A 112,509-nucleotide genomic window follows, 5' to 3' on the forward strand; every position below is an offset into this window, starting at 1 on the left:
CGAATCGAATCATGGCTGGCTCCGTTGAACTGGCATGGTGGCTGCCTGGCTTCGGTGGCCGCGGTCCGCGGCCACCGAAGCGGCATCCTGCTTGTTGGTGCTGCCTGCCGGCTGTCTAGCTGGCCGGCGCGTAGTTGTAGATCGACGGGACTGCCTGCTGGATCTGGGGCGTGACCGTGATTTTGTCGTTGTGGTAGTACATCTGGTTGACGCGGAACATCGGCGCAAACCATGCCTGCTCCACGACGTACCGGTTCACGTCCTGGGCCAGCTTGCCCGCATCCTTGCCGCCCCGTTCGACGGCGTCGATCCTGGCCTGCAGTTCAGGACTGGTGTTCATGAACGGGTTGTACAGCGCCTTGGTGGAAACGATCTGGTTGATGGCAACCCACGGTTCCCCCTGGAACAGCGAGAAGTACATGGTGGTGAACTTTTGGGCTGCGACGTCCGACGTAAAGGTATTCGTGATGGCAGAGCCCACGTTCAGGGTGATGCCCACATCAGCCAGCTGCTGCTTGACCACGGCGATCTGGGTTTCCCACCCCGGAACGGACGGCAGCTCAAGGACAACATCGTTTTCATGGCCGGCTTCCTTCAGCAGGGCCTTGGCCTTCGCGGGGTCGTACGGGTACTTGTTTTCGAGTTCTTCAACCCAGGCACCGCTTTCCTTGCCGAAGGGCTGGGACGTGGGCGTGCCCTGTCCCAGCAGCACCTGGTCCAGGATCGTCTTCCTGTCGAACGCGTAGTTGATGGCCTGCCGGACGCGAACGTCCTTCAGTGCGGGGTTCGCAGTGCCGTCACGGTCCAGGAGCAGCAGCCCCTGCCAGTCCACCTGGTTGGAGGCGAGCTTCATTTTGGCGCCTTCAGCCTGTTTGCCGGTCTTGGGGTCAAGCAGTGTGGCGTCAACCTGGCCGGAAACCAGGGCGTTGGTCCGGGCGGTCAGATCCGTCAGCGTCTTGAAGGTGACCTTCCCAAACTTCTGAAGATCCTTGTTCCAGTAGTCCGGCCGGGCGGTGAACACCGACTGCGAGTCCTTGACCGTTGCGGCCTTGTCCATGACGTAGGGGCCGCTGCCCACGGGCTCGGTCTTGATGGCCTCCGTGCCCAGCGCCTTTGGGCTGCCCATGAGGCCTGCTGCCTGGCTGAGGTAGAACTCCAGCGAGGGATCGGGGGTGGCCAGGTTGAGTTCGATGGTGTCTGCGTCCACCACCGCCACCTCGGAGACGGCGGTGAGCTGGGCCATCTGCGGGCCGTTTGCCTTCTTGAAATGGTCCAGGTTGGCTTTGGCAGCTTCGGCGTCGAACGTGGCGCCGTCGCTGAAGGTCACGTCGGTGCGGAGGTCAAGGGTGAGCTTGGTGTTGTCCTCGTTGTACTTCCAGTCGGTGGCCAGCATGGGGCTGAGCGTGCCGTCCGGTTCGCGGAGGAGCAGGGAGTCGTAGGCGGCCTGGTACGGCTGCAGGATATGGCCCACGTGGGCCTGGGCCGGATCCCAGGAGCGTATCTCCTGGACCGTGCCCAGGGTGAGGGCAGTTGTCTTGGGGCCGCTGGGGTTGTTGCCCTGTGCTCCGCCGCCGCAAGCCGAGAGCGCAAGGGCTGCGCTGGTGATGATGGCGGCTGCTGCCGCGCGGGGACCTAACTTCATTGTTGGCTCCTGGATCTGTGGAACATGGGGGTGACGAACCCTGTGGCGTGCACCACACGGGTCTGTGGGAATCACAGTACGCACTGTTGCCATTCTTGGCAACCGGTTGTCAGAAAATGGCAGCTACATGACGTCGGCAGGGCCGTCCGGGTAGCTTTGCCGGTACAACTCCTTGACGATCCGCAGTGATTTCTCCGCCTCGGCGGGGTCTATCCAAAAAGGATCGGGATCGTTGAGCCGGGCATAGAAGTCGGTGATCAGCAGTTCGTGCGAGGCACCCCAGTAGTCCCGCCCGCCGGATGCGGCGGCCCGCTCAGGGACCGTCTCCACGCTCCCGTCCGCATGGGTGACGGTAAGGTCGCCGCGGAGGCTGAGGGTGGCCTTCTCTGCCACGATCTCCAGGGTGACCGGCGCATTGGCTGCGTTGGCGAGCGTGGCATAGAAGGCGCTGCGCGCGCCGCCTTCGTGCTCTGCCACAAACTCCGCGGTGTCCTCGACGTCGATCGTGCCGCCAAGGAACCGCGTGGCAGCATTGCCGCTCAGGGACACCACGTCCCCCACCAGCCACTGCAGCAGGTCGACAGTATGGATTGCCTGGTTCATCATGAGGCCGCCACCGCCGCCCTCCCAGGTACCCCGCCACGGGCGGCTGCGGTAGTAGTCCGCGTTGCGGTGCCACATGACCGTTGCCGAGGCGCCCAGCACGGCGCCCAGTTCCCCCGAGGACAGGAGGGCGTGCATGGCCTGCGCGGTGGAGTTATAGCGGTTCTGGAAACAGACACCTATTTTCGCGGTGCTGTTCCGTGCCGCCCGGACCAGCCGACGGCCTTCTGCAAGCGTGTGCGCCAGGGGCTTTTCGACAATGGCGCTGACTCCGCGTTCCAGGCAGTCCGCTGCCACGGACGCATGCCTGTTGTGAGGCGTGGTGACGTGGACAACGTCCGGACCCACCGCAGCCAGGAGGCTGAGGTGGTCCGGATAACCCGGCACGCCGTAGGCCTGCACGGCTGCCGCAAGCCGGCCGGGATCCGTATCGCAGACGCCCACCAGCCGGACGCCGTCGAGCTTTGCCAATGCCTCGAAATGCACGGCGGAAACGTACCCGCAGCCGATGACAGCGGCCCGGATGCTCATCTCAGCTCAACCCCGTGCTGTGCGGCCAGTCCGGCGAAAGCCCGGGCCGCGGCACCAAATGCCACGGGGCCGGAGAAGCCGCCCAGTTCATGGGCGCTGGCGAGATGGGGCTCCAGTGAAGCAAAGCCGGTGAAGCCATCTGCCGCGAGGGCACGGATGGTGTCATCGAGTTCGCCGTCCCCCTCGCCCGCGGGCACCACTTCGCCAGTGCCCGCAACGGCGTCCTTCACCTGCAGGTACTCAAGGTAGGGGCGCAGCATGGCATACCCCTCCGTGTAGGGCTTGACCCCAACCTGCACGAAGTTCGCGTTGTCCCAGGCAACGCGCAGCGCCGGCGAGTCGACGGTCTCCATGATGTCCAGCACCCGCTGCGGCGTATCGCCATAGATGTCCTTCTCGTTTTCGTGCAGCAGGACGACGCCGGATTCCTCCGCGAGGGCCGCGAGCGCCGTCATGCGGGCCATCACGGCGTCACGGATGTCTTCAGGACGCTGGCCCCCGTCCCGGTAGAAGGAGAAAATCCGGATGTACCTGGAGTCCAGCACCCTGGCGACCGAAATGACCTGCCGCAGCCGGTCCAGTTCGTGGTCAACGGGAAGGGCCGCATCCACCTTGCCGATGGGGCTGGCGATCGCTGAAACCTTGAGGCCCTTGCCATCCAGGATGCCCTTGAGCGTTGCCGCCTGTTCGGCAGAGAATTCGGAAACGTTGGTTCCCCAGGCGCTGCGGACCTCGATATGGCTGGCCCCGAGGGCGAGCAGGACCGACGCCTGGATGGCCGGATCCGGATCCACTTCGTCGCCGAATCCTGAGAGCGGCCACACGGCTGTTGGTTGTTGTGTCATCGGAGTCTCCTTGTTGCACCTCCAGCAGGGCGGGAGTCCGGGCCTGGCGGGGTGACTCAGTTCACGGGCAGTCCGGTCATCGTATGCTTCTTGCCGCGCAATTGACAACCGGTTGCCATAAAATGCAACCTGTGGCATCCTTGGAGCTGTACCGCTGTGTCAGGAGTCACAGGGACCTTCTGTCACTACGCTTAAAGAGGAGCGCCATGGCGATGCCAGCTGCCGGGACAGACCGCCCAGCCACCATCCACGACATCGCCGTGAAGTGCGGAGTGGCGGCGTCCACTGTGTCGCGGGCCCTCTCCACCCCGGACCGGGTCAGCGTCCGCACCCGCGAGCGCATCCAGGCGGCCGCCGCAGCCTTGAACTACATGCCCAATGCCCAGGCCAAGGCCCTGAGCTCGGGACGCACGGGAGCGGTGGGCGTACTCGTTCCGGACATCACCAATCCCTTCTACTTCGACCTGATCCGGGGAACCCAGCTGCAGCTCAAGGCCGCAGGCTACACACAGCTCCTGGTGGACACTGAGGAATCGGACGAGGTGGAGGCCAGCACCCTGGAGCAGCTCCGCAAGACCGCCGACGGAGTCATCGTGGCGGCGTCCAGGCTCAGCGACGAAGCCCTGCTGGCGGCTGCCGCCCGGGCGCCGCTGGTCACAATCAACCGTGACGTTGCCGGCGTCCCGGCCGTCATCATCGACACCCCCTCCGCCACCAGCCAGGCCCTTGACCACCTGGTGTCCCTGGGCCATGCCAGGATTGCCTACGTCGCCGGGCCCCTGACCTCCCAGTCGAGTGAGCGCCGCTGGGCCGCACTCTCCGAGGCAGCGCAGGACCGGGGTGTTGAAGTACGCAGCCTCGGCCCGTTCGCCCCCAAGACGCAGTCCGGTGCGGCCGCCGCGGACGCCGCCGTCCACAGCGGAGTGACAGCCTGCATCGCCTTCAACGACCTCATTGCGATCGGCATGCTGCAGCGGCTGCGCGAACGCGGCATCCGGGTGCCCGAGGACATGAGCATCGTTGGTTGCGACGACATCTTTGGGGCGGATTTCTGCAATCCCCCGTTGACCACCATGGCGTCACCCATCGAACAGGTCGGCCGCTCCGCCGTCTCCATGCTGCTGGCGCAGCTCAGGCCGCCGGCAGGCGGTGGCCTCCGCAACAGGTACGTCATGCCTACCTACCTGACAGTCCGAGGATCCACGGCCGCGGTGCGCGGCCCTTGAGTTGGACGGCGGGCTGAAAAAGCCGCGCAATTTTTGGGTGAGCTCACATATTTCTGCCATTTCCTGCTGGATACCATGAGTGGACCGGACAGAGCCGTCCGGTGGGATCGATGCAGAAGGACACTCATGGCTGCGGTGACGGTGGACGATATCCTCTCGGATCTCCCCCTGGGGTTCGCCAGCCTGGTCCTGCGGCCGGCGTCGGCCAGCCCGGCGATCGAACGGTTCCTGATCGTGGACGCCGACGATGAAGCGCCCGACGCCGCAGCCGCCTTCGTCCTGCTGATCGGGGTCCGCGGCCGGTCAGCCCTGCCGGCGCTGCGCCGGCTCCTGAAGAAGGACCCTCCGCCCGTAGTGGCCGTGAAGGGAAACCGCGATGAACTGACCGAGGCCGAGGAACTCCTGCGCGATGCCGGCACAGGCCTGCTGCTGGTGGATCCCGGCGCGGACTGGGACCGGCTGCTGTCCATCGCCAAGGACAGGATCCAGCCGCCGAGCTATCAAAGTGAAGTGCTCACGCTGCTGGAGGAGGACCTTTTCGCCATCGCCCAAACCACGGCACGCCTCACGTCCAGCCATGTGGTCATCGAGGACGCGGCCAACAAGGTGCTGGCGTACTCCACCGTCTCCAACGACATCGACGAACTCCGCAAGGCATCCATCCTGGCGCGCCGCGGACCCCGCAAATACGAGCTGCTGCTCAAGGACCTGGGCGCCTACCGCGAGCTGCACGGAACCCGGCTACCTGTCCGGGTCCCGGCCCGGCCGCAGGACGGGCTGCGCGAACGCGTGGCCATCACGCTTTTCGCCGGCGACCGCATCATGGGCTACATCTGGCTCCAGGAGACCGGGGCCGGCTTCGGGCCCGACGTCGACCATGTGCTGAAGGGTTCCGCTGCGCGGACCTCCGCCGAACTGATCCGGTACCGCAACCAGCAGTCGGTGCACATGCGGGAAGACCGCGTGGCACGGATCCTGTCCGGCCCGGCGGAAGCCGCAGCCAGCGCCCACAGTGAAAAGCTCCCGGCGGAGCGCCCGGCTGCCCTGATCCTGATTGGCATGTCTGAGGCCGAAGCGCAGGCCGACGATGCCGCACTCAAGCACGGCGAACTCGCCAACCTGGCGTCCATCCACGCCGCTGCCTACAAGGCGTCCGCCGTCGTGGGCCAGTTCAAGGGGGACACCGCCGTCGTCATTCCAGGCCTGCAGTCTGCCGCGGCCGAACCCGGGCTGCGGAGCCTCGCGGAGTCCATCATCAAGGACGCACGGAAGCACCTGGGCATCAGCCCCTTTGCCGCCGTGGGCCCGGTGGTTCCGGACCTGCTGTCCATCCACTCGGTGACCCGCATGACCGAGGCCCTCCTGGACTGCGTGGGCCGGTCCGTAGATACGTCCGTAGGCACAGTGGACGATTTCGAAGGCGAGATCCTGTTCCGGGAGGCAGTCCGGAACTTCTCCACCTCCACGTTCCGCCACCGCAGCCTTTCACGGCTGCTGCGGGAGGACGGCGAACTGGCCGAAACCCTGCGGGCGTACTTTGACGCCGCGCTTGACGTCGCCGCCTGCGCGCGCCGGATGCAGCTGCACAAGAACACCGTTTACTACCGGATCAGCAAGGCGTCGCGGGTCACCGGCCTGGACTTCAGCAAACCCCGCGACGCGCTGGTGGCCCTCCTCCACGTCCAGGAATTGGCCGGGACCCCTTCCAACGAAACCTCAGGCAGGAAATGACAACAACACTCCAGGCACCGCCTCTGGGACCGCTCCTCGACGACATCGTCCTGCGCCACCGGCCGGAACGGGAATCAGGCAGCATCCCGGGAAACATTCCCCTCCTGGCAGCCGTCCCTTTTAACAGATTCGGCATCGCCGTCGCCACCACGTCCGGAGAAGTGTTCAGCGCCGGCGATGCAGCCGTGCCGTTCTCCATCCAAAGCATCTCCAAGGTGTTCACCCTGGCCATGGCGCTTCGCGGAGACAGCACAGGATCGCTGTGGTCCCGCGTCCTGCGGGAACCCTCCGGCACACCCTTCAACTCCCTGGTCCAGCTCGAGGTGGAGCACGGCATCCCCCGGAACCCGTTCATCAACGCCGGCGCCCTGGTGGTCACGGACCACCTGATGGACAAGGCGCCCGACGCCGCCGCCAGGCTCCTGCAGTTCCTCACCGCGCAGGCATCCAGCAGCGGGCCCGCTATCGATGAGGCAGCGGCAGCCGGCGAACTGGCCAACAGCAGTCGGAACCTGGCGCTGGCCCACTTCCTGAAAAACTTCGGCAACCTGCACCACTCGGCCGAAGCGGTGGTGGAGAACTACGTCCGGCAGTGTTCCATCATGATGACCTGCGCAGACCTGGCCAAAGCCGGGCTGTTCCTGGCCCGGGCCGGGCAGGGAACGCTGGGTACCGTGCTGTCCCCCAGCGATGCAAAACGCGTCGGTTCCATCATGCTGACGTGCGGCATGTACGACGCCGCAGGCGAGTTCGCCTACCGTGTAGGCCTTCCGGGAAAGAGCGGGGTGGGCGGGGGAATCCTGGTCATCGTTCCGGGCGAGTGCGCCATCTGCGTCTGGAGTCCGCGGCTGGACGCCAAAGGCAACTCGCTGGCCGGTACTGCCGCCCTCGCCGACCTTTCCGACCGCACCGGCTGGTCCGTTTTCTGACCCGCGCGCGCCGCAACGCCCACTTCTTTCCCTCCCAGCAGGATCTTCTCCGTATCGAAAGGATCACCCATGCCCATCAACCCCAAAGACGAGGTTGTACAGGACCACAAGGTCGCACCTGACCACGTGATCGACGGTGGTCATGCCCACGCTTCTGAGTCGGCGTTGCATGCCGAGGACCAGGGCTACCACAAGAATTTGAAGCCCCGGCAGATCCAGATGATCGCGATCGGCGGCGCGATCGGTACCGGCCTGTTCCTCGGCGCCGGCGGCCGGCTCAACGCCGCAGGCCCGTCCCTGGTCATCGCCTACGCCGTGTGCGGGTTCTTCGCGTTCCTCATCCTCCGCGCCCTGGGCGAACTGGTCCTCCACCGGCCCTCCTCAGGCTCGTTCGTCTCCTACGCCCGCGAATTCTTCGGCGAAAAAGCCGCGTTCGTCTCCGGCTGGTTCTACTGGATCAACTGGGCCACCACCACCATCGTGGACATCACCGCCGCCGCCCTCTACATGAACTTCTTCGGCAACTACATCCCCTGGATGGCAGCCGTCCCCCAATGGGCCTGGGCCCTGACCGCCCTCATCGTGGTCCTCGCCCTGAACCTCGTCTCGGTCAAGGTCTTCGGCGAAATGGAATTCTGGTTCGCCCTGATCAAAGTCGCCGCCCTGGTCATCTTCCTCATCGTCGGCACCTACTTCGTCATCTTCGGCACCCCCGTCGACGGCCAACAAGTCGGCCTCAGCCTCCTGACGGACAACGGCGGAATCTTCCCCAACGGCCTGCTCCCCATGATCATCCTCATGCAGGGCGTCCTCTTCGCCTACGCCTCCATCGAACTCGTCGGCACCGCCGCCGGCGAAACCGAAAACCCCGAAAAAATCATGCCCAAAGCCATCAACTCCGTCGTGTTCCGCATCGCCGTGTTCTACGTCGGCTCCGTCATCCTCCTGGCCCTGCTGCTGCCCTACACCTCCTACGAAAAAGGCGTCAGCCCCTTCGTGACCTTCTTCGGCTCCATCGGCATCCAGGGCGTGGACGTCATCATGAACCTCGTCGTCCTCACCGCCGCCCTCTCCTCCCTCAACGCCGGGCTCTACTCCACCGGCCGGATCCTGCGCTCCATGTCCGTCAACGGCTCCGCCCCCCGCTTCGCCTCCCGCATGAACAAAGCCGGCGTCCCCTACGGCGGGATCGCCATCACCGCCGGCGTCTCCCTCCTCGGCGTCCCCCTGAACTACCTCGTCCCCGCCCAAGCCTTCGAAATCGTCCTCAACGTCGCCTCCGTCGGCATCATCATGACCTGGGCCACCATCGTCCTCTGCCAGATCCAGCTCCACCGCTGGGCAGACAAAGGCTGGCTGGAACGCCCCTCCTTCCGCATGATCGGCGCCCCCTACACCGGATACCTCTCCCTCCTCTTCCTCGCCGGCGTCCTCACCATGGTCTTCATCGAATCCCCCCTCACCATGCTCGTCACCGCCATCGCCTCCATACTGATGGTGCTCGGCTGGTACGCCTGCCGCGACCGCATCCGCGACATCGCCCAAACCCGCGAAGGCCACACCGGACTCTCCCCCGTCATCGCCAACCCACCAGCAACCACCTTCAGATAAAGACCACTTTCGCCAAACCCGTCCGAACCGCCAAAGAAAGCCCATGACAACGGAAACCGAAGCAACCCCTGCCGCATCCCCTACCCAGCCTGCCGCCGTCGTACCCCCTGCTGACGCCAGCCCGCAGCCGGGCCGGCCGCCCGCACCCCAGGCCACCCCGCCGGCGCTGAAATCAGCCGGGCACGTTATCGTCGATTCGTTGGTGGCGCACGGGGTGGACCGCACCTACGTGGTGCCGGGTGAAAGTTTCCTGGACGTGCTGGACGGCCTGCACAGTTCCAGCATCGAAACCATCGTCTGCCGACACGAGGGCGGCGCCGCCTACATGGCCGAGGCGGACGGAAAAATGAACCAGCGCCCGGGCATCGCCATGGTGACCCGGGGGCCCGGCGCGGCAAACGCGCATGTGGGGCTGCATACCGCCTGGCAGGACTCCACCCCCATGCTGCTGTTCGTGGGCCTGATCCCGTTCGCGCACCGGGACCGGGAGGCATTCCAGGAGTTCGACATCAAGGCCTGGTTCGATACCGGCGCAAAACGCGTTATGGTCCTGGACCACGCGGAGCGGGCGTCGGAGATCGTGGCCGAGGCAATGTTTGCCGCGATGAGCGGACGGCCCGGTCCGGTGGTGGTGGGCCTGCCCGAGGACATCATCCGGCAGCAGATTGACCCGGCGCTGCACCCTGCCATCCCGGTAGCGGCCGGCGGCATGAGCCGCACCGACGCCGCAGCCCTGGAAGCCGCCCTTGCGGCATCCAGCAAGCCGCTCTTCGTCACCGGCGGCAACGACTGGACGCAGGAGGCGGCAGACCAGCTCACCGGCTGGCTGGAACGGCACCACATCCCGGCCGCGGCTGAGTGGCGGACCCAGGGCACCGTGTCCTTCGATTCGCCCTCCTACGTTGGCCCCATCGGCTACGGCCGTCCCCGCCCCACCTACGACCTGCTGGAGGAAACCGACCTCCTGGTGTTTGTGGGAACCGTCCCCGGGGACGTCATCACGGACGGATTCGTCTGCCGGCAGGACTGGACCAAGGAGAACTTCCTGGTGACCATCGACCCCTCCCTCCGCGGCCGGTCCGGGCCGGTGTCCCGGCAGATCCTGGCCAAGCCGGAAGCCTTCGTCCGCGACCTCGCCGGCATCAGCCTGCCGGCCAAGGAGGAGTGGAAGGCCTGGACCGCGAGGATGCGGACCGAGCAGCAACGGTTCGCCGCCCTGCCCCCGGCCTCCCCCGCGCCGGGCCGGGCGCGGATGGACACCCTGCTGGCGAACCTGGTGCCCCGGCTTCCGGAGGATGCGATGGTGACCTTCGGCGCGGGCGAGCACACCAACTGGGCCCACCGCTATTTCCCCACCCGCCGCTACGCCTCCATGATCAGCGCCCGCAACGGCTCCATGGGCTACTCGGTCCCCTCGGCCATCGCGGCATCGCTGGCCGAGCCCGGCCGCCGCGTGGTGACCATCGCCGGAGACGGCGAGTTCCTCATGAACGGGCAGGAGCTGGCCACCGCCGCCCAGTACGGGGCCACGCCGCTGGTGGTGGTGATGGACAACCAGGAATACGGAACCATCCGCACCCACCAGGAACGGCACTACCCGGAACGGGTCTCCGGGACCCAGCTGAAGAACCCCGATTTCGGCCTGATGGCCAGGGCCTTCGGCGGGTTCGGCATCACCGTCACCGAGGACAGGGACGTTCCCGCCGCGCTGGACGCCGCCCTTGCCGCCATTGACCGGGACGGCGTCTTCGCGCTGGTCCACCTCGTGGTGGAACAGCGCGTCAAGGCTTACTGAGCCTGCCGCCCAAGGGGAGCGGACGACGGCGGGAGGTTCCGCCGTCGCCCGCTCCTTCTGTTGGATGCGTGGCCAGGAACGCGCGGCCGGGCAGGCGGCTTGGGCACCAGTTTGGCCAATATTGTTGAACAATCTTTGATTCTCGTGCATCCTAAAGAGACCACTTCAACGAGACGAGAATCACTATGGCCTCCATTGACCTCAACAGCGACGTCGGCGAATCCTTCGGTAACTGGACCATGGGCGACGACGCCGCCATCTTCCGCTCCGTCTCCAGCGCGAACATCGCATGCGGCTTCCATGCCGGCGACCCCTCCACGATTGCCCGGACCTGCCGCGACGCCGTCGCCGCCGGCATCAGCATCGGCGCCCACGTGGGATACCGCGACCTCGCGGGCTTCGGCCGCCGCTTCCTGGACTGCTCCCCCACGGAACTCGCTGATGACGTGCTCTACCAGCTGGGCGCCCTGGAAGGCATTGCCCGCGCAGCCGGCGGCCGGATCGGCTACGTAAAACCGCACGGGGCGCTGTACAACACCATCGTGACCCACCAGGTGCAGGCGCAGGCGGTGGTGGATGCGGTCAAGGCCTTCGGCGGGGACCTGCCGATGCTGCTGCTGCCGGGTTCGGTGGCGCTGGCCGCCGCCGAAGCAGCCGGCCTGCGCGGAGTAGCCGAGGCCTTTGCGGACCGCGCCTACAACCCGGACGGAACCCTGGTGTCCCGCCGCGAACCCGGCGCCGTCCTCCATGACGAGGATGCTGTTGCCGCCAATATGGTGCGGCTGGCCACCGAGGGCACCATCGTTGCCAGGGACGGGTCCACCATCAAAACCTCCGCCGAAAGCATCTGCCTGCACGGCGACACCGCCGGCGCCGTGTCCATGGCGGCCGCGGTCCGCCACGAACTCGAGGCCGCCGGCGTGGACATCAGGAGCTTCGTGTGAGTTCCCCGGAGATACGCTGGGCCGGGCCCCGGGCCCTGCTCCTGGAGCTGGACTCCCTTGACGCAGTGCTGTCCCTGCACTCCCGCCTCAGGGACAACCCGGCCGCGGGACAGGTCGATGTGCTCGCAGCCGCCCGGACCGTTCTGGTTGTCTTCGACTCCCGCGCCAGCGCCCGCGCTGCCCGCGGACCCCTCGCACGGCTCGGCAGCATGCCGGCAGGCGCCGCTGCCGTCCAGGACAAGCCGGTGCACATTGAGGTGGTGTACGACGGCGAAGACCTTGCGGAGGTGGGCGAACTCACCGGCATGGGGCCCGAGGGAGTCGTCGCCGCCCACACCGGCCAGCTGTGGACCGCAGCCTTCGGCGGGTTCGCGCCCGGATTCGCCTACCTCGTGGGGGAAACGGACGCCCTGAACGTTCCCCGGCGCGGCACCCCGCGGACCGCCGTACCCGCCGGATCGGTGGCCCTGGCCGGCAACTTCTCGGCCGTGTATCCGCGGCGGTCACCGGGCGGCTGGCAGCTCATCGGGCATACCGCCACGCGCATGTGGGACCTCCAGCGCGAGCAGCCCGCCCTGGTCCGCCCCGGCACCACCGTCCAGTACGTCGCGGTGCGCGAGCTCATTAAGCTCAGCCGGACGGAGACGGACCAGGCTGACGGGACCCAGGCTGACGCTGCGGATACTGAGACACCTGCCGCCGGCCCCGCCCTGGAGGTCCTTTCGCCCGGGCCGCAGGCACTCATCCAGGACCTCGGACGGCCGGGCCTGGGCGACTTGGGAGTCTCCCCGGCCGGCGCTGCAGATACTGCGAGCGCCCGCCAGGCGAACCGGCTGGTGGGAAACCTGCCCACCGATGCCGTCATCGAAAACGTCATGGGCGGCCTTTCCGTGCAGGCTCGGGGCGAGCTGACGGTTGCGCTCAGCGGGGCGGGCACGGCGGCGGACATCCGGAACGAGGGCGGCAGCAGCAGGCCAGCGCCGATGTACTCCCCCTTCTCCCTGCACGACGGCGAGAGCCTCCACCTCGGCGTCCCGGAGGCCGGCCTGCGCACCTACCTCGCCGTCCGCGGCGGGATCGATGTTCCTCCCGTGCTGGGGAGCCGCTCGACGGACCTGATGTCGGGCATCGGCCCGGCCCCGCTGGCCGCCGGAACAGTGCTGCCCATCGGCGCCGTGGACAGCGCCCGGGCAGTGGGCCACGCCGAACCGCCTGCCCTGCCGGAAGACCTCTCACCAGGCGCCGGCGGCAAGCCCGTGGTGCTGCGCATCACCAGCGGCCCCCGCCACGACTGGTTCACGCCCCGCTCCCTTGAGGCCCTGACCGGGCAGGCGTGGACCGTGACCGCCGAATCGAACCGCATCGGCGTCCGGCTCGGCACCGGGCCGTCCACGCCCGGAGCCGACGCCGGCACCGCGCTGGAGCGGGCGCGCGAGGGGGAACTCCCCAGCGAAGGCGTGGTGGCCGGCTCGCTGCAGGTCCCGCCGTCGGGCCTTCCCGTCCTGTTCCTGGCCGACCATCCCGTCACCGGAGGCTATCCCGTGATCGGCGCCGTTATTCCCGAAGACCTACCTGCCGCAGCGCAGCTTCCTCCGGGCGCCACTGTGCGTTTCGTGGAGGTTGACCCCGAAACACTGCAGCCCCCGGCCCCTCTTCCGAGCACGCGAAAGAAGCAATGATGAAAAAAGTCCTGATCGCCAACCGCGGTGAAATTGCCGTCCGGATTGCCCGCGCCTGCACCGACGCCGGCCTGGTATCCGTGGCCGTGTACTCGGATCCCGATGCGGACGCGCTGCACGTGCGCCTCGGCGACGAGGCCTACGCGCTGGGCGGCTCAGCCAGCTCCGAAACCTACCTGGACATCCCCAAGCTCCTGGCCGTTGCTGCCCGGTCCGGCGCCGACGCCGTCCACCCCGGGTACGGCTTCCTTTCCGAGAACGCCGACTTTGCGCAGGCAGTGCTCGACGCCGGACTCACGTGGGTGGGCCCCTCGCCTGACGCGATCCGCAGCCTGGGCAACAAGGTCACCGCCCGCGAAATTGCCGTCCGTGCGGGTGCGCCCCTGGTCCCCGGTTCCGACGGACCGGTAGCTGACGCCGACGCGGTCCGCGCCTTTGCCGCGGAATTCGGGGTCCCCGTGGCCATCAAGGCGGCTTTCGGCGGCGGCGGCCGTGGCCTCAAGATCGCGCACCGGATGGAAGACATCGACGACGCCTTCGACTCCGCGGTCCGTGAGGCAACCGTGGCGTTCGGCCGCGGCGAATGCTTCGTGGAGCGCTTCCTGGACCGGCCGCGGCACGTGGAGGCCCAGGTCCTGGCCGACACCCACGGGAACGTGGTGGTGGTGGGCACGCGGGACTGTTCCCTGCAGCGCCGCAACCAGAAGCTGGTGGAAGAGGCACCGGCTCCGTTCCTGACCGCGGAACAGCGCACCCGGATCCATGAGTCCGCGCGTGCCATCTGCCGGGAGGCCGGCTACACCGGCGCTGGCACGGTGGAATACCTGGTGGCCCCCGACGGCGTGATTTCGTTCCTGGAAGTGAACACCCGCCTGCAGGTGGAGCACCCCGTCACCGAGGTAACGTCCGGGCTGGACCTGGTGCGGGAGCAGTTCCGGATCGCGGACGGGCTTCCCGTGTCCGTCACCGAGGACCCGGCACCCACCGGCCATGCGTTCGAGTTCCGGCTCAATGCCGAGGACGCCGGCCGGGGCTTCCTGCCGGCCCCCGGACCGGTGGATGTGTTCGAGGCGCCCACGGGGGCCGGAATCCGCGTTGATTCCGGCGTCCGGTCCGGCTCCGTCATACCTGCCGAATACGACTCCCTCATGGCCAAGCTGATTGTCCATGGCGAGGACCGCCAGCAAGCCCTGCGCCGCGCCCGTGCCGCCCTGGACGAGCTGCGGATCGAGGGCGTCCCCACCGTCCTTCCGTTCCACCGCGCCGTGGTGCGGGATCCCGACTTCACCGCACCGGACCGGCTGGGCGTGTTCACCACCTGGATTGAAACGGAGTTCGCCGGCCGCCTGGCCGCCTCCCTGCAGACCGGCGCCCAGGGTCCCCTGGCCCGGCGCGAAACCCTGACTGTCGAAATCGACGGAAAGGCTGTCCAGCTCGGTCTGCCCGCCAAGGTCTTCCACGCCCTGCTCCATGGCGGAGGGGCCGCCGTCGAATCTTCCACGGGCACGGACAGCGCCGACGCTGACGGCGAGGTCACCGCCCCCATGGGCGGGAACCTGGTCAAGTGGGTGGCCGGTGACGGGGCCGGAGTCGGCGCCGGCGAGCCCGTTGCCGTCCTGGAGGCCATGAAGATGGAAACCGTGGTGGTGGCCTCCGCCGCCGGAACCTTCCGGCGCGGCGGGCAGGAACCGGGCGCCGCCGTGGCCCGCGGCGAGGTGCTGGGTACTGTCAGCTAGCATCGTTAGTCGAACGGGAATGGGGGAAACCAATGAACACTCCGGCAGACGGTACAGCGGAACACGCACACACCACGGCCTGGATCGCGTCGGTGCTGCGCACCCGCATTGCCGCGGGTGAACTCACGCCGGGGTCCAAGCTGTCCGAGGAGCCGCTGTGCGCAGCACTGGGCGTTTCACGCAACACCCTGCGCCAGGCGTTCACCACGCTCGTCAGCGAATCCATTGTGACGCGCATACCAAACCGCGGCGTCTTTGTGGCGTCACCGGGCGTGGAGGAAGTGCGCGAAATCTACCGCGTGCGGCGGATGATCGAGCCTGCCGCCGTCCTGTGGGGCGAGCTGACGCCCCAGGTGCTGGAGGGACTGGAAACCATTGTGCAGCGGGCGCAGCAGGCCCGGGACAGCGGGTCTGTGCCCGACATGGCCGATGCCAACCAGGCACTGCACGGGGCCGTGGTTGCCCTGACCGGCAGCGCGTCGCTGCAAGAGCTCATGGACCGGGTGCTGGCCGAAATGCGGCTGGTGTTCCACTCCATGGCTTCGGCACCGGACTTCCACAGCCACTACGTGGACCGCAACGTGGCACTGGTGAAGCACCTGCGCGCGGGTGAGCGCCAGGAGGCTGCAGAGGGGCTGCGCGCCTACCTGGACGAGGCCGAGGCGGAGCTGCTGGTACACCTGGGCACGGAGCAGGACCGCCGTTCGGACATGCGGCAGCGCGCCGGATAGGCACGCAGCCGAAACACACAAGTGTGGGGCAGGAGATTCCTCCTGCCCCACATTTTGTTCTTCTAGGTGTCCGTCCCGCCTGCGGCACCAGTTTGTTATGAGCGGCGCCTACGGCACCTTGTTATCAGCGGCGCCTACGGCACCAGTTGTTGTGAGCGGCGCCTACGGCACCAGGTAGTCGCTGTCCCGTGCGTCCGTGATCAGCATATGGCCGGGCGCATGGCCGATGGCCAGAGGGGGCCGCGACTGCATCACGGCCGCCTGCGGCGTCACTCCGCAGGCCCAGAACACCGGGATGTGGCCGGCCGGAATCTCCACGGCGTCGCCGAAATCGGGCCGGCCCAGATCGGCAATGCCCAGTTCCCCCGGGTTGCCCACGTGGACCGGGGCGCCGTGCACGGCCGGGTACCGCGACGTGATGCGGACCGCGTCCGCAACCTGCGAGGCCGGTACCGGGCGCATGGAAACCACCATCGGACCGGACATCGACCCCGCCGGGTCACAGGCCCGGTTGGTCCGGTACATGGGCACGTTCACGCCCTGGTCGATATGCGCGATCCGGACGCCCCCGTCCTGCAGGGCTGCCTCGAAGGTGAAGGAGCAGCCGATCAGGAACGTCACAAGGTCGTCCTGCCAGTAGCCGGTGATGTCCGTGGGTTCATCCACTTTTTCACCGTTCTTGTAGACGGTGTACTTGGGGACGTCCGTGCGGATGTCCCCGCAGGCCAGTAGCGGCCCGGTGGTGTGGCCCGGTTCGAGGATGCCCAGGATGGGGCACGGCTTGGGGTTGCGCTGGGCGAACAGCATCAGGTCGAAGGCGTGCTCCCGCGGAATCGACAGGACGTTGGCCTGCGCGTAGCCCCGGGACCAGCCCGAGGTAGGCTCCACGAGTCCGGCGCGGAAGGCGGCGCGGGCTTCTGCGGGGAGGATGGACGCGCGGCTGGTCATGACCACAGCTTCGCCAGGCCCAGCACGGAGTTCCAGCCAAGGAACAGCGTGAGCAGCCAGGTGAGAACACCGACAATCAGAAGCCATTTGGGGTACGCGTAGCCGTGCATAAGGTCGCGGCGCCGCCAGGCAACCCAGAGGAGGATCCCGAAGCCGACGGGGAGGATCAGCCCGTTAAAGGCACCGGCGAAGATCAGCAGCTGCTGCGGAGCCTGGCCAAGGAACAGGTAGGCCGTGGCGCAGCCCGCGATGAAAACGACAGTGATGAGGTTGCGCTTACGCTCGGGCGTCCGGGACGAGGTGATGAAGGAAACGGAGGTGAAGGCGGCACCGATGACCGACGTGACCGCGGCGGCCCAGAGCACGATGCCGAACATGCGGGTGCCGATCTCGCCTGCAGCTGCACCGAAGGCTTCCGCAGCCATGTTGTTGCTGCTGAGCACCGTACCGCCGGCCACCACCCCGAGGATGGCCAGGAACAACAGAACGCGCATGATGCCCGTGACGATAATGCCCAGAACCGAGCTGCGGGTGATCTCCTTGACATGCTCAATGCCCGTGGCCCCGGAATCCAGCATCCGGTGCGCGCCGGCGTAGGTGATATAGCCGCCCACGGTTCCACCAACCAGCGTGGTGATGATCAGGAAGTCCACCGTCTCCGGCAGGAAGGTGTTCTTAAGGGCCTCGCCAACGGGCGGGGCGGCAACGATGGCCACGTAGATCATCAGCAGGATCATCACGGCGCCCAGGAGCACCACGATCCGGTCCAGCGCCATCCCTGCCTTCTTGCTCAGGAAGATCAGGATGGCGACGAGCGCGGAAACGGCGCCGCCGATCTTGGGATCAACGCCGAGCATGGCATTGGCTCCGAGTCCGGTTCCGGCAATGTTGCCGATGTTGAAGACGACGCCGCCAAGGAATACCAGGCCGGCCAGGAACCACCCGACGCCGGGAATCACCTTGTTGCCGAGCTCCTGCGCGCGCAGCCCCGAAACGCCGATGACGCGCCAGACGTTCATCTGGACTGCGATGTCGATGAGGATCGATGCCAGGATGGCGAAGGCGAAGGCCGCGCCGATCTGGGCGGTGAAGACCGTGGTCTGGGTGATGAAGCCGGGCCCGATGGCACTGGTGGCCATCAGGAACATGGCTCCCAGGAGGGCCGTGCGCCGAGCCGAGGAGCTCAGGTTCAGTTTTGTGCTGGTTTCTGCCATGGGTCCGTCCAATATTAAGGGTGACTGGAGTCACAGTGGTCGTCCCGACTGACATTACAGGTTGTTGAACAATCGGCGCAAGGTATTGTTCAACAACTTTTTCCCGGCCGTCGGTCTTCCTTAGTGAACGAAAGAAGGCCGGGGCCCCTCGGATCCCAGCCTGGCGGTCGCCGGCCGTTCGCCGGTGGGCTGGACAGCTACAGCCGGTCGGTCCGTTCCTCGCCGCCCCTGTGGCCCGGGCCGCGGAGATTCTCCTGCACCTTGCCGAACAGGTCCTTGATGGTGGACTCGGCGTTGGAGATGACATCCACCAGCAGGTATACCGGGTGGCTGACCGGGAGATCGTATTCATCCTTGAGGTGGGTGCCACCCGAGACGCCGGCAAGGGACAGGTACACCATGGCCTCCGTGCGGGCTATTCCAGCGATCTTCCCGAACACCACGGTGAACTCGTTCGGCTGGAAGCTGACCGTGTGGCCAACATGCCCGCGGTCCAGTTCGCCGGCGGGAACGGCCTTCTCTGACTGGCTTCCGGTGTAGTCCATGAACTTCTCCTCAAGATCGCCTGGCAGTTACGCTCGCAGTCTACGCGGGCCCGAAGTGGCGGTACATAGCTTGGCGGGCGGGCCTGCGGGCGTGCCTGGAACTGCCCGCCCGGAGCGCGCACCAGCCCCTCCCGCCGGTAGAATCTGAACGGCCATCATTTAAAACGGCGCCGCCGTCCGCGGCCCGTTCCGTCATGGGAGGGGGACCATCCGTGCTGGCGCATCGTCCCCGGACGCCCTTCCACCTCCTCCGGGCCACCGCCGTGGCCACCGTCATCCTGGCGCTTGCGGCCGGAGCGCACCTCGCTGCCGGCGGGGAGCTCCCCGCGCCCGCCGTCATGCTGGCCGTGCTGTCCCTGACCGCGCTCGGCAGCACCACCGCAACACGCCTGCGCCTGGGATTCCCTGCCCTGACAGCGCTCCTGGGCGGCGGGCAACTGGCGCTCCATGAGGTCTTCACGGCTTTCAGTTCCTCCGGCGCTGCCGTGGGCTCCGGCACCGTCACACCCCACGGAAGCCACTTCGCCGGAGCCGGCCTCCTCGCCCCGGCGGCGGACCATCTCACGGGAGCCGCGGCAACAGCCGGTCCCCTGATGCTCGGCGCGCACGTCCTGGCGACGCTGGGGTCCGCGCTGCTGCTCGCCAAAGGCGAGGCTGCACTGTGGGCGCTGGCCGCCTGGCTTCGGCCGCTTGCTGCGCTCCCCCAGCCGGTGGCGTGCGACGACGGTACCGCGCCTTTAGCTGCTTTTCCTCCTGCCGCCGCCCCGTTGCGTCCCTGGCGCAATCTCCGGCAGGACAGCCGGCGCGGCCCGCCTTCCGCCGTCGTGCTTTCCTCCTAACCCGCTCCGCGTCCTGCGGCGCCGGGCCCACAAATCTCTTAGCACCCCGGTTCCGGGCGTGCGCCGGAAAGGCAACCCATGCACACCTCCATCCTTCGACGTTCCCTGACAGCGGCAGCAGCAACCGGAGGCGCCGCGGCGCTCCTGCTGGCAGCCGCGGGCGGTGCGGCCGCCCACGTCGGCGTCACGCCGGACAAGACCTCGGCCAACTCCTATGCCCTGCTCACGTTCGCGGTCCCCCACGGCTGCGACGAATCCGGCACCACCAGGGTGGCCATCACGCTGCCTGCGGAGCTGAACGACGCCCAGCCCACGGTCAACCCGAACTGGACCGTGGAGAAGGTGACCGAGCAGCTCCCTGAACCCAAGAAGCTCGCAGACGGCACCTCCATCACCAAGCGGACCAGCCAGATCGTCTACACCGCCAAGGCGCCCCTGGAACACCAGCTCCGGGACACCCTGGTCCTCTCGGCGAAACTTCCTGATGCAGCCGGGACAACGCTGTACTTCCCCACGCTGCAGACCTGCGAAACAGGCCAGACTGACTGGTCCGAAATTCCGGCGGACGGCCAGGACCCCCATTCCCTGAAGGCACCTGCACCGTCGGTAACCGTGACGGAAGCCGCAAGCACTGACGGCCACGGGGCTGCCCCGGCCGCGTCCCACTCCACCGAACACGCCTCGGCGGTCAGCGGCAGCGGGGCAGATGACGGCGGGGCAGGAGCGCGCAGCTGGGCAGGCCTGGCAGCGGGCATCGGCGGGCTGGTACTGGGCGGTACCGCGCTGGTCCGCGGCACGGCACGGCGCAGCCCGGCGGAACCCGCAGCGAAGTAGCGCCGCACCAACACAAAGCCGCACCAAGGGCGGCCCCAGCCGGCAGTGCCACGGCTTTTGATGCCCGGATCATCACGATCCGGGCATCAAAATGCCGGGGCGGCCCGTTGCGGCGTTGACGCGGGCACCTGCTGCGGCGAAGGTGGTGCCATGAGGTCTCAGCGAATTTTCCAGGGGTTGGTCATGTCCACGGCGGCCGCGGCGGCGGCACTGATGCTCAGTGCCTGCGGGCCGGCGCAGCCGCAGTCGCAGCCGACTGCAGCAAGCACCGGCACAGGCACCGGCTCGGCCAGCAGCCCAGCCAGCCCCGAAGCGTCGTCCGCGGCGCCCACGGCGTCTGCGCCGCCGTCGTCCACCGGCACGTCCCCGTCCTCCGCGGCTCCCGCCACGGGCGACCCCGCACTTTGCAAGGCGGCAGGGCTCTCGGCGGCCACCGACGCGTCAGGAGGCGGGGCGGCCGGCAGCGTATACATGAAGCTCAACCTCACCAACACCGGCTCCGATCCGTGCGTCCTCCGCGGCTATCCCGGGGTGTCCCTGACCGCTGATGCTGCCGGTGCTCCCATCGGCGCGCCGGCGGTCCGCGACGAATCCACCGCGGCGGTGGACGTCCTCCTGGCCCCCGGACAAACCGGCTCGGCTGCACTGCGCTACACCCAGGCCGGCAACTACTCCGACTGCGGCATGGTGGATGCGGCCGGCTACCGGATCTACCCGCCCGAAGACACGGAATCCCTGTTCCTGCCCCAGCCCACCAGGGCCTGCAGCAACGGTGCGATCACGCTGCTGGCGATCAGCCCGTTCCAGCCGGCCTGATTTCCTCCGCGGCGGGATTCCACAAAGAAACTGCAGGCGGTCCGGCAAGATGCCGGGCCGCCTGCAGTTTCTTTTTTTGGACTTGTACTGGCCCGTTCGGGGCGTGGTTACCTGGTGGCCGTGGTGGTCCGGCCAGCGCGGGCAGTGCCGCGGGACAGGGCAACACCCAGCCCGACCATGGCGACACCAAGGACGAAGTGCAGCCAGTCATCCGCCGTGTTCACCGGCACGAAGTTTGCGGCGGTGTCCTTGCCGATCAGGAGGCCATAGATCCACAGGACCAGATAGACGGCGCCGCCTCCAATGAGGTAGTTCCGGGACTGGGCGGCGCTGCGCGCCATGGCGATGCCGGCCACGCCAAACAGCAGGTGGACGATGTTGTGCAGGATGGATACCTGGAAGATACCCAGCAGCAGCGCCTCGGACTCATGCCCGGCGAAGCCAAGGGTCTCGTAGTTGGTGGTGACGCCGGGGATGAAGCCCAGGACGCCCACAAGGAGGAAGACAGCTCCCACTGCAAGGGCTGCTTTTTGGATGGTGGTCCGGCCCACTGCGCGGCCGTCGGAACTCATGCTTGTCATGACTTCTCCTGCTGTTTGTCGTTATGTTCACTTCGTGGCTGCCGGGCTGCCACCTGACCATAGACTTAAACCCCGACATCGTAAGTATACTTAGCAAATACGCCATTTATGGGTGGGGTTCATAACGGACCCATCACAAACCGGTCCGTCAGGGCCTGGATAAAAAGGCAGGCTGAGCAGGCATGACGTCGATTTGGCTGGACCGCAGCGAACCGTTCACCTCTGATCCGTTCGAGCCGGGAGGCACCTACGACACCGTGGTGGCCGGCGCGGGGCTCACCGGTCTGGTCACCGCACTGCTGCTGGCACGCTCCGGGCAGAACGTGCTTGTCCTCGAAGCCAGGTACCCCGGCGCCGTGACCACCGGAAACACCACCGCCAAGGTGACCCTGCTGCAAGGGACGTTCCTGGCACAGCTCGCCCGCCAGTATTCCGAGAAGCAGGTGCAGGCGTACGTGGATGCCAACCGCGAGGGCCAGGCCTGGCTCCTGCGGTACCTCGACGAACATGGCGTGCCGTACCAGCGCAGGGACGCCTACACCTACGCAGCCTCCGCGCAGGGGACGGAAAAGCTCCGCGAAGAGGTCAGCGCCGGCACCACCGCCGGGCTGGACCTGGAATACGTGCGCGACGCCGGCCTGCCGTTTCCCGTCCACGGCGCCGTCCGTCTGGCGGACCAGGCGCAGATCCACCCGGTGAAGGTGCTGGAGACGCTGGTGTCCGACATCCGGGGCCGGGGAGGATCGGTGGTGGGCGGCGTGCGGCTGCAGGACGTCACCGGCAGCGGACCCGCCACGGTGCACACCGACCACGGCACCGTCACCGCCAACGAGGTGGTGCTCGCCACCGGCATTCCCGTGCTGGACCGCGGGCTGTACTTCGCCAAACTGAAGCCCAGCCGATCCTACGCGGCAGCCCTGCAGCTGCAGGAGGACCAGGCTCCGCCTCCGGGCATGTACCTCTCCGTGGAGCAGCCCACCCATTCACTGAGGGACTACGACGCGGACGGCCGCCGCCTGCTCCTGGTGGGCGGGCACGGACACCACGTGGGCCGGGCCAGGTCCGAGAAACACCATCTTGGCAGCCTCCTTGACTGGGCCGGCCAGCACTACCCCGGCGCCGTTGCCACCCACACATGGTCCGCGCAGGACTACATGCCCACCAACCTCATGCCCTTCTTTGGCAGGTTCCCGCGCGGCAAAGGCCACATCCACTTTGGCGCCGGCTACAGCAAGTGGGGCATGACCAACGCGGTGGCGGCCGCCGTCGGCATCTCCGCCGACATCCTGGGCGGGAACGTGCCCTGGGCGGACACCATCCACCGCAGGGTCACCTCGCCCTCGGGAGCCCTCTCCGCCGTCGCCCTCAACGCCGGTGTGGCAGGCAAGCTTGCCTCCGGCTGGGGGCAATTGGCCGCGGAGGGCCTGCGGAAGGACAAGAAGGCGCCGGCCCCCGCGCCTGTGGTTCCGGCCGAAGGCGAGGGCAAGGTGTACAGCCAAGGACCCAAACCGGTGGCCGTCTCCACCGTGGACGGCACCACCTGCAGGCTGTCCGCCGTCTGCACGCACCTGGGCGGAATCCTGCACTGGAATGACAGCGAGCTGACGTGGGACTGCCCGCTGCACGGCTCCCGGTTCAGCAGCGACGGGAAACTCCTGGAGGGGCCGGCCACCAAGGACCTCCCGGCCGCGGGCAAGGCGTGAGCCCGGGCAGGCGGCAGGCATCAGTGTCGGTGCCTTGGGGCATGATGGAGGCATGATCGAGGAAGAGGTCCCCACCAGCGGAAAGGGCACCGGCGCCAGCACCATGGCCCAGTTCAGCAGGCCCACGCGCGACTGGTTCCTCGGTGCCTTCTCAGAGCCGACGCCCGCGCAGGAGGGCGCCTGGCGTGCCATATCCTCGGGTTCGCACGCCCTGGTAGTGGCCCCAACCGGGTCCGGAAAAACCCTCGCCGCCTTCCTCTGGGCGCTGGACCGGCTGCTGGCCTCCGCCGCGGAAGCACCGGAGGCCACAGACGCTGCCGGCGCGGCCACCTCGAAGGGCAAGCGTTCCCGCGCGCCGAAGCGCAAAACGCGGGTCCTCTACATCTCACCCCTGAAGGCCCTGGGTGTGGACGTGGAACGGAACCTCCGCTCACCGCTGATCGGCATCACCCAGACCGCCAAGCGTCTTGGGCTGCCGGCCCCGCTGACCACCGTGGGCGTGCGCTCCGGCGACACCACCACTGCTGACCGCCGTGCCCTGCTGAGCAACCCGCCGGACATCCTCATCACCACCCCGGAATCCCTGTTCCTGATGCTCACGTCCAAGGCGCGGGAAACGCTGACCGAAGTGGACACCATCATCATCGATGAGGTCCACGCCGTGGCCGGGACCAAACGCGGCGCCCATCTGGCCGTCTCCCTCGAGCGGCTGGATGCGCTGCTGCCCAAAGCGGCCCAGCGCATCGGACTGTCCGCAACCGTGGAACCCAAGGAGCTCGTGGCGCAGTTCCTCGCGGGCACAGCGCCGGTGGAGATTGTTGCCCCTCCTGCCAAGAAGAACTGGGACCTCACCGTCTCCGTCCCGGTGGAGGACATGTCCGACCTCCAGGGCGCGGCGGGGGCTTTCGACTCCGGCCCCGCCTCCGGGCTCCAGCCGCAGGCATCGATCTGGCCGCACGTGGAAGAGAAAATCGTGGACCTGGTGCTGGCCAACCAGTCCACCATCGTGTTCGCCAACTCCCGCCGCCTCTCGGAGCGTCTCACGGCCAGGCTCAACGAGATTTACGCGGAGCGGCAGCTGGTGGCGGCCGGCGGCGGCTGGGATGACCCGGCCCAGCAGGCAGCGGCGCCCGGCGTTCCCGCCTCCACCGCCACGCCGGCGCACATGATGGCGCAGGCCGGAAGCTCTGCGGGGGCAGATCCGGTGCTGGCCCGCGCGCACCACGGTTCCGTTTCGAAGGACCAGCGGGCACTCATCGAGGACGACCTGAAATCAGGCCGGCTGCGGTGCGTGGTGGCAACGTCCTCCCTGGAGCTCGGCATCGACATGGGCGCCGTGGACCTGGTAGTGCAGGTGGAATCGCCGCCGTCCGTGGCCAGCGGCCTGCAGCGGGTGGGCCGGGCAGGGCACCAGGTGGGTGAAGTCTCGCAGGGCGTCCTCTTCCCGAAGCACCGGGCGGACCTCGTGCACACCGCCATCACGGTGGAGCGGATGCTCGGCGGGAAGATCGAGCGCCTCAGCATCCCCGCCAACCCGCTGGATATCCTGGCCCAGCAGACCGTTGCCGCCACCGCGTTGGGCAGCATCGACGTCGAGGAATGGTTTGCCACCGTGCGGCGCTCGGCGCCCTTCGCGTCACTCCCCCGCTCAGCGTTCGAAGCCACCCTGGACCTGCTGGCCGGACGCTACCCGTCCGACGAATTCGCCGAACTCCGCCCACGGATCATCTGGGACCGCAACGCGGGCACCATCGAGGGCCGGCCGGGCGCGCAGCGCCTGGCGGTAACCTCCGGCGGGACCATTCCCGACCGCGGGCTTTTCGGTGTGTACCTCATCGGCACGGAGGTTGAAGGATCGGCCTCCCCCTCCACGGACGGCAAACCGGCGCCCGCTCCCAAGGGTGGCCGGCGGGTAGGCGAGCTGGATGAGGAAATGGTGTACGAGTCCCGGGTGGGGGACGTCTTTGCGCTCGGTGCCACCAGCTGGAAGATCGAGGACATCACGCATGACCGCGTGCTGGTCTCGCCCGCCTTCGGCCAGCCGGGCAAACTGCCTTTCTGGAAGGGCGATTCGCTGGGCCGGCCCGTGGACCTGGGCCGTGCCCTGGGTGCGTTCGTCCGCGAACTCTCGGCGTCCGACGCCGGCCCTGCCACCGAGCGGTGCAAAGCCAGCGGCCTGGACGAGTTCGCCGCGAACAACCTGATCCAGTACCTCACCGAGCAGAAGCTGGCCACCGACGTCGTTCCCAGTGACACCACGCTGGTGGTGGAGCGGTTCCACGATGAACTGGGCGACTGGCGAGTCATCCTGCACAGCCCGTTCGGCATGCCGGTGCATGCTCCCTGGGCCCTGGCCGTCGGGCAGCGCCTCCACCAGAGATACGGCCTGGACGGCTCGGCGATGGCTGCCGACGACGGGATTGTGCTCCGCGTGCCCATGATGGAGGACGAACCGCCGGGGGCGGAGCTGTTCCTCTTCGATCCCGAGGAGCTGGAGCAGATCGTCACTGCCGAGGTGGGCGGCAGTGCGCTCTTCGCATCGAGGTTCCGGGAGTGTTCCGCGCGGGCACTGCTGCTGCCCCGGCAGACGCCGGGCAAGCGGCAGCCGCTGTGGCAGCAGCGGCAGCGGTCCGCCCAGCTTCTCGACGTCGCCCGGAAATACCCAACCTTTCCCATCGTGCTGGAAACCGTCCGCGAATGCCTGCAGGACGTCTACGATCTCCCGGCGTTGAAGGACATCGCGGCGTCCGTTGAGCGGCGCGAACTGAGGATCGTCCAGACCACCACGTCCCAGCCGTCCCCGTTCGCCAAGTCCCTCCTGTTCGGGTACGTGGCGCAGTTCCTGTACGAGGGCGACTCTCCTCTCGCGGAGCGCCGTGCCGCCGCGCTTGCCCTTGATTCCACGCTCCTGAACGAGCTGCTGGGGCGCGTTGAGCTGCGCGAACTGCTGGATGCCAAGGTCATTGGAGCCACCGAGCGCGAGCTCCAGCGGCTGGCGCCGGACAGACGGGTGCGGGGCATGGAAGGAGTGGCGGACCTGCTGCGGCTGCTTGGCCCCCTGGCGCCCGAGGAGGTGGCCGCGCGCCTGGAACCGGCCGCACTCGATCAGCCCGCCGGCATCACCGCCGTTGGCGCTGAGGACTCCGTTGGCTCAGAGGACACCGGTCACGTTGAAACCCCGGTGGACGCCGGGCACGCCCAGCCGGCGGAGGCCACCACCCACCTCGTGGCCCTGCAGCGCGCCAACCGTGCCATCAAGGTGAACATCGGCGGCGTGGAACGCTTTGCGGCTGTGGAGGATGCCGCGCGGCTGCGGGACGCCATAGGCGTTCCGCTGCCCATGGGGGTCCCGCTCGCGTTTATCGAACCCGTAGCGGATCCCCTCAGCGACCTTGTTTCGCGGTATGCGCGCACGCACGGACCCTTCACCGCGGCCGAGGCAGCAGCACGGCTTGGCCTGGGCGTGGCAGTGGTCAGCACTGCCCTGAAACGCCTGGCAGCAGACGGTCGCGTGGTGGAGGGCGAGTTCCGGCCGCATGCAGGGCCAGCGGAAACCGCCCCAAACCCTGGTGGCGCAGCCGGAGAAGGCACCGAACCGGAGGAAAGCCAGCCTGCAAGTGGACCACCCGCGCCCAACCTTTCCCCGCACACGGTGGTCAGCGAATGGTGCGACGCCGAGGTCCTGCGCAAGCTCCGCCGTCGTTCGCTGGCAGCCCTCCGCGCGGAAGTGGAACCGGTGGACGCTGCCGCCTACGGGCGCTTCCTGCCCGCCTGGCAGCATGTCAGGACACCCGGCGGGGGGCGCGGCCAGCCGTCGCTGCGGGGGCTGGACGGCATCATCACCGCCGTCGACCAGCTTTCCGGGGTGCCCATTCCGGCCTCGGCCTGGGAACCGCTGGTCCTTGCCGGCAGGGTCTCCAACTACCAGCCCGCCATGCTGGATGAACTGATGGCCGCCGGGGAAGTCCTGTGGTCAGGCGCCGGAGCCCTGCCGGGAAACGACGGCTGGATCAGCCTCCACCTTGCCGACTCCGCCGAACTGACGCTGAACCCTGCCATCGAATACGAACCCGGTGATGCGCAGCAGCGCCTCCTCGAGCACCTTCGCAACAACGGCGGCGGCTACTTCTTCCGGCAACTGACGGACGTCGCCGGCGGCATGGATGCCGTCCTCAGCGACCAGGAGGTGGTGACGGCACTCTGGGACCTCGCATGGGCGGGCCGGATCACCGGGGATACTTTCGCCCCCGTCCGCGCGCTGATCGCCGGTGGCCACACCGCGCACCGGCAGGTGGCCCGCGCACCCCGCGCCAGGGCACCCCGGCTCAGCAGGCTGGGCCGTTCCCACGGGAGCGGGCTCATGGGATCTCCGGGCCTGGCGGGCGGCAGGTACGGTGCGTCGGCCGGAGGTGCGTCAACTCCCCCGATGGCCGCCGGCCGCTGGTCTGCCCTGCCGCAGCCGGAACTGGACGCCACCATCCACGCCCGGGCCACGGCTGAACTCCTGCTGGACCGCTACGGCGTGGTCACCAGGGGGTCCGTGATGGCGGAACAGATCCTGGGCGGCTTCGGCCTCATGTACAAGGTCCTCGCGAGGCTGGAGGAAGCCGGACGCTGCCGGCGGGGCTACTTCATTGAGCATTTGGGGGCGGCCCAGTTCGCCGTTCCGGCCACTGTTGACCGGCTGCGTTCCTACTCGGAGGACACCCAGCTCGCCAGGCCCGAACCGGTCGCCCTGGCGCTGGCGGCGACGGACCCTGCCAACCCGTACGGAGCGGCCCTCCCCTGGCCGGCACTCCAGGACGACGCCGGCACTGGGCACCGTCCCGGGCGGAAGGCAGGTGCCCTGGTGGTGCTGGTGGACGGGGCGTTGGTCCTTTATGTGGAACGGGGCGGCAAGACCCTTCTGGCTTTCAGCGGCGACGAAGCCGTCCTCTCGGCCGCCGGCGCGGCGCTGGTGGGCGTGGTGACCCGGGGAGCCGTGGACAAACTGATCATGGAGAAGGTGAACGGGCACGGCATCCTGGATACCCCTGTCGCTGCCGCGCTGAGCTCGGCCGGCGCCTACTCCACCCCGAAAGGACTGAGGATCCGTGCCTGAGGGCGATTCCGTCTGGCGGGCAGCCAACCAGCTGCACCAGGCCCTGGCAGGACAAAAACTCCTTGCCTCCGATTTCCGCGTGCCCCGCTTTGCAACCCTCAACCTCGCCGGCTGGACCGTGGCTGAGGTGGTGCCCCGCGGCAAGCACCTGCTGATGCGCGTGGTGGGGCCGGACGACAAAAAACTCACCATCCATTCGCACCTGAAAATGGAGGGAACCTGGCAGGTGTACCCGCCCGGCGGAAGGTGGCGGAAACCCGGCTACACCGCCCGGTGCGTGCTGCGCACCGCAGCAGCGGATGCCGTCGGATTTTCCTTAGGGGTTGTTGAGGTCGTTGCCACCGCCAGCGAGGACTCCATCGTGGGTTTCCTGGGTCCGGACCTGCTGGGGCCGGACTGGGACCTGGACGAGGCGGAGCGGCGCGTCCGTTCCGCTCCGGACGTCCCTATCGGCGTGGCGCTGCTGGACCAGCGCAACCTGGCCGGGATCGGCAACATCTACCGCTGCGAAACATGCTTCCTGTCCGGCGTGCACCCCGCCTCCCCGGTCTCGGCGGTCCAGGATGTGCGGACCATGATGACGGACGCCAAGCAGCTCCTGGAGGTCAACCTGGGCCCGGGCCGCCGCGTCACCATCCTCAACGCCCGCGGCATGCCGGTCGGCCGGATGGCGGGGCGGCCCGGCTACTGGGTCTACCGCCGGGAACACCAGCCCTGTCTGAAGTGCGGGACCCCCATCCGGCGCGGCGTGCTGGGCAAACTGAACGGCGACGAGGAACGGGACATCTACTTCTGTCCCCAGTGCCAGCCGCTGCCGGCCCAGGGTTAGGCCACCGTTTGATGCCTCAGCTGTTGCTGGCCAGGGACGCCGGAGCAGGAGTTCCAGGGTTGCGGCCTCCCGGTGAAGCGATGTCTGTGCGGCGTGGCGCCGGCACCATGAACAGCGGGAGCAGCAGCTGGACCAGGGGTCCGATGGCCAGGGCGTAGACAACAGTGCCCACGCCCACCGAGCCGCCCAGGAACCACCCGACAGCCAGGACCACAACCTCGATCAGCGTGCGGGACCACCTGACGGACCAGCCGGTGCGCCTGGCCAGGCCCGTCATCAGACCGTCGCGGGCGCCGGGACCAAACCGGGCACCGATGTAACAGGCTGAAGCGATGCCGTTCAGCAGCACCGCGCCGCCGAGCATGCAGATCTGCCCGCCCAGATGGGTCACGGCCGGAATCAAGGCGAGGCCAATGTCCGCGAACACGCCAACCAGGATGGCGTTGCACAATGTTCCGAAACCGGGCCACTGGCGCAGCGGAATCCACAGCAGAAGCACCAGGAAACTCACGATAATGACCACCACGCCGATACTGAGCCCTGTCCTGCCGGCCACGCCCTGGTGGAAGACGTCCCAAGGGTCCAGGCCCAGTCCTGCGCGGATGAACATGGCCAGCGAGACGCCGTACATGGCAAGGCCGGTAAAGAGCTGGAGGAGTCTGCGGGTTAACATAAAGACGACTCTGGCAGAAAACTGGCCTTGAATTACATAGCCAGTTTGAGATACTGGCCTGATGTCATCCCTCACCGCCTCCGGCCTCTCCCGCCTTCTGGGCGAGTGGAACGCCGGCGCAACGCCCGGCTACCGCGAGCTGGCCGACGTCGTACGCCTGCTGGTGCTCGACGGCCGGGTGGCCCTGGACACTGCGCTGCCCAGCGAGCGCGCCCTGTCCGAAGCCCTGGGCGTCAGCCGGACCATGGTGACTGCCGCCTATGGGCTGCTCCGCGAGCAGGGCTTCCTGACCGGCGGCCAGGGCAGCAGGAGCCGGACGCGGATCCCGCGCCTCACCCCGGCAGGCACCACGCTCTTCACGGGACCGGCGCGGAACGATCCGGCACTGACCGCCCCCGGGCTCGCCGCTCCGGAAGGACTGATCGACCTCGCGTACGCCTCGCTTCCTGCCAGCGGCGAGGTGGTGCACCGTGCGTTCGCCGCCGCCCTCTCCGAGCTGCCTGCCCTGCTCCCCGGCTTCGGCTACGACGCCTTGGGCCTGCTCCCACTCCGCGAGGCAGTGGCGGCGCGGTACACGGCAGCCGGGGCGCCCACTACCGCCAGCCAGATCATGGTGACATCGGGGGCGCAGCACGCCCTGAACATCATCCTCCGCGCCCTGGCCGGCAGGCAGGACCGCATTCTGGTGGAACACCCCAGCTACCCCAACGCCCTCGACGCCATCAGGGCTGCCGGCTGCAGGCCGGTCCCGGTGGCATTCTCCGCCGGTCCCGGGACAGGCACCCGCGGTGCCGGTGCGGACGGCGCCCGTGCCGAGGCTGCACAGGCGTGGGACATGGCCACGCTGCAGGCCGTCTTGCAACAGCAGCGGCCTCGGCTGGCCTACGTGGTGCCCGACTTCCACAATCCGACAGGCCAGCTGATGCCCGACCTCCAGCGCCGCCACCTGGTCCGGGCAGCTGCTGCCGCCGGAACGGTCCTGGTGGTGGACGAGACGCTGCGCGAGCTTAACCTCGACGGCGTTGTGACCGCACCGGTCGCGGCGTTCAGTCCGGCAGTGGTGACCATCGGCTCGCTCAGCAAGTCCCATTGGGGCGGGCTGCGCACCGGCTGGATCAGGGCCTCGGAGGACCTGGTCCAACGGTTTGCCGCGGCCCGGACCTCACTTGATCTCGGCGGCCCCCTCATGGAACAGCTGGCCGCAGCGCACCTGGTCCGGGCCCTTGACGAGCCGCTGCCGGCACGGATTGCCGCCCTCCAGGACAGCCGCGCCGCCCTCCTGGAGCTCCTTGCCGGACACCTGCCGGAGTGGGAGACGGCCTACCCCTCCGGCGGACTGTCCGCATGGTGCCGGCTGCCCGCTCCCATCAGCACTGCCCTGACCGTCATCGCCCCCGACTTCGGGATCCGGCTGGCGGCCGGCCCGCGCTTCGGGATAGGCGGCGCCTTCGAGCGCTACCTCCGGGTGCCCTTTACCCTGCCGCCGGACAAGCTTGAAGCCGCGGTCCTGGCCCTGCGTTCAGCGCAGGACCGGCTCGAGGCCGCCCCGCAGCTCCGCCGGACCCTGAAAAGCGCCCCTGCCGTGGCCATTGCGTGACCGGCGGGAACCCATGCCCCCGGTCACCGTGCCCCGGACTCCTACGCGTAGGCCTTTTCCAGGAAGCCGCCCCAGGCCTTGGCCGTGGCATCCGGGTCCCCGGTGCCGCTGAAATCGTGCACGGTCATCCCCACCGGAGCGCCCCAGGCGTTGCGGCCAAAGAAGCGATACATGGCGTCGGATGTGCGCAGGCCCAGGAAGTGCTCGTTGGAGAAGTCCACTTCCCCCGAAAGCCGGCCCACGCCGTCGAGCTCTAAATCCACCCGGGAACCCTGCCCGGCGGAGTCCACGCCCAGCGCCCTGCGGAGCCGCGCAAAGCCATCCGGAGCCTGGGACGCTGCCGGCGCCTGGATGTCCGTGAACACCACGGGCTGCCCGTCGAAGTACTTCAGGTACTGGCCCAGGGTGTGGAGGTAGAACTCGGTGTGGCGGCTGGCGCCGTCGTACTGCTCGTCCCAGTTGTCCGCGAAGATGCCGCTGTGGACATAGTGCAAGCGGGCGCGGCCGCCGTCGAGCGGTTCCAGCACATGCTCGAGCTGGTTGAACCAGCCGTCTGGGCCCTCTATACGGGAGACCAGGTGGGTGGGATATTCCTGGACGGTCTTGACGTCCGGCCACCCGTCCGTGGGGAACATCCACGCGGGCGTTCCGGTGGTCACAGCCTCCCAAACCCGCTCCGGCGTGCCCGGAAGTTCGGTGTCGTAGACGATTTCGAAGTTGCGGTTGTCAGTCGTTGTCCTGCTCCTTGCCTGAAGGGGTGTCTATAGGGTCTTTCGCCGACTTGGGAGCGGGGTGCAGCGCCACCACCAGCCGGTGCCGGCGCCCGCGGGGGGCGTCGCCGTCGTGGTATTTGTCCACCAGCCGGGTGACCGCCACGCCGAGCTCTTCGGCGAATGCTGCGCGGTCGGCCGCGGTCCGGAACGTGACTTCACCGTCCACAGCGAACGTGGCCAGTTTCTGGCGGGCAGCGGCCGCACCGGCGATCAGCTTTCCCATCTCCTGGACCATGCGGCCCGCAAGCGCCAGCAGCCAGAATGCCGAAAAATGGCTGGAAAACCGGCCCGGGTCCGGGGACACCGAGGCCAGTGCCTGGGGTGAGATCAGGTAGGACGACGCGGTGGCCTGGAGGATGCGTTCGGTCATGTTGCCCTTGCGCCGCTCCTCCACCAGCTCCACCAGGCCGTGCTTTTCCAGGGCCTTGAGGTGGTAGTTGACCTTCTGCCGCGGCAGGCCCACCCGCACCGCGAGCTGGGTTGCCGAGGCCGGCTGCACCAGTTCGCGAAGGATCCGGGTACGGATCGGATCCAGCGACGCCTCGGCCGCGGCGGGATCCTCGATGACGGCTATCTCCAACATGCTTCAAGTATCGCTACCGACAATTTTTATTGTCAAGAACTTTTTTGTGGTCGGTGCCGGGTACGCCGGAACGGTGCACGTTCGCCGGAAGCTTCCGGCGACCCCGCATGGTTCCGGCGAATTCGGCGACCGGGGGCAGCCGCAAGGGGCGGCAGCACCCGCCGGTAGAATGGTCCGGTGATGCAATCCCCCCTTCCCGTGCGCGACGGCGTCAACGCCACCCGGCTGCGCCTCCCCGGAGAGGGCCCCTGGGACACGGCCATGGACTACATGATGCACCGCTGGGGACACATCGACCCCCAGGGCATCGAGGACAGGTTCGACGCCGGCGAGATCGTTGGCGAGGGCGGGGTGCCACTGGACCGCGCCACTCCCCTGCAGGACCACACGTTCATCTGGTACTACCGCAGCCTCCCGCCCGAGACGCGGATTCCGGTGGAGATCTCCATCCTCCACCAGGACGAGCACCTGCTGGTGGTGGACAAGCCGCACTTCCTGCCCACCACCCCCGGCGGCACCTACATCCAGGAGTCGGCGCTGGTCCGGCTGCGCAACCAGCTGGAGCTGCCGGACCTGATCCCCATGCACCGGCTGGACCGCATGACGGCCGGGGTCCTGCTGTTCTCCACCAATCCCCGGACCCGCGGCAGGTACCAGGTCCTCTTCGAGAAGCGGCAGGTCCAGAAGGACTACGAGTGCGTGTCCGCCGCCGACCCCGCGGAGGGCTATCCCGCCGTCGACTTCCCGGTGGTGGTCCGCAACCGGATGACCAAGTCGCGCAGCTACCTGCTTGCCGAAGTCATCGACGGCGAACCGAACGCGGAAACGCGGATCGAGCGGCTGGAAACGTTCGACGGCGGCGCTGCGCCAGGTGCGGACGGCACCTCTGCCGCGGCACCGGACAGTCCCCGGCGGCTGGCCCGGTACCGGCTCGAGCCGCATACCGGAAAGACGCACCAGCTGCGGGTGCACATGGCGTCGCTGGGGCTGGGCATCGTCAACGACGCCTTCTACCCGGACCTGCTGGACAAGGCTCCGGACGACTACACCCGGCCCCTCCAGCTCCTGGCCCGCGGCATCCGGTTCGTGGATCCCATGAGCGGCAAACCCGTGGAGTACCGCAGCGGGCTGGACCTCAGCGAGGCACGCCCGGGCCAGGCCTGATCCGCCGTCGCCCTCGGGATGGCCGGTGCGGACAGGACTATCCTGGGGGGTACCTGGGGCAAGGCAAGGAACCATCATGGACGCGTTGGCCTGGATCCCGGCCGACCGCATCGCCGCCAGGGCCGCCTACGCCGCCGCGGGCCTTGGCGGAGTGGGGGTAGCCACCCTCGACGCCATGTATGCAGTGGAAGTACCCCGCAACGGGCCCTACGTCTTCGGCACCATCAATGACGCAACAGGTGCCCTGTTCAACCTGGCGGCCATCCCCGTGATCCTGCAGGTGCACCGGGGGCTACCCGCGGACGCGGGCCTCGGAGGCCAGCAAATGGGCGGAGCAGCTTCCCCGCTGGGTCCGCTACGGCATCGGCGGAGCAGGAGTCGCGGCCGGAGCAGCCGCCTGGGTCGCCTGGCCCTACTGGTACTTCCGGGCGGGGCAGCACCTCAGCCGATCACCGAACTCGGAACCGTAAGGGCAGGGCCGGCCGGCCGAATCTGCGGTACGTTGTGGCCATGGACTTCGGCAACGCTGAGAGCTGGGGGTCGGCGATCTATTTCTGGATCATCCCCGTGGTCCTCGGCGACGCCATTTTTCCACTGATCCCCTCCGAGATGGTGGTGATCACCGGCGGCGCCCTGTCCGCGGACGGCCGGACCAACGTGTTTTTGGTGGGGTTCCTCTCCGCCCTGGCGTCCTGGGTCGGCGACATGGTGGTTTTCCAGCTCTTCCGGCGCCGGTTGAGCCACGTGCTGGACCGCTGGGCGTGGGGCCGCCGGATTCACCGCGGGATCCATGACGCCATCGCCCGGGCCGGCCGCTCCTCCACGTACGGAACCATCATCGGCGCCAGGTTCATCCCGGGCGGCCGCCTTGCCACCTCTGCCGCGGCAGGCATCGCCAATGTCGCCGTCCGGGGCTTCAGCCTGTGCGCAGGGATAGGGGCGGTGCTCTGGGCCTGCTGGCTGGTGGGCCTTGGCTACTTCACCGGCTCGGCCACAGGGCTTCCGTTCTGGGCCAGCTCCCTCATCGGCGTGGTGCTCGGCCTGGTGGTGGGGGCCGCCGTCGGCGTTATTGCCACGCGCCGGCGCGGAAATCCGTCCCCCGTGGAGGAACCCGGCCCACTGGCTCCCGAAGCCTGAAGCGCCGAATTACACCGGCCGCTAAACCGGCGTCCAGCGTCCGCGGCTGCGGCGCAGCACCGTCAGGGATCCGGTCAGGGCCACGCGTTCGACGGCGTCACGCATCATGGCTGCCGAATCCCGCGCCTGCCGGTTCTCGCCGCTGTATTCTGTGGCGTCAACGAGGAAGCGCAGGTTCAGCTGCGGCACTCCCCCGGCAAGCTGCAGCTGGTGCGCCTCCACATGGTGCCGGGTCCCCAGGGCTTCCACCGCGGTGTCCATGACGGCCTCGGGCGGGTTGCCCGGCCGCAGCCCGGTGATTTTCAGTCGGGTCTGGAAGGAAGGCATGCCCTCCAGCCTATCCCGGCCGCTTCCCTGTCCCCCAAGCCCCTTCAACGCTCTCTCACTTTCTGCAGGGAAACCGCCAACGCTCTCTCACCGGTGATAGAGCGTTGGGGAAAAACCGGCATTAGGTGAGAGAGCGTCGGGGCTAGCCGGTGTTGCGGAGGCCTGCCGCCACACCGTTGACGGTGATGAGCATGGCGCGCTGCAGCCGTTCGTCGATCTCCGCGCCGGTGATGCCGTCTGCTTTTTCAGCGGCTTCGGCAGCTTCAGCCCGGACACGGCGCAGCAGCTCCACCTGGAGGTAGCTGATGGGATCCAGGTACTGGTCCCGTATTTCCAACGAGCGCTTCAGCGTGGGCTGGGCGTCCAGGAGCAGGTTCTCACCCGTGAGGTTCTGCACCTCGGCCACGGTGAGCTCGTATTCCTCGCGGATGGCCCGGAAGATGTGGTGGAGCTCTTCGGGGACCAGGGTGGAGACGTAGTAGCCGGCGATGTCCAGGTCAGTCTTGGCCAGGGTCATTTCCACGTTGGAGAGCACCGACCGGAAGAAGTTCCAGTTCTCCCACATCTCCACCAGCTGCGCGGTGTTGCCTGCCTCGCGGGCGGCCTTGAGGCCGGAGCCAACGCCGAACCAGCCGGGCACGATCTGGCGTGACTGCGTCCAGCCGAACACCCACGGGATGGCGCGCAGCCCGCCGAGTCCCGCGCCGGAGTCCGGGCGCTTGGACGGGCGGGAGCCGATGTTCAGGGAGCCCAGCTGCTCCACCGGAGTGGAGGCCATGAAGTAGGCGGGCAGGTCCGGATGGTCGATCAGCTTGCGGTACCGGTCGAAAGCGGCGTCGGAGATGGTCTCCATGACGTGCCCGTACCGTTCCCGCTGGTCCGCCGAGGTGCGCGGATCGCGGTGCAGGGCCGAGCCCTGCAGCACGGCGGCGAGCGACAGTTCCAGGTTTTCGCGGGCGAGTTCAGGCAGCGAGTACTTGTCCGAGATGACCTCGCCCTGCTCGGTGAACTTGATTTCGCCTTCCAGGACGCCGTTGGGCTGGGCCAGGATGGCGTCGTAGGTGGGTCCGCCGCCGCGGCCCACGGAACCGCCGCGGCCGTGGAACAGGCGCACGCGCACGCCGTGCTTGGCGGCGATGTCGCGCAGCTTGCGCTGGGTCTTGTGGATCTCCCACTGGCTGGTCATCACGCCGGATTCCTTGTTGGAGTCCGAGTAGCCCAGCATGACCTCCTGCACGTCGCCGCGGAGGCGCACGAGTTCCCGGTAGGACGGATCGGACAGCAGCTGGTCCACGATTTCGGCCGAGGCCCGCAGCTCCTCCACGGTCTCCAGCAGCGGCGCGAAGCCGATCTTGGCGTAGGGCTTCTCCCCGAAAAGGTTCACCAGGCCGGCCTCACGGGCCAGGACGGCGGCGGCAAGCACGTCGTCGGCGCCGCGGGTCATGGAGATGATGTAGGTCTCGATGACGTCAGGGCCGTAGGCGCGCAGCGCGCGCCGGATCTCACGGAAGACGTCGTACGTGCCGTCGGCGGCGCCGTCGAGCTTGATGGGGTGTCCGGACAGCGGCCGGCGGGAGGCGAGCTCGGAGCCGAGCACCTCGAGCCGCTGCCCGCGGCTGAGTTCCGCGTACCGCACGCCCGGCCCGCCCAGCCGGTCCATCAGCTGGCCGACGGCGTCATGGTGGTGGTCCGCGTGTTCGCGGATGTCCAGGGTGGCCAGGTGGAGTCCAAAGGAGGCAATGGCGCGGCGGACCCGGGCGAGCGCGCCGTCCGCAGCCAGCGACGCCGAGTGGTTCCGGAGCGAGAGTTCCACGAGTTCAAGGTCCGCTAGGAGTTCGCCGGTTCCGCTGTAGTCGCGGCCGTGCTCGTGGTTGGAGTTTGCGGCCACCCGCTTGCCCGTGTTGATCAGCTTGGCTTTGACGCAGGTGAGCTTCAGCCGGTAGGGCTCCTGGGCATTGAGCTCCAGGACGCGCTTGTCCAGGCCGGGCAGTTTCTTCAGGTCCGCCTCGATGGAGTCCAGCAGCTCCTGGTCCGCGCCGGCGAGCGCGGTGGAATTGGACAGGATGGAGATCAGTTCATCGATCATGCCGATGCTGATCCGGACCGCATGCTGGTTCTGGATCTGCAGGATCTCCCGGGTGACTGCCGCGGTGACGTTGGGGTTGCCGTCGCGGTCGCCGCCGATCCAGGAGCCGAAGCGGATGGGCGCTTCCTGCGAGGCAAGGGTCACGCCGTGCTCGCCGAGCAGTTCCGAGAGTTCGGTGAGCATCTCCGGCATGGCATCCGTCAGGATGCTGCTGAGGTAATAGATGGCGTTGCGGGCCTCGTCCACCGGCGTGGGCCGGACCTGGCGGAGTTCGTCGGTCTGCCACATCTGGTCGATGATCTCGGCCAGCTGCCGGTCCTGGCGGCGCCGGGCGGTGGTGCCCTCGGCGCTGGGCTGGGCCAGGACGTCGGAGAGCTTGCGAATCTTGTCCAGCACCGAACGGCGCGAGGCTTCGGTGGGGTGCGCGGTGAAAATGGGGCGGACGTCCAGCCCGTTGACCACTTCCTGCAGCACACCGGAGCCCGCCTGCTCTGCGATGTCCGCTACGGTCTTGGCCAGCCAGCCGTCTTTTTCAGCGCGGGTCCGCAGGCCGCGCACCCGGTGGACCTGTTCCGCCGCGTTGGCGAGGTGGAAGTAGAAAGCGAAGGCACGGACCAGGTCGGTGGCCTGCTCGATGGGCAGTGAGCCCAGGAGTTCGCGGACTTGGGCGACGACGTCGTGTGCGCTCCACGGGCCGGTGGCATCGGCGCCGCCCCGGGCGGCTTCCTTGGACTCCTTGGTGAGGAGGCGGACCTGCTCCACCAGGTCAAGGAGTTCGGGACCGTGCTGGCGGACGAGCGATTCACCCAGCAGGGTGGACACGCGGCGGACGTCTGCCCTCAGTTCGGAGGCAAGATCGGTTTCGGGATTCGTTGCAGTGTGAGCCATGGAAACTATCTTTCGAGGGTTCGGACTTGGCTCGTACACTGCGCTGGATACTGTGAGCCACGTAACTAGCTAAAGATGCTACCCGCAGTGCGGCGCCGTGGGTGAATCCGTCTCAGATAATGTCGCGCACGGGGTAACCTACATGGCGTTTGACGTGGTCCAGCTCTTTCCGGAGTTGTTCAACTTCAGCCCGGTACGCGGTCAATTCCGCGGTGCGGCGCCGGGCAGCCCTGGCATCGGCCGCCAGGGCCACCAGTGCCAGCGGCACGGAAAGCGCCAGGGCCCAGCCCGCGGCAGCAAAGAACTCCAATGCCACCGGCAGGGCGGAGCGGAAGTCCACGAACTCGTTGACGCCGTCGGCCACGCCGCCCAGCATCCCTTCCAGCGGTTCCAGGAACTGCCCCACCATGGGTGCATCGGAAAGCGGGGGCGGGCTCAGCCGGGACTGCCGGTCACCGCCCCAGCGGCCGTCCCCCAGGTGGTTCAGGACGTAGATCCCGGCGCCCGCGCTGGCGGCCATGAACACCAGTACTGCGGCCAAACCTGCAAGGTGGGGCCGCCGCGGGCGCCACAGGAGGACCGCCAGGCCGGCTGCGGCGGCGGCGATCCAGGTCAGGGCCCTCAGCCACTCGGTGCTTACTCCAGCAAGTATGTCCACGGCACCTATTCAACCGCGCGGACCACCTTGATGTTGAAATTGGGTGTGCCCAGGGCGGAGTAGAGGCGCAGCCAGAGCGGCAGCAGCATCTCGGCGCCGCGGGCCGTGGTGATGTCGCCCAGGTCGATCACATCGCGGTGGCCCAGCTCCTCCAGCAAACCCTTGACCACCGCCTTTGCGTCCGCATCATCCCCTGACAGGAAGACGGAATGGTCCCCGTCCGCAAGCCGGCGCGGGTCCACCATCAGTCCGGCGTTCATCGTGTTGAGGGTCTTCACAACCCGCGCGCCGGGGAAGGCCCGCTGGATCCGCTCGGCGAGGCTGTCCGTGTTCACCGGGTTCAGCACCGGCGGCATGCCCTGGGAGAAATCCAGGGGGTTGGAAACGTCCATCAGCACTTTGCCGGCGAGCCGTGCTGCCCCGGCCGACCCCAGCGCCTCCAGCGCTCCCGCGCCGTTCGTGGCATTAACCACCAGCTCAGCGGCCTCGGCAGCCTCCGCGAACGTCGTCAGCGGGATGTGACGGTTCGCGGCATGCCATTCGCTGAACGCAGGCGCACCCATCCTGTCCGGCCCGGTCCTGGCGGACGTGGCGCCTGGATCCCGGGTTCCGATGTCCGCGTCATGCCCCAGCGCGCTGAACGCACCCGCGAGGGTCCGTCCCACCATTCCTGTGCCAAGCACCGCAATCTTCATGGCCTCCCCCTCTGGAAAGCAGACAGCTTGAAAGTGGTGTGAAAAGCAGGTGCGGGGCCGTGAAGCAACCGGTCCTGCTGGTTCCGAGGGTACTCCCCGGCCCGGACACGGCAAGCGCCGGAATGAACAACGGCGCGGAGCGGTTGTAGCCGGGGCAAACCGAAACGCTTGAAAGGAACCATGGGCACCTTCCCGGCCGCCAAGGTGGAACGCTGGCAGCGCTTCCGCGACAACCGCAACAAGGCCCTCGCCGCCCGCCACGGCTGGCTCACCCTCACCTCGTTCCAGTGGTTGGAGGACTCTCCTGCCGCCGTCGAACTGGCACCCGGCCTCTGGTCAACGGATGGTACGACGGCGTCACTCACCGCGGCGCCCGCGGATGGGCTGTCCCTGGTTGAGTCAGGGGACGCTGTGGCCGGGACCATCACGGCGGCCCTTGCCGATGAGGAGTCCCTGATGTGGGTGCAGTTCGGCGGCCCCGGCGGGGACCAGGTGGTGGTGGAACTGGCCAGGCGGGCCGGGCGCTACGCCATCCGGACCCGGGACGCGGGCTCGCCGGTTCTCACGGAATTCACCGGCGTCCCCACCTACGGATACAAACCGGAGTGGGAGGTGGCGGGCCGATTCGAGCCGTACCCCGAGCCCGTGGATGTTCCCATCGCCACTGCCAACCCCCTGGTGGACGGCGTCCACCGGACCGTGGGTGAGGTGGTGTTCCGTGTTCCCGGCAGCGGGCACGAGTTCCGGCTGCAGGCGGAAGAGGAAAAGCTCGGGGCGCTGACCGTCACGTTCCATGACGAAACCAACGGGGAATCCACGGATGACTGGCGGAAGCTCGCCGTGCCCCGCCCTCGGCCGGACCATTCCGTGGTCCTGGACTTCAACCGCGCCATCAACTATCCCAGCGCGTTCACCCCCTACGGCACGTGCCCCATGCCCGTGAAGAACAACTCGCTGGACGTGCGCGTGGAGGCGGGCGAGAAGCTGCCCGCCTCCGATTGAGCTGATTGGCTGGGTCAGGTGATGGCTGACATTCCGGTAACAGCGCGGCCCGCGATCAAGGTGTTGATCTCGAATGACCCTTCGTACGTGTAGATGGCTTCGGCGTCGGAGAAGATCTTCGCCATCCGGTAGTCGGTGACAATGCCGTTGCCACCCAGGATGGACCGGCCCAGGGCCACCGTCTCCCGCATCCGTGCGCTCACGTACGACTTCGCGAGTGCCACCTGCGGCATGTCCGCGGCGCCTGCGTCCTGCAGCCGGGCAAGCCCGGCCATCATCCCCATACCGGCCACGGCGTTGCCCAGCATGGTCACCAGCTGCTGCTGGATGAGCTGGAACTGGGCCAGCGGCCGGCCGAACTGATGCCGCTCCACGGCGTACTGCCGGGCGACGTCAAAGGCGGCAAGCTGCTGGCCCACGGCCTGCCACGCCACCATGATTCGTGAACCCCGCAGCAGCTCCCTGGTGTCGGCGAAACTGCTGATATTCGCGAACCGGTTTGCCTCGGGCACGTGGACATCCGCCAGGACAATGTCCGCATTCTGCACCGTCCGCAGTGCGATCTTGTTGTCGATCCGGGTCCGGCTGACGCCCGGCAGGGTGGCGTCCACGATAAAACCGCGCACGGACCCGTCAGCCTCGTCGCGGGCCCACACCAGCATGTAGTCGCAGAACGTCCCGTTGCCGATCCAGCGCTTTGCCCCGTTCAGCACCCAGGCGTCGCCGCCGTCGTCCGGCTCTCCGGTGGCCGACGAGATCCGCCGCGCCCGCGTCTCCATCCCGCCGGCAACGTCCGAACCGTGGTTCGGTTCGGTGAGGGCAAAGGCACCGGTGATGCGCAGGCTGGAGGCGTCGGCCAGCAGCCGCCGCTTCTGGTCCTCACTGCCGAAGTCGTGGAGCGACTGGACGAACAGGTCGTGGTGGACCATAAAAAACGTGGCGATCGACGTATCCACGCGCGTCATCTCGGCGATGACCAGGCCGGCGAACAGATGGCTGTAGCCGCGCTCAGCGGGAGTGCTCAGTTCCAGGGCAGCCAGTTTGGGCAGGATGTGCGCCGGGAACTCGGCCTTGTTCCACCAGTCCCCCGCATAGGGGGCGATCTCCGCCGCGAGGAACTCCCGAAGCTCGGCAAGTTTGTCCCGTTCCGTCCGGTCCAGCAGGGATTCAAAATCAAAGAAGTCCGCTGAGGGCAGGTCCGGCATGCTGTCCCGCGGTGTTTCGGTCCCCGCCCTGTCAGCCCCCATCATTTCGGTCCCATCCGGATGGCCCCGTCAAGGCGGATGGTCTCTCCGTTCAGCATGGCGTTCTCCACGATGTGCGCCACGAGGGCCGCGTACTCGCCGGGTTTGCCGCGCCGGGAGGGATGCGGCACCTGCGCTCCCAGGGAATCCTGGGCTTCCTGCGGCAGCCCGGCCATCATGGGCGTCTCAAAGATGCCGGGCGCGATGGTGACCACGCGCACCAGCGAGCGCGCCAGCTCCCGGGCAATCGGCAGGGTCATGGCTGCCACGGCGCCCTTGGACGCCGCGTAGGCGGGCTGGCCGATCTGCCCCTCAAAGGCGGCAACGGAGGCGGTGTTGACAATCACGCCGCGCTCCGGGCCGCCCAGTTCCGTAACGGCCGGCTGCGTGGCCACCATCGCCGCCGCTGCCAGCCGCAGGACGTTGAAGGTGCCCACCAGGTTCACCTGGATGACGCGGTTGAACGCCTCGAGCGGAAGCACACCATCCCTGCCCAGGACCTTCCCGGGGGTGGCGATCCCGGCGCAGTTCACCACAATGCGCAGCGGCCCCAGGCTGGCGGCGGTGTCGACGGCGGCCTGCACCTGGGCTTCGTTCGTCACGTCTGCGGGGGAAAAGACGGCGGTCCGCCCTTGAGTCCGGGACGCATTGAGCTCTTCTGCCAGGGCGGCGCCGCCGGAGGACGGGAGGTCGACCAGCACCACGGAAGCGCCGTCGCGGAACAGCCGCCGGGCAGTAGCCGCCCCCAAGCCGGAGGCTCCCCCGGTCACCAGTGCAATAGCGCCTTTGACGTCCATACATCCTCCTTGATGCGGGCCCGCAGCGGCTGGCGGCCGCCCGGTGTTAGTTAGTGAATGTTAACTGAAATACCGGTAACCCGCACCAGCGGCCGGCCGGTACCGGCCGGGGAACGCGCGTTAGGGTGGAAAGCATGACCCGCCTGGACCCCGCCCCCGCCCGCCAGGACCCGTTCCGCTGGGACGCTAGAGCCAACCGGGCTGCACAGTCCGTAACCGCGCTCTTCGGGCGGAGGCTGTTCTTCCTGCCGGGCACCCACCTGGGGGCCGTGAAATGGCCTTCCCCCGCATGGCACAAGGACCCCAAGGGAACGGTGGCAGGCCCCTGGCATTACTGGTGGCAGGCACATTATGTTGACTGCCTGGTTGATGCGGGACGGCGGGAACTGGCCAACGGCGCCACGCCGGCCGCCAGGTTCAACGGCCCCGGACACCCCAGTGCCGGTCGCCTGGCTTCCCGGCTGGTTACGGGAATCCGCCTGCGCAACGCCTTCACCTTCGTCAACAGCTATTACGACGACATGGCCTGGCTGGCGCTCGCCACCCACCGGCTCGACACCCTCGCCGGGGAGGCGCGCAGGCGCGGCCGCCGGCGCAACGCCCGCGTCCGCAGGTCCCTTACCCTCCAGTTCGAGGCCGCCTGCACAGGTGACCTGAACGGCGGCGCCTTCTGGAGCAAGAAACGGGATTTCAAGAACACCCCGGCCTCGGCGCCCATAGCGCTCCACTTCGCCCGGACCGGCCACCCGCAGAAAGCCCGGGCGCTGCTGGACTGGCTGGACGCCACCCTTTTCGACCCGGACCAGGGCCTGTACTTGGACGGCGCACGACTTGGCCCGGCCGGGGAAGTGCTGGTGGAACGCACGGTCTACACCTACAACCAGGGCCCCGTGCTGGGCGCCCTCCTGGAAATGGGCGGGGAGGCAGACCTTGCCCGGGCAGCAATGGTGGTGGACGCGGTGGACCGGCTGCTTACAGTCCCATCCCCCACCGGACAGCCACAGGCTCCTTCACCGGCGCATACGGCCGGCGGCGCGCCATCCACCGGTGCCGTGGCCAGCAGCCCCATGACCAGCAGCGGGGGCCGGGTGCTGCGCTGCGAGGGATCGGGCGACGGCGGCCTGTTCACCGGCATCCTGTGCCGCTACCTCGCCCTCGCCGCTGCCGACGGCCGGCTTCCCGCGCAGACCCGCACCACCGCCGCCCGGCTGGTGGCAGAAACGGCTGGGGCCTTCTGGTCCGGAAGGCGCACCGTGCAGGCAGGTGAGGCTGCGGACACGGGCCACGGCGCCATCGTTTTCTCCCAGCACGCCGCGCAACCGGCGGGCGAAACGTACCCGCCGGGGGCCGTCGTCGAACTTTCCACCCAGCTGCAGGCGTGGATGGTCCTGGAGGCCGCGGCAACCCTGCCCGGCAGCGCCGGCGACGCCGGTAATTAGGACACGCAATAGTTCTGTAATTGTTGTGACCCTCGTCACTTAAAGCGCTTTCTGGTTTGTTGCTTAGGTTTGCCTACCCTACAGTTCCAAGCGTGGGCATCCTTCCCCGACGCCCAACAGGACCCCGTCCGCCCGACGTTTCCCCAGAAAGCAGTCCCCCCATGAAGATCCGCAACAGCGCCCTGGCAGGCCTCGCACTCGCCGCCACCGCAGCACTTGGACTGACCGCCTGCGGCGGCAGCACCACCCCCGCAGCCACTGGCTCGTCCGACGCCTCCGCTGGTGCGGGCAACGGCGAAATCACCGTGTACAACGCACAGCACGAGAGCCTGACCAAGGAATGGATCGATGGCTTCACCGCCGAGACCGGCATCAAGGTGACCATGCGCCAGGGCTCGGACACCGAGCTCTCCAACCAGATCATCCAGGAAGGCGCAGCATCCCCGGCTGACGTGTTCCTGACGGAGAACTCCCCGGCCATGACCCAGGTGGAGAACGCCGACCTGTTTGCGGACGTGGACGAAGCCACCATCGCGCAGGTGCCTGAGGAGTTCCGCCCGTCCACCGGCAAGTGGACCGGCATCGCTGCCCGCTCCACCGTCCTGGTCTATGACAAGAACAAGCTGACCGAAGACCAGCTGCCCACGTCCATGCTGGACCTGGCCAACCCGGAGTGGAAGGGCAAGTGGGCCGCTTCCCCGTCCGGCGCCGACTTCCAGGCCATCGTCTCGGCACTCCTGGAGCTCAAGGGCGAGGCCGCCACGGAGGAATGGCTCAAGGGCATGAAGGAAAACTTCACGGCTTACAAGGGCAACAGCACAGCCATGAAGGCCGTCAACGCCGGCGAAGTTGATGCCGCGCTGATCTACCACTACTACTACTACGGCGATCAGGCCAAGACCGGCGAGAACTCCAACAACGTCACCCCGTACTACTTCAAGAACCAGGATCCGGGCGCGTTCGTGTCCGTATCCGGCGGCGGTGTGCTGAAGACCTCCAAGAACCAGGAAGCTGCCCAGGAGTTCCTGAAGTACGTCACCGGCAAAAAGGGCCAGGAAATCCTGAAGGACGGCACCTCCTTCGAGTACGCCATCGCCTCCGACGTTCCCGCGAACGAGAAGCTCGTTCCCATCGCAGAGCTGCAGGCTCCCACCGTGGATCCTGCCAAGCTGAACTCGGAGAAGGTCACCGAACTGATGACCTCGGCAGGACTCCTCTGATTTCGTGACTCCTGATCTATCGGCTCCCCCACGGGGGAGCACGACGACGGCGGGCCGGGGCAACAGCCCCCGCCCGCCTTTCGGCGTTTCTGCGGTGTCCGCCCTGGCGGTGCTGATTGCCCTGTTTTCGGTCGTCCCGCTGGGCTACGTGGTCTACATGACCGTGGCAACGGGCTGGGACACCGCCGTCGAACTCATCTTCCGGCCGCGCGTGGCCGAACTGCTGCTGAACACCGTCCTGCTGATGGTCTTCACCGTCCCGCTGTGCCTGGTCCTGGGGGTCGCAGGCGCCTGGCTCGTGGAACGCACAACGCTGCGGGGCGCGCGGGCGTGGGCCGTGCTGCTGGCTGCGCCGCTGGCCATCCCGGCGTTCGTCAACAGTTACGCCTGGGTTTCCGCCATTCCTTCCCTGGGCGGCCTGGGCTCCGGCGTCCTGATTGCGACCCTGTCCTACTTCCCGCTGGTCTACATTCCCGCCGCCGCCGCCCTCAGCCGGCTGGACCCGGCCATTGAGCAGTCCGCGGCCGCGCTGGGCCTCGGAGCCTGGCGCACCTTCTTCCGGGTGGTCCTCCCCCAGCTCCGCATAGCCATGACCGGCGGCGCGCTCCTGGTTGCCCTGCACCTGCTGGCCGAGTACGGGGCATTCGCCATGATCCGCTTCGATACGTTCACCACGGCGATCATGGTCCAGTACCAGTCGACCTTCAACGGGGCGGCAGGGAACATGCTGGCCAGCGTGCTGGTGTTTTTCTGCCTCCTCCTGCTGCTGGCCGAGGTCCGGAGCCGAGGTACTGCACGGTATGCACGCATCGGCCCCGGAGCGCAGGCCAAGGCGCTGCGCCTGCCGCTGCACGTGTACCAGCTTCCGGCCCAGGCGTTCCTGCTGGCGCTCACGGCACTGGCTTTCGGCCTGCCCCTGTTCTTTGTGCTCCGCTGGGTGGCTTCCGGCGGAACGGCAGCCTGGGCCGCGGACGAGTTCCTTCCAGCGCTGCTCACAACGCTCGGCTACGGCCTGGCGGGCGCCCTTGCCACCACCGTGGTGGCGTTCCCCATGGCCTATCTTGCTGTCCGCCATCCCGGCTGGTTCAGCAAGTCGCTGGAGCTCTCCAACTACATCACCAGCTCACTGCCCGGAATCGTGGTGGGCCTGGCTTTCGTCACGGTGAGCATCCGGGTGGTCCCCGGGATCTACCAGACCGCAGGGGTGCTGGTGGCGGCGTACGTGCTGCTGTTCCTGCCCCGCGCCCTGGTCAACCTCCGGGCCGGCCTGGCACAGGCGCCCAAGGAACTGGACGAGGCGGCGCAGGCACTTGGCAAGCCGCCGCTGGTGTCCTTCATCAGGGTCACCCTGCGGCTTACGGCGCCGGCGGCCGCAGGCGGTGCGGCGCTGGTGTTCCTGGCCATCGCCAATGAACTCACCGCCACCCTGCTGCTGTCCCCCAACGGAACGCGCACTCTGGCCACCGAATTCTGGAGCAAGAGCAGCGAAATCGACTACGCCGGTGCCGCCCCGTATGCGCTGCTGATGATCCTGCTCTCCGCGCCTATGACGTACCTCCTCTTCCAGCAGTCCAAGAAAGTAGCCGGACAGTGACAGAACAAGCCCCTTCCAGGTTGCCGGAGCCGCGGGTGGCACCGTCCGTGGCACCCACCACGAACAGCCACCTGGAGATCACCGACGTCACCAAGAACTTCGGCAACCAGGCCGTCCTGAAGGGCGTCAACCTTTCCGTGGCCAGAGGCGGAACCACAGCCATTGTGGGACCCTCCGGATCGGGCAAGACCACCCTGCTGCGGCTGATTGCCGGGTTTGAGCACCCGGACACGGGCAGCATCGCGCTGAACGGCGCCAAGGTGGCGGGCGACAGCGTGTGGGTGCCGGCCCACAAACGGCACATTGGGTACGTGGCGCAGGACGGCGCCCTGTTCCCTCACCTGAGCGTGGGGAAGAACATCGCGTTCGGGCTGGACCAGGACCGCCTGCCGGGCGGCCGGCGGGCAGTGGCCGAACGGATCAGTGAGTTGCTGGAGATGGTGTCCCTTGACCCGGCCATGGCCAAGCGCCGCCCGCACCAGCTGTCCGGCGGCCAGCAGCAGCGGGTTGCCCTGGCGCGGGCCCTGGCGCGCGAGCCGGAACTGATGCTCCTGGATGAGCCTTTCTCAGCACTCGATGCCGGACTCAGGGTGGCCACCCGCCGTGCCGTAGCCAAGGTCCTGAACGAGGCGGGGGTCACCACAATCCTGGTCACCCACGACCAGGCCGAGGCATTGTCCTTCGCGGACCAGGTGGCCGTGATGCGCGGCGGCAAGCTCGCCCAGATCGGGAACCCGTTCGTGGTGTACACCCGCCCCGCAGACCGTGCCACGGCGGAGTTCCTCGGAGACGCCGTCATCCTCGATGCCTGGCTTGAGGGCTCGCTGGCCACCTGTTCCCTGGGTGCCATCCCCGTCCGCAGGCCGCCGGCGCAGGGCCGCGTGCAGCTGATGCTGAGGCCGGAGCAGATCCGGATCGCCGAGGACGCAGCCATCCGCGGGGTGGTGGTGGACACGGACTACTTTGGTCCGGAAACCACTGTCCGGCTGAAGCTCTCGGTCCCGCCGCAGCTGGCCTCCAGTCCGGACCACCGCTACCCCGGCGGCGGCGAGATCATCACCATCCGGCACTGGAACGCGTCCATCGCCCGCCCGGGCATGGAGCTGTGCCTGCGTGTGGTGGGTGAAGGCGTGGCATTCCCGCTCGATTCCTGAACAGGCTCGATCCCTGAACACGCTCAAATCCTGAACAGCGGGCCTGCGCACAGGCGCAGGCCCACGTTCGCCACGGGACGGCCGGCTCAGCGGATGGCGGCAAGCGGCGTGACGGCGCCGCCCCTGATGCCCACGGCACCACCCGAAGCCGCAAGCCGGACGTCCCTGGCCCCCGCCGGCGGGAAAACCAGCGACGTCAGCGTCTCGCGGCCGCCATCCACGAACACTTCCACGGAGGACCGGTCAATGTAGACGGTCAGCTGAACCGTGTCCGCGTCGGTGTTGGCACTGGCCGAGCTCACCGTCCGGTAGCCCTCCGCCGGGCCGCCGGCAGCCTGCGCCACCGAATCCCCGTCCCGGACCACAAAGGCCTGCCCTGTTCCAAAGTCGTAGCCCACCGTGGCGTAGGCCTTGCCGCCGCTTTGCAGGAGGACGCGCGCTTCACCACTGCCGGATGCAGGCTTTTCCAGTTCCAGGTCCACCTTGAACGCACCGCTGTCGGGAGCCGGCAACGGCTCCCCCGTGCCTTCCTGGACAGTGGCGGCGGGGATCCGTTCCGGGCTTCCCTCCAAGGACTCCAGCGCCGGGGTGGGCGCCGAGGCCAAAACCGGACGCCCGCCGTCGGACACCAGCCGGATGTCACGCACCACGGAGGCCGCCCCGAACCACTCCCCGGTGGGCAATTCCCGGGCGTACGCCCAGTTGTTCATCCAGCCGATGGCGTGCCGCGAAGCCTTCCGCTGGCCGTCCGTCAGGCGCGGATCATCCCAGGTGACGGCGGCGTAGAAGTCCGTCCCGCCGTCGAGCCACTGGTGGTCTCCGTCCGGCGTGAAGCCCTTTCCGTCAAAGCTGCCGGTCCAGTACGCCAGCCCGGTAGTGCGGCCCTCGTCCGCGCCATTGGCACTGGCGGCCAGCACCCACGTCCGTTTGGACGGATCGCCGTCGACGTCGAGCTGGAAGAAGTCCGGGCACTCAAGGATGCCAAGTCCGTCGCGCTCAAAAGCCGAAACATAGGTCCAGGCTTTGAGGTCCGGGGACGTGTAGAAGCCGATTTTGTGGCCTTCGGCCAGCAGCATCAGCCACTGGTTGCTGGCGTCATCACGGACAATGCGGGGATCCCGCCAGTGTTCTTCGCCCGGGTTGTCCATCACCGGATTATCCGCATAGTTCCGGAAGCTGTAGCCGTTGTCCGTGGAGTAGAACAGCGACTGCCGCTGGACGCCTTCATGCTGCTGGGTGAGGACCGCGATCACGGCTCCCTTGCCGAATCCTGCGGTGCCCTCCGTATCCACCACTGCTGTGCCGGTCTCGATATCGCCGAGCCCGTTGCGGAACTTCTCAATAGCCACGCCCTCGTTTTTCCAGTTGACCAGGTCGGTGCTGGTGGCGTGGAACCACTCGGTGCCGTTGCCCTCCGGGTAATCAGCGTTGTACAGGTAGTAATAGTGCCACTGGCCGTCCAGGAAGAAAGGCTTCTGGGGATCGTTCATCCAGCGCTGGTCCGGGGTGAGGTGGTAGGCGGGGCGGTACTCCCCCGCGGGCGGCTCGAAGCGGGCCGCAGCCGGCTCGGGCCACGTCCGGTCCACGCCGAGGTCAGCCAGCAGGGCATCGCGTGCCTCGGCGCTGATGCAGTCAGGAAGGCGCGCCGCAGCAGCATCCTCAACCATGTCCGGGGCCGCGCTGCTTCGCAGGAAAACCTTGCCGTCCACGCGCGTTCCGGCCAGCCAGCCCGCACCGCATTCAATGCTCCGCACATCCTCCGCACCCTCAGCGTCGAGTGCACGCCCACGGTCCACAAGCGTGGAGTCGCCGCCCTCCAGCCACAGCGTCGCGTAGCTGCCCGTGGCATCCCTGGCCGTTGCCTGCGCCGACGCAACACCGTCCAAAACACGGCCGGCAACGGCGGCCGGCCCCGTCCGGACGTTTCCGGCAAGCACCAGGGAAACCACCAGGACCAGGGCAGCGGCCACGGCGGCAACCACCCAGATCAGGGGCCGGCGTTTAAGGGCAGGGAGTACAGGTCCGAGGATTTTTCGGGGCATGGTCTTCGATCCGTCGCTGAACGCACAAGTGCCGCTCCCCAGCAGGGGAACGGCACTTGTGCAAGTGAACCGTCAATTTTACAGGCATGTCCGGCAGGAACCCAACCCGGCACGGATTCCCGGATCCATTGCCCGCGCGGTCAGTTCACGCCGCCGGGCCGCTTCTTCTGCGGGTACAGCGATTCTCCGCGCGCCAGCATCTCCACGAATTCGGCGATCCTCTTCTCGCGGGTGGCAGGCCGGACAGCGGAGTTGACCCGGTAAATCATTGCAAACCGGTTTGTCCCCGTGAGGACATCGAACATCGCCTGGGCGGCGGGAACCGCGGCGATGGCCGCCGCCAGGTCAGCTGGAACTTCAGCCACCGCCTGGCCGCCGTACGCATTGTCCCAGCGGCCGTCGGCCTTCGCCGCGTTCACAGCTGCCCAGCCGGCATCGGTCATCCGGCCTGCCGCGTCCAGCCGGGCCACATGGCCGACGTTCCTGGCAGACCACGGGCTCCGGGACCGGCGCGGTGTCATCCGCTGGAGCGACGTCTGCTCATCACGGCGGCGCGCCTGGCCATCGATCCAGCCAAAGCACAGGGCCTCATCCAGCGCCGCTGCGTAATCCAGTTCCGTGACGTTTCCGCCCTTCTTGTGCAGGACCAGCCACACCCCGGGGCTGGTCCTGTGGTTTGCCTCCAGCCAGCTGCGCCACGCCGCCGCGTCCGGCAGCAGCAGCTCCTCAAGTTCAATGGCCATGCCCCTATTCTGCCCCCGCATCACGGCACCACGGCAGCCCCTCTCCACAGGCGCCGGTGCCGTGGCATCATGGGCCTAGAGGTCCCTGGATACCGAGGAAAAGGAAACCAAGATGCTCCGTGTGCGCCCCCTTCACTTCACGTCCAGGCTGGATTCCTGGGGCAGGCTCCTCACCGCCCTGGGCATGGTCCGGACCGAGAACGACGCCGGCTGGCAGGTTTTCGACGCCGGGCTGGGACGCCTGGCCCTCCACGCCGTCCCCGAGGGGGCCGCGGAAGACGGCAGCACCGCGCTGGCAGTGGAGGTGGGAGACCTCGCAGAGTTCGCCCGGCGCACCAACCTGGCTGCTGCGGAAGACGGGACCTCACCCGCAGAGCTGGTCGCCGCGGACCATGGCGACGCCTGCCGGATCACGGCTCCCGACGGTTTCAGCTTCCTTGCGGACGAAGCCGCCCACGGCGCCCAGTGCGCCGACGCCGATCCTGCCCTGGCCGTCGTCGGGGTCTGGTTCACGGAGGACCCCGCGTCTGCCTCCCGCACCCTGCAGCAGGTAGGCGCGCGGCCGCGCCCGGTTCCGGACCAGGACGACACCGCCGACTTCACCGCCAAGAACGGCGGAGTCCTGATGGTCCGTCCGGCCTCGGGAGCACCGCGTTCCGGCTTGGGTTTTGAGTACGACGGCGGGCTGGAGCCTTTGCGGGAACGCCTCGCCTCGGCGGACATCCAGGCCAGCATCACGGAGGAAGCCTTCGGGCGCACCCTCCACGTTGCCAACCCCGATGCCGGGACCGGGGCAGCTGGGCACGTGCCGGCGACGCTCTGGATCTCCCAGCGTCACGCGTGACAGGACCTCCACGGGAAGGCCGGATGAACCGACGCATTCCGCCGGCAGCTGAGTTCCACCCGTCACGCGGCGTCCCATGGGGTAGAACTTAACCATGAACGTGCGCACCCCTGACCCGAATCCCGGCTGGCTCTCCGAAGAAGACCTCTTTGAGGCACGCGGGCGGCTGCCCATGGTCTATGTGGAGGCTGTGCCGGTCAGGTTGGACCCGCTGGGCTTCGTCAATGAGGTGGGAACCCTGCTCCAGGCCGACGAGGACGGGACCATGGTCCGGTCCCTGGTCTCGGGCCGCGTCATCTACCGCGAGACCATCCGCGCTGCCCTGCTGCGGCATATGGAAAAGGACCTGGGACCCCTGGCGTTCCCTCAGCTCCCCATCAGCCCGGTGCCCTTCACCGTGGCGGAATACTTTCCCGCACCGTCCCAGACCGGTTTCACGGACGAGCGGCAACACGCCGTGGCCCTGGCCTACGTCATCCCGGTCACGGGCGAATGCGAGCCCCGCCAGGACGCCCTGGAACTGACCTGGATGACCCCCGAGGAAGTCCTCAGCCCCGGCGTCCAGATGGAGTTCGTGGGCGGCCGCGGCAGCCTCATCCGCCAGGCGCTGGCCTTTGCCGGCGTTGGCTTCTGACACTCACGCCGGAACCTGGGGGTCCCCGATTTTAGGTGCCCGCCTTTGTAGACTGTAGGGCGGACCGCAAGAGAACTTAAGGACTCCCATGACCGAAACACCAGCCGCCAGGCACCATCTTGAACAGCAGGCTGGATCTCTGACCACCGGCACCCACATCGTCCTGCCCGACGGCGGGCGCACGGCGGAAGTCCGCCAGGTCGAGCTGGAGCGGGACGACTTCGGAGCCCCCGCACTGGTGCTCGCCAGCCTTACCGGCGGCGGAACCCTGCGCATCGCGGTGGGCACCACCGTGACGGTGGTGGACGGAAACCCTGACGCCGTCACCCAGCTTCCGCGGGCAGCCCGCCCTGCGCAGGACTCAGGGCAGAAGGCAGGGCAAGACGCAGTGCAGGAGCAGCCCAGGCAGCTCCGCGAAGAGGCGGCGCCCGCGGCGGCGGCTCCCGCCGTCGTCGTGCCTCCCCTTCCTCCGGTCCCGCCGGCCCTCAGCGGACCCAGCGAAGAGGACCTGGCCCTGATTCCAGCGCCGCAGGGTACCCCGGAGTCCGTTGTGGAAGCTGCCGCGGAGGCCCATCCCGACGCGATGGGCGTCCTGTTGCTGTCCGACCGGCTGGCCAAGGGCGTCAACTTCAAGTCCGGCAGCTGCCTGAAGGACCTGAGCGACCTCGCCCATGAGCTGTTCATCACCCTCAAGGACGCCGATGGCTCACTGGCGGTGGCCGACCTCCTCAACGTCCTTCCCTTCGACGGGAATCCCGGCCGGTGGTCATCCGTGGAAGCATCCCTGGCGCTCTCCAGTTACATCTGCCGCCAGAACGGCCAGTCGGAACGGGCCGAGGTGTACGAGAAGCTGATCCGGACCCCGGAAAACCAGGAGACGGACCCGTTCAAGGCCAGGATGGCCGCCAAGGTACGGCAGCGCTCGCTCAATGAGCCCAACCTGTACGACAAGGAAATTTTCCGCTCCATCGACAACTCGAACCATGACGCCGAACGCGAATGGCGGCTGCTGCGGCTCGAGTCCCTGCTGTTCCTGCGGGCCCACGGCGGCTCCGAAACCATCGGGATGGTCGAGCTGGAGCGGCGCATCAGCAATGAGCTTGAGGCCGTCCGCGCCTGACGTCGGACCCCTCCCGCCGGTACGGTGCCTGGTTGGGTAATTTGCCCCTACCCGGCGCCGTGCCGGAGTTGTACATTCGGGGCTATGACGAACAATCTCAGCGTAGTGATCAACGCCGACGCGCCGCAGGTCTGGACCATGCTGCGTGAACCGTCCAAAGTAGCCCAGTGGCATGGCTGGCAGGCAGAGGACCTGGACTCCGAGATCAAGGAGATCTACTTCTCCGGCGATGTTGAGGAGTCACCGGACCACACAAGCCTGACCGTCCATGGCGGGGACGTCTTCGAGCTGAAACCCGTGCCCAACGGAACGCAGGTCAGCGTGACGCGCGGCGCGCTGGACCACGACTCCGAATGGGCTGCCTGGGACGAGGACATCACCCAGGGCTGGCTCACGTTCCTGCAGCAGCTCCGCTTCGCCCTGGAACGCCATCCGCACGGCAAACGCCACACCCTGTTCCTGCACCTCACCGAGGGGCAGGGCTCCGCGATCGAAAAGCTCGGGCTTTCGGATCTCCCGGCGCCGGGAGAAAACTACCAAGTGAAGCTGGGGACCGGCGAGGAGATCAACGGCAAGGTCTGGTACCGGACCAGCCACCAGGTTGGACTCACTGTCCACAACTATGCCGAGCATGGGGAGGGACTCCTGGTGGTGGCCGACCATCCGGCGATCAAGGACGTGCGCGAGGAAGGTGAAGGCTCCCTGGTCATCGTTTCCACCTACGACCTGGGCGCCGCAAGGCTCGAATCGGTGCGCTCCTCCTGGGATGCCTGGCGGGCTGAGAACTACTCCGCGTCCGAACCGGTCAGCTGACCGCCTCGGTTGCCGGGCCGTTGCCGGTGAGGTTGCGGGGACGGGGCAGAATGCTGGCACACTTGTACGGTGCCAGCCAACCCTGCCCCAGCTCCCTTCCCTGCCGCCGCGGCTGAAACGGCCCTGACGGATGCGGCCCCGCGGACTGCAGCCGGCGCCGCGGCGGACCGGCAGTCGGAATTCTCCTTCCGGGTGGGCACCCGGCTCAGCGAGAACTGCCCGCCGACCGCTGCCCAGGTGGCTTCCAACGGCGGCCAGTTCCTGGGACGGACCGGGACCATCTCCACGCCGCACGGTGAGATCCGGACCCCCGCGTTCATCGCCGTCGGAACCAAAGCCACCGTCAAGGCAGTGCTGCCCGAAGCCGTGGCGGACCTGGGCGCGCAGGCTGTGCTGGCCAACGCCTACCACCTGTACCTGCAGCCCGGCGCGGACATCCTGGACGAGGCAGGCGGCCTTGGCGCGTTCATGAACTGGTCCGGGCCCACGTTCACGGACTCGGGCGGATTCCAGGTGATGAGCCTGGGCTCGGGGTTCAAGAAGGTCATCGACATGAAAGCCGTGGATGCCTCCGGGCCGGACGACGCCGTCGCCCCCGGAAAGGAACGCCTGGCCCACATTGACGACGACGGCGTGTGGTTCAAGAGCCACCTCAATGGCGACAGGCACCGGTTCTCCCCCGAGATCTCCATGCAGGTGCAGCACCAGATCGGCGCGGACATCATGTTCGCCTTCGATGAGCTCACCACCCTGCAGAACTCCCGCAGGTACCAGGAGGAATCCCTCGAGCGCACCCGCCTGTGGGCGTTGCGCTGCATCGAGGAACACTTCCGGCTGACCTCGTCCCGGGCGGGCAAGCCGTACCAGGCCCTGTTCGGCGTGATCCAGGGTGCGCAGTACGAGGACCTGCGCCGCAAGGCGTGCCGGGACCTCGGCGCCATGCCGTTCGACGGATTCGGCATCGGCGGGGCACTTGAGAAGGAGAACCTGGGCACCATCGTCAGGTGGTGCAACGAGGAACTGCCCGAGGACAAGCCGCGCCACCTGCTGGGCATCTCGGAACCGGACGACATCTTCACGGCCATCGAGAACGGCGCCGACACCTTCGACTGCGTCTCCCCCACCCGGGTGGCCCGCAACTCCGCCTTCTACACGCCGCAGGGACGTTTCAACCTCTCCGGCGCCAAGTACAAGCGCGATTTCGGCCCGCTCCAGGACGGCTGCGACTGCTACGCCTGCACCAACTACTCGCGGGCCTACATCCACCACCTCTTCAAGGCAAAGGAGATGCTCTCCGCCACGCTGATCTCCATCCACAACGAACGCTTCGTGGTGAAGATGGTGGATGACGCCCGCCTGGCCATCGAGGACGGGACCTTTTTCGATTTCAAGGCGGAGACCTTGGGGCAGTACTACTCCTGACCTGCCCGACCCTCACAGCCGCCGGGCAGCCGTCGCCGGAATCGCCGGAACGGGATGAGCTCGCCGGTGCATTCCGGCGGGCCTGCAGCTTTCCGGCGATCTCGCCGCATCTGGAAGACACGACGACGGGCGGCGGCTACGCTGCGTTCGTCACCGCTGCCGTCGGGGCCCCGTAGCTCGGTTCGCGCTTCTTCACCCAGCGGATCACCAGCGACGTGACGGGGACCAGGATGAACTCCACCAGGGTCTTGTACACAAAGCCCACCACCACGTAGTTCACAAAGGTTGCGGCGTCGGTGATTCCGATGACCGAGGCGGCGATGCTGCAGAAGATCACCGTGTCCACTAACTCGCCGGCCACCGAGGAGCCCATGATGCGGGCCCACAGGGACTTCTCGCCGGAGCGTGCCTTCATCCGCACCATGATCCAGGAGTTGATGGTCTGCCCGGCCAGGAACGCCAGCAGCGACGCCAGCACGATCTGCGGAACGGGACCGAGGGCGCCTTCCAGGGCTGCCTGCTTGGACGTTCCGAACTCGTCGTCGAATCCGGGCAGGGCGATGATTGCCCAGTAGCAGAGCGATGCGAAGACGGACAGCCCGAAGGTGGTGAGGATGGCTTTGCGTGCCACCTTGAAGCCGTAGACCTCGCTGATGACGTCGCCCAGGATGTACGCCAGCGGGAAAAGAAAGAAGCCGCCGTCGGTGATGATCGGCCCGATGGCCACTCCCTTGGACCCCCCGATGTTGGACAGGATCAGCACCACCGCCATGATCGCCAGCATGATGCCGAAGTACGGGGAGCCGATCGAGGCGAACCGTGGACGGTCCGGAACTGGGGTGTCCTGGGGAAGGGCGTGGTGGCCTGAAACAGGGGTCATGGCGGAGGTCCGTTCGTAGTGGTTCGCTCGGTGCCCGGGGAGCGGGAACACCGGCTGTATTAGCACTGTCCCCCAATTCTCCCACTGCGCGGGAGGCTGCCGTGCGGCAGCGTGATGGCCCCAATCTGAACGCGTTCAAATCTGGGGTATTTTTCTTGAACACATTCAAATCCAAGGGAAGCCCATGACCGCAAAGAGCGAGCAGACGCGCCAGCTGGTGGCCGGCGTCGCCCTGCGGATGTTCCGGGAGATCGGCTTCGCCAAAACCACCATGCGCGCCATCGCAGCGGAGGCGGGCGTCTCGGTGGGGAACGCCTATTACTACTTCGCGTCCAAGGACGATCTGGTCCAGGAGCTGTATCTGCAGGTCCAGGCTGAGCACGCGGCCAGGGCCGCCGAAGCGCTCAAGGACGCTGCCGACCTCACCAGCCGGCTTAGGGCCACCCTTCACACGGGCCTGGACGCCATGGCCCCCTACCACCGGTTCGGCGGCGATTTCATAGCCACCGCCATCCGCCCGACGTCCCCGGTCAATCCCTTCGCCGCAGGGTCAACGGCGGCCCGCGAAGCGTCGCTGGACATCTTCCGCACGGCGGTTGAGGCCGCGAAACCGCCGGCACCGAAAAAGCTCAGGTCCGATCTCCCGGAACTGCTGTGGCTTTTCTACATGGCTGTCACCCTCTTCTGGGTCTACGACACCTCCGACGGGCAGCAGCGGACCAGGCGCCTGGTGGACGGCGCCGTCCCGCTGATCACACGGGGACTCTCATTGGCCAGGGTTCCCGGTGTCGGCAGGATCCTGGACGATTTCCTGAGCCTGAGCCGCAGCATCCGCGGCTGAAGACCGAAACAACACAGTGGGGGGACCATGAGCGGCACCAGAACGGTGGTACTGGCCGGAGCTTCCGGATTCATCGGCAAATATTTCCGGGCCCGGTTCGAGAAGGACGGCTGGAGGGTTCGCACCATTGGCCGCAAAGGCGCCAGGGGGTCGCCGTCGGCCACGTGGGATGACGACGACGCCCACCTGGCCCAGGTGCTGGACGGTGCGGAGCTATTAGTGAACCTCGCCGGACGCTCCGTATCCTGCCGCTACAGCGCCAGGAACAAGGCCGCCATACGGGAGTCCCGCGTTTCCACTACAGCGGCACTTGGCCGTGCCATCGCACTGTGCCGGCAGCCGCCGTCGACCTGGCTCAATGCGAGCACCGGCACCATCTACCGGCATGCCATGGATGGCCCGCAAACCGAACGTGACGGCGAACTGGGCACGGGATTTTCGGTGGATGTTGCCCGCGCGTGGGAGTCCGAACTTGCAGCCGCTGTCACCCCGGGGACGCGCAAGGTCCCGTTGCGGATCTCCATCGTCCTGGGCCCGGGAGGAGGAGCACTGCGGCCCTTCGCCATCCTGGCCCGGCTTGGCCTGGGCGGCCGGATGGGGCCCGGTACGCAGAAATTCAGCTGGATCCACGTGGAAGACCTCTACCGGTGCGTGCGCTTCGTACATGCCCGGAAGGACCTCACCGGCCCCGTGAATGTGGCGTCTCCGGATGTGGTGGACAACCGCGAGCTGATGCGCATGGTCCGCCGGGCCTATCGAGCCAGGTTCGGCATCCCCACTCCGGCCTGGCTGCTGCGGCTGGGTGCCATCCTGATCCGGACTGAGACGGAACTGGTCCTGAAGAGCCGCTGGGTCCAGCCGGAGAAACTGCTGGACGCGGGCTTCGTCTACAGCCAGCCCGAACTGGGCCGAGCGCTTCTGCAGATTGCCAGGGGCGCATGAGCCGGCCGCGCCGAGTGGCTTTTGGCCCCGGCGCGGCCTTGGAACCCTGACCAGCAGCACGGCCACATGCTGTACAGGACCACAAAGCGGGCATTCGACGCCGGATGGCAGGATGGTGCCATGACTTCCGCTTCCCTTGATGTCCAGTCCCCCGCTGACACTCCCGCCGTCGTCCTGACCATCGCCGGTTCCGAAGCCACTGGCGGCGCCGGCGCCCAGGCCGACCTGAAGACGTTCCAGGAGCTCGGCGTCTTTGGCATCGCCAACCTGACCTGCATCGTCTCGTTCAACCCGAACGACGACTGGAACCACCGCTTTGTCCCGGTGGACCAGCAGGTCATCGCGGACCAGCTGGAGGCGACCACGGCGGCCTACGGTCCGGCGCCGGATGGGCAGTCCGTGCCCGGCCGGCCGGTGCTGGACACCGTCAAGATCGGGATGCTGGGAAGCCCCGCCACCATCGCCACGGTGGCCGATGCCCTGGGCGGAAACAGGTTCGGGAACGTTGTCCTTGACCCGGTCCTGATCTGCAAGGGCCAGGAGCCGGGGCATGCCCTTGATACGGACCAGGCCCTCAAGGCGCAGATCCTGCCGCTGGCCACCTTTGTCACGCCCAACCACTTCGAGGCCGAGTCGCTGTCCGGCCTGGAAATCACCGACGTCGAGTCCCTCAAGGCCGCCGCCATCCGCATCCACGATCTCAGCGGCGCAGCCGTGCTCGCAAAGGGTGGCGTGCGGCTGGAAGGCCCGGACGCCGTCGACGTCTTCTACGACGGTGAAACCCTGGAAGTCCTGAGCGCTCCCAAGGTGGGCGAGGTGGCCGTTTCCGGTGCCGGCTGCTCGCTGGCTGCCGCAGTGACTGCCGAACTTGCCAAGGGGGCATCACCGCTCGATGCAGCCCGCACCGCCAAGGAGTTTGTCACCGCGGGGATCCGGAACCGCGTGGCCTCCGGCGCCCCGTTTGATGCGCTGTGGCAGGGCGGCGCCCGCTAGCCCGCCGTCCAACCTCGGACGCTCTCTCACTTAAAGCGCGTTTTTCCGGAACCCTCTTGCACTGTGCGCGAGAGGGTTCCGTCTTTTCCTGCATTAGCTGATGGAGCGTCGTCTGGGAGGGACGGCGGCGGGCCTATCCCACGACGTTCATTCACCTGGGATCGGCCACAGTTCCCATGAACAGTGGCAGGCCAGTTTCGCCGTGAACGATCTGGTAGTGGAACGGCCGGTCGAACTCGATGGTCCGCTCGGGCTCCGGTGGAGTGCTGGTGGCCTCTCCGTTGATCTGGGTCACAGCGGCGGCAATGGTGCCCTTTTCGGCCACCGTGATGTTGGCAGCCTGGGCGGCCTGGCTAATCATCATCTGCGGCTGGATATCGTTGAAGTCCTCCGTGGTGCCGAGCATGTTCTCCAGCCCCAGCGCCTCGAAGACCTTGCGGAGATCAAAACTGGACTTGTGGTCCCAGCGGGGCAGCTGGATCTGGACTGACGCGGGCCGGGCGGTATCAAACGTGTCCGCGACTTGCGCAAGTTTCTCCGCGTCGAACGCCACAGGGGCGGCCGTGCCGTCGGGAGCGGATTTCCCTGCGGGCAGGACCAGCCGCATGACGAAACCTTCGGCATAGGGAAGATCCACACCCTGCCAGCCGGTGCCTTCCGCATATTTCATCGTGAGTTCGTTGTGCATGGCTGGCACGTCGATTTCCTCCCCCGAGGCTGTGGTGAAGGGCAGGTCAGAGGTGGCGTTCGGATCGAACGGTGTGCTCCAGGCAGAGGCGAAGTACAACGAGTTGAGCAGGCTGAAAGTGTTGTTGGGGCTGTACTCCGCCGGGGCTTCCTTGATCCTGCCGCCGGTGTTCCTGTTCACCCAGGCATCGATGGCAGGCTTGGTTGCACCCTCATCGCTGAAATCCACGGGATACACGCCGGTTCCATAGTGCCGGGCCAGCGTGTCCAGGAAGGACTGCCGGGTAGGCACGTCCCTATCTACGAACAGCCCGTTGGCCGGGTGCATGACCGGCTTCCGCGGCGGGTTGTCCTCATCCACTGCACCAGGGTCGCCGTCAAACTTTTCGAGCGAGCGGAGGACCGAATTCATGGCCTCATCGCGCTTCTCCGCAGGGAATTGCAGGACGCTGTCCATCTCCTCCGCGGTCTTACCGGTGGCACCTGAACGGAGCATGGCGAGGGCAATCAGGAGGCTCCCGGGCGAGGACACCACATTCCCGTTTGCGCCGTCGCCGCCGTCGGCCAGCAACGCTTCGCCGAGGAAAAGCGCGGAGGCCCGGAAGGAGCGCATTTCGGCAGCGTAGTCTGCCCGGTCCACCGAGACCCGCTCGACGCCTTCGGCCGTGAGGAGTTCCGGGGGCGCCGGCGGCGGGGCTGGCGCCCCACACCCTGCCAGTCCCATCACAGCACCCAACGCAATCATCCGCTGAAAACGAAACACCTCTGTTGCCTCCCGGCATGCCGCGGGCGGGAATCCGCCTCCTCCCAGTGAAACAGCGACGGCGGTGCGGGACGATGCCGGCAGGGTCACGCTTTGCACTCGATTTGGTCTCCCGCCCGCGGGACGCCGCACCGCCGGACGGTCTCTCATTTAACGCAAGAAAACCCGGGACGCCCTATCACAAGGTCGCCCGCAGGGCCCGGCTTCCGGGCTTTCCACATACAGCTTTTATGTTCTGGCGGTGCGGGATGCTGCCTCCCTACGTTTGAGCTAATCAGAAACAGCAAGCGAGATGAGGATCAAGGTGGCAAGAAAGCAGGGAAGGCAGGCGGCACGAACGAATCATGTGCGGAACCAACCAGGTGACCCGTTCAAAGCCTCCGCGCCGCAAGTGGCCACCCCTTCATCGGGCAACGTCCGGGAGTTGGAAACCTTGGCCCCGGCCTTCATCTGCTGGTACGTCCAGCGCCCCTTCAGCACAGACGTGGAAGAGGTGCTGGCGAGCCTCAAGCTCTTCTTCCGCTTCTACCCTGAGTTTGATGAAAAGCGTTCCATCACTGCCCTCGACCCGGCCGAGGTCGCAGCAAGATTGGCGTCCCTCATCATCCATACCGTCTATGAAGGCATCGTGGCCACCTATTCGCTGACGACGTTCCTGCGCTTTCTCCACGATTCCGGCCGGTGGTCCGGCAAGCCGGAATCGTACCGGGCAGTAAACGGCATCCTGACGGACATCATCTGCCTGGACATGCGCTCGGCACCCGGCGGCGCGGAGACGGCTAACGTCGCCACGACTGCCCCCGCTGGCTAGCTCCCCGAGTGCGCCTGAAGGAAGCTGTACACCTCGGTCTCGTCCACACCGGGGAAGGCCCCGGGCGGCATTGCGGCCAGCAGGTGCGAATGGGCACGCGCGGAAGGCCATGCATTACCGGCCCAGTGCGACGCAAGCTCGGCTGGCGGTCGCTTGCAGCAGTTTGGATCCGGGCAGGTGGACTTGGCCCTTGCCGTCGTCTCCCGCCCCCGGAACCATTTCACGTGCTGGTACGGGACCCCGATGCTCAGCGAAAACTCCCCGGTGGCGGAGCGTTCGGTGCGGGCGGTGCACCAGTAAGTCCCCGAGGGCGTGTCGGTGTACTGACTGTAGGCACTGAATTTGTCCGGGACGTCGAACACTGCCCGGGACGTCCACGCCTTGCATGACGGCTGGCCCTCGATGGCGCCGGTGTGGTCCTGGGGGAACGCCACGCCGTCGTTCTCGTAGGCCTTGTAGATGATCCCGCTCTGGTGGGTCTTCTGGAAGTGCGTGGTGATGCCCAGGTGCTGGGTGGCCAGGTTGGTAAACCGGTGGGCGGCCGTTTCGTAGGACACGGCAAAAGCATCGCGGATGTCTTCCACCGCGATCTCCTTGGCGGCCTTGGCCTTGTGCAGGAATTCCATGGTGGCGTGCTCGGGCAGCAGGAGCGCGGCGGCAAAATAGTTCGTTGCCACGCGCTGGGCCAGGAAGTCGCCGTAATTCTTCGGGGTTTCATGGCCCAGGACGTAGTGGCCCAGCGCCTGCAACAGCACCGACCGGGGGTCATGGTCCGTCCGCTGGTTCTGGGTGAGGTAAATTCTGCGGTTCTTCAGGTCGGTCACGGACCGCGTTGAATGCGGCAGGTCACCCACGTGGTGGAGCGTGAATCCAAGATTCTCGGCAATGTCCGCGATGACGTGCTGACTGAGCGGACCGGCGGTGTAGCCCACGGCCTTAAGGACCTTCTGCGCCTCGGCCTCGTACTCCGGGAAATAGTTGCCGCGTTCACGCATCATCGCCCGCAGTTCGCCATTCGCCCGGCGGGCTTCCTCTGGGGTGGCCACCTGCTCGTTCATCTTGCGTTCCAGCTCATGCAGCAGGCCCACCTGGGCCTCCAGCACATCCAGCGGAAGCCGCGAACTGATGCGGATTTTGGGCAGGTTCAGCGTCTCGTACAGCGGGCTGCGCTGGTAGCGTTCCAGCTCGATCTCCAGGGCAGCTCGGCGGCTGGGCGGCTCGGCACCAAGAAGCTGGTCGATGCTGACGTTGAGCGCGGAGGCCAGGTGCTGGAGCAGCCCCAGCTTGGGTTCCCGCTTTCCGTTCTCGATCAGGCTCAGTTGGCTGGGCGCCGTGCCGACGGCGGCGCTGAGGTCATCGAGGGTCAGTCCAGCCTGCTTGCGCAGATGCCTGACCCGCCGGCCGAGGCTGATGACGTCCAGGCCGGCGGACGCGGCGGAGGGTGCTTGCGGCGTGACTTCTCTGTTCCAGCTTCCAGGCGTCATTTCTGAAGGATACGTGAAGAAGTGCATTTCTTTCCATACTTTTTATCTAGAAAGCCGGTTGAAAGTGCTGAAAAGTAGTGATCACGGAAAGAAACACCGCACCGGGAAGCCGGCGGGAACTGCAAAGGCGCAGTTCCCGCCTACCGATTCCGGAGCTCAATCAAGGAGATCAACGATGACTGCAGCATTTGAGCCCACCCAGCAGACGCCCGCAGAGCAGGCCGCCGCCCTGGAGCTCGAGTGGGCCGCCAACCCGCGCTGGGAAGGTGTGACCCGGGACTACAAGGCTTCCGACGTCGTCCGCCTCCGCGGCCGCGTCTCCGAAGAGCACACCCTGGCCCGCCGCGGCTCGGAGAAGCTGTGGAAGCAGCTCACCGAAGAGCACAAGACAGGCGGATACACCAACGCCCTTGGCGCCCTCACCGGCAACCAGGCCGTGCAGCAGGTGAAAGCCGGCCTCCGCGCCATCTACCTCTCCGGCTGGCAGGTCGCCGCGGACGCCAACAACTCCGGCCACACCTACCCGGACCAGTCCCTCTACCCCGCCAACTCGGTCCCCACCGTGGTCCGCCGGATCAACAACGCACTGCTGCGGGCGGACCAGATCGAATTCTCCGAGGGCGTGCAGACCGTCGAGGACTGGATGGTCCCCATTGTTGCCGACGCCGAAGCAGGCTTCGGTGGGCCGCTCAACGCCTACGAGCTCATGAAGTCCATGATCCAGGCCGGCGCCTCAGGCGTTCACTGGGAGGACCAGCTCGCGTCCGAGAAGAAGTGCGGCCACCTCGGCGGCAAGGTGCTCATCCCCACCCAGCAGCACGTCCGCACCCTGAACGCGGCCCGCCTCGCAGCCGACGTCGCCGGCACCCCGTCCGTCGTCATCGCCCGCACCGACGCCGAGGCAGCCACGCTGATCACCTCCGACGTCGACGAGCGCGACCAGGAATTCATCACTGGCGAGCGCACCGCCGAAGGATTCTACAAGGTCCGCAACGGCATCGAACCCTGCATCGCCCGCGCCAAGGCCTACGCCCCGTACTCCGACCTCATCTGGATGGAAACGGGCACCCCGGACCTCGAACTTGCCCGCAAGTTCGCCGAGGCCGTCAAGGCCGAGTTCCCGGACCAGATGCTCTCCTACAACTGCTCGCCGTCGTTCAACTGGCGCAAGCACCTGGACGACGCCACCATCGCCAAGTTCCAGCGTGAACTCGGCGCCATGGGCTTCACGTTCCAGTTCATCACCCTGGCCGGCTTCCACGCCCTGAACTACTCGATGTTCGACCTCGCCCACGGCTACGCCCGTGAAGGCATGAGCGCCTACGTCGAGCTCCAGGAGAAGGAATTCGCCTCCGAATCCCGCGGCTACACCGCAACCAAGCACCAGCGCGAAGTCGGCACCGGCTACTTCGACGACATCGCCACTGCGCTCAACCCGAACGCATCCACCCTCGCACTGGTCGGATCGACCGAAGAGGGCCAGTTCCACTAAATCTTTCCCAAGTAAGTAGCAGTAAGTGTCGTTTTGAAGGCTCAAAACGACACTTACTGCTACCCAGATGGGCCTTGCACCAGGAGACAGAAATGAACACCTTCACAGACAGCTTCACGATCAACGGAATCACACTCACTGCGCAGCCCATTTGCCGGCAGAATGAGGTTCTTACTCCGGATGCGTTGGAGTTTGTCGCAAAACTTCACCGGGCCACCGCGGCGCGGCGGCAGGAACTGCTGCAGGCACGCAGGACGCGGCGGGCGGAGATCGCATCCGGGCAGGACCCGCGGTTCCTCCGCGAAACCGAGGAGATCCGCAACGATCCGTCCTGGCGCGTCGCTCCCCCGGCCCCGGGGCTGGAGGACCGCCGCGTGGAAATCACCGGTCCGGTGGACAAGAAGATGACCATCAACGCCCTGAACTCCGGGGCCAAGGTGTGGCTCGCTGACATGGAGGACTCCTCCACCCCTACGTGGCGGAATGTCATCAAGGGCCAGCTGAACCTCACCGATGCCCTGGAGCGGCGCATCGACTTCACCTCCCCCGAGGGCAAGGAGTACAAGCTCCGCCCCGCAGGTGACCTGCCCACCATCGTGGTCCGCCCCCGCGGCTGGCACCTGCCCGAGAAGCACATGCTGATCGACGGCGAACCCATCGCCGGCGGCATCGTGGACTTCGGCCTGTTCTTCTTCCACAACGCCCGCCGCCTCCTGGCCCAGGGCAAGGGCCCGTACTTCTACCTGCCGAAAATCGAGAACCACCTCGAAGCCCGCCTGTGGAACGACATCTTCATCCTGGCCCAGGACCTGCTCGGCATCCCGCAGGGCACCATCCGCGCCACCGTGCTGATCGAAACCATCACCGCAGCCTTCGAAATGGAAGAGATCCTCTACGAACTGCGGGACCACGCCGCCGGACTTAACGCCGGCCGCTGGGACTACATCTTCTCCCTGATCAAGAACTTCCGCACCCGCGGCCCCCGCTTCGTCCTCCCGGACCGCAGCCAGGTGACCATGACCCAGCCGTTCATGCGCGCCTACACCGAACAGCTGGTCCGTGCCTGCCACAAGCGCGGCGCCATGGCCATTGGCGGCATGGCGGCAGCTGTCCCCAACCGCAAGGACGAAGCCGCCAACGCCAACGCCCTGGAGAAGGTCCGTGCTGACAAGACCCGTGAGGCCAACGACGGTTTCGACGGCTCGTGGGTGGCCCACCCGGACCTGGTGCCGGTGTGCCGCGAAGTTTTCGACAGCATCCTGGGCAACAAGCCCAACCAGCTGGACCGCAGCCGCGAGGACGTGGTCCCGGACGACCGCGCCCTCATCGACGTTGCCGCCACCACCGGCACCATCACCGAGCAGGGCATCCGCAACAATATCGAAGTGGGCATCCGCTACATCGAATCCTGGCTCCGCGGCAACGGCGCAGTGGCCATCCACAACCTCATGGAAGACGCCGCCACCGCGGAAATCTCCCGCTCGCAGCTCTGGCAGTGGATGTTCGCCAGCGCCATCACGGACCGCGGGGAAATCGTCACCCACCACTGGATCGAGGAACTCCTGGACGAGGAATTCGCGCGGCTGGAACGCTTTGACGGCGACCGTTTCGAAGACGCCCGCGACATCTTCGAGGAGGTCACCATGGCCCAGGACTTCCCGTCCTTCCTCACCCTGCCCGCCTATGCGCGGTACCTGACCGAGGCCCGCGAGAAGGCCACGGTCGAGGAACTCGCCGCCGCATAAACCAGAATTCCGTTCGCCGGGCCGGCACGCCCTTCGCAACAGGCACCTCCGAAATCCGGAGGGCCGGCCCGGCGACGGAACATCCCCACCCCCGGACGCTCTCTCACTTAATGCAGGAAATCCCCGATCGCTCTCTCACTTTCCCCAGGAAAGTGAGAGAGCGTTTCTCGTTAAGGTGCGTTAAGTGAGAGAGCGTCCCAAGGCGGGGAAGGATGTACGACGGCGGCGCCTGGCTCAGCGGCCCTTTGGCACCCGCCGCACGGAGAGGGCAGTGCTGGCAAAGAACGTCAGCACGGATGCCAGGATCACCAGCAGTGCCGGGGTCCAGGAGCCCGAGACGTCGTGGATGTAGCCCACCAGCGGCGGGGCGGCTGCTCCGATTGCGTAGCCGGCGCCCTGCACCACGGCGGACATGCGTCCTGCCGACGCCTGGTCCCTGGCCAGCCGGATGATGGCGATGAAGATGACGGTGATGCCGCCGCCCTGGGCGATACCGCCGGCAGTGGACCACAGCCACCACGCCCCGGGAGCGAGCAGCAGCCCGGCGGGCACAGTAATCCACAGGACACCCAAGGTGACCGCCAGGGACGCCATGCTCATGTATTTGGCGGCAAACGGCACTCCAAGACCGCCCACAATGGCGAGGATCTGGAAGATGGAGGAAGCCGCCCCGGCTTCGGTTGCGGACATTCCCAGCTCGTCGTTGAGGTAACTGGGCAGCCAGGCTGTCACCCCGTAATAGGAAAACGCCTGCCCGGCGAAGCCCGCCGTCAGCCCCGCAGTGATCCAGCGCGAGCCCCGGACCGGCGCCAGGCTGGTGTCCGCCGTGCTTTCGGGCGAGACCAGGAATGCGCTTCGCGGACCCACCGCGAAAATCCAGAACGCCACCGCTGCCACCGCCAGGACCGCCACCGATCCCAGCGCGAACCTCCACCCCGCCACGCTGGCCAGTGGTGCCGTGATCACCGACGTCAGGAACGAGCCGATGTTCAGGGCTGCCGTGTAGATGCCCATCGCGGTCCCCTGCCGGGCCGGCGCAAAGTCACGGCGGATAATCAGGGGCACCGCAATGTTGCCCACTGTAATGGCCAGGCCGATCACCACCGTGCCGGCCATCACCAGGACCGGCCCTCCCGAGGAACGGACCAGGACGCCGGCCAGCACTCCAAGGATGGTCAGCGTCACTGCGAACTCGGCGCCGAACTTCCTGGCTGCCAATGATGCCAGGGGTGCGGCAAGGGAGAAGCAGAGGACAGGGATGCTGGTCAGCAGCCCCAACAGCACCGGCGAGAAGTTAAGCTCGGCCTGCATCAGGTCCACCACCGGGGCAACGGCTATGAACGGGCCCCGAAGATTAAGTGCCAGCAGGCCAATGCAGGCCAGCAGGATCCAGCTGTAGGGAATCCGGGCAAGGATTCGGCCGCTCACAGGGCCAGGGACCGGTCTGGGGGTGGTTTCATCACTCCCATTGCTATCACGCCCGGCGGTTCAGCGGTTCCAGGCGTCCCCGCAGGACCCACGGGCTTACGATGAACTTCACGCCAGAGATCCGGGACGAAGGACAACGCCATGCAGCACCGCCTCGCCATCCTTGATGATTACCAGAATGTGGCCCATGGTTTTGCAGACTGGGCAGCCCTGGAAGCGGAGGGGGTAAGCGTTGTCACCTACCGTGAACCTTTCGCCTCATCCGAGTCCCTGGTGGCCGCGCTGGCGGATGCCACCATAGTGGTTGCCATGCGCGAGCGGACTGCTTTTAGACGCGAAGTGCTCGAGAAACTTCCCGGCCTCCAGCTCCTGGTGACCACCGGGATGGCGAATGCCTCCATTGATGTTGCCGCCGCCGCCGAGCAGGGCATCACCGTCTGCGGCACTCCGGGTTCGCCCACCGCCGCTCCCGAGCTGACGTGGGCACTCCTGCTGGCCATCGCCAGGAACCTGACGGCCGAGGAAAACTCCCTGCGCGCCGGCACGTGGCAGACCTCGGTGGGATTCGAGCTGGCAGGAAAAACCCTCGGTGTTGTGGGGCTTGGCAAGATCGGGCGCCGCATTGCGGCCTATGGGCAGGCGTTCGGGATGGAGGTGCTGGCCTGGAGCCAAAACCTGACGGCCGGGGCGGCGGAGGAGGCCGGTGCGCGGCTGGTGTCCAAGGAGGAGCTGTTCCGCCAGTCAGACGTCGCCACACTCCACCTTCGGCTCTCCGCACGTTCGGAAAACATCGTGGGCGAACCGGAGCTGCGCCTGCTGGGACCCGAAGGCATCCTGGTCAACACCGCCCGGGGCCCGCTGGTCAACCAGGACGCACTGCTGAAGGCCCTCAGCGAGGGCTGGATCCGGGGGGCGGCGCTGGACGTGTTCGACCAGGAACCGCTGCTGGCCGGGCATCCGCTCCTCGCCGCGCCCAATACGGTGCTCTCGCCGCACCTCGGCTACGTCACGCGGGAAAGCTACCGCCAGTTCTACGGCGGGGCATTCGAGGACGTCACCGCCTGGCTGGCCGGCGCGCCCGTCCGGACCATCGCACCGTAGCCGGTCTTCAGCCGGCCATGGCGTTTCCGGCAAGGGTTGCCTCGATAACCGCCGGAGAAAGGACATGCTGGGTCACCAGCTGGCTGGCGCCGAGGATGGCGGCCTTGTCCCCCGCGTGGGACAGCCCGATCCGGAGCTGCGATGTGGCAAGGGGCAGCGAGCGCCGGTAGACAACCTCCCGGACGCCGGCCACGAGGTGCTCACCCGAGTCTCCGATGCTTCCTCCGATCACAATGACCGACGGGTTCAGGAGGTTCACCACGGTGGCGAGCACATCGCCCACGTCCCGGCCTGCCTGGCGCAAGGCCTGGATTGCCTGCTGGTTTCCCTGGGCCACCAGGCTGACCACGTCCGCCCCCTTCGCCGCTTCCAGACCCTCACTGCTCAAGGCTGCGGCAATGGCGGGGCCTGAGGCGAGGGCTTCGAGGCAGCCATGGTTTCCGCAGCGGCACAGGACGTCGTCCCCGCGGGGGACACGGACGTGGCCGAGGTCTCCGGCCGTGCCGTTGGCGCCGCGCTGCAGCTCGCCGCTGCTGATGATGCCCGCGCCGATGCCGGTGGCCACTTTCACGAAGATGAAATTGTCCTGGTCCGGCCAGTGTGCGGTTCGTTCGCCCAGCGCCATGATGTTGACGTCGTTGTCCACCAGCACGGGGACCGGCAGCGAGCGCTGGACAAACCGGACCACATCGAACCCGTCCCAGCCGGGCATGATGGGCGGTTTTACGGGGCGGCCTGTGTCATGCTCCACGGGTCCGGGCAGCCCGATCCCCACACCCGCCAGGTCCGCCACGCCCCGCGATGCCGACGCCAGTAATTTCGCCGCCTCGCGGACCACCAGCCCCAGGACCTTCTCGGGCCCGTCCGCCACCTGCTGGTCCACCCGCCGTTCAGCAAGCACAGATCCGCCCAGGTCCGTCACGGCGAGCGCCACGTGCGTGGCTCCGACGTCCACCGCCAGCACCACCCGGGCGGCCGGGTTGAAGGCAAAGCGCGACGGCGGCCTCCCGCCGCTGGAGGTTGCCTCACCTGCCGGGCCAACAAGTCCGGAAGAGATCAGGGCGTCAATCCGGGCGGCAACGGTTGACCTGGCCAGGCCTGTGGTGCCGGCCAGCTCGGCGCGGGTGCGGGCCCTGCCGTCCCGCAGCAGCTGGAAGATGTCGCCTGCGCGTCCCGGCAACGCCTGGGCTTCGGCGGAAGCCTGCCGGCCGGTGGTCTTGTTCATAGGACATGGATAGCAGATCTACTTATTTATGTCACGGCAGCAGCTTTTGCTTGACGTTCGGTAAAAGTACTCCTAGCTTTGCAGGTAGACCTGCATCACACTTGCCGGCACGGCCAAGCAACCAGGAGACACCTTGTCCTACTCAATTCAGCTCTACACCCTGCGCGACGCCATCCAGGCGGATCTGGAGGGAACCATCCGCAGGGTCGCGAACATCGGCTTTACCCAGGTGGAGCCCTACAACTTCGTGGCCACCGCAAAGGAACTGGGGGCCGCCCTGAAAGAGAATGGACTGACGGCACCGTCCGGCCACGCACCGCTGCTCAGCCAGGACCAGGACCAGATCTTCGCGGCGGCCAAAAGCCTGGGCATCACCACGGTGATCGACCCGTTCATCCCCGCCGACCGCTGGCAGACGGCAGAGGACATCCAGGCCACGGCAGCGGCATTGAATGAAGCCGCCAAGAAGGGTGCCGAATACGGCATCCGGGTTGGCTACCACAACCACCAATGGGAGCTGGAGTCCACCATCGAGGGCCGGACCGCCCTGGAGTACTTCGCCGGCCTGCTCGATCCGGAACTGGTCCTTGAAGTGGATACCTACTGGGTGGCTGTCGGCGGGCAGGACCCCGTGGACATCCTCGCCAAGCTCGGCGACCGGGTGAAGCTGATCCACATCAAGGACGGGCCCCTCACTACGGACACCAAGGCGCAGCAGCCTGCAGGCAAGGGCCGGGTTCCGGTCCTGGACGTGATCGCCGCCGCCACTTCCCTGGAGGTGGGCGTGGTGGAATTCGACGACTATGCCGGGGACATCTTCGAGGGCATCGCGGAGAGCCTTGCATTCCTCAATGCCGCCGCAAAGACCGAAGGAGCCCAGGCATGAGCATCCCCTCCACGGCCAAGGGCCCGGTTGGCGTCGGCGTCATCGGCGCGGGCAACATCAGCAAGCAGTACCTGGACAACCTCACCACGTTCCCTGACCTCAAGGTCCACGTCATCGCGGACCTCTTCGAGGAGGCCGCCGAGGCCCGGGCCAAGGAATACGGAATCGCCGAGTGGGGCGGGGTGGAGAAGGCACTGCACCATCCCGACGTCGAAATCATCGTCAACCTGACCATCCCCGCAGCGCACGTCGAGGTGGCCACCGCAGCCGTCAACGCCGGCAAGCACGTCTGGACGGAAAAGCCGTTCTCCCTGGACCGGGAATCCGGGCTGGGCCTGCTCAAGACGGCGGACTCCGCAGGCATCCGCCTGGGCTGCGCCCCCGATACGTTCCTCGGCGCCGGCCTCCAGACCGCGCTGCGCCTCATCCAGCGCGGCGACATCGGCACCCCGCTGACGGCCATGACCACGTTCCAGACGCCCGGACCGGAGTCCTGGCACCCCAACCCGGCTTTCCTGTTCCAGTACGGTGCGGGCCCGCTGTTCGACATGGGCCCGTACTACCTCACCACCCTGGTGCAGGCATTCGGCTCCATCCGCAAGGTGGCCGCCGTCGGTTCTAAATCCAAAGAAGTCCGCGTGATCGGTTCCGGCCCCAAGGCCGGCGAGGAATTCACGGTGGAAGTCCCCACCCACGTCTCAGCGATGGCCCAGTTCGAGAGCGGAGCATCCTCCCACAGCGTCTTCTCCTTCGAATCCCCCCGCCAGCGGATGGGCTTCGTGGAGATCACCGGGACGGAGGCCACCCTTTCCCTGCCAGATCCCAACAACTTCGACGGCGACGTCAGGCTCTGGCGCGCGGGCGACGAGGATTGGACCACCATCCCGGCCACGGGGCCTGCGAACGGCCGCGGTATGGGCGTCCTGGACATGGCGCGCTCGCTCCGCACCGGTGTCCCGCACCGGGCAACCGGCGACCTGGCGTACCACGTGCTGGATGCGATGGTCTCCATCTCGGAGTCCATGGATTCAGGAACGTTCGTGGACGTGGCAAGCTCCGCTCCGGCGTCGGCACCCCTCCCCGAAGACTGGGCACCGGAAACCCTGACCCTAGGAGACTCCGCATGAGCCCGGACGCAGGCACCACCGCGCCGCTGGGCGTGGCCATGATCGGCTACGCGTTTATGGGCAAGGCACACTCCAACGCGTGGCGGAACGTGGCCAGTTACTTCGACGTCCCCGCGTTCGAGCAGAAGGTCCTGGTGGGCCGGGATGCCGAAGCCGCTGCGGAGGCCGCCGCCAAGTACGGGTGGGCAGAAACCGCCACGGACTGGCGGACTGTCCTGGACCGGGACGACATCCACATCATCGATGTCTGCGCACCCGGCTGGATGCACGCGGAAATCGCCATCGCCGCCCTGGATGCCGGCAAGCATGTGCTGCTGGAAAAGCCCCTGGCCAACACCTTGGCCGAGGCCGAAGCCATGACCGCTGCCGCCGGCGCCGCCAGGACCCGGGGCGCGCAGTCGATGGTCGGCTTCAACTACCGCAGGGTCCCGGCCCTCGCACTGGCCAAAGAACTCATCGCCGAGGGCAGGATCGGAACGGTCCGGCACGTCCGCGCCGCCTACCTGCAGGACTGGCTCGCCGATGACCAGGCGCCCATGACCTGGCGGCTGAAGAAGGAAACCGCGGGCTCCGGCGCGCTGGGCGACATCGCCTCCCACGCCATCGACCAGGTCCTGTTCCTGCTCGGTGACCACGTCACCGAAGTTTCGGGCCGGATGCACACCTTCGTGAACCGCCGCCCCGGCACGGGCGGTCCCGCAGGCGGGCTGGAGGACGTAACGGTCGACGACGCCGCCTGGGCAACGCTGTCCCTCGCCTCCGGGGCAATCGCCTCAGTGGAGGCATCCCGGGTGGCCACCGGCCGGAAGAACTCCCTCCAGCTCGAGGTTTTCGGCGACAAGGGAGCCCTCCGGTTCGACCTGGAAAACCTCAACGAACTCCAGTTCCTAGACGCCACCGCACCCGCCCGGGAGCAAGGGTTCCGTCGGATCGTTGTCACGGAGCCGGAGCACCCCTACCTGGATGCGTGGTGGCCGCAGGGACACATCATCGGCTGGGAGCACACCTTCACGCACGAGGTCCGCGACTTCCTGCTGGCCGTCAGCTCCGGGACCGCGCCGTCGCCGTCGTTCGAGGACGGATTGGCAGTACAGCGCATCCTGGACGCCGTGGAGCAATCCGCCGCCTCCAACAGCACCCTGGTCCAGCTCTCCCCCAACGCAACCCCGGCCCCCGGCACAGCCGGTACCACCGAAGGAGCTTGATATGCCCCGCCCGTTTACCCTGTTCACCGGCCAGTGGGCCGACCTGCCCCTGGAGGAAGTCGCCAAACTCGCCTCCGGCTGGGGGTACGACGGCCTGGAAATCGCCGTTTCCGGCGACCACCTGGACGCCTGGCGCTGGGACGAGCCCGGCTACATCGAGTCCAAGCTCGCCCTGCTGGACAAATACAACCTCAAGGTCTGGGCCATCTCCAACCACCTCAAGGGCCAGGCCGTCTGCGATGACCCCATCGACTTCCGCCACCAGGCCATCGTGGGGCCCAAGGTCTGGGGCGACGGCAACCCCGAAGGCGTCCGCCAGCGGGCCGCAGAGGAAATGCAGCACACCGCCCGGCTCGCCAAGGCACTCGGCGTGGACACCGTCGTCGGCTTCACGGGCTCCGCCATCTGGCAGTACGTCGCCATGTTCCCGCCCGTCCCTGAAAAGGTCATCGACGCCGGCTACCAGGACTTCGCCGACCGCTGGAACCCCATCCTGGACGTCTTCGACGAATGCGGCGTCCGGTTCGCCCATGAGGTCCACCCCTCCGAAATCGCCTACGACTACTGGACCACCGTCCGCACCCTCGAAGCGATCGGCCACCGCGAAGCGTTCGGCCTGAACTGGGACCCGTCGCACATGATGTGGCAGGGCATCGATCCCGTCTCCTTCATCTGGGACTTCAAGGACCGGATCTACCACGTGGACTGCAAGGACACCAAGGTCCGCCAGACAGGACGGAACACCGTCATGGGCTCCCACCTCCACTGGGGCGACCCCCGCCGCGGCTGGGACTTCGTCTCCGCCGGACGCGGAGACGTCCCCTGGGAAGCGTCCTTCCGCGCGCTGTCCGCTATCGGCTACGACGGCCCCATCTCGGTCGAATGGGAAGACGCCGGCATGGACCGCCTCCACGGCGCCCCCGAAGCCCTCGCCGCCCTCAAGAAGTTCGACTTCCCGCCGTCGAACACCTCCTTCGACGCCGCCTTCAAGCAGTAACCCCGACGGCAGGGACGTAAAATCCCTGCATGACCTCTTTCATCCGAAAGGCGGCGGCGGACGACGCCGGAGCGCTGGCTGCGCTGGCGGCTGTCACCTTTCCGCTGGCGTGCCCACCGTCGGCGTCACCTGATGACATCGCAGCGCACCTTGCGAACACGCTCAGTGAACGCCACTTTCAGGACTACCTGGCCGATCCGGACACCACCATTTTGGTGATCGACAGCGGCGGGCTGCGTGGCTACAGCCTGCTGGTGAACCGGCCGGCCGAAGACCCGGACGTCCTTTCGGCGCTGGGAATCGTTCCGTCAGTGGAGCTGAGCAAGTGCTACGTGCACCCGGAACACCACGGGCTCGGGGCCGCCGCCGAACTGATGCACGCCAGCCTCCAGGCGGCGGCGGAAGCCGGCGGCCGGGGCGTCTGGCTGGGAGTCAACAGCCAGAACGCCCGGGCCATCCGGTTTTATGAGAAGTCCGGGTTCCGCAAGGTGGGAACCAAGTCGTTCCGGCTGGGCAGCGCGGTTGAACACGACTTCGTGCTTGAGCGGGAGGTTCCCTGATTGGTCCGCACTGCTCCTCTCAGGCGCCCTGGGCCGGATAGACCTGGGCCGGATAGACCTGGGCCGGATAGACCTGGGGCGGGTAGGCCAGGGGCGGACGTGGCTCGGCGAGGAGTTTAAGGCCGGGCGGCAGCCCATCAATGCTGCCGCCCGTTCCGTGGGCCCTGATGGTGATCCGGGAGGTGTCCAGCAGGACGTTGGCGGCCTGGAAGTCGCCCAGGGCCTCCGGCAGGATGGGCGCGAGGTGCACCACTCCGCGGGTGAACACGGGGTCGAACCGGAGGAGCGCGCGGATCAGCTGCACCGGCGCCGCAGCAGCCCAGGCCTGCGGCGAGCATGCGGTTGGGTACGGCACAGGCGCTTCAAACTCGCCGCGGTCAAAGCCGCAGAAGAGTTCGGGCAGCCTGCCATCGAAATATTCGGCGGCGTCGAAGAGACCGGTGGCCAGCTGCCGGGCCTCCTCCACGAACCCGTACCGCATCAGCCCGGTGGCAACCAGGGCGGAATCATGGGGCCACACTGAACCGTTGTGGTAACTGACGGGGTTGTAGGCACCCATGTCGGAACCCAGGGTGCGGATCCCCCAGCCGGTAAACATCTGCGGCGACATCAGGTGCTCCACCACTGATGCCGCTTTATCCTCGTCCACGATGCCCATCCACAGGCAGTGGCCCATATTGGAAGTGCAGGCATCCACCGGGCGCTTGTCCTTATCCAAAGCCACGGCGAAATAGCCTTTGTCCGGCAGCCAGAACTTCTCGTTGAAAGCAGCCTTCAACTCCGCGGCGCGTTCCTCCCAGTGCTGTTCCAGGGCGCGGTCGCCGCTCCAGTGGGCCAGCAGGGACCGGCCCACGTAGGCGCCATAGACGTAGGCCTGGACTTCGCAGAGGGCAATGGGCGCCTCAGCCATGGTGCCATCAGCGAAGTTGATGCCGTCCCAGGAGTCTTTCCACCCCTGGTTGACGAGCCCGTGGTCATTGGGCCGGATGTACTCCACGAACCCATCACCATCGCGGTCGCCGTAATGCTCGATCCACTCCAGTGCACGGTCCACATGGGGAAGCAATGGTTCAACGATGTCCCGTGAGAGGCCCCATCTGCTGAGTTCCCCCACGAGGGCCGCGAACAGCGGGGTTGCATCCGCGGTTCCGTAATAGGCTGTGCCCCCCAACGCCAGGCCTGCGGTGACGCCCAGCCGGACTTCGTGGGGGATGCGCCCCGGTTCCTCCTCTGAATCCTGGTCCACCTTCGTCCCCTGGAGACCGGCCAAAGTCTGCAGCGTCCCTGCCGCCAACGTGGGATCAACCATGAGGCTCATGTAGGAGGCCAGGATGGAGTCACGCCCGAACAGAGCCATGAACCAGGGTGCGCCGGCCGCCACAGCTGCACGCTCGGGGTGGTGCGGATCAAAAATGCGGAGTGAACCCAGGTCGCTCTGGCTGCGGTTCAGGACATTCTGCAGGTTGGCGTCCGCAACGGTGATCACCGGGACCTTCTGCTCCCAGTTGCGGTGCCGGCGGACGCCTTCCCGGTGGTGTGGGAGCCCGTCCTCGGAGAAGGCTCCGGCGGGAGCCTCGCCGTTGATGAGGGGAACCACGATGACGCTGGTGGCCCACTTGCCGCGGGCCGGGACAGTCACATGGAAGCGGAGCCCGTCTGTAGTTACGTCGGCACCGCGGGCGCGGACAGCGGTGCCGCGCCGCTGCCCGTTGCGGGCGCTTTCGATCACAAGCTGGCCGTTGCGGACGGTGCGGACAGAGTCCGGTTGCCCGGAGCTCCGCCCCACCTTGACATCAAAAAGGTCGGACTGGTCTGCGTCCACAAAAAGCTCGACCTCGCACTCCACAGGCTCCGCCGAGTAGTTTTCCAGCGTGATGTCATCCTGCAGGCCAGGGCCGACGTGGCGGTGCTGCCGCACCACCAGGGGGCCATCGAACTGGCGTCGGGACCCTTTTGCCCTGCCGACGAACACAGCTTCGAAGGGTTTGGGCCGCTGCGCGCCCAAAGGCTCGCGGAGGGAGCCATTGATTCTCAGGATCCAGTGGGACACAATGCGCGTGTCCTGGAAAAAGGCTCCGTAGGTACCGCTGTCAGCGCTGATGTCCCCCGTCCCGGAAGAAATGCAAAATGAGGACCCCTCCACCACCGTGACCGAACCTGACTCTGAGGCAGCGGCTTCGGTGTCGGCGTTCCATGCAGTCATGAAGGGGCTCCTTCGGTTAGGGGCGGGCTCCTGCCGGGGATCCGAAGACCGCCCGCCCCTTAAAGATTCTGGTGCAATCCGGCGGCATGCGGAACCCCTGCGGGCATCTTGCCCCCAAGGAGATCCCCGAACAGCCGCAAGTAATCGTTCACCATGCGTTCTTCACTGAACCGTTGCTCCACCGTCCGCCGGCACAGCGCGCGGTCCAGGCCTGCTGCCTTATGGACAACGCCGGCCAGCTGGTCGGTGGGCCCCAGGAATCCGGTCCGCCCGTGATCGATGATTTCGGGCGCTGAGCCTGCTGGGGTGCCGATGACCGGCGTGCCGGTGGCCAGTGCCTCGATCATGACCAGGCCGAATGGTTCGGGCCACTGGATCGGGTTCAGGAACGCGATTGCCTCCCCCATCAGCCGGTACTTCGCCGCGTCATCCATTTCCCCCACAAAGTCTTCGTTCGGCCCCAGGATGGGTTCGATGACGTCGCGGAAATAGGTGACCTCATCCTGCTCGCGCACTTTGACCGCGATCCTCAGCGGTATTCCTGCCTCCCGGGCGATCCTGACGGCCTCCAACAGCCCCTTGTCCCGGGAAGCCCTCCCTACGAAGCACAGGTACCCCCCGCTGCCGGACCCTACAGGCACCGAGGCGATATCCATCCCATGATGGATCACCCGGGTCACGGGCACGTCCGGAGCGTGCGAAGCCTGGTCACGGGAAATAGCAATCACCGCGGCCTTGCGGGCAATGGCACCGTAGATGTCAGCCGCGCCGGCGTCGAGCCTGCAATGGATCGTCGTGACCACAGGGATCCCCTCTGGCCTGTGCAGGTACAAGGGTCCGGCCAGTGTGTGGTCATGGATGATGTCCACACCACCCATTCCCGCATAGGCGCGGGCTACCTGGCTGAGTTCGGAGAGTGTCCGGTTCAGCTGGTGCGGGACCGAGGTCCTCATGCCAGGAGCCAGGGGCACCGGGCAGGAGCTGTCCGACGGCGCCGCCAGCAATACCTCGTGCCCGGCAGCGGCAAAGCCCCTGGCCAGGCTGTCCACAACCCGCTCCGTTCCGCCGTACGTAGATGGTGGAACCGGTATCCAGGGTCCGGCAACGAGTCCTATCCGCATCCCTGACCTCCAGGAAAAATGACAGGCCGGGCTCCCCAGTGGGCCGGGCGCCTCCGCGGAACCTGGCCAGGCCGGCGGCGCTGTTGGAGTGCGACACCCCGAGGGCGTCTGCATAACCCACAATCTGACTATTGCCCACGAACTGTACGGGGACAAGGCCTACTGAGAGGTATCTAACACGGGGCCAAGGAATGACCGCAGCCTCGGCGGGGTTGTTGGGACCATGAAGATTGAAATCTGGTCCGACGTCGCGTGCCCGTGGTGCTACATCGGCAAGCGCCGCTTTGAAGCCGCCCTGGCAGCGTTTCCGCACCGGGATGCGGTGGAGGTGACCTGGCGGAGCTACCAGCTCGACCCCGCCCTTCCTGGGCACTACGACGGAACTGAACTGGACTACCTCAGCACCCGCAAGGGCATGCCGCCGCAGCAGGTTTCACAGATGTTCGATCATGTAGCCCGGGAGGCCAGCGGGGAAGGGCTGAACTACCGCTTCGATTCCGTGGTTGTGGCCAACAGCTTCACGGCACACCGCCTGATCCACCTCGCTGCCGCGCACGGCAAGCAGGACGCCGCCAAGGAGCGCCTGCTCAGTGACCACTTCGAGCATGGCAAGGACATCGGCAACCGCGAGTACCTGACGTCACTGGCGGTGGGCCTGGGCATCGGCCAGGCCGAGGTGGACGAGCTGTTCACCACGGACAAGTACGCGGATGACGTCCGCTTCGACGTCGAAGAGGGGCGGTCCCTGGGTATCAGCGGTGTCCCGTTCTTTGTCATCGACCGGAAGTTCGGCCTCTCCGGGGCCCAGCCTACGGAAACGTTCTCGGCAGCCCTGGACCAGGCATGGCAGGACGCCAACCCGCTGGTGCTGGTCAATTCCGCGGAGGGCGGAGCCTGCGGGCCGGACGGCTGCCCCGCCTAAAAGAGCGCCCAGGAAAAGGTCAGGGCGTTTACTGACACATCGCGGTAAAGTGTCTGTATGCCCAGGATTTCAGCGGCCAGCAACGCCGAGCAGCGAGCGGACACCCAGCGCCGTATCCTCACCGCCTTCGGCGAACTCCTCTTTTCCCATGGCCTGCCCGGCCTGACCATGACGGACGTGGCCCGGCATGCGGGCGTGGGCCGGACTGCCGTGTACAACTACTACGCGGACATCGAGGAACTGCTGATCTCCTACGCCCTGGATGAGACCGAGAAGTTCCTCTCGGAACTGCGGGACTCCCTGGGCCAGCTGGACAACCCCGTGGACCGGCTCGCCCTGTACGTCCGCGCCCAGGTGGTCGACCTCAGCCGCCGCCACCTGCCGCCGGGACCCGCCATGGGAGCCGTGCTGTCGCCGTCGTCCTTTGCCAAGCTCGCTGACCATGTCGGCGAGCTCAGCGTGCTGCTGCAGGGCATCCTGCGGGACGGAATGGAGCAGGGCTACCTGCCGGCGGCCGACATCAACCAGCAGGCGCAGCTCATTCTGGGCACATTGTCTTCCAGTGCGGCCAGGGGCAGCGACGAGCCAGCCGAGCTGGAAGCGCGCGTGGCAAGGACCGTCCGCTTCATTCAGCTGGGTGCCGGCGCCAGGTTCGACGACGACGGCCGCCCCATCCGGGTAAGTCCCCTCCCGGCTGTGGCCGGCTGACGTGCACGCGGAAAGTCACGGGGTGGGCGCCGCCGACGGGAAGACCGGCCATTTGTCGTCGTCCGCGATGCGGCGGCTTTCGCGCGGACAGCTGAGGCTTCCCGGCGTCTGGTCAACCAGGTCCGGCGGCGTGAGCGCCGCGTAGTCCTGGGCAAGGATCACGTCCACGCTCCCGTCCGTCCTGCTGTCCTGGAAGTAGTCCGAGCCCGGCAGGTTCCGCTGGACACTGAACGCTGCAGACTGCCCGGCCGCTCCCGAAATCACGGCAGCGGCGCCGCGGTAGCCGGCGTCAACGTTGGACACGGCGCCCACCACGAACTTCCGGGCCAGGAACTCGTCCGCCACTGAACGTGCCAGCCCGGGCCGGCTGGTGGAGTTGTACACGTTCAGGTTGATCTGGTCGTTCGGGGTGTAGTCGAACGTTGCGGCCGGGCAGGTGGAGACGGATTCTTCCGCGGGCGCCGCTGCGGGGATCTTCAGCTGCCCGTTGATGATCGCCAACGCCGTGATGATGGCCGCTGCGATGAGGCCCACAAGCAGGACCAGGACAACCCCGTGCAGCACGCGCCGGCGCACGCGGGCTGTTTCGTCGGCCTGGGCTGCCCCAAAAGTGGCACGCAGTTCCGGGCCGGTGACGACGTGGTGGCCGTGGAGGACGCTGACGTCCTGCTGCTTCTTCCTAGCCATCTATCACCAGGACACGGGCGTGGATTGCGGTGCGCTGGTGCAGGGCGGTGCGGACGGCACGGTGCAGCCCGTCCTCCAGGTAGAGGGTTCCCTGGTACTGCACCACGTGCGGGAACAGGTCACCGAAAAAGGTGGAATCTTCAGCCAGCAGCGCTTCCAGGTCAAGGGTGCGCTTGGTGGTCACCAGCTCGTCCAGCCGGACCGGACGCGGCGGGAGCGACGCCCACTCCTTGGGCGTCGTATAACCATGGTCGGGGTAAGGGCGGCCCTCGCCCACAGCTTTAAATATCACCTTGCCACACTAGGCATCCTGCGCCCCCAGCGAAAGTACCCGGCGGTTCCTCCTGCAGGTTGTGGCCAAACAGTGACCATGGGCGGTCTGCGGCCACCGCCGGTACAGGCTGCCGTGGGCGCTGCGGAAGGTTCAGCTGACAGAATAGAGGCATGACAGCATTCGAGTCCCCCGCCGTGTCCGCACCCGGAATCCACGCGCCTGCCATGCCGCCGCTGGCCCTGCTGCTCGATGTGGACGGGCCGGTGGCCAGCCCGGTGACGCGGGACGTGAAGCGGGAGATCATCGATGACCTGGTTGCCCTCGCGGCGGCGGGAATCCCCGTTGTCTTCAACACAGGGCGCTCCGACGCTTTCATCCGGGAACAGGTAATGGAACCCATGATCGCCGCCGGAATCCCGGCCGGGACCATCATCCACGCCATCTGCGAAAAAGGCGCCGTGTGGTTCAGCTACACCGCGGCCGGACCCGGCCCCATCCACGTGGACCGGGAGCTCGCCGTGCCCACAGCTTACGGGGACGACATCCGGCGGATGGTGGCGGAGGACTATGCCGAGCACATGTTCTTTGATGAGACCAAGCGCGCCATGGTGTCGGTGGAGCAGCACATCGAGGTACCCAACGCCGATTACCTCGCAGAGCAGAAACTCTTCGACGCCGATGCCATGGAACTGATGGCCCGGCACGGGCTTGGCGTGGTCCGGTTGGACCACCACGCCCCCAATTCCGACGACGAGGTGGACTACCGGGTGGACCCCACCATCATCTCCACGGACATCGAATCGGTGCGGCTTGGGAAGGACCTGGGCGCCAGCCGGGCAGTGGAACTGCTCGCCGCGCAGGGCATCACCCCCGCCGCCTGGCGGACAGTGGGCGATTCGCGCACCGACTATGCCATGGCCGACTGGCTCCACCACAACGACCACGCGGTTAAGCACGTGGACGTCCGCCCGGCCGACGGCATCCCGGAGAAACCGTACCCGGTCCTGACGGCCGGGGACCTGGGGCTTGAGGCGTCCGTTATCCACGACGACGCCGGCGGGGCTTTCCTGCGCAGCTGGCGGGAGGCGCTGGGCGCCTAAGCCGGTTCCCCGGCCCCGGGAACCTGCCCGAAACCTGCTGTTTAAGCCGCCCGGCTATCATGCAGGTAGGAACGCTTACTTTGACGAGCACGGAGACGACCATTACAGAAGCACCGGTTCAAGACGAGGTCTACTACGGAGGACAGGCATCCGTAGAGGAACAATTCCACGCGGAGATCACTTCCCCCGAAGCTGAGCAGCGGCTTAACCCCCGCCCTGATGTCATCACGCATAAGGGCCGCATCGCGCTGATCAACCAGACCAGGACCCCCTACCAGGCCATGGTGGAGGACCTCCTGTTCGTGCGCAACGTGCTGGCCAACGCTGACCTTGCGTACCTGCTGGTCAGGGGCAACAACGACCGGCCGGTCATTGCCCTGGACTGGAAGGACCGGAAGAAGCTGCGGGCGGCCCTGGTGGAAGCCTGCCGGGACGAGCCGTTCTACTCCATGACGGTGGATGCCAAGAAGAAGACCTCGCTGCTGGTTGCGGACGGCGAGCTTTCCACCAACCGGCAGGCGCGCATCTTCCGCCTGTACCGGCCCCGCGTGGAACCCAACGGCGGCTTCGAGTTCGGCTCTTCAGCGGGTGTGCAGATTGAGCTGTGGTCCTTCAAGGCCAATGAGATCATCCTGCCGATCGAGAACTCCCTCACGCGCAGGACCCTGCTCCGCCAGGATGCCGTCCGCGGCACCGTGGAGCGGTACGGCCACACCTGGCCCACCATCGAGAACATGTTCGCCGACCACGCCAGCGACATCAGCTTCGACATCGACCTGGTGTTCTCCTGGGTGGACGGCAGCTCCCCCGAGTACATTGCCGCCCGGCGTGCCCAGCAGAAGGACGTTGTCCTGGGCGAGGGCGACGACCACGAGGCCCGTTTCCGGCAAATCAACGAACTCAAATACGCACTCCGGTCCGTGTACATGTTCGCCCCGTGGATCCGCCGCATCTTCATCGCCACGGACTCACCGGCTCCTGAGTGGCTGGCGGACCATCCCTCGGTGACCATTGTCCGCAGTGAAGAGTTCTTCTCGGACCCCTCGGTGCTTCCCACGCATAATTCGCAGGCGGTGGAGTGCCAGCTCCACAACATCGAAGGCCTCTCGGAGCACTTCCTGTATTCGAACGACGACATGTTCTTCGGCCGGCCGGTCAGCCCGGACCTGTTTTTCACGCCCGGCGGCATCACCAAGTTCGTCGAGGCGGAAACCCGGATCGGCCTGGGTGAGAACGCCGTTGAGCGGAGCGGGTTTGAGAACGCAGCCCGCGTTAACCGCAAGCTGCTGTGGAACCGGTTCGGGCGGATCACCACCCGCCACCTGGAGCACTGTGCGGCACCGCTTCGCCGCAGCGTGGTGTCAAAGATGGAGCGCGAGTTCCCGGAAGAGTTCCGGAAGACGGCTGCCAGCCGTTTCCGGGCGGCGGACAACATCTCCGTCACCAACTCGTTCTACCACTACTACGCACTGCTCACCGGCCGGGCGGTAACCCAGACGGCGGCGAAGGTCCGCTACATCGACACCACCATGAAATCGGGGCTGAAGTACCTGCCCAAGCTCCTGGCCAAGCGGAACATGGACTTCTTCTGCCTGAACGACGGCAGTTTCCCGGAAGTGCCGGCCGACGAGCGCGCTGCACTGGTCACCGATTTCCTGGACAAGTACTTCCCCATCAAGGCGCCCTGGGAAAAATAGGGCTTAAAACAAAGGTCCGTGCCGCTGGCGGCACGGACCTTTGTTTATGCTCCTAGCGGCTGGTGGGCTGCCCGAGCTTCGCGTTGCTCCGTTGCTTGGCGCTTTCCGGAATCCGGACCCCGGCGGCGTCCAGGCGCCGCTTTGTCTCTTCCGGGGAGACGTACTCGCCCACCGTCGTCGAACGTCCCATGGGAACCACCGAGTGCACGATTGTGTGCTCGTAGACGTGGACCAGGTTGAAGGACTGGCCGCCGTCCTGCCCCCTGGTGCCCCCGATGGGGACGTTCAGGTCCTGGGTGTAGCAGCTGGCTGAGGCCACGGAAACGGGGATACCGGCAAAGCTCGCCGTCGTCGAGTAATGCAGGTGGCCGGCAAGGATGGTGCGGACATCCGAGTTCCGGACCACAGCCTCCAGCGAGGCCTGGTCCCGCAGCTCCACCAGGACCGAAAGATCCAGGACTGACGGAACGGGCGGGTGGTGCAGCGCCAGGATGGTGCCGTCGGGGGCCGGAGTGTCCAGTTGCCGTGTAAGCCACTCAAGCTGGGAGGAGCTCAGTTCACCGTGGTGGTATCCGGGCACGGTGGTGTCCATTGTGATGACGCGGAGCCCGTTGATGAAGTAGCTCTTGTCCACGGGCCCGTCATCGGCGGGCTCATCCAGCAGGCCCGTCCTGAAGTTGGCACGGTTGTCGTGGTTGCCCATCGCCCAAATGACCTTGGCCCCGAGCTCCTCGCAGGCTGGGTCAACGATGGCCCGGAGCTTGACGTAGGCCTCGGGATCGCCCTTGTCGGCAAGGTCCCCCGTGAAGATGACGGCCTCGGGCCGCGCACCGGAGGCCTTGACCTCTTCGAAGAGCTGAATGAGCCGGGCTTCGCTGTCAACGACGCCGTAAAGGGGGTCCGGACCTCCCATCAAGTGGGGATCGCTCAGGTGGAGAAGGAAGTGGCGTGGCCGGGGATGTTCGGCCTCGATGTGCTCCATTGCTGCCTCTGTGGTCGGTGGGAAACGGCGCTTCCCTTGTACCCTTCAGTAAGGTTTATCCAATCAGACATTTGGCAAACTTTGGGTAAATCGCCGTGGCTGATGTGGAAAAAGTTGAAAGAACTGCGCTTTTGCGTGGCTGCGTTCGGCGCAGCGGCACATTTTTTATCCGAGGGCGTTCTCGACGGCGTCAATCACCTCCGCCGAGTCAGGTTCCACTGTGGGCGCAAAGCGTCCCACCACGTCCCCTTCCCGGCTGACAAGGAACTTCTCGAAGTTCCACTTCACCAACCCGGGCAACAGTCCTGTCTTGAACTTTGTGAGCTCCGTGTACAGCGGGTGCTGGCCCCTGCCGCGGACGTCCGCCTTCACGGTCAGAGGGAATGTCACCCCGAAGTTCCGCTGGCAGAACTCGGCGATCTCGCTGTCACTGCCAGGTTCCTGCCCGGCGAACTGGTTGCACGGGACGCCGAGGATCTCGAACCCGCGGTCCCTGAACTTTTCGTAGAGCGTCTCCAGGCCGGCGTACTGGGGCGTGAACCCACAGTTGGAGGCTACGTTCACCACCATCACCACTTTTCCCTTGAACATGCCGAAGTCGGTGGCGGTGCCGTCGTTCAGGGTCAATGGGATCGGGTACAGGGATGTCACAGGTTGCGTCCTCGGAAAGTTGTTCATGCCTGGAATTCGTTACCGGCGAACCACTGTACTGGTCCGGGCTTGGAGTTTCCTGGGTGAACTTCCGGCTGGATCTTAGGGTTCCGGGGTCGCGTACGTGCCTGTTGGCAGCGGCTCTGGCTCTGGGGGCTCAATCGGTGCCGGAATCGGCTCGGCTGAAAAGGTCGCAGTGGGCGCCGGTGCGGGCTCAATCGGTGCAGGCTGAACCGGCGCGGGTGCGGGCTCAACCGGCGGAGGCTGAACCGGCGTGGGTGCGGGCTCAACCGGCGCGGGCTGAACCGGCGTGGGTGCGGGCTCAACCGGCGCGGGCTGAACCGGCGTGGGTGCGGGCTCAACCGGCGCAGGCGGGGGTTCAACCGGCGCAGGCGGCACCGGCTCCGGCTCAACCGGCGCAGGCGGCGGCTCAACCGGTGTCGGTGTTCCCGTTCCCGGATCCGTCGGGGTCGGTGTGCCCGGATCCGTCGGCGTCGGCGTTGGCGTACCCGTCTCCGACGGCGTCGGCGTTGGCGTACCCGTCTCCGACGGCGTCGGTGTTGGCGTACCCGTCCCAGTCTCAGTCGGGGACGGCGTCGGCGTACCCGTCCCAGTCTCAGTCGCGGACGGCGTCGGCGTACCCGTCCCAGTCTCAGTCGCGGACGGCGTCGGCGTGCCTGTCCCAGTCTCAGTCGCGGACGGCGTCGGCGTTCCATACCCGGCCCACGCAGTCGGCGACGGCGCTCCGGAGTCCGCGGGCCTCAGGGTCGACAGCCAGGATGCTGGCCCCGAAGGAGACCCAGCCGCCGTCGTCGGCGCCTTGACCCAGCGGGGAGCCGGAGGAGGCTCCTTGCCCTGGCCCACCGGGATGGTCCAGCGTATGGGCCCGGTGGACGGTGCGTCGGTGCCCGGCAGGTATGACCGCAGGTCAGCCGGTCCGCCGCCGAAAGCCCGGACCGGGATCAGGCGCCACTTCTGGGGGCTCACGTGGTGCCCGTCGAGGATTGTTTCGAAGTGCAGGTGGCATCCCGTCGACCATCCGGTGGAGCCCACCCGCGCAATGGCTTCCCCGGCGTTGACGGAATCACCGCTGCGGACGGCGATGGACTCCAGGTGGTTGTAGGTGGTGATAAGCCCGTTGCCGTGGTCAATCTCAACCCGGTTGCCGCCGCCCCAGGGATGCCAGCCCGCGGCGCGCACCTTTCCCGAGTCAGCCGCGTAGACCTGGGTGCCGCAGGGAGCTGCATAGTCCTGTCCAAGGTGGAAATCGCCCGCTGTTCCGGACAGCGGACTTACCCGGAGTCCGAACGGCGACGAGGGGGCCAACTGCTTGAGGGGAGCCATAAGGTACCCCGCCGGCGGCCTGCCCACCCCTGTCAGCTCCACGGCCAGGGAAGACGCGGTCTCCTCTCCGTGGCCACTTACCAGCGGACGCGGGAAGGCGATGTCAACATCTGGGTCGCTCAGGATGGCCGCGGTCAGGGGGCCGGCAACAAGGCCGTCCAACGTCGGGGCGCCCGTCTCCGCGCTGCCGTGCCGGTCTGAACTGGTGCCGGTGCTGGAGCCAGCCGGGATCCCCACGGCACCCATGCCTGCGCCGGGACGGATAACGGAGGCCGCAACGGTTCCTGCTTCAGGTGCGGGACCGGAAGGGTTCACGGCCCAGACGGCCATGGCCAGCACCCCGCTGGCCGCCACAGCTCGCACAGCGGGCAGGCACAACCCTTTGGGGCTTGTGGCGTCCTTCCCGGATACCGCGTGATTGCCCATGAGACTGACTCCAGGACGTGACTGGCCGCCCCTGTCTTGACGGTATCTCCCATGGGAACATACGGGCCGGGACCCTGGGAACCCTGCAGCGGGACACTGCGGTTTTTTTGTGGATGACCGCTGTCCGGTTGCTGCCACCGGGTAGTCCGATCACGAACCTGGACAGCCCAGGTTGTGCTTACGATTAGCCCAAGAGCGGGGTTTGCCGCAGGAGGGCGTGCGTAATGAAGAACATCCTGAGTCCCATCAAGAAACGCCTTGTCCACACGTTCAGCAACGGCTCCGAGGGCGTTCCGCAGTGGCAGCTCGATCTCGCGAAGGGGGACGACCCTGGCTACCACCTGCCCGGTTCGGCGGTGTGGGCGGTGCATGGTTCCATGTCGCCCATCGTCGCCGGGATCCGCACACTGCTGATGCAGTCCCTCCACCCCGGAGCTCTTGCCGGCGTCCACGAACATTCAAACTTCCGCGAGGATCCGCTGGGCAGGCTGGCAAACACCATCCGCTGGATCTTCACGGTGACATACGGTTCCACCGAAGCCGCGGAGAACGCCTCACGCCGGGTGCGCCGCCTGCACGAGGCAGTCCAGGGCAGTTACAGCGACAACCTCGGAACGCAGCGCGGCTACAGTGCCAATGACCCGGAACTGGCCAGCTGGATCCACCTTGCTTTCACGGACGCGTTTCTGACAGCCCACAAAATCTGGGGCGGCGCCATACCCGGCGGCCCCGACGCCTATGTCCGCGAGTGGGCCCAAGCGGGCCGACTGATGGGAGTGGAGGACCCGCCGCTGAGCGAGGCCGAGATGCACAGGCAACTGGACCGCTGGTACCAGAGCGGTGAGCTCCGCGTCGACAGCCGGGTAGCGGAGACGGTGGAGTTCGTCCGCAACCCCCCTTTGAACCGGGTGCTCCGGCCGGGCTACCGGATCCTGTTTGCCGGTGCGGTGTACAGCCTGGAGCCAAGGTACCGCCAGATGCTCGGACTAACTGTTCCACGGCTGGGTCCCGTGACGCTGCCGGTGAGGCTCGCAACCAAGCTGGTTCTCGGCGTCGTACGCCTGGCGTTGGGGCGGAGGGGCCCCAGCGAACTGGCCGCCAGGGAGCGCCTTCGCCGGCTGGGCGTGCCGGGCGCTGACGCGTGACCGGCGTCCGCGCCTCCGCCACAAAACTGACAAACGAAAGAACCCGGCTCCGGCGGATGCCGAAGCCGGGTGCTTAACCGGCGGAGAATGGGGGATTTGAACCCCCGAGGGCGTTAACCCAACACGCGTTCCAGGCGTGCGCCATAGGCCGCTAGGCGAATTCTCCAGCTGCTTCTGAATCAAAAGCAGATACTAGATTACCTGATCTTTTCCGCATCGCCCAATTGGCCCCAGGGTGCGCGGCCGGAGGTACAGCCGAAGGCGCTGCCGGCCGGGCGGCTTCACGTCTGCGCGGATGCTCTTTAACCACGAAATGGACGCCCCCAACGCGTCCATTCCCCAGACACCGTTGAGCTGCCGGGTCCGGCCCCGTTCAGCCAGGCCACACAGCTCACAACCTTGAGATTGCCCCAATCGGTGTATATATCCATGATCAAGGGCACAGGCGGGATAAGCAACGGTTTTCGTCCACCTCCCCACCGGGTTCCGGCAGGATGAAGCCATGAACGAGCTCCACGCACTGGTGATCTACGTCCCCCGCACTCACACTCAGCCGGTCCTCGCGGCCATCGGCGGCGCCGGAGCAGGCAGGATCGGCAAGTACTCGCACTGTTCCTTCGTCACGCCGGGGACAGGCCGCTTTACTCCCCTGGACGGCGCAGAACCGTACCTTGGACGGGTTGGCGAGCCTGAAGAAGCCGCCGAGGACAGGATCGAATGCGTGGTTGAAGAGCCTCTGCTGCAGGACGTCATCGCCGCCGTGCGGGCAACGCATCCCTACGAGGAGCCTGCCTTCATGAGCTGGCCGGTGGAAGGCTGGCGCCGGACGGACGGCCGATTCGAGTCGGGCAGCAAGTTCGGGTAAAGTGTCTGACGGCCCCTCATGTGGCGTCATCCTGTTGAACTCCCCCAGGACCGGAAGGTAGCAAGGGTAAATGGGCTCTGGCGGGTGCATGGGGGGTCTTTACTATTCCCCCACAGGGCGGCAGGATGTCGGCCCGGATTGGTAGGGTTTTCTCTGTGACAGTTACTACCGCCCTCTACCGCAGGTACCGTCCGGACTCCTTTGCAGACGTTATCGGGCAGGAACACGTCACCGAGCCGTTGATGACCGCTTTACGGAAAAACCGGGTCAACCACGCCTATCTTTTCTCGGGGCCAAGGGGCTGCGGCAAAACCACCTCCGCACGGATCCTGGCGCGCTGCCTCAACTGCGCCCAGGGCCCCACTGACACCCCTTGCGGGACGTGCCCCAGCTGCGTGGAGCTTGCCCGCGGCGGCTCAGGCTCCCTGGATGTCATCGAGATCGACGCCGCAAGCCACGGTGGCGTGGACGATGCCCGGGACCTCCGCGAGCGCGCTACCTACGCCCCGGTGCGTGACCGCTACAAGATCTTCATCATTGACGAGGCCCACATGGTCACGTCAGCCGGCTTCAACGCCCTGCTGAAGATCGTTGAAGAACCACCGGAACACATCAAGTTCATCTTTGCCACCACGGAACCGGACAAGGTCATCGGGACCATCCGCTCCCGCACCCACCACTACCCTTTCCGGCTGGTGCCGCCGGAACCGCTGATGGCCTACCTTGAGCTGCTGTGCAACCAGGAGAACGTTCCGGTGGCCCCGGGAGTCCTGTCACTGGTGATCCGCGCCGGCGGCGGTTCCGTCCGCGACTCGCTTTCTGTCCTGGACCAGCTGATGGCCGGTGCAGGTCCGAACGGCCTGGATTACGAACTTGCCGTCGCTCTCCTGGGCTACACCCACGCTTCGCTGCTCGATGACGTGGTTGAAGCCGTGGCCGCATCCGATGCCGCCACCGTTTTCCGGGCCGTGGACCGGGTCATCCAAACCGGCCACGATCCCCGCCGCTTCGTGGAGGACCTGCTGGAGCGGTTCCGGGACCTCATTATTGTCCAGGCCATGCCGGAAAGCGCCCAGACCATACTTCGCGGCATGCCCGCGGACCAGATTGCCCGGCTGAAGAACCAGGCCCACAACCTGGGTGCCGCCGAGCTGTCGCGGGCCGCAGACGTCACCAACACGGCACTGACCGAGATGACCGGTGCCACCTCCCCGCGGCTGCACCTCGAGCTGCTGTGCGCCAGGATCCTGCTGCCCAGCTCCGAGCAGAACGAGCGCGGCATGGCCGCACGGATAGACCGTGTGGAACGCCGGCTGAACTACGCCGGGAACGACGTCGGTGCTCCCGCCGCCCCAGGTGCGCCCCGCACCGCGGCGGACGATTCCCCCATGCCTCAAGCGGGGGCACTTCCGGCCCCCGCCCAGGCAGCAGTACCCGTTTCTCCTGCCGGTCCGGCAGCGGCTGGGGGTTCTGGTAGCGGACAAGCTTCTCCTGCCGCTCCGGCAGCGGATGGGGCTTCTGGCGCGCCTGCTGCCCCGCAATCGCCTTCAGTGTCCGCCGCTTCGAGTACGCCTGCGGGCACGTCGGCGGCTTCGCCCTCGACGCCGGTTCCTGCTTCGGCGTCGGCCACTACGCCATTTTCGGCAGCACCAGCCGCTCCGGCAACGCATGCTGCCGGCCCGGCAGAGGATGCCTCCTCCCCCGCTGGCGCACTCCGCGGCCCGCTGACCGCACCGCGTGTCAGCACCGATGACTGGCCCGTAGAGGATCCGGCTCGGAACACTTCATCATCCACCCCTCCGGCTGGCCGCGGCGCCGATGTGCCCCGCGCCAGCACGGCGCAGCAACCGTCCGCTGCGCCCGGTCAGGCACAGGGCGGCAATCCCGGGGCAGCCCCGGGCCCGGTCCAGGGTGCACTGCAGGAGCCGGCGGACCGGCCGGCGCCGGCTTCCGGGCCACAGCCCTCCCCCTCCCCTGCCCCTGCCCCTGCCCCTGCCCCTGCCCAGCAGGATAGGCCTGCCCCGGTGGCTGCCGCAGCGGCTGGGCCCATGGGCGATGTGGAGGTCTTGCGCCGTGCCTGGCCGGATGTCCTGCAAACGCTGTCCAAAATCAAGCGCAGCACGTGGGCGCTCGTCGAACCCAACGCCCAGGTTGCCGCGTTCGACGGCCACCTCCTGACCCTGGCCTTCACCACGCCCGGGCTTGCCGGCGCCTTCGGCCGGGCAGACCATTCAGAGAATTTGCGGCAGGCCATCCACAAAACCGTGGGCATCGACTGCCAGATCACTGCGTCGGCCGGCGGCGGCGCGCAGGCGAGCTCTGACCCAAACCCAAAAGTGCCCGCCACCCGGGTGGCCCAGGCAACGTCGGCTGACGTCGCCTGGGGCCTGGCCCCTGCGCCCGCATCGTCACCCGACGACTCAGTCCGGCAGCCGGAGACCCCAGGCCGCCCCAGTGCTGTGAGCCCGCGGGGCGGTTCGCCAGGTCCGGATGGCGCGAACAGCGCGGCCCCGCAGACCCCTCTGCGGAACGCGCAACAAGAGCCCACGGGCGGCGCGGCTGCGGGGGACAACGCCGGCAGCACCGGCGGAGCCGCACCGGAGCCCGCTGCGGCTCAGGCGGCCGTCCCGGCGAACCCTGTCAACCAGGTTGCGGAGAGCGGAACCGCGCAGTCCGCCCCCCGGCAGGCGCCCGGACACGTCCCCGCGCCCGCAAACGCCTCCCCCGTTCCGGTTCCTGCCGCCCCGGCAGGCGACTACTCCTACTCTGACGACGACTGGGGACCAGCCAGGGACGAGGACGCTCCCCCGCTGGACGAAGAACCTCCCATGGACTGGGACCCTTCCGCCCAGTCCCGGCCGCCGGCGCCATCGGCCGGCACCGGTTCAAGCAGCACCGGTTCAAGCAACGCGGTCTCAGGTAATTCAGGAACGGGTGGCGCTTCAAGCAGGGCCGGTTCCTCACTGGTCGGTTCTGCTCCGGTCGGCTCCGCCGCCGGTACCACCGCCCAGAGCGACGGCCAGCCTGGCGCTGACCCGGCGTCGGCCGCCGGAAGTCCCCACGATCCCTGGACCCGCGCAGTCGAACAGGCACCCGGAGTCTGGGTGGTCGGCGAGGAAAGCAACGTGGGCAAGAGTGCCTCCGCGGAAGGACCCCAAGAGGCACCAGAGCCGCCTGCTCCAACGCCGCACTACGAACCTGCTGCCGCCCAGGTGCCGCCCTCCATCCCGGTCACCAAGGCCGGCTCCAGCCCAGGACCGGACTGGGGCCTGGCGCCTGCTGCCCCTTCTCCCGGCAACGGACAGCACGGAACCGACGAATACGGACAGGCGCCTTCATCACCGGAGCATGTGCGCGCGCCCGAGTACGCCATGGCATCAGCCGCCTCCGCTGCCAAACCCCCCTCCGCGCACGCTGCTCAAGCCCCCACGGCACCATCTCCAGCAGTACCGTCTCTACCGGCATCCTCCCCGGCGCCAGCGTCCCCGGCGGCTTCGGTGACCACTGCTGCTGCTGCGCCGGCTGCTCCTGCGAAGGCGGCCCCGGCAAACTCTCCGCAGGCTGCTTCTGCTGCCGCAGCAGAAGCACGGCAGAGCCTGTACCAGCGCTTGTCCAACAGCCCCGAAGCAGAGGCCGGGCGTGCCAAGGCCCCAGCCAGGGCGGTTGCAGCTGCTGCCACCTACGTCCAGGACATCCCCAGCGCCGACGATGAGACGATCGAAGAGTCCGGAGTGTTCGGTCGCGCCGCCGTGGAGCGTATTCTGGGCGGGAAGCTAATTGAGGAGCGTTCCCCGGACGGAAGCCCCATCGCGCCGCGGTACTGACCGCGGCCCCGGCGAGCCGGGGCGCATCTGCAAGTCATTGCTTTACCCGCAAACCACACCAAGCTGAAGAGGGAAACGTGTACGAAGGTGCTGTCCAGGAGCTGATCGACGAGCTCGGACGCCTTCCGGGGGTGGGCCCCAAGTCCGCCCAACGGCTCGCATTCCACATCCTTGAGGCGGACCCGCAGGACATGAAGCGGCTGGTTGAGGCGATCACCACCGTCAAGGAACGGGTCAAGTTCTGCTCGGTGTGCGGCAACGTCACCGAGCAGGAACTCTGCAATATTTGCCGGGATCCCCGCCGGGATCCGGCCGTGATCTGCGTGGTGGAGGAATCAAAGGATGTGCTGGCCGTGGAGCGGACACGGTCGTTCCGGGGCCGCTACCACGTGCTGGGCGGCGCCATCAATCCCATCGCAGGTGTCGGACCCGAGCAGCTCCGGATCCGCGAGCTGCTGACCCGGCTTAACGACGGCGCCATCCAGGAAGTCATCATCGCCACGGACCCCAATCTTGAGGGCGAGGCCACCGCCACGTACCTGGCACGCATGTTGAAGACGATCGGGATCACGGTGACCCGCCTCGCCTCCGGGCTCCCGGTGGGCGGAGACCTGGAATACGCGGACGAGGTCACTCTGGGACGCGCCTTCGAGGGCCGCCGCAACGCCCTGACCTGACCGGGCGCCACCTGACACGGCGCATCCCGGGCCGGAAAATGGTCACAATTCAACCCCGGGCTGCGGGCGGCGATAAACTGAAGGAAGAAGTCGCGCCATCGATGGCGTTAGTTCCCAGCGTCAGGGCCAGCACAGCGTTACGGCTGTCTGGCCGGACTCCAATTTATCCAGTGAAGGTACGCGCATGAGTACGCCCACTACCGAAGTGCACAACGCAACGCAGCAGCAGGAGCCGCCCGCCGGCCGTGCGGTGACAAAGCAGCTCATCGTGCAGAAGTTCGGCGGATCCTCCGTGGCGGATGCGGACGGTATTAAGCGGGTTGCCAAGCGCGTGGTGGACGCACAGATTGCGGGCAACGAAGTTGTGGTGGTCGTCTCGGCCATGGGTGATACCACTGACGAGCTCCTGGACCTTGCCGGGCAGGTGACGGATTCCGCGCCAGCCCGCGAGATGGACATGTTGCTGTCCGCGGGCGAGCGTATTTCCATGGCACTCCTGGCCATGGCCATCAACAAGCTGGGCGCCTCAGCCCAGTCCTTCACCGGTTCCCAGGCCGGCATGATCACCGATGGTATCCACGGCAAGGCGCGGATCATCGACGTCGACCCCCACCGGATCCGCACCGCCCTGGACAAGGGCAATATCGCTATCGTTGCCGGCTTCCAGGGAATGAGCCGGGCCACCAACGAGATCACCACCCTGGGCCGGGGCGGTTCAGACACCACTGCCGTAGCCCTGGCCGCTGCGCTGGAAGCGGACGTTTGCGAGATCTACACGGACGTGGACGGCATTTACACGGCGGATCCCCGTGTTGTTCCCTCCGCCCAGAAGATCGAGCGGATCTCCAGCGAGGAGATGCTCGAGCTCGCGGCATCCGGAGCCAAGATCCTGCACCTGCGCTGCGTGGAGTACGCCCGCAGGTTCGGCGTCCCCCTGCACGTCCGTTCCTCATTCAGCCAGCACGAAGGCACGTGGGTCATCCCCAGCGCCGAAGACAAGATCACCACACAAGAGGGAGTTGCCTTGGAGCAGCCAATCATCTCCGGCGTTGCGCACGACCGTTCCGAAGCCAAGGTCACCGTTGTTGGCGTTCCGGATATCCCTGGCAAGGCCGCAGCGATCTTCCAGGTCATCGCCGACGCCCACTCGAACATCGACATGATCGTGCAGAACGTCTCCACCCACGGCACGGGGCGGACGGACATTTCCTTCACGCTTCCCATCGTGGAGGGCGCCGACGCGCTGGCAGCCCTTCATGCTGCGCAGGACCAGATCGGGTTCGAGAGCATCGAGTACAACGAGCAGATCGGCAAGCTGTCCCTGATCGGCGCGGGCATGCGCTCCCACCCGGGCGTGTCAGCAACGTTCTTCAAAGCACTGTCCGACGCCGGCATCAACATCAACATGATCTCCACCTCGGAGATCCGCATCTCCGTGGTGACCCACGCGGACCTGCTGGATGAGGCTGTCCGTGTCATCCACAAGGCCTTTGACCTGGACAGCGAAAGCGAAGCCACCGTATACGGCGGCACCGGCCGCTAGCCGGCAACGAAAAGCCGGGCCCCTTTTCCGTCCATTCGGAGAGGGGCCCGGTTTTTTATGTCCTGCTGTCGGGGTGGCCCGAGCGGCCGGGACCGGTTCAGCCCTGCTTCTCGAGGTCTTCGCGGCGTACGGCGTAGTGATGGCCGGCAGCATCGGTCTCCACAACAAAGTGCGACAATTCCTCTTCCGAGGCCTGTTCGAAAGCGTCGTGCCTGTGCATTACCGGCGTATCGGGGTCCAGCCGCGCGGCTGGTCCAAAGAAGAACCGGAGCCTGTCGGTCAGGCCCATGAACCTGTTGACTACATGTGCCACTGTTTCCACCCCCTTCCCGACTATCCGGGGGAAAGAGTCCATGCCTCCATGCTGGAGCCAGTGCCCTTATTTTATGCCTGCGGACCGGAAAAGGCTCCCGCCCGGACCCCAAATTGGCACGCTCAGCGGAGCGACTTGTCTTCCGGGTTCCTGGGTACAACGTAGGTGCTGCCATCGGGCCGGGTAACGGTCTCCCACTGCTGGGTCTCCGCCTCACGCTGGGCCAGCAGCCTGCGGTTTTCCTCCGTCATGTCATGGACAAGTGATGAGCGGTTGGCCGGACCAAAGATGGCCCGCAGCCTTCCTGTGGCCCGCATGAAACGCTGCGAAGCGTTTTCCTTGCCTTCAAAGTTGCCCTTGCCCATGAACCCGGCTCCTTACCTGACATGATTACTACTCGAAGTGTACGCTAATAGTTAGGGCACTAACAATTGGAGGGGCTATGGAGACGGCAACAGGCATCGAGCCGGGGCAGGACGAGGACCTGCTCCTGGAGCACCAGTTGTGCTTCGCGCTGACAGTGGCTGCGCGCAGCGTTGTGGGTGCCTACAAGCCCGTCCTCGAGCGACTGAACCTCACCCACCCGCAGTACCTGGTGATGCTGTGCCTGTGGGAAGCGAGTCCGCGCACGGTCCGGAACATCAGCGATGCCCTTGCCCAGGAACCTGCCACCATCTCACCGCTGCTCCGCCGGCTTGAGGCGGCGGGACTGATCACGCGACGGAGGGTGGACGGCAACGAGCGTGCCCTCGCCGTCGAACTGACCCCAGAAGGCGCCGCGCTGCGCAAGGAGGCCCTCAAGGTCCCTGGAACCATGATGGAACGCCTGGGATTAACCCGCGCCGAGGTCACGGAACTGCACACATCCATGATGGGGCTGATTGCGGCCACCTCCGGCCAGGAGACAGAACCGGAACCGGCAGTAGAATAATGGGATGACGGACAGTCCACGGTCCCTGAGGAAGACGGCGCTCGCCCTGCTGCTGGCGGCAACGCTGCTCCCGGCGTGTTCCCCGGACCAGGGCGGAGGCAGCTCCTCCGGCGAACCTTCCGCAACTCCCACAGCCTCCGCCACCGCGTCGGACAGCCCATCCGCCAGCCCGTCCGCCGACACCGAGACCTCCGTCCCTGCCCCGGCCCCGGAACCGTCAGCGGCACCCTCCGGACCCGGGCAGGGCAATGCCGAACTGTCCATCATCGTGACCACCGCAGAGGGAGAACCCGAGACCAGCTACACCCTGGTGTGCACAGACGGAGTCCCCGCTGCCGAGAGCGTGCATCCCGCCGCGGATGCAGCCTGCTCCGCCTTGAAAGAAAACGCGGGACTGCTGAGCCCCAGCATCCCCGGAACCGCGCAGGCCTGCACGCAGCAGTGGGGCGGTCCCCAGGAAGCCACCGTGACGGGAGTTGTGGACGGTGTCCCCGTAGACGCTTCCTTCTCGCGCACCAACGGCTGTGAGATCGGCAGCTGGGATGCTGCAAGGGATGTTCTTGGTGTTGCCGGTGGAGCCTAGGCTCCTCGCGGCGGACGAATGGCAGGAGCTGGAGAAGGCACACCAACTGCGCGTCAGCCGCTACGCGGACCCCTACCTGGCCCGCAGGTCGGCAGGCAAAAAGCATCCGGTGGAAGACTTCCTCTTCACCTACTACACCCAGAAACCTGGCCAGCTGCGCCGGTGGCACCCCGGTGCAGGGAACGTCCTGCTGGGCCGGGAAGCGGCTGTGCGCCTTGGCTGGAAGCACTACCGGCGGCTCGACGACGGCGAGCTTGCCTTCCTGGGGCTGCCGGAAGGCAGCACCGCGGTCACCTTTGACCGGGACGCCTTTCTTGCCGACCGCAGCGAGGCAATCGCCTTTGCGGGCATCATCCTGCGCGGAACTGCAGCACGCCCCGCCCAGTTTGGCTGCTTCGGGCTGCACGAATGGGCCATGGTGTACCACCAGGACAGGTTCGACCTGCGCCACGAGTACCTGCAGCTGCGGTTGGGGCCGGCCGGCACGGACAAGGTGGTGGAGGACAACCGGATCCGCTGCACCCATTTCGACGCGTTCCGCTTCTACACTCCGGATGCCGTTCCGCTGAATGAGCTGGCGCCGAGCCGCGATACCCAGCGGCACCTCGAACAGCCCGGCTGCCTCCACGCCAACATGGATCTGTACAAGTGGGCGTACAAGCTGCTGCCGGCCCTGCCCAGCGAGCTGGTGATGGACTGTTTTGAGTTGTCATGGCGGATCCGCGCAATGGACATGCAGGCTTCCCCTTACGATCTGGCGGAGTGGGGCTACCCCGCAATTCCCATCGAGACGCCGCAGGGCAAGGCCGAGTATGTGGAGCACCAGCGCTCCTTTGCCGCGGAAGCGGCTGCACTCCGGGAGAAGCTGGCCGTGGAACTGGATGCACTGTCCAGGACGGTTCCGGCGTGATCGACCTGACCGTCAGGCTCCGGGAAGATCCTGCCGCCGTCGAACATGTCTTCCGGCTGGTGGCCGACGGCGGCCGCGCCCAGCCGGCCACCACCCTGCCGGACCCTGATGCGGCCCTGGCCGCGGTGGAAAAGTACGGCGAGGGCATCTTCTTTCCCAAGCCCGGCCCACCCCGGTTGTGCACCCAGCAGTACGGCGGGCCCCAGGTAGCCCTGGTCACGGGCATCTTCCATGGGCGCACCGTTGATTCCGTGTTCACACGCACGGATGGCTGCGAAATCTCGCGCTGGAATGCCATGGCGGCTTTGCTTGGGAGCGGGGGCGGAGCCTAAGGAAGCTCGTAAGGCCGGTTAGACAAACGACAGGACCCCGGGCGGTTGAAACGCCCGGGGTCCTGTCCTCTTCTATAGCGTCAGGCTGCTACGCCGCTGGTACGGCGTCTGCGAACGCCACCTGCGGAGCCCCGGCAGGGGCAGCAGGCGCAGCGCCCACCTGGACGTTGACCCAGGTCCTGATGCCGTTGCCACCCAGGCTGAGGCGGGACAGGTAGGCACCCTCCGAGAGGCCCGTCCAGGACACCGTGGCCGAGGTGGCAGTTCCGTTGGGAGCCACGATCGGGTTCGGTTCCACAGTCAGGTTGCCGGCGTCACCCGCGAAGGTCACGGCCTGGACGGAGGCACTGGCCGGTCCGTTGTCCGGAGTGGAGTACAGGTTGACTGCGAGGTAGTACGTTCCCGCGCGCGGAGACTCCAGGTTCAGGAACTCACTGGCGGAAGCCGTCGCCACCTGGGTGGCTGTGAGTCCACCCGAGCCATTGGGTGCGTAGACCACCATGTCCCAGTCGACGTCGTCCGATTGCGCCTGGACACCCAGCCGGGCGAAGGATGCTCCTTGCGGAACCGTCACCTGGAGGAGCGCGTTGTGGTCATCGTTCCGGGGAGCGTACTCACCGGGTGTCTTGGTGATGGCGGTCTGGCTCAGCGGTGCCAGGCCTTCCACGCCCACATTGATGGGGTTGTCCGAACCTGACACCAGTTCCATCGTGCCGCTCCCGCTGCCCGTGGCTGAGCTAAAGGAGAAGGACGGAGCGATCTGTGCATCAACGGGCCGGATGGCGATGGGCGAGCTGACCGTACGGGGGCCCTTCCAGGTGAGGGTGCCCGTGCTGAACTTGCCTACCGGAGCGCTGGCATTCCGGATGGTCAGGGTGACCTCGCGGGTCTGTCCTGCCTTGGCGAAGTTCAGTGCTTTCGGCTCCACCTGGATGTTGAAGCCGGGCATGTTGACCTCCGGCCGGTACATGCCCGGAACCAGCGCGGTCAGCTGGCGCTTGACCTGCACTTCTCCCACCAGGCTGCCGAGCGCAATGGACGGCAGGTTCAGGTCGCGGGCAGCGATGGTGCCGGCCTGCGGTGCGCCGGTGTCCACACCCTGCCCGTTAAGGAAGCCGAGCCAATCCTTGATGCCCGAGTTGTAGACCAGGCCCGGATCCAGGACGCGGGTTGAGTCGATGTGCCCCGCGCCGCCCTGGAAGGGATCGGCATTGGGCGAACCATCGGCGTTGACCAGCGGGTAGGCGGTGGTCATCATGGCCGACTTGACCGTGGCGGGAGACCAGGTGGGCTGCTTGCCCAGGACCAGCGCAGCGAATCCGGCGATATGCGGGGCAGCCATGGAGGTGCCTGACATGAAGCCGAACTGGTCGCCGTCGTTACCGATGGTGGAGACGCCCGCCAGGACGTTGACGCCCGGTGCTGCGATATCCGGTTTCAGCAGGTCGCCGCCGGCGGCGAGGGTGGGTCCGCGGGAGGAGAAACCGGCGATCTGGGGCGCAGGCGCCGGCGGCAGGCCGGTGAGGTCCCCCTTGACCAGGCTGACCGTCAGGGCGGGGTTTGCCTCCAGCTTTGATTTCAGTTCAAGGCTCTTGGGCGCGTTGACGTGGACGGTGGGCAGCGCGTGGTTGTCAGCATCTTCGGAGCTGCTGGTGAGGTTCACCAGGATCATGCCCACGCCCCCCTTGTCCTGCACCTCCAGGCTCTTGGCGGTCCTGTCCACCACGCCGCGGTCGCAGAGAACAACCTTGCCTGCCACCTTGTCCGCATCCAGGCTGCCGGGGCCGCAAAGGCTGGCGTTGGTTACTCCAGCCGCTGCCGCTGCCGCCGCAACCACCACGGGCTTGTCAGCCACTTCCGACTTCATGATGGAGGCTCCGCGGTACAGCGATCCGTCCGAGACCTTGACGGTGCCCAGCAGGTCGCTGGGAAACGTCGATGCGGCAACCGTGGTCAGCCACGGCGAGGCGTGGTTGACGGTGGACACCGTGGGACCGGAGTTGCCGGCTGAAGCCGAGACGAAGACTCCTGCGGCGGCGGCGTTGAGGAACGCCAGGGCCACGGGGTCGGCGGTGTTGTTGTTATTGCCCGAGATGGAGTAGTTCAGCACGTCCACGCCGTCCTTGATGGCGGCTTCCACTGCCTCGACGGAAGCGGAGGAGTAGCAGCCGCCGGTGTCCGGATTGGTGTCTTCCCAGCAGACTTTGTACACCGAGACCTTGGCTGCGGGGGCAACGCCGGAGCTCTTGCCGAAGCTTGCGCCGTCGATCACCTGCTCCACGTTGGCGTTGCCGGCCGCGGTGGTGGCGGTGTGGGTTCCGTGGCTTCCGACGTCGACAGGCGAGATGAGTTCCTCGGGTGCCCGGTTCTCCGGGGCCACGTACTGCATGAAGGTATCGGCGAAGTACCTGGCCCCGATGACCTTGGAGTTGCACAGGGAGCCGTCGAAGGAGGCCCCCGTACCCTGGCCTTTCTGGCATTCTCCTTCGAAGGTGGTGCCGTCAGCCTTGAGCATGGCGATCCGGCCCTCAGCGGTGCGGTAGGGAACGCCCACCTGGGCAGGACCGGTCAGCGGCCGGACCGGTTCGCCCTGCAGGAACGGGTTGTCCGGGGCATAGCCGGAGTCGATGACTCCCACAACCACACCCTTGCCGGCGTTCGCTTCGCCGCCGAACTGGGTTGCCCAGACCCCATCGGGGCCGGTCAGCTTAAGGAAGTCGGTGGTGGTGTAATCCGGGGCGTTCTCCACGTCCGGGGCCACAACCAGCACGCGGTCGTCTTTGGACAGCTCCATGGCCTGGGCGGCGGTCAGTTCTGCCGTGAAGCCATTGAGGGCAGCGGTGTACTGCTTTCCCGGGGTTACCCCCTGGCTGGCAGCGACCTCCCGCTGCTGCTTGCGGAGATGTGCGTCGTAGGCCCTGTAGTTGGCGTCGCCTGCGTCCAGCTTCCGCCCCTTCTCGGGCTTGGTTGCGCCAAGTCCGGGCGTCTCCCCCTCATAGGCGGCCGCTGCAGCACCCGCCAGGACAACGATGTAGCGTCCATCCTTGAAGTCGGCGGGTGCATTCTCCTTGGCTGTCACTGCCTTGTCCTGCCGGGCCGGCGCCGCGGTGGCGGGAGTGATGGCCATCGAGGTGAGGAGTAGCGGCAAGCCCACGGCAAGCGCCGCTGCCTTCCGGAATCCCCCGCCCCGCATGGGGCTCTTTCCAGTAGATCTCACGTGCAAACCTTTCACGATGTACCGGCCCATCCACGGTTGGGGGCCCGAAAAGACATGGCATGGCACGCGAAGTTACAGATCTTGTCATTTCGTGAGACCAGCCGATCACAGAGTACAGACTGATAGCTGAATATGACATAGGACACAAAACGGAAAATTCCGCCAGTCATACGCCGGCAAGCCGGGGACCTGCCCCAGCAGGAAAGGGCACGAAAAAAGGGCGCCCTGGAGGACGCCCTTGAAACCAGGGGGATACGCTCCGCCGCTACTGGCGCGGCGTACGGACCACGTCGCTGATCCACTGCCGGGTCTTCTCATCTACCGGCCCCGCCACCCTGTTCTCCCGGGCGAAACGGTCGGCCTTAATCTTTTGGAACACCATCCGGCCCAGTCCTGCGAACACTGCTGCGGCGACCACGGGCAACAGCACGGATTTCGAATTTTCAGCCATCCAACAATACTAGTGATGCCGCCCGTCCAACTCCACAGCACCAAGCCGGAAACCGCTGCCACCGCCCGTCCGGCAGGCAGGCTACCCGTGGCCGTCCTGCCCGAACCGGCCGAATACAAGCTGTGGCCCTTCGGCCGGTAGAATGGACGAGCAAGCTCGCGGAGCGCCCGTCCTCATTGTCTGAACTCACGGCCTGACGTCACTGTCTAACATAACGTGCCCCGGACCCGGAACGGCGTGAGACGGCACCACTCCGCTGCGCCCTTACCCAAGCTCACGCACAGGAGTTACCGGATGCCCCGGATCGTTGTTGACGTCATGCCCAAGCCCGAGATTCTGGACCCGCAGGGGAAGGCGATCGTCGGCGCTCTCCCCCGCCTGGGCTTCACCAGCTTCAGCTCTGTCCGCCAGGGCAAGCGTTTCGAACTGACGGTCGACGGCGAGGTGACCGAGGAAATCCTGGCCCAGGCCCGCGACGCCGCGGAAACCCTCCTGTCCAACCCCGTGATCGAGGACGTCGTCAACGTCGAGGTCGTCGAGGCCTGACATGACTGAACTCCCCCTCATCGGAGAAGCCCCCGGCGACGCTTCCGGCGCCGGCAGGCTCACCGGCGCCCGGATCGGCGTCGTCACCTTCCCCGGCACCCTTGATGACCGCGACGCCGCCCGCGCCGTCCGCCTCGCCGGCGGCACCGCCGTCGAGCTCTGGCACGCCGACACCGAACTCGGTGACGTGGACGCCGTCGTTATTCCCGGCGGCTTCTCCTACGGTGACTACCTCCGCGCCGGCGCCATTGCACGCTTCGCGCCGCTGATGTCCAGGATCATCGACGCCGCCAACTCCGACGCTAAGCTGCCGGTGCTCGGTATCTGCAACGGCTTCCAGATCCTCACCGAGTCACACCTGCTGCCCGGCTCGATGATCAAGAACGACCACCTGAAGTTCATGTGCCGCGACCAGGTGCTGCGCGTCGAGAACAGCAACACCGCCTGGACCCTGGACTACGAAGCGGGCCAGGAGATCACCATCCCGCTGAAGAACCAGGACGGCCAGTACATCGCCGACGACAAGACCCTGGACGCCCTCGAGGCCGAGGGCCGCGTGGTGTTCCGCTACGTTGGCTTCAACCCGAACGGCTCCCGCCGGGACATCGCCGGCATTTCCAACGCAGCCGGCAACGTGGTGGGCCTCATGCCGCACCCCGAGCACGCGGTGGAAGTTGGCTTCGGCCCCGAGACTGTTGTGTCCCGTGAGACGGGTATCGCCGGGTCCGACACCGACGGCCTGGGATTCTTCACCTCCGTCCTGAACAAGATTGTGGGAGGCGCCAAGTGACCACGGAAACCACCAAGAAGTTCAACATCGACACAGTCGAAAACGCGGCCAAGACCCCGGACGTCGAACTCCCCTGGGCCGAGCTGGGCCTGAAGCAGAACGAGTTCGACGAGGTCGTCAAGGTCCTGGGCCGCCGCCCCACCGGCGCCGAACTGGCCATGTACTCCGTGATGTGGAGCGAGCACTGCTCCTACAAGTCCTCCAAGAACCACCTGCGCCAGTTCGGCCAGAAGGTCACCGAGGAAATGAAGAAGGACATGCTGGTGGGCATCGGCGAAAACGCCGGCGTGACCAACCTTGGAGACGGCTGGGCCGTGACCTTCAAGATCGAGTCGCACAACTCGCCGTCGTTCGTTGAGCCCTACCAGGGCGCCGCTACCGGCATCGGCGGCATTGTCCGCGACATCATCTCCATGGGCGCCCGCCCCGTTGCCGTGATGGACCCGCTGCGCTTCGGCGCCATCGACCACCCGGACACCGCACGCGTCATGCACGGCGCGGTCGCAGGCATCGGCGGGTACGGCAACTCCCTGGGCCTGCCCAACATCGGCGGCGAAATGGTGTTCGACTCCGTGTACCAGGGCAACCCGCTGGTGAACGCACTGGCTGTCGGCGTCATGCGGCACGAGGACATCCGCCTGGCCAACGCATCCGGCAAGGGCAACAAGGTGGTCCTGTTCGGTGCCCGCACCGGCGGCGACGGCATCGGCGGCGCCTCCGTGCTCGCCTCCGAGTCCTTCGACGACACCAAACCGTCCAAACGCCCCGCGGTGCAGGTGGGCGACCCCTTCGCCGAAAAGGTCCTCATCGAGTGCTGCCTTGAACTGTTCAAGGGTTCCCTCGTCGAAGGCATCCAGGACCTCGGCGCCGCGGGTATTTCCTGCGCCACGTCCGAACTGGCCTCCAACGGCGACGGCGGCATGCAGGTTGAGCTGACCTCGGTCCTGCTCCGCGACCCCACACTGACCCCGGGCGAGATCCTGATGTCCGAGTCGCAGGAACGCATGATGGCCGTGGTGACCCCGGAGAACGTGGAAGCGTTCGAGGCTGTCATGGACAAATGGGCCGTGGAGTACTCCTGGCTCGGCGAAGTGACCGACACCGGCCGCCTTATCATCACCTGGGAAGGCGAGGTGATCGTCGACGTCGATCCCCGCACCGTGGCACACGACGGACCGGTCTACGACCGCCCGTACGCCCGCCCCGAGTGGCAGGACAGCGTGCAGGCTGACACCTTCACCGGATCAGTGCAGGACGCGGGCCGGCCCGCTGCCCCGGCCGAACTGGCCAAGGCCGTGACCGAGCTGGTGGCCTCGCCGAACATGTGCTCCAAGGACTGGATCACCAACCAGTACGACCGCTACGTGGGCGGCAACACGGCCATGGCTTTCCCTGATGACGCCGGCGTGGTCCGCGTCGACGAGGAAACCGGCCTGGGCGTGGCCCTGGCCACCGACGCCAACGGCCGCTACACCTACCTGGACCCGTACCACGGCGCGCAGCTGGCCCTGGCCGAGGCGTACCGCAACGTGGCCACATCGGGCGCCGTGCCCATGGCAGTCAGCGACTGCCTGAACTTCGGTTCCCCCGAGGATCCGGACGTCATGTGGCAGCTCGCCGAGGCCATCCGCGGCCTGTCCGACGCGTGCATGGTGCTGGGCATCCCGGTCACCGGCGGCAACGTCTCCCTGTACAACCAGACGGGCACCACACCCATCCACCCCTCCCCCGTGGTGGCGGTCCTGGGCAAGCTCGACGACGTTGCCCGCCGTACGCCGTCGGGCTGGCGTGAAGACGGCCAGGCCATCTACCTGCTGGGCACCACGGGCGCCGAGCTTGACGGCTCCGAGTGGGCGAACATCCGCGGCCACCTGGGCGGGCAGCCGCCCAAGGTTGATCTTGAGGCCGAACGCTCGCTGGGCGAGATCCTGATCAACGCGTCCCGCGACGGCATGATCGACTCCGCGCACGACCTGTCCGAAGGCGGCCTCGCCGCAGCCCTGGTGGAGTCCTCGCTGCGCTACGGCGTAGGTGCCCGGATTGCCCTGCAGGATGTCCTGGACCGGGACGGCGTGGACTTGTTCACGGCGCTGTTCTCCGAGTCCCAGGGCCGCGCCATTGTTGGCGTTCCCCGCTCCGAGGAAGTCCGCTTCACGGACATGTGCACCGCCCGCGGCTTCGCCCACACGCGCATCGGCGTGGTGGATGCGGCCAGCGGCACCCTGGAGATCAACGGAGTTGAGTCCCTGCCCCTGGACGCCCTCCGCGAAGCCCACGAGGCGACCCTGCCGAAGTACTTCGGCTAGGCCACCCCACCCATCGATTGCTCCGTACCTGTCGTTTTGAACCCTCAGAACGACTGGTGCGGGGGCCCACACCGGCGAGGGACCCGGCCTGAGCTTGCGAAGGCCGGGAGCCGGTGGGGAGCAATCGATTTTTAACCACCCCGCCGCCAGCCGGCCTGGACCAGCGCACTGCGCACCTTCATGACAGCAGACTTGGCGTCGTTGAGCATGTGGCGTTTGGATATCCGGACTTCGGTCCAGCCCTGCCCGGACCAAGGCCAGCCGCAGCAGGGTTTCCTAGGGCGAATCCGAGCCCGCCCGGATGAGCTTCGATGAAGGGCCGCACCCGGACACTTAAGGGGAGTGCCGCCGTCGCGCTTTCCATCCGGATGCCCCGGCCGAAGCGCTCCATGGAACTGTGCCGCCAGCGGCGTGAGGACACTCCGGCCAGCGAGGCATCGACGAGGGTGAATGGGCGGCCGCGGAGCTCCTCCGGCAGGGGGCGTGGGGTCTTCATCGGTCCATGACACCAGAATGGGCCAGACCACGCAGAAGTTATGCACATGCCCCATCGATTGCTGAGCAGGTGTCGTTTTGGCGCCTGAAAACGACAATTACCCAGCAATCGATGGGTGGGAGCGGGGATCAGTCCTCGCTGTGGTGGTCACGTTGCCGCGCACTGAGCAGTTCGAACTCCGGCCTGGCTGCCACAAAGCGTTCGACGGCGTCCAGCACCTCAATGAGGTGGGCGCGGTCGGCCGCGACCAGCCCGGCGCCCACCTGCGAGCGCCGGTACTGGTCTTGGTCCCCCACCTCGGCGACGGAGACGTCGAAGCGCCGCCTGATCTCTGCGAGCAGCGGCCTGATGACCGAGCGCTTTTCCTTGAGGCTTTGGACGTCGCCCAGGAGGATGTCGAATTCGATCCAGCCGATCCACATACCTTCATGCTATCGACTGCTTTCTAACTGCCGTATAGGCGGGCCAAAACGGCAGGTACGGAGCAATCGATGGGCTCAGATGGTGAGTTCGCCCATCCGGTCCCAGCCTTCGCCGTCGAGCTGGCGGCTGATGATCCTGGGGGTTTCGGCCAGGGCCTGCGGCATGTCTGCCATGGCCTGCTTGAAGTGGGGGCTGTTGACGTGGTCGCCGGCGGCGTCGTCCTTGAAGGCTTCCACCAGGACGAACTCGTTGGGGTCGTCCACGCTGCGGGACCAGTCGAACCACAGGTTTCCCGGTTCCTGCCGCGTGGCCCGGGTAAAGTCGGACACCAGGTCGAGCCAGCGCTCCGACCAGTCGGGCTTGACCTTGAACTTAACGACAATGAAGATCACGGGGGCATTCCTTCCGAGGCGAGAGTGCGTGCCCCTTCAATGTACCGGGACGTCACGTGGCGCTGTGCGGCGCGGGTGACCAGTCCGCCGGCAGCGTAGAACCAGTTGGCTGGTTTGCTGAAAGCCCGGATCCGCAGGAACACCTCTCCACGCCCGTTGATCTCCACTTCGAAGGATTCCTCGCCCCGCGCGGGATGCCCGGGCAACGTTCCGTAGCCAAAGCCAGCTGATTGCGGAATCCGCTCCTGCCCAGGTTCCCGAACCCACACCACCTGGCACGGAGCGTTCAGCCGGAAAGGCCCGGCACCGAAGCCGCTGACCACCCGCACCCCCGGTGCCGCCACGGGTGAATCGGCACGGACGCGGAGCCCCGCCCGCCGCTGCAGTTCCCAGCCCAGGATGCCGGCGGCAACCCGCTGGTACACCACCATGCCACAGCCCAGGAAGGCTTCCTCCAGGACACCCGGGTAACCCGCAGGGACGGTGCCGCGCTGGGTGCTGCCAATCCCGGGATAGTTGAGCCCACCCCCGGCCGGCCTTTTCTCAGCCACGTTCCGTACCCGCCGATCCGCTCAGCCGAGCCCACCCCAGCTGCTCCTGCTGTTTCCTGCTCAGCCCTGCCACCACGAGGTCGTAGGAGTCCTCCACCATGTCCCTGACCATGTCGTCAGGAAGCGTTCCATCAAGCCGCACACCGTTCCAGTGGGATTTGTTCATGTGCCAGGCCCCCGTAATTTCAGGGTGCGCGGCGCGGAGCTGTACCGCCAGACCCGGCTCGCACTTGAGGTTCACGTAACCGTCCGTGCTCATCGACGATAAGGCAAAGACCTTGCCCTGTGTGGGGGAACCGCCGGCACTGGAGGCGCGCACCTTGAAGACAGCGGTCTCCGGCCCGAAGGGGTAATCCTCGTAGGCTCCGGGGAATGAGAGGCAAACTTTCCGCAGTGCGTCGGGGTCCATCCAGGAAGCCTATAAAGCCAACGCTTCCGGTGCTAGTCTGCGAGGATGGCACGCGATCAGGGGCTGATACCTGTTCTGGACCTGGCCACGGCACGGCAGGCCGACGGGTCCTTCAGCCCGGATTTCATCGGGCAGCTGCGGTACGCCACCCACAATGTGGGCTTCTTCCAGATCACCGGCTACGGCGCGGTCCCCGGCCAACCGGAACAGCTTCTGGACACCATCAGGCGGTTCTTCAGCCTTCCGCTCGAGGAGCGCCTGAAGCTGGACAACCGGCTATCTCCACACTTCCGCGGCTACACCCGGATGGGCACCGAGGTCACCCAGGGAAGGGCAGACGCGCGGGAGCAGATCGACTACTCGCCGGAGCGGCAGCCTGTTACGGACTATCCGGAGGACCAGCCGTTCTGGCTGCTGCAGGGCCCCAACCTCTGGCCTGATGAATCGTTCCCCGAACTTCGCCCCGTGGCCATGGCCTGGGCTGAACTGATGTCCGCAGTGGGGATGGAGCTTCTCAGGGGGATCGCCGTTTCCCTGCAGCTTCCGGAGGACTATTTCGACGAACCGTTCCAAGGGTCACCGGCATGGATGGGCAAGCTGGTGCACTACGTGGGCGGCGTGGTGGAGGCCGCTGGAGACCAGGGCGTGGGATCGCACGCAGACTACGGATTCGTCACGCTGCTGCTCCAGGACGACGTGGGCGGGCTGGAAGTCCTGCCGCCAGGTGCGGCAGCGTGGGTTCCGGTGGAACCCCTCCCGGGGGCGCTGGTGGTGAACCTCGGCGAAATGCTTGAGGTGGCTACGGAAGGCTACCTGGCGGCCACCATCCACCGGGTACAGGCACCGCCGCCGGGGGTGGACCGGTACTCCGTTCCGTTTTTCTGGTCTCCGCGGCTCGACGCGGTCATCCAGCCGGTGCCGCTGCCGCCGGAGTTGAAGGCTGCAGCGAGGGGAATCACGGATGATCCGGCGAACCCCCTGCTGGCCTCGTTTGGAATGAACATGCTGAAAGGCAGGATGCGGGCGCACCCGGATGTCACGGAGCGGCACTATCCGGAGCTGCTCTAGAGCTAAAGCTGAAGGCCTCTCAGAGATTGAACTTCCACGCCTGCTGCGCGGGACAGCTGTCCATCACAACGTCCAGCCCCGCGTCCTTGGCCCGTTTGGCTGCCGCCTCATCGACGACGCCCAGCTGCATCCACACCGCTTTCGCGCCCACCGCAATCGCCTGGTCCACGACAGCCCCAACTTTCCGGGAGTTCACAAAGCAGTCCACGACGTCGATGGGCTGCTTGGCGGCCGGGACGTCCAGGAGGCTGCGGTACCCGGGTTCGCCGTGGACGGGGTCGCCGGGCAGGTTGACGGGGATGATTTCCATGCCCAGCCGGTCGCGGATGAACAGCGAGGTATCAAACGCGGCCCGCCATTCGTTGGTGCTCAGGCCGACAATGGCCCAGCGTCCTTTGGTGCGCATCAGGCGTTCTATGACTGCAGGATCGTTCGTGTGGCCCATGGGTTCAGCCTACGCGGAGGCAGCGGCGACAAGCGTGCACCCCGCTGCGCAGCGTCCTCAGCCTCTCAGGTCAATACAGCTAGCGGACGAACTTTTCCCGCCACGTGGCCCCGGGCACGGGTTTCTCTCCGTCGGCTGCCTCAGTTCCCCGCCCTGACGGTCCCTGTCCGGCTTTTCCCGGCACACCGGGAGCATCAACCGGCAGTTGCCCTGACGTGTCCGGGGCGTTCCCGTTGCGGTCCCCGGCATCCGGCCCACCGGTTTGCTCCGGCCCTGCTGCTGCATCGTCCTCTGCTGCGTGGCCGTTCTTTTCCGGTTCCTTCGTCCCGTCCTGTCCGCCAGCCGCGGGAACTTCGCCGGGTTCCTCCCAGCCCTGGCCGGGCAGCAGGAAGGCTGTGGCCCGCCCGGACTCCTCCGCGGGCTGCGGCGCCACCGGCGGTTCCCCTCCAGGGGTGGTGCCGCCAGCCAGTCCGCCGTCATCCTGCGCAGCGTCGTCGCTGCCCTCCTGGAGTGGTCCGGGTGCGGCTGCCTGGGGTGTACGGATAGTCCAGGACGGTGACCAGTCCTCGAGCAGCTGCTGCACGGAGGGGCTTCCGGAATGGGCCGGGCCCGGGGAGCTGGCGGCCACGGTGCCAACTCCCATTCCCATGCCTGCCAGCAGCGCCAGCCCGACGACGGTGGGCCGGTGCGCACGCAGCAGGCGGTGCCGCCCGAGTTCGTCGCCCGGGGTTCCCTGGGCCGTATCGCTGCTGCCCTTGGCGTCCTTCCCGGCTGCATCGCAGGTACCGGTGGCCAGCAGGGCAGCCAGCTGTCCCGTGGGAGCCGGCACGGGCAGGTCCGCCAACGAACCTACGGCTAGGAGGGCCCGGCGAAGGTCCGCGTCCTGCCCAAGGCCCGCGTCGAGGAGTATCTCCTCCACAGCGTCCGCTGTGAGGTGCGCTTGTGGTGTCATGGCTTCAGGTATTCCTTAACGTCCGCAAGTTCCCGGAGCTTCAGGAGCGCCCGGCGCTGTAGCTGCTTTACTGCGCCCTCGCTCTTGCCCATGGCTTCCGCGGACTGCTCCACGGTAAGCCCGGCCACGAGGCGGAGGGCCAGTACCTCGCGCTGGTCCTGCGGCAGCGCGTCCAGCAGGCCAAGGACCTCCTGCGGTGCTATCCGCTTCAGCGCTTCTGTTTCTGCCGACGAATCCTCGCGCAGGTCCAGCTCAGGTTCAAACGGGAGCTTGGCGGGAGTACGGCTCTGGCGCCGGTGGTCGTCCACCATGCGGGCATGGGCCACCGAAAAGATGAACGTCCGCAGCCCGGCGGCTCCCCCGTGCACCGAGCCGAGACGCGGCAGGACGGAGAGGAACACTTCCTGCATGGCTGCCTCCGGATCCTCGACTCCCCGGGCCGTCAGATAGCCCAGGACCTGTGATGCATACGTCCGGTAGACAACGCTGAACACTGCTGTCCCGGCGGGGCCGTCCAGGGCCTCGTCTGTCAGGGCATCAGTCACGGACGTGGAGCTTTCGGTCAAAGATGGGGTTGGGTGCGCGGAGAGGCCGCCCGGCTTGCGGAACGCCTTTTCCCCGCCTCACTTTACCGCCCAGTAACCACCGCCCGGGACCGCCACGCGTCTGCTGCCCGTCTGACAAGGCAGCTGCCCCTGCCGTCGGAAAGTGAAAGAGCCGGCCTGGAACGTGATGGGGGACAAGTTCCAGGCCGGCGCTACATAGGGGTAATCGCTGCAGGCACGCAAAGGGTTACGCGCTCACGGAAAAACTTTGAAAAATTTTTGCAGGTCAGCGGGCCGCGGCAGTCCAGCGGGGCCGGGTGCCCTGCCGCCGCATGCCCTTGGCGAAAACGAAGGTGTGCCCTCCGGCGGGGACGCGCTGGTCGTCGCACTCTGTCCGGGGTGCAGCAATGACCGGTTCCTCCGCCGGAGCAGGGACGCGGGCCTGGCGGGTTGCGGCCCCGGCGGAACAAAGATCTGTGACCAGTCCGGTACCGGCGCACTCCCGGACGGCGGCGATGCCGGCAGCAAGGGCGGCCTTGTCCTGGTATGGGCCGGACACGGCCATCACTGCGCCGTCAGGAGCCAGGAGCCGGAACCTGAAAGACGAATCAGAGTCAACAAATGCCTCGAATTTCCCGGCCATGGCAAGTCCTTCCTCGGAGTCACAGGGTGTACAAACGAGTCTCGCGGGCTTCCCGGCAGCCTCACAAGACCAACCACGTTAACCCTGTGTAAATTGCCGCAGGACCTTCCCGCCCGGGCAGACACAAGCGGCGGGACACCTTTGCAAAGGTGCCCCGCCGCCGTCGTAATTTCATGCTTCTACCCGATCACGGACCGGTCAGTCGTTGATGAGGTCGTTCACCACGATGGTTTGGTCCCGGTCCGGGCCCACGCCGATCGCGGAGAAGCGCGTCCCGGACAGCTTCTCGAGCGCCAGGACGTAGTTGCGCGCGTTCTCCGGGAGGTCCGCGAGGGTGCGGGCGCCGGTGATGTCCTCGGTCCAGCCTTCGAAGTACTCGAAAATCGGTACGGCATGGTGGAACTCGGTCTGCGTCATGGGCATTTCGTCGTGCCGGACGCCGTCGACGTCGTAGGCCACGCAGACAGGGATCTGCTCGATGCCGGTGAGGACGTCCAGCTTGGTAACGAAGTAGTCCGTGAAGCCGTTGACCCGCGAAGCGTGGCGCGCCAGGACGGCGTCGTACCAGCCGCAGCGGCGGGGGCGTCCGGTGTTGACGCCGAACTCACCGCCGGTCTTCTGGAGGTACATGCCCATCTCGTCAAAGAGTTCCGTGGGAAACGGCCCGGCACCAACGCGGGTGGTGTAGGCCTTGATGATGCCGATGGAGCGTGAAATGCGCGTGGGCCCGATGCCCGAACCAACGGACGCGCCGCCGGCCGTGGGGTTGGAGGAGGTCACGAAGGGGTAGGTGCCGTGGTCCACGTCC

The 112,509-nt window shown here is 66.9% G+C and carries 101 protein-coding genes, 1 tRNA gene, 1 other RNA gene and 1 pseudogene (1 of these 104 only partly in view); 59 read left to right on the plus strand and 45 right to left on the minus strand.

The features are described from left to right. Window positions 1–115: 115 nt before the first annotated feature. From AC6CHP_RS12625 to AC6CHP_RS12635, 3 genes are all read right to left on the minus strand, one after another. Window positions 116–1,642 (minus strand): ABC transporter substrate-binding protein, encoded by a 1,527-nt coding sequence (locus tag AC6CHP_RS12625; protein WP_498230236.1) that lies wholly within the window; start codon window positions 1,640–1,642, stop codon window positions 116–118. 123 nt (window positions 1,643–1,765) lie between these two features. Continuing rightward, window positions 1,766–2,776 carry a Gfo/Idh/MocA family protein gene (locus AC6CHP_RS12630; protein ID WP_498230238.1) on the minus strand — a complete coding sequence of 337 codons (1,011 nt, stop codon included), beginning with the start codon at window positions 2,774–2,776 and terminating at the stop codon, window positions 1,766–1,768. After that, the gene (locus AC6CHP_RS12635) at window positions 2,773–3,621 is read right to left on the minus strand and encodes a sugar phosphate isomerase/epimerase family protein (RefSeq protein WP_498230240.1); all 849 of its coding nucleotides are present in this window, start codon (window positions 3,619–3,621) and stop codon (window positions 2,773–2,775) included. The genes AC6CHP_RS12630 and AC6CHP_RS12635 overlap by 4 nt, the downstream gene beginning before the upstream one ends. A gap of 212 nt (window positions 3,622–3,833) precedes the next feature. On the opposite strand from AC6CHP_RS12635, the gene AC6CHP_RS12640 reads away from it, so the two are divergent. From AC6CHP_RS12640 to AC6CHP_RS12680, 9 genes are all read left to right on the plus strand, one after another. Beyond that, on the plus strand, window positions 3,834–4,847 hold the full coding sequence (locus tag AC6CHP_RS12640) for a LacI family DNA-binding transcriptional regulator (protein ID WP_498230450.1): 1,014 nt from the start codon (window positions 3,834–3,836) through the stop codon (window positions 4,845–4,847). A gap of 126 nt (window positions 4,848–4,973) precedes the next feature. Next, complete coding sequence (locus AC6CHP_RS12645; RefSeq protein WP_498230242.1) at window positions 4,974–6,578, plus strand: PucR family transcriptional regulator; 1,605 nt, start codon at window positions 4,974–4,976, stop codon at window positions 6,576–6,578. Beyond that, a complete protein-coding gene (locus AC6CHP_RS12650) occupies window positions 6,575–7,507 on the plus strand; it encodes a glutaminase (RefSeq protein ID WP_498230244.1) in 933 nt (310 codons plus the stop codon). Before AC6CHP_RS12645 ends, AC6CHP_RS12650 begins: the two co-directional genes overlap by 4 nt. 69 nt (window positions 7,508–7,576) lie before the next feature. After that, the gene (locus AC6CHP_RS12655) at window positions 7,577–9,118 is read left to right on the plus strand and encodes an amino acid permease (protein ID WP_498230246.1); all 1,542 of its coding nucleotides are present in this window, start codon (window positions 7,577–7,579) and stop codon (window positions 9,116–9,118) included. Window positions 9,119–9,161: 43 nt separating this feature from the next. Beyond that, a complete protein-coding gene (locus tag AC6CHP_RS12660) occupies window positions 9,162–10,913 on the plus strand; it encodes a thiamine pyrophosphate-dependent enzyme (protein WP_498230248.1) in 1,752 nt (583 codons plus the stop codon). 185 nt (window positions 10,914–11,098) lie between these two features. Then, a complete protein-coding gene (locus AC6CHP_RS12665) occupies window positions 11,099–11,857 on the plus strand; it encodes a LamB/YcsF family protein (RefSeq protein WP_498230250.1) in 759 nt (252 codons plus the stop codon). Further along, window positions 11,854–13,536: a 5-oxoprolinase subunit B/C family protein gene (locus AC6CHP_RS12670; protein ID WP_498230252.1), complete on the plus strand. Its 1,683-nt coding sequence runs from the start codon at window positions 11,854–11,856 to the stop codon at window positions 13,534–13,536. The genes AC6CHP_RS12665 and AC6CHP_RS12670 overlap by 4 nt, the downstream gene beginning before the upstream one ends. Continuing rightward, complete coding sequence (locus AC6CHP_RS12675; RefSeq protein ID WP_498230452.1) at window positions 13,536–15,272, plus strand: acetyl/propionyl/methylcrotonyl-CoA carboxylase subunit alpha; 1,737 nt, start codon at window positions 13,536–13,538, stop codon at window positions 15,270–15,272. Before AC6CHP_RS12670 ends, AC6CHP_RS12675 begins: the two co-directional genes overlap by 1 nt. Before the next feature lie 32 nt (window positions 15,273–15,304). Continuing rightward, window positions 15,305–16,003 (plus strand): GntR family transcriptional regulator, encoded by a 699-nt coding sequence (locus tag AC6CHP_RS12680; protein WP_188731783.1) that lies wholly within the window; start codon window positions 15,305–15,307, stop codon window positions 16,001–16,003. A gap of 162 nt (window positions 16,004–16,165) precedes the next feature. Here AC6CHP_RS12680 and AC6CHP_RS12685 read toward each other — a convergent pair whose 3' ends face one another. The 3 genes from AC6CHP_RS12685 to AC6CHP_RS12695 all read right to left on the minus strand — a co-directional run bounded on the left by AC6CHP_RS12685 (window position 16,166) and on the right by AC6CHP_RS12695 (window position 18,710). Continuing rightward, entirely contained in the window at window positions 16,166–16,951 is a 786-nt protein-coding gene (locus AC6CHP_RS12685) for a putative hydro-lyase (RefSeq protein WP_498230255.1), read from the minus strand. Further along, the gene (locus AC6CHP_RS12690; protein WP_188731787.1) at window positions 16,948–18,165 is read right to left on the minus strand and encodes an NRAMP family divalent metal transporter; all 1,218 of its coding nucleotides are present in this window, start codon (window positions 18,163–18,165) and stop codon (window positions 16,948–16,950) included. The genes AC6CHP_RS12685 and AC6CHP_RS12690 overlap by 4 nt, the downstream gene beginning before the upstream one ends. Before the next feature lie 197 nt (window positions 18,166–18,362). Then, window positions 18,363–18,710, minus strand: a complete 348-nt coding sequence (locus AC6CHP_RS12695) for a hypothetical protein (protein ID WP_498230257.1) — start codon at window positions 18,708–18,710, stop codon at window positions 18,363–18,365. A gap of 212 nt (window positions 18,711–18,922) precedes the next feature. Between AC6CHP_RS12695 and AC6CHP_RS12700 the strand changes: the two genes are divergently transcribed. Both AC6CHP_RS12700 and AC6CHP_RS12705 read left to right on the plus strand, forming a co-directional pair. Beyond that, on the plus strand, window positions 18,923–19,549 hold the full coding sequence (locus tag AC6CHP_RS12700) for a hypothetical protein (protein ID WP_498230259.1): 627 nt from the start codon (window positions 18,923–18,925) through the stop codon (window positions 19,547–19,549). 78 nt (window positions 19,550–19,627) lie between these two features. Continuing rightward, complete coding sequence (locus AC6CHP_RS12705; protein ID WP_377193401.1) at window positions 19,628–20,383, plus strand: YcnI family copper-binding membrane protein; 756 nt, start codon at window positions 19,628–19,630, stop codon at window positions 20,381–20,383. A 158-nt stretch (window positions 20,384–20,541) separates the two neighbouring features. On the opposite strand, the gene AC6CHP_RS12710 is transcribed toward AC6CHP_RS12705, so the two are convergent. Further along, a complete protein-coding gene (locus tag AC6CHP_RS12710) occupies window positions 20,542–20,856 on the minus strand; it encodes a hypothetical protein (RefSeq protein ID WP_377193668.1) in 315 nt (104 codons plus the stop codon). Here AC6CHP_RS12710 and AC6CHP_RS12715 point away from each other — a divergent pair. Next, a pseudogene (locus AC6CHP_RS12715) lies at window positions 20,849–21,199 on the plus strand (DUF4232 domain-containing protein); the annotation flags it as partial. The gene AC6CHP_RS12710 and the pseudogene AC6CHP_RS12715 sit on opposite strands and share 8 nt — an antisense overlap. 107 nt (window positions 21,200–21,306) lie before the next feature. Here the strand turns inward: AC6CHP_RS12715 and AC6CHP_RS12720 are convergent. Further along, window positions 21,307–21,780, minus strand: a complete 474-nt coding sequence (locus tag AC6CHP_RS12720) for a DUF4383 domain-containing protein (protein WP_377089540.1) — start codon at window positions 21,778–21,780, stop codon at window positions 21,307–21,309. 182 nt (window positions 21,781–21,962) lie between these two features. On the opposite strand from AC6CHP_RS12720, the gene AC6CHP_RS12725 reads away from it, so the two are divergent. Genes AC6CHP_RS12725 through AC6CHP_RS12735 form a run of 3 tightly spaced genes read left to right on the plus strand, consistent with a single transcriptional unit; the run spans window position 21,963 to window position 29,413 of the window. Next, window positions 21,963–23,483 carry an FAD-dependent oxidoreductase gene (locus tag AC6CHP_RS12725; protein WP_498230262.1) on the plus strand — a complete coding sequence of 507 codons (1,521 nt, stop codon included), beginning with the start codon at window positions 21,963–21,965 and terminating at the stop codon, window positions 23,481–23,483. Window positions 23,484–23,535: 52 nt separating this feature from the next. Beyond that, complete coding sequence (locus tag AC6CHP_RS12730; RefSeq protein ID WP_498230264.1) at window positions 23,536–28,584, plus strand: DNA glycosylase AlkZ-like family protein; 5,049 nt, start codon at window positions 23,536–23,538, stop codon at window positions 28,582–28,584. Continuing rightward, complete coding sequence (locus AC6CHP_RS12735) at window positions 28,577–29,413, plus strand: Fpg/Nei family DNA glycosylase (protein WP_104188353.1); 837 nt, start codon at window positions 28,577–28,579, stop codon at window positions 29,411–29,413. Before AC6CHP_RS12730 ends, AC6CHP_RS12735 begins: the two co-directional genes overlap by 8 nt. A 16-nt stretch (window positions 29,414–29,429) precedes the next feature. Here the strand turns inward: AC6CHP_RS12735 and yczE are convergent, their stop codons facing one another. Continuing rightward, complete coding sequence (yczE, locus tag AC6CHP_RS12740) at window positions 29,430–30,086, minus strand: membrane protein YczE (protein ID WP_498230266.1); 657 nt, start codon at window positions 30,084–30,086, stop codon at window positions 29,430–29,432. Window positions 30,087–30,144: 58 nt separating this feature from the next. On the opposite strand from yczE, the gene yczR reads away from it, so the two are divergent. Then, window positions 30,145–31,683 carry a MocR-like transcription factor YczR gene (yczR, locus tag AC6CHP_RS12745; protein ID WP_498230454.1) on the plus strand — a complete coding sequence of 513 codons (1,539 nt, stop codon included), beginning with the start codon at window positions 30,145–30,147 and terminating at the stop codon, window positions 31,681–31,683. A 41-nt stretch (window positions 31,684–31,724) separates the two neighbouring features. Here yczR and AC6CHP_RS12750 read toward each other — a convergent pair whose 3' ends face one another. Beyond that, the gene (locus tag AC6CHP_RS12750) at window positions 31,725–32,342 is read right to left on the minus strand and encodes an SRPBCC family protein (protein WP_498230268.1); all 618 of its coding nucleotides are present in this window, start codon (window positions 32,340–32,342) and stop codon (window positions 31,725–31,727) included. A 67-nt stretch (window positions 32,343–32,409) separates the two neighbouring features. After that, the gene (locus AC6CHP_RS12755) at window positions 32,410–33,039 is read right to left on the minus strand and encodes a helix-turn-helix domain-containing protein (RefSeq protein WP_498230270.1); all 630 of its coding nucleotides are present in this window, start codon (window positions 33,037–33,039) and stop codon (window positions 32,410–32,412) included. Window positions 33,040–33,219: 180 nt separating this feature from the next. Here AC6CHP_RS12755 and AC6CHP_RS12760 point away from each other — a divergent pair, with 180 nt between their 5' ends. Both AC6CHP_RS12760 and AC6CHP_RS12765 read left to right on the plus strand, forming a co-directional pair. Continuing rightward, entirely contained in the window at window positions 33,220–34,203 is a 984-nt protein-coding gene (locus AC6CHP_RS12760; RefSeq protein ID WP_498230456.1) for an RluA family pseudouridine synthase, read from the plus strand. A 510-nt stretch (window positions 34,204–34,713) separates the two neighbouring features. Beyond that, window positions 34,714–35,340 (plus strand): DedA family protein, encoded by a 627-nt coding sequence (locus tag AC6CHP_RS12765; RefSeq protein ID WP_188731805.1) that lies wholly within the window; start codon window positions 34,714–34,716, stop codon window positions 35,338–35,340. Window positions 35,341–35,361: 21 nt separating this feature from the next. On the opposite strand, the gene AC6CHP_RS12770 is transcribed toward AC6CHP_RS12765, so the two are convergent. The 4 genes from AC6CHP_RS12770 to AC6CHP_RS12785 form a co-directional block, all read right to left on the minus strand. Next, a complete protein-coding gene (locus tag AC6CHP_RS12770) occupies window positions 35,362–35,667 on the minus strand; it encodes a hypothetical protein (RefSeq protein ID WP_066273735.1) in 306 nt (101 codons plus the stop codon). 142 nt (window positions 35,668–35,809) lie between these two features. Next, a complete protein-coding gene (ppc, locus tag AC6CHP_RS12775; RefSeq protein WP_498230273.1) occupies window positions 35,810–38,641 on the minus strand; it encodes a phosphoenolpyruvate carboxylase in 2,832 nt (943 codons plus the stop codon). A 112-nt stretch (window positions 38,642–38,753) separates the two neighbouring features. Next, window positions 38,754–39,299, minus strand: a complete 546-nt coding sequence (locus tag AC6CHP_RS12780) for a hypothetical protein (protein ID WP_498230275.1) — start codon at window positions 39,297–39,299, stop codon at window positions 38,754–38,756. A 5-nt stretch (window positions 39,300–39,304) separates the two neighbouring features. Beyond that, window positions 39,305–39,994, minus strand: coding sequence for an NADPH-dependent F420 reductase (locus AC6CHP_RS12785; protein ID WP_498230277.1), 690 nt, complete (start codon window positions 39,992–39,994; stop codon window positions 39,305–39,307). A gap of 180 nt (window positions 39,995–40,174) precedes the next feature. Between AC6CHP_RS12785 and AC6CHP_RS12790 the strand changes: the two genes are divergently transcribed. After that, the gene (locus AC6CHP_RS12790; protein WP_427116238.1) at window positions 40,175–40,996 is read left to right on the plus strand and encodes a DUF1684 domain-containing protein; all 822 of its coding nucleotides are present in this window, start codon (window positions 40,175–40,177) and stop codon (window positions 40,994–40,996) included. 14 nt (window positions 40,997–41,010) lie between these two features. Here the strand turns inward: AC6CHP_RS12790 and AC6CHP_RS12795 are convergent, their stop codons facing one another. Both AC6CHP_RS12795 and AC6CHP_RS12800 read right to left on the minus strand, forming a co-directional pair. Then, entirely contained in the window at window positions 41,011–42,243 is a 1,233-nt protein-coding gene (locus tag AC6CHP_RS12795; RefSeq protein WP_498230279.1) for an acyl-CoA dehydrogenase family protein, read from the minus strand. Continuing rightward, window positions 42,243–43,037 carry an SDR family NAD(P)-dependent oxidoreductase gene (locus tag AC6CHP_RS12800; protein ID WP_498230281.1) on the minus strand — a complete coding sequence of 265 codons (795 nt, stop codon included), beginning with the start codon at window positions 43,035–43,037 and terminating at the stop codon, window positions 42,243–42,245. The genes AC6CHP_RS12795 and AC6CHP_RS12800 overlap by 1 nt, the downstream gene beginning before the upstream one ends. Window positions 43,038–43,171: 134 nt before the next feature. Between AC6CHP_RS12800 and AC6CHP_RS12805 the strand changes: the two genes are divergently transcribed. The 4 genes from AC6CHP_RS12805 (at window position 43,172) to AC6CHP_RS12820 (ending at window position 48,444) form a co-directional block, all read left to right on the plus strand. After that, on the plus strand, window positions 43,172–44,476 hold the full coding sequence (locus AC6CHP_RS12805; RefSeq protein ID WP_498230283.1) for a glycoside hydrolase family 76 protein: 1,305 nt from the start codon (window positions 43,172–43,174) through the stop codon (window positions 44,474–44,476). 161 nt (window positions 44,477–44,637) lie between these two features. Beyond that, a complete protein-coding gene (locus AC6CHP_RS12810; protein WP_188731820.1) occupies window positions 44,638–45,696 on the plus strand; it encodes an iron ABC transporter substrate-binding protein in 1,059 nt (352 codons plus the stop codon). Window positions 45,697–45,700: 4 nt separating this feature from the next. Then, window positions 45,701–47,290, plus strand: coding sequence for an ABC transporter permease (locus tag AC6CHP_RS12815; RefSeq protein WP_498230285.1), 1,590 nt, complete (start codon window positions 45,701–45,703; stop codon window positions 47,288–47,290). Further along, window positions 47,287–48,444 (plus strand): ABC transporter ATP-binding protein, encoded by a 1,158-nt coding sequence (locus AC6CHP_RS12820; RefSeq protein ID WP_498230287.1) that lies wholly within the window; start codon window positions 47,287–47,289, stop codon window positions 48,442–48,444. The genes AC6CHP_RS12815 and AC6CHP_RS12820 overlap by 4 nt, the downstream gene beginning before the upstream one ends. Before the next feature lie 86 nt (window positions 48,445–48,530). Here AC6CHP_RS12820 and AC6CHP_RS12825 read toward each other — a convergent pair whose 3' ends face one another. Both AC6CHP_RS12825 and AC6CHP_RS12830 read right to left on the minus strand, forming a co-directional pair. After that, window positions 48,531–50,486 carry a glycoside hydrolase family 32 protein gene (locus AC6CHP_RS12825; RefSeq protein ID WP_498230289.1) on the minus strand — a complete coding sequence of 652 codons (1,956 nt, stop codon included), beginning with the start codon at window positions 50,484–50,486 and terminating at the stop codon, window positions 48,531–48,533. A gap of 140 nt (window positions 50,487–50,626) precedes the next feature. After that, window positions 50,627–51,229 carry a YdeI/OmpD-associated family protein gene (locus AC6CHP_RS12830; RefSeq protein WP_427116248.1) on the minus strand — a complete coding sequence of 201 codons (603 nt, stop codon included), beginning with the start codon at window positions 51,227–51,229 and terminating at the stop codon, window positions 50,627–50,629. Between the two features lie 112 nt (window positions 51,230–51,341). Here AC6CHP_RS12830 and AC6CHP_RS12835 point away from each other — a divergent pair, with 112 nt between their 5' ends. The 5 genes from AC6CHP_RS12835 (at window position 51,342) to tgt (ending at window position 56,062) form a co-directional block, all read left to right on the plus strand. Beyond that, complete coding sequence (locus AC6CHP_RS12835; protein WP_498230291.1) at window positions 51,342–52,073, plus strand: VOC family protein; 732 nt, start codon at window positions 51,342–51,344, stop codon at window positions 52,071–52,073. 94 nt (window positions 52,074–52,167) lie between these two features. Then, on the plus strand, window positions 52,168–52,707 hold the full coding sequence (locus AC6CHP_RS12840) for an NUDIX hydrolase family protein (protein ID WP_066273708.1): 540 nt from the start codon (window positions 52,168–52,170) through the stop codon (window positions 52,705–52,707). A gap of 88 nt (window positions 52,708–52,795) precedes the next feature. Continuing rightward, window positions 52,796–53,827, plus strand: a complete 1,032-nt coding sequence (locus AC6CHP_RS12845; protein ID WP_377193441.1) for a DUF6707 family protein — start codon at window positions 52,796–52,798, stop codon at window positions 53,825–53,827. 84 nt (window positions 53,828–53,911) lie between these two features. Continuing rightward, window positions 53,912–54,640, plus strand: coding sequence for an SRPBCC family protein (locus tag AC6CHP_RS12850; RefSeq protein WP_498230294.1), 729 nt, complete (start codon window positions 53,912–53,914; stop codon window positions 54,638–54,640). A gap of 123 nt (window positions 54,641–54,763) precedes the next feature. Then, entirely contained in the window at window positions 54,764–56,062 is a 1,299-nt protein-coding gene (gene tgt, locus AC6CHP_RS12855; protein WP_498230458.1) for a tRNA guanosine(34) transglycosylase Tgt, read from the plus strand. 136 nt (window positions 56,063–56,198) lie between these two features. Here the strand turns inward: tgt and AC6CHP_RS12860 are convergent, their stop codons facing one another. Beyond that, window positions 56,199–56,942, minus strand: a complete 744-nt coding sequence (locus AC6CHP_RS12860; RefSeq protein WP_498230296.1) for a queuosine precursor transporter — start codon at window positions 56,940–56,942, stop codon at window positions 56,199–56,201. A gap of 184 nt (window positions 56,943–57,126) precedes the next feature. Here AC6CHP_RS12860 and AC6CHP_RS12865 point away from each other — a divergent pair, with 184 nt between their 5' ends. From AC6CHP_RS12865 to AC6CHP_RS12875, 3 genes are all read left to right on the plus strand, one after another. Beyond that, complete coding sequence (locus AC6CHP_RS12865) at window positions 57,127–57,783, plus strand: TetR/AcrR family transcriptional regulator (RefSeq protein WP_498230298.1); 657 nt, start codon at window positions 57,127–57,129, stop codon at window positions 57,781–57,783. Between the two features lie 27 nt (window positions 57,784–57,810). Next, on the plus strand, window positions 57,811–58,725 hold the full coding sequence (locus AC6CHP_RS12870) for a TIGR01777 family oxidoreductase (protein WP_498230300.1): 915 nt from the start codon (window positions 57,811–57,813) through the stop codon (window positions 58,723–58,725). Window positions 58,726–58,845: 120 nt separating this feature from the next. Then, window positions 58,846–59,718: a hydroxymethylpyrimidine/phosphomethylpyrimidine kinase gene (locus tag AC6CHP_RS12875; RefSeq protein WP_498230302.1), complete on the plus strand. Its 873-nt coding sequence runs from the start codon at window positions 58,846–58,848 to the stop codon at window positions 59,716–59,718. Window positions 59,719–59,869: 151 nt separating this feature from the next. Here AC6CHP_RS12875 and AC6CHP_RS12880 read toward each other — a convergent pair whose 3' ends face one another. Next, window positions 59,870–61,129, minus strand: coding sequence for a serpin family protein (locus AC6CHP_RS12880; protein WP_498230460.1), 1,260 nt, complete (start codon window positions 61,127–61,129; stop codon window positions 59,870–59,872). Between the two features lie 430 nt (window positions 61,130–61,559). Here AC6CHP_RS12880 and AC6CHP_RS12885 point away from each other — a divergent pair, with 430 nt between their 5' ends. Then, entirely contained in the window at window positions 61,560–61,979 is a 420-nt protein-coding gene (locus tag AC6CHP_RS12885; protein ID WP_188731843.1) for a hypothetical protein, read from the plus strand. Here the strand turns inward: AC6CHP_RS12885 and AC6CHP_RS12890 are convergent. Next, window positions 61,976–63,490, minus strand: coding sequence for a helix-turn-helix domain-containing protein (locus tag AC6CHP_RS12890; protein WP_498230304.1), 1,515 nt, complete (start codon window positions 63,488–63,490; stop codon window positions 61,976–61,978). The two genes, AC6CHP_RS12885 and AC6CHP_RS12890, sit on opposite strands and share 4 nt — an antisense overlap. A gap of 148 nt (window positions 63,491–63,638) precedes the next feature. Between AC6CHP_RS12890 and aceA the strand changes: the two genes are divergently transcribed. Both aceA and aceB read left to right on the plus strand, forming a co-directional pair. Next, window positions 63,639–64,955, plus strand: coding sequence for an isocitrate lyase (aceA, locus tag AC6CHP_RS12895; RefSeq protein ID WP_350000772.1), 1,317 nt, complete (start codon window positions 63,639–63,641; stop codon window positions 64,953–64,955). Between the two features lie 92 nt (window positions 64,956–65,047). Beyond that, window positions 65,048–66,700 carry a malate synthase A gene (gene aceB / locus AC6CHP_RS12900; protein ID WP_498230307.1) on the plus strand — a complete coding sequence of 551 codons (1,653 nt, stop codon included), beginning with the start codon at window positions 65,048–65,050 and terminating at the stop codon, window positions 66,698–66,700. Window positions 66,701–66,934: 234 nt separating this feature from the next. Here aceB and AC6CHP_RS12905 read toward each other — a convergent pair whose 3' ends face one another. Next, the gene (locus tag AC6CHP_RS12905; protein ID WP_427116266.1) at window positions 66,935–68,128 is read right to left on the minus strand and encodes an MFS transporter; all 1,194 of its coding nucleotides are present in this window, start codon (window positions 68,126–68,128) and stop codon (window positions 66,935–66,937) included. Between the two features lie 141 nt (window positions 68,129–68,269). Between AC6CHP_RS12905 and AC6CHP_RS12910 the strand changes: the two genes are divergently transcribed. Next, window positions 68,270–69,229, plus strand: a complete 960-nt coding sequence (locus AC6CHP_RS12910; RefSeq protein WP_498230309.1) for a D-2-hydroxyacid dehydrogenase family protein — start codon at window positions 68,270–68,272, stop codon at window positions 69,227–69,229. 7 nt (window positions 69,230–69,236) lie between these two features. Here the strand turns inward: AC6CHP_RS12910 and AC6CHP_RS12915 are convergent, their stop codons facing one another. After that, on the minus strand, window positions 69,237–70,454 hold the full coding sequence (locus AC6CHP_RS12915) for an ROK family transcriptional regulator (protein WP_377193461.1): 1,218 nt from the start codon (window positions 70,452–70,454) through the stop codon (window positions 69,237–69,239). Window positions 70,455–70,587: 133 nt separating this feature from the next. On the opposite strand from AC6CHP_RS12915, the gene AC6CHP_RS12920 reads away from it, so the two are divergent. The 5 genes from AC6CHP_RS12920 to AC6CHP_RS12940 are packed head-to-tail and all read left to right on the plus strand — an operon-like array spanning window position 70,588 to window position 75,229. Further along, entirely contained in the window at window positions 70,588–71,340 is a 753-nt protein-coding gene (locus tag AC6CHP_RS12920; RefSeq protein WP_498230312.1) for a sugar phosphate isomerase/epimerase family protein, read from the plus strand. Further along, entirely contained in the window at window positions 71,337–72,467 is a 1,131-nt protein-coding gene (locus AC6CHP_RS12925; RefSeq protein ID WP_498230314.1) for a Gfo/Idh/MocA family protein, read from the plus strand. The genes AC6CHP_RS12920 and AC6CHP_RS12925 overlap by 4 nt, the downstream gene beginning before the upstream one ends. Then, entirely contained in the window at window positions 72,464–73,672 is a 1,209-nt protein-coding gene (locus AC6CHP_RS12930; protein ID WP_498230316.1) for a Gfo/Idh/MocA family protein, read from the plus strand. The genes AC6CHP_RS12925 and AC6CHP_RS12930 overlap by 4 nt, the downstream gene beginning before the upstream one ends. A gap of 1 nt (window position 73,673) precedes the next feature. Next, window positions 73,674–74,669 carry a sugar phosphate isomerase/epimerase family protein gene (locus tag AC6CHP_RS12935; RefSeq protein WP_498230318.1) on the plus strand — a complete coding sequence of 332 codons (996 nt, stop codon included), beginning with the start codon at window positions 73,674–73,676 and terminating at the stop codon, window positions 74,667–74,669. Between the two features lie 29 nt (window positions 74,670–74,698). Beyond that, window positions 74,699–75,229, plus strand: a complete 531-nt coding sequence (locus AC6CHP_RS12940; RefSeq protein ID WP_498230320.1) for a GNAT family N-acetyltransferase — start codon at window positions 74,699–74,701, stop codon at window positions 75,227–75,229. Between the two features lie 19 nt (window positions 75,230–75,248). On the opposite strand, the gene AC6CHP_RS12945 is transcribed toward AC6CHP_RS12940, so the two are convergent. Together AC6CHP_RS12945 and AC6CHP_RS12950 are read right to left on the minus strand one after the other, a co-directional pair. Continuing rightward, complete coding sequence (locus AC6CHP_RS12945; RefSeq protein ID WP_498230322.1) at window positions 75,249–77,432, minus strand: amylo-alpha-1,6-glucosidase; 2,184 nt, start codon at window positions 77,430–77,432, stop codon at window positions 75,249–75,251. A gap of 59 nt (window positions 77,433–77,491) precedes the next feature. Further along, window positions 77,492–78,553, minus strand: coding sequence for a glycosyltransferase family 4 protein (locus AC6CHP_RS12950; RefSeq protein ID WP_498230324.1), 1,062 nt, complete (start codon window positions 78,551–78,553; stop codon window positions 77,492–77,494). Window positions 78,554–78,776: 223 nt separating this feature from the next. Between AC6CHP_RS12950 and AC6CHP_RS12955 the strand changes: the two genes are divergently transcribed. After that, complete coding sequence (locus AC6CHP_RS12955) at window positions 78,777–79,475, plus strand: DsbA family oxidoreductase (protein WP_377193473.1); 699 nt, start codon at window positions 78,777–78,779, stop codon at window positions 79,473–79,475. A gap of 57 nt (window positions 79,476–79,532) precedes the next feature. Beyond that, window positions 79,533–80,183 (plus strand): TetR/AcrR family transcriptional regulator, encoded by a 651-nt coding sequence (locus AC6CHP_RS12960; RefSeq protein ID WP_188731871.1) that lies wholly within the window; start codon window positions 79,533–79,535, stop codon window positions 80,181–80,183. Window positions 80,184–80,198: 15 nt separating this feature from the next. Here AC6CHP_RS12960 and AC6CHP_RS12965 read toward each other — a convergent pair whose 3' ends face one another. Continuing rightward, window positions 80,199–80,870 carry a LytR C-terminal domain-containing protein gene (locus AC6CHP_RS12965; protein WP_188731873.1) on the minus strand — a complete coding sequence of 224 codons (672 nt, stop codon included), beginning with the start codon at window positions 80,868–80,870 and terminating at the stop codon, window positions 80,199–80,201. Further along, window positions 80,863–81,162: a type II toxin-antitoxin system VapB family antitoxin gene (locus AC6CHP_RS12970; protein ID WP_102976783.1), complete on the minus strand. Its 300-nt coding sequence runs from the start codon at window positions 81,160–81,162 to the stop codon at window positions 80,863–80,865. Before AC6CHP_RS12970 ends, AC6CHP_RS12965 begins: the two co-directional genes overlap by 8 nt. A gap of 152 nt (window positions 81,163–81,314) precedes the next feature. Here AC6CHP_RS12970 and AC6CHP_RS12975 point away from each other — a divergent pair, with 152 nt between their 5' ends. Together AC6CHP_RS12975 and AC6CHP_RS12980 are read left to right on the plus strand one after the other, a co-directional pair. Then, window positions 81,315–82,244, plus strand: coding sequence for a hypothetical protein (locus tag AC6CHP_RS12975; RefSeq protein ID WP_498230327.1), 930 nt, complete (start codon window positions 81,315–81,317; stop codon window positions 82,242–82,244). Between the two features lie 59 nt (window positions 82,245–82,303). Continuing rightward, window positions 82,304–83,941, plus strand: a complete 1,638-nt coding sequence (locus tag AC6CHP_RS12980) for a stealth family protein (RefSeq protein ID WP_377193477.1) — start codon at window positions 82,304–82,306, stop codon at window positions 83,939–83,941. A gap of 52 nt (window positions 83,942–83,993) precedes the next feature. Here the strand turns inward: AC6CHP_RS12980 and AC6CHP_RS12985 are convergent, their stop codons facing one another. The 3 genes from AC6CHP_RS12985 to AC6CHP_RS12995 all read right to left on the minus strand — a co-directional run bounded on the left by AC6CHP_RS12985 (window position 83,994) and on the right by AC6CHP_RS12995 (window position 87,344). Then, window positions 83,994–84,923, minus strand: coding sequence for a phosphodiesterase (locus tag AC6CHP_RS12985; protein ID WP_498230329.1), 930 nt, complete (start codon window positions 84,921–84,923; stop codon window positions 83,994–83,996). A 165-nt stretch (window positions 84,924–85,088) separates the two neighbouring features. Further along, window positions 85,089–85,574 (minus strand): glutathione peroxidase, encoded by a 486-nt coding sequence (locus AC6CHP_RS12990; RefSeq protein ID WP_498230331.1) that lies wholly within the window; start codon window positions 85,572–85,574, stop codon window positions 85,089–85,091. Window positions 85,575–85,676: 102 nt separating this feature from the next. After that, complete coding sequence (locus tag AC6CHP_RS12995) at window positions 85,677–87,344, minus strand: M23 family metallopeptidase (protein ID WP_498230333.1); 1,668 nt, start codon at window positions 87,342–87,344, stop codon at window positions 85,677–85,679. 224 nt (window positions 87,345–87,568) lie between these two features. On the opposite strand from AC6CHP_RS12995, the gene AC6CHP_RS13000 reads away from it, so the two are divergent. Next, window positions 87,569–88,489 (plus strand): oxygenase MpaB family protein, encoded by a 921-nt coding sequence (locus AC6CHP_RS13000; protein WP_498230335.1) that lies wholly within the window; start codon window positions 87,569–87,571, stop codon window positions 88,487–88,489. An 81-nt stretch (window positions 88,490–88,570) separates the two neighbouring features. On the opposite strand, the gene AC6CHP_RS13005 is transcribed toward AC6CHP_RS13000, so the two are convergent. After that, window positions 88,571–88,655, minus strand: a tRNA-Ser gene (locus AC6CHP_RS13005). Window positions 88,656–88,991: 336 nt separating this feature from the next. On the opposite strand from AC6CHP_RS13005, the gene AC6CHP_RS13010 reads away from it, so the two are divergent. The 5 genes from AC6CHP_RS13010 (at window position 88,992) to AC6CHP_RS13030 (ending at window position 95,398) form a co-directional block, all read left to right on the plus strand. Continuing rightward, window positions 88,992–89,354 (plus strand): YqfO family protein, encoded by a 363-nt coding sequence (locus AC6CHP_RS13010; protein WP_377193487.1) that lies wholly within the window; start codon window positions 88,992–88,994, stop codon window positions 89,352–89,354. A gap of 7 nt (window positions 89,355–89,361) precedes the next feature. Further along, window positions 89,362–89,458: signal recognition particle sRNA small type (gene ffs / locus AC6CHP_RS13015), an RNA gene on the plus strand. Between the two features lie 21 nt (window positions 89,459–89,479). Next, on the plus strand, window positions 89,480–93,178 hold the full coding sequence (locus AC6CHP_RS13020) for a DNA polymerase III subunit gamma and tau (protein ID WP_498230337.1): 3,699 nt from the start codon (window positions 89,480–89,482) through the stop codon (window positions 93,176–93,178). A 77-nt stretch (window positions 93,179–93,255) separates the two neighbouring features. Beyond that, complete coding sequence (gene recR / locus AC6CHP_RS13025) at window positions 93,256–93,855, plus strand: recombination mediator RecR (protein WP_066273645.1); 600 nt, start codon at window positions 93,256–93,258, stop codon at window positions 93,853–93,855. Window positions 93,856–94,039: 184 nt separating this feature from the next. Next, window positions 94,040–95,398 (plus strand): aspartate kinase, encoded by a 1,359-nt coding sequence (locus AC6CHP_RS13030; RefSeq protein ID WP_066273644.1) that lies wholly within the window; start codon window positions 94,040–94,042, stop codon window positions 95,396–95,398. Between the two features lie 97 nt (window positions 95,399–95,495). On the opposite strand, the gene AC6CHP_RS13035 is transcribed toward AC6CHP_RS13030, so the two are convergent. Together AC6CHP_RS13035 and AC6CHP_RS13040 are read right to left on the minus strand one after the other, a co-directional pair. Continuing rightward, on the minus strand, window positions 95,496–95,711 hold the full coding sequence (locus tag AC6CHP_RS13035; RefSeq protein WP_104188410.1) for a hypothetical protein: 216 nt from the start codon (window positions 95,709–95,711) through the stop codon (window positions 95,496–95,498). Between the two features lie 122 nt (window positions 95,712–95,833). Continuing rightward, window positions 95,834–96,076: a hypothetical protein gene (locus AC6CHP_RS13040; RefSeq protein ID WP_104188230.1), complete on the minus strand. Its 243-nt coding sequence runs from the start codon at window positions 96,074–96,076 to the stop codon at window positions 95,834–95,836. A 77-nt stretch (window positions 96,077–96,153) separates the two neighbouring features. Here AC6CHP_RS13040 and AC6CHP_RS13045 point away from each other — a divergent pair, with 77 nt between their 5' ends. From AC6CHP_RS13045 to AC6CHP_RS13060, 4 genes are read left to right on the plus strand one after another with little or no spacing between them, the layout of a single operon-like run. After that, on the plus strand, window positions 96,154–96,642 hold the full coding sequence (locus AC6CHP_RS13045) for a MarR family winged helix-turn-helix transcriptional regulator (RefSeq protein ID WP_104188228.1): 489 nt from the start codon (window positions 96,154–96,156) through the stop codon (window positions 96,640–96,642). Between the two features lie 4 nt (window positions 96,643–96,646). Then, window positions 96,647–97,225, plus strand: coding sequence for an SSI family serine proteinase inhibitor (locus AC6CHP_RS13050; RefSeq protein ID WP_427116290.1), 579 nt, complete (start codon window positions 96,647–96,649; stop codon window positions 97,223–97,225). Continuing rightward, window positions 97,197–98,135, plus strand: a complete 939-nt coding sequence (locus tag AC6CHP_RS13055) for a 3-methyladenine DNA glycosylase (RefSeq protein WP_377193496.1) — start codon at window positions 97,197–97,199, stop codon at window positions 98,133–98,135. The genes AC6CHP_RS13050 and AC6CHP_RS13055 overlap by 29 nt, the downstream gene beginning before the upstream one ends. Next, window positions 98,132–98,467, plus strand: coding sequence for a serine protease inhibitor (locus AC6CHP_RS13060; RefSeq protein ID WP_188811418.1), 336 nt, complete (start codon window positions 98,132–98,134; stop codon window positions 98,465–98,467). The genes AC6CHP_RS13055 and AC6CHP_RS13060 overlap by 4 nt, the downstream gene beginning before the upstream one ends. An 88-nt stretch (window positions 98,468–98,555) precedes the next feature. Here AC6CHP_RS13060 and AC6CHP_RS13065 read toward each other — a convergent pair whose 3' ends face one another. Next, window positions 98,556–101,660 carry a S8 family serine peptidase gene (locus AC6CHP_RS13065; RefSeq protein WP_498230462.1) on the minus strand — a complete coding sequence of 1,035 codons (3,105 nt, stop codon included), beginning with the start codon at window positions 101,658–101,660 and terminating at the stop codon, window positions 98,556–98,558. Between the two features lie 289 nt (window positions 101,661–101,949). Then, window positions 101,950–102,135, minus strand: coding sequence for a hypothetical protein (locus AC6CHP_RS13070; RefSeq protein ID WP_174180966.1), 186 nt, complete (start codon window positions 102,133–102,135; stop codon window positions 101,950–101,952). A 15-nt stretch (window positions 102,136–102,150) separates the two neighbouring features. Between AC6CHP_RS13070 and AC6CHP_RS13075 the strand changes: the two genes are divergently transcribed. The 4 genes from AC6CHP_RS13075 to purL all read left to right on the plus strand — a co-directional run bounded on the left by AC6CHP_RS13075 (window position 102,151) and on the right by purL (window position 105,777). Beyond that, window positions 102,151–102,276: a hypothetical protein gene (locus AC6CHP_RS13075; protein WP_377193498.1), complete on the plus strand. Its 126-nt coding sequence runs from the start codon at window positions 102,151–102,153 to the stop codon at window positions 102,274–102,276. 153 nt (window positions 102,277–102,429) lie between these two features. Next, on the plus strand, window positions 102,430–102,681 hold the full coding sequence (gene purS / locus AC6CHP_RS13080; protein WP_015935902.1) for a phosphoribosylformylglycinamidine synthase subunit PurS: 252 nt from the start codon (window positions 102,430–102,432) through the stop codon (window positions 102,679–102,681). 1 nt (window position 102,682) lies between these two features. Further along, window positions 102,683–103,471, plus strand: a complete 789-nt coding sequence (gene purQ, locus AC6CHP_RS13085; RefSeq protein WP_377193500.1) for a phosphoribosylformylglycinamidine synthase subunit PurQ — start codon at window positions 102,683–102,685, stop codon at window positions 103,469–103,471. Further along, the gene (gene purL / locus AC6CHP_RS13090) at window positions 103,468–105,777 is read left to right on the plus strand and encodes a phosphoribosylformylglycinamidine synthase subunit PurL (RefSeq protein WP_498230343.1); all 2,310 of its coding nucleotides are present in this window, start codon (window positions 103,468–103,470) and stop codon (window positions 105,775–105,777) included. The genes purQ and purL overlap by 4 nt, the downstream gene beginning before the upstream one ends. A 624-nt stretch (window positions 105,778–106,401) precedes the next feature. Here the strand turns inward: purL and AC6CHP_RS13095 are convergent. From AC6CHP_RS13095 to AC6CHP_RS13110, 4 genes are all read right to left on the minus strand, one after another. Then, window positions 106,402–106,695 carry a DUF503 domain-containing protein gene (locus AC6CHP_RS13095; protein WP_310111736.1) on the minus strand — a complete coding sequence of 98 codons (294 nt, stop codon included), beginning with the start codon at window positions 106,693–106,695 and terminating at the stop codon, window positions 106,402–106,404. 75 nt (window positions 106,696–106,770) lie between these two features. Continuing rightward, window positions 106,771–107,088, minus strand: a complete 318-nt coding sequence (locus AC6CHP_RS13100; RefSeq protein ID WP_188731896.1) for a putative quinol monooxygenase — start codon at window positions 107,086–107,088, stop codon at window positions 106,771–106,773. Further along, window positions 107,085–107,639, minus strand: coding sequence for a DUF1990 domain-containing protein (locus tag AC6CHP_RS13105; RefSeq protein ID WP_498230345.1), 555 nt, complete (start codon window positions 107,637–107,639; stop codon window positions 107,085–107,087). The genes AC6CHP_RS13100 and AC6CHP_RS13105 overlap by 4 nt, the downstream gene beginning before the upstream one ends. Next, entirely contained in the window at window positions 107,632–108,048 is a 417-nt protein-coding gene (locus tag AC6CHP_RS13110) for an MmcQ/YjbR family DNA-binding protein (protein WP_498230347.1), read from the minus strand. The genes AC6CHP_RS13105 and AC6CHP_RS13110 overlap by 8 nt, the downstream gene beginning before the upstream one ends. Window positions 108,049–108,093: 45 nt before the next feature. Between AC6CHP_RS13110 and AC6CHP_RS13115 the strand changes: the two genes are divergently transcribed. Beyond that, window positions 108,094–109,116: an isopenicillin N synthase family dioxygenase gene (locus AC6CHP_RS13115; RefSeq protein ID WP_498230349.1), complete on the plus strand. Its 1,023-nt coding sequence runs from the start codon at window positions 108,094–108,096 to the stop codon at window positions 109,114–109,116. Between the two features lie 19 nt (window positions 109,117–109,135). Here the strand turns inward: AC6CHP_RS13115 and AC6CHP_RS13120 are convergent, their stop codons facing one another. The 5 genes from AC6CHP_RS13120 to AC6CHP_RS13140 form a co-directional block, all read right to left on the minus strand. Beyond that, window positions 109,136–109,561 carry a CoA-binding protein gene (locus tag AC6CHP_RS13120; RefSeq protein ID WP_377193508.1) on the minus strand — a complete coding sequence of 142 codons (426 nt, stop codon included), beginning with the start codon at window positions 109,559–109,561 and terminating at the stop codon, window positions 109,136–109,138. A gap of 79 nt (window positions 109,562–109,640) precedes the next feature. Continuing rightward, window positions 109,641–110,513: a hypothetical protein gene (locus tag AC6CHP_RS13125; RefSeq protein ID WP_498230352.1), complete on the minus strand. Its 873-nt coding sequence runs from the start codon at window positions 110,511–110,513 to the stop codon at window positions 109,641–109,643. After that, entirely contained in the window at window positions 110,510–111,058 is a 549-nt protein-coding gene (locus tag AC6CHP_RS13130) for an RNA polymerase sigma factor (RefSeq protein ID WP_104188194.1), read from the minus strand. The genes AC6CHP_RS13125 and AC6CHP_RS13130 overlap by 4 nt, the downstream gene beginning before the upstream one ends. Window positions 111,059–111,344: 286 nt before the next feature. Next, window positions 111,345–111,701: a YegP family protein gene (locus AC6CHP_RS13135; RefSeq protein ID WP_188731909.1), complete on the minus strand. Its 357-nt coding sequence runs from the start codon at window positions 111,699–111,701 to the stop codon at window positions 111,345–111,347. A gap of 198 nt (window positions 111,702–111,899) precedes the next feature. Then, a protein-coding gene (locus tag AC6CHP_RS13140; RefSeq protein WP_104188403.1) for an adenylosuccinate synthase crosses the window boundary here: on the minus strand, window positions 111,900–112,509 show its 3' portion. The gene runs 680 nt beyond the window's last position; 610 of the gene's 1,290 nt are visible here — the last part of the coding sequence; its start codon lies off the right edge, out of view; its stop codon occupies window positions 111,900–111,902.

This window comes from Pseudarthrobacter sp. GQ63 (assembly GCF_059758765.1).

What these genes read in the sequence shown, in the direction of transcription:
- AC6CHP_RS12625 (WP_498230236.1), bottom strand. Translation starts at nt 1,642, where the DNA reads ATGAAGTTAGGTCCCCGCGCGGCAGCAGCCGCCATCATCACCAGCGCA.
- AC6CHP_RS12630 (WP_498230238.1), bottom strand. Translation starts at nt 2,776, where the DNA reads ATGAGCATCCGGGCCGCTGTCATCGGCTGCGGGTACGTTTCCGCCGTG.
- AC6CHP_RS12635 (WP_498230240.1), bottom strand. Translation starts at nt 3,621, where the DNA reads ATGACACAACAACCAACAGCCGTGTGGCCGCTCTCAGGATTCGGCGAC.
- AC6CHP_RS12640 (WP_498230450.1), top strand. Translation starts at nt 3,834, where the DNA reads ATGCCAGCTGCCGGGACAGACCGCCCAGCCACCATCCACGACATCGCC.
- AC6CHP_RS12645 (WP_498230242.1), top strand. Translation starts at nt 4,974, where the DNA reads ATGGCTGCGGTGACGGTGGACGATATCCTCTCGGATCTCCCCCTGGGG.
- AC6CHP_RS12650 (WP_498230244.1), top strand. Translation starts at nt 6,575, where the DNA reads ATGACAACAACACTCCAGGCACCGCCTCTGGGACCGCTCCTCGACGAC.
- AC6CHP_RS12655 (WP_498230246.1), top strand. Translation starts at nt 7,577, where the DNA reads ATGCCCATCAACCCCAAAGACGAGGTTGTACAGGACCACAAGGTCGCA.
- AC6CHP_RS12660 (WP_498230248.1), top strand. Translation starts at nt 9,162, where the DNA reads ATGACAACGGAAACCGAAGCAACCCCTGCCGCATCCCCTACCCAGCCT.
- AC6CHP_RS12665 (WP_498230250.1), top strand. Translation starts at nt 11,099, where the DNA reads ATGGCCTCCATTGACCTCAACAGCGACGTCGGCGAATCCTTCGGTAAC.
- AC6CHP_RS12675 (WP_498230452.1), top strand. Translation starts at nt 13,536, where the DNA reads ATGAAAAAAGTCCTGATCGCCAACCGCGGTGAAATTGCCGTCCGGATT.
- AC6CHP_RS12680 (WP_188731783.1), top strand. Translation starts at nt 15,305, where the DNA reads ATGAACACTCCGGCAGACGGTACAGCGGAACACGCACACACCACGGCC.
- AC6CHP_RS12685 (WP_498230255.1), bottom strand. Translation starts at nt 16,951, where the DNA reads ATGACCAGCCGCGCGTCCATCCTCCCCGCAGAAGCCCGCGCCGCCTTC.
- AC6CHP_RS12690 (WP_188731787.1), bottom strand. Translation starts at nt 18,165, where the DNA reads ATGGCAGAAACCAGCACAAAACTGAACCTGAGCTCCTCGGCTCGGCGC.
- AC6CHP_RS12695 (WP_498230257.1), bottom strand. Translation starts at nt 18,710, where the DNA reads ATGGACTACACCGGAAGCCAGTCAGAGAAGGCCGTTCCCGCCGGCGAA.
- AC6CHP_RS12705 (WP_377193401.1), top strand. Translation starts at nt 19,628, where the DNA reads ATGCACACCTCCATCCTTCGACGTTCCCTGACAGCGGCAGCAGCAACC.
- AC6CHP_RS12710 (WP_377193668.1), bottom strand. Translation starts at nt 20,856, where the DNA reads ATGTATACGCTGCCGGCCGCCCCGCCTCCTGACGCGTCGGTGGCCGCC.
- AC6CHP_RS12720 (WP_377089540.1), bottom strand. Translation starts at nt 21,780, where the DNA reads ATGACAAGCATGAGTTCCGACGGCCGCGCAGTGGGCCGGACCACCATC.
- AC6CHP_RS12725 (WP_498230262.1), top strand. Translation starts at nt 21,963, where the DNA reads ATGACGTCGATTTGGCTGGACCGCAGCGAACCGTTCACCTCTGATCCG.
- AC6CHP_RS12730 (WP_498230264.1), top strand. Translation starts at nt 23,536, where the DNA reads ATGATCGAGGAAGAGGTCCCCACCAGCGGAAAGGGCACCGGCGCCAGC.
- yczE (WP_498230266.1), bottom strand. Translation starts at nt 30,086, where the DNA reads ATGTTAACCCGCAGACTCCTCCAGCTCTTTACCGGCCTTGCCATGTAC.
- AC6CHP_RS12755 (WP_498230270.1), bottom strand. Translation starts at nt 33,039, where the DNA reads ATGTTGGAGATAGCCGTCATCGAGGATCCCGCCGCGGCCGAGGCGTCG.
- AC6CHP_RS12760 (WP_498230456.1), top strand. Translation starts at nt 33,220, where the DNA reads ATGCAATCCCCCCTTCCCGTGCGCGACGGCGTCAACGCCACCCGGCTG.
- AC6CHP_RS12765 (WP_188731805.1), top strand. Translation starts at nt 34,714, where the DNA reads ATGGACTTCGGCAACGCTGAGAGCTGGGGGTCGGCGATCTATTTCTGG.
- AC6CHP_RS12770 (WP_066273735.1), bottom strand. Translation starts at nt 35,667, where the DNA reads ATGCCTTCCTTCCAGACCCGACTGAAAATCACCGGGCTGCGGCCGGGC.
- ppc (WP_498230273.1), bottom strand. Translation starts at nt 38,641, where the DNA reads ATGGCTCACACTGCAACGAATCCCGAAACCGATCTTGCCTCCGAACTG.
- AC6CHP_RS12785 (WP_498230277.1), bottom strand. Translation starts at nt 39,994, where the DNA reads ATGAAGATTGCGGTGCTTGGCACAGGAATGGTGGGACGGACCCTCGCG.
- AC6CHP_RS12790 (WP_427116238.1), top strand. Translation starts at nt 40,175, where the DNA reads ATGGGCACCTTCCCGGCCGCCAAGGTGGAACGCTGGCAGCGCTTCCGC.
- AC6CHP_RS12795 (WP_498230279.1), bottom strand. Translation starts at nt 42,243, where the DNA reads ATGGGGGCTGACAGGGCGGGGACCGAAACACCGCGGGACAGCATGCCG.
- AC6CHP_RS12800 (WP_498230281.1), bottom strand. Translation starts at nt 43,037, where the DNA reads ATGGACGTCAAAGGCGCTATTGCACTGGTGACCGGGGGAGCCTCCGGC.
- AC6CHP_RS12805 (WP_498230283.1), top strand. Translation starts at nt 43,172, where the DNA reads ATGACCCGCCTGGACCCCGCCCCCGCCCGCCAGGACCCGTTCCGCTGG.
- AC6CHP_RS12810 (WP_188731820.1), top strand. Translation starts at nt 44,638, where the DNA reads ATGAAGATCCGCAACAGCGCCCTGGCAGGCCTCGCACTCGCCGCCACC.
- AC6CHP_RS12825 (WP_498230289.1), bottom strand. Translation starts at nt 50,486, where the DNA reads ATGCCCCGAAAAATCCTCGGACCTGTACTCCCTGCCCTTAAACGCCGG.
- AC6CHP_RS12830 (WP_427116248.1), bottom strand. Translation starts at nt 51,229, where the DNA reads ATGGCCATTGAACTTGAGGAGCTGCTGCTGCCGGACGCGGCGGCGTGG.
- AC6CHP_RS12835 (WP_498230291.1), top strand. Translation starts at nt 51,342, where the DNA reads ATGCTCCGTGTGCGCCCCCTTCACTTCACGTCCAGGCTGGATTCCTGG.
- AC6CHP_RS12840 (WP_066273708.1), top strand. Translation starts at nt 52,168, where the DNA reads ATGAACGTGCGCACCCCTGACCCGAATCCCGGCTGGCTCTCCGAAGAA.
- AC6CHP_RS12845 (WP_377193441.1), top strand. Translation starts at nt 52,796, where the DNA reads ATGACCGAAACACCAGCCGCCAGGCACCATCTTGAACAGCAGGCTGGA.
- AC6CHP_RS12850 (WP_498230294.1), top strand. Translation starts at nt 53,912, where the DNA reads ATGACGAACAATCTCAGCGTAGTGATCAACGCCGACGCGCCGCAGGTC.
- AC6CHP_RS12860 (WP_498230296.1), bottom strand. Translation starts at nt 56,942, where the DNA reads ATGACCCCTGTTTCAGGCCACCACGCCCTTCCCCAGGACACCCCAGTT.
- AC6CHP_RS12865 (WP_498230298.1), top strand. Translation starts at nt 57,127, where the DNA reads ATGACCGCAAAGAGCGAGCAGACGCGCCAGCTGGTGGCCGGCGTCGCC.
- AC6CHP_RS12870 (WP_498230300.1), top strand. Translation starts at nt 57,811, where the DNA reads ATGAGCGGCACCAGAACGGTGGTACTGGCCGGAGCTTCCGGATTCATC.
- AC6CHP_RS12875 (WP_498230302.1), top strand. Translation starts at nt 58,846, where the DNA reads ATGACTTCCGCTTCCCTTGATGTCCAGTCCCCCGCTGACACTCCCGCC.
- AC6CHP_RS12880 (WP_498230460.1), bottom strand. Translation starts at nt 61,129, where the DNA reads ATGGGACTGGCAGGGTGTGGGGCGCCAGCCCCGCCGCCGGCGCCCCCG.
- AC6CHP_RS12890 (WP_498230304.1), bottom strand. Translation starts at nt 63,490, where the DNA reads ATGCACTTCTTCACGTATCCTTCAGAAATGACGCCTGGAAGCTGGAAC.
- aceA (WP_350000772.1), top strand. Translation starts at nt 63,639, where the DNA reads ATGACTGCAGCATTTGAGCCCACCCAGCAGACGCCCGCAGAGCAGGCC.
- aceB (WP_498230307.1), top strand. Translation starts at nt 65,048, where the DNA reads ATGAACACCTTCACAGACAGCTTCACGATCAACGGAATCACACTCACT.
- AC6CHP_RS12910 (WP_498230309.1), top strand. Translation starts at nt 68,270, where the DNA reads ATGCAGCACCGCCTCGCCATCCTTGATGATTACCAGAATGTGGCCCAT.
- AC6CHP_RS12915 (WP_377193461.1), bottom strand. Translation starts at nt 70,454, where the DNA reads ATGAACAAGACCACCGGCCGGCAGGCTTCCGCCGAAGCCCAGGCGTTG.
- AC6CHP_RS12925 (WP_498230314.1), top strand. Translation starts at nt 71,337, where the DNA reads ATGAGCATCCCCTCCACGGCCAAGGGCCCGGTTGGCGTCGGCGTCATC.
- AC6CHP_RS12930 (WP_498230316.1), top strand. Translation starts at nt 72,464, where the DNA reads ATGAGCCCGGACGCAGGCACCACCGCGCCGCTGGGCGTGGCCATGATC.
- AC6CHP_RS12935 (WP_498230318.1), top strand. Translation starts at nt 73,674, where the DNA reads ATGCCCCGCCCGTTTACCCTGTTCACCGGCCAGTGGGCCGACCTGCCC.
- AC6CHP_RS12940 (WP_498230320.1), top strand. Translation starts at nt 74,699, where the DNA reads ATGACCTCTTTCATCCGAAAGGCGGCGGCGGACGACGCCGGAGCGCTG.
- AC6CHP_RS12945 (WP_498230322.1), bottom strand. Translation starts at nt 77,432, where the DNA reads ATGACTGCATGGAACGCCGACACCGAAGCCGCTGCCTCAGAGTCAGGT.
- AC6CHP_RS12950 (WP_498230324.1), bottom strand. Translation starts at nt 78,553, where the DNA reads ATGCGGATAGGACTCGTTGCCGGACCCTGGATACCGGTTCCACCATCT.
- AC6CHP_RS12955 (WP_377193473.1), top strand. Translation starts at nt 78,777, where the DNA reads ATGAAGATTGAAATCTGGTCCGACGTCGCGTGCCCGTGGTGCTACATC.
- AC6CHP_RS12960 (WP_188731871.1), top strand. Translation starts at nt 79,533, where the DNA reads ATGCCCAGGATTTCAGCGGCCAGCAACGCCGAGCAGCGAGCGGACACC.
- AC6CHP_RS12965 (WP_188731873.1), bottom strand. Translation starts at nt 80,870, where the DNA reads ATGGCTAGGAAGAAGCAGCAGGACGTCAGCGTCCTCCACGGCCACCAC.
- AC6CHP_RS12975 (WP_498230327.1), top strand. Translation starts at nt 81,315, where the DNA reads ATGACAGCATTCGAGTCCCCCGCCGTGTCCGCACCCGGAATCCACGCG.
- AC6CHP_RS12980 (WP_377193477.1), top strand. Translation starts at nt 82,304, where the DNA reads ATGCAGGTAGGAACGCTTACTTTGACGAGCACGGAGACGACCATTACA.
- AC6CHP_RS12985 (WP_498230329.1), bottom strand. Translation starts at nt 84,923, where the DNA reads ATGGAGCACATCGAGGCCGAACATCCCCGGCCACGCCACTTCCTTCTC.
- AC6CHP_RS12995 (WP_498230333.1), bottom strand. Translation starts at nt 87,344, where the DNA reads ATGGGCAATCACGCGGTATCCGGGAAGGACGCCACAAGCCCCAAAGGG.
- AC6CHP_RS13000 (WP_498230335.1), top strand. Translation starts at nt 87,569, where the DNA reads ATGAAGAACATCCTGAGTCCCATCAAGAAACGCCTTGTCCACACGTTC.
- AC6CHP_RS13010 (WP_377193487.1), top strand. Translation starts at nt 88,992, where the DNA reads ATGAACGAGCTCCACGCACTGGTGATCTACGTCCCCCGCACTCACACT.
- AC6CHP_RS13020 (WP_498230337.1), top strand. Translation starts at nt 89,480, where the DNA reads ATGTCGGCCCGGATTGGTAGGGTTTTCTCTGTGACAGTTACTACCGCC.
- AC6CHP_RS13030 (WP_066273644.1), top strand. Translation starts at nt 94,040, where the DNA reads ATGAGTACGCCCACTACCGAAGTGCACAACGCAACGCAGCAGCAGGAG.
- AC6CHP_RS13040 (WP_104188230.1), bottom strand. Translation starts at nt 96,076, where the DNA reads ATGGGCAAGGGCAACTTTGAAGGCAAGGAAAACGCTTCGCAGCGTTTC.
- AC6CHP_RS13045 (WP_104188228.1), top strand. Translation starts at nt 96,154, where the DNA reads ATGGAGACGGCAACAGGCATCGAGCCGGGGCAGGACGAGGACCTGCTC.
- AC6CHP_RS13050 (WP_427116290.1), top strand. Translation starts at nt 96,647, where the DNA reads ATGACGGACAGTCCACGGTCCCTGAGGAAGACGGCGCTCGCCCTGCTG.
- AC6CHP_RS13055 (WP_377193496.1), top strand. Translation starts at nt 97,197, where the DNA reads ATGTTCTTGGTGTTGCCGGTGGAGCCTAGGCTCCTCGCGGCGGACGAA.
- AC6CHP_RS13065 (WP_498230462.1), bottom strand. Translation starts at nt 101,660, where the DNA reads ATGCGGGGCGGGGGATTCCGGAAGGCAGCGGCGCTTGCCGTGGGCTTG.
- AC6CHP_RS13070 (WP_174180966.1), bottom strand. Translation starts at nt 102,135, where the DNA reads ATGGCTGAAAATTCGAAATCCGTGCTGTTGCCCGTGGTCGCCGCAGCA.
- AC6CHP_RS13075 (WP_377193498.1), top strand. Translation starts at nt 102,151, where the DNA reads ATGCCGCCCGTCCAACTCCACAGCACCAAGCCGGAAACCGCTGCCACC.
- purS (WP_015935902.1), top strand. Translation starts at nt 102,430, where the DNA reads ATGCCCCGGATCGTTGTTGACGTCATGCCCAAGCCCGAGATTCTGGAC.
- purQ (WP_377193500.1), top strand. Translation starts at nt 102,683, where the DNA reads ATGACTGAACTCCCCCTCATCGGAGAAGCCCCCGGCGACGCTTCCGGC.
- AC6CHP_RS13095 (WP_310111736.1), bottom strand. Translation starts at nt 106,695, where the DNA reads ATGTGGATCGGCTGGATCGAATTCGACATCCTCCTGGGCGACGTCCAA.
- AC6CHP_RS13110 (WP_498230347.1), bottom strand. Translation starts at nt 108,048, where the DNA reads ATGGACCCCGACGCACTGCGGAAAGTTTGCCTCTCATTCCCCGGAGCC.
- AC6CHP_RS13115 (WP_498230349.1), top strand. Translation starts at nt 108,094, where the DNA reads ATGGCACGCGATCAGGGGCTGATACCTGTTCTGGACCTGGCCACGGCA.
- AC6CHP_RS13120 (WP_377193508.1), bottom strand. Translation starts at nt 109,561, where the DNA reads ATGGGCCACACGAACGATCCTGCAGTCATAGAACGCCTGATGCGCACC.
- AC6CHP_RS13125 (WP_498230352.1), bottom strand. Translation starts at nt 110,513, where the DNA reads ATGACACCACAAGCGCACCTCACAGCGGACGCTGTGGAGGAGATACTC.
- AC6CHP_RS13135 (WP_188731909.1), bottom strand. Translation starts at nt 111,701, where the DNA reads ATGGCCGGGAAATTCGAGGCATTTGTTGACTCTGATTCGTCTTTCAGG.